Annotated in this window: 105 protein-coding genes and 3 tRNA genes (1 of these 108 cut by a window edge); 54 read left to right on the top strand and 54 right to left on the bottom strand. The window is 68.5% G+C overall.

The window, feature by feature from the left end; all coding sequences use genetic code 11:
- Window positions 1-117, top strand: the 3' portion of a protein-coding gene (locus ACQ5SP_RS05255) for a BTAD domain-containing putative transcriptional regulator (protein WP_430937153.1). The gene continues 1,992 nt to the left of window position 1, outside the view; the window shows 117 of its 2,109 coding nt (coding positions 1,993-2,109); the start codon falls outside the window, past its left edge; it ends in the stop codon at window positions 115-117.
- A gap of 329 nt (window positions 118-446) precedes the next feature.
- Here the strand turns inward: ACQ5SP_RS05255 and ACQ5SP_RS05250 are convergent, their stop codons facing one another.
- From ACQ5SP_RS05250 to ACQ5SP_RS05235, 4 genes are read right to left on the bottom strand one after another with little or no spacing between them, the layout of a single operon-like run.
- Window positions 447-1,574 (bottom strand): Gfo/Idh/MocA family protein, encoded by a 1,128-nt coding sequence (locus tag ACQ5SP_RS05250; RefSeq protein ID WP_430937151.1) that lies wholly within the window; start codon window positions 1,572-1,574, stop codon window positions 447-449.
- 4 nt (window positions 1,575-1,578) lie between these two features.
- A complete protein-coding gene (locus ACQ5SP_RS05245; RefSeq protein WP_430937149.1) occupies window positions 1,579-3,087 on the bottom strand; it encodes a sugar ABC transporter ATP-binding protein in 1,509 nt (502 codons plus the stop codon).
- Window positions 3,087-4,061 carry an ABC transporter permease gene (locus tag ACQ5SP_RS05240; RefSeq protein WP_430937147.1) on the bottom strand — a complete coding sequence of 325 codons (975 nt, stop codon included), beginning with the start codon at window positions 4,059-4,061 and terminating at the stop codon, window positions 3,087-3,089. Before ACQ5SP_RS05240 ends, ACQ5SP_RS05245 begins: the two co-directional genes overlap by 1 nt.
- Complete coding sequence (locus ACQ5SP_RS05235; RefSeq protein ID WP_430937145.1) at window positions 4,058-5,011, bottom strand: ABC transporter permease; 954 nt, start codon at window positions 5,009-5,011, stop codon at window positions 4,058-4,060. Before ACQ5SP_RS05235 ends, ACQ5SP_RS05240 begins: the two co-directional genes overlap by 4 nt.
- Window positions 5,012-5,284: 273 nt before the next feature.
- On the opposite strand from ACQ5SP_RS05235, the gene ACQ5SP_RS05230 reads away from it, so the two are divergent.
- Complete coding sequence (locus tag ACQ5SP_RS05230) at window positions 5,285-6,286, top strand: sugar ABC transporter substrate-binding protein (protein WP_430937143.1); 1,002 nt, start codon at window positions 5,285-5,287, stop codon at window positions 6,284-6,286.
- A gap of 62 nt (window positions 6,287-6,348) precedes the next feature.
- Here ACQ5SP_RS05230 and ACQ5SP_RS05225 read toward each other — a convergent pair whose 3' ends face one another.
- On the bottom strand, window positions 6,349-8,052 hold the full coding sequence (locus ACQ5SP_RS05225) for an extracellular solute-binding protein (protein WP_430937141.1): 1,704 nt from the start codon (window positions 8,050-8,052) through the stop codon (window positions 6,349-6,351).
- Between the two features lie 155 nt (window positions 8,053-8,207).
- Between ACQ5SP_RS05225 and ACQ5SP_RS05220 the strand changes: the two genes are divergently transcribed.
- The 7 genes from ACQ5SP_RS05220 to ACQ5SP_RS05190 all read left to right on the top strand — a co-directional run bounded on the left by ACQ5SP_RS05220 (window position 8,208) and on the right by ACQ5SP_RS05190 (window position 14,609).
- Window positions 8,208-9,809, top strand: coding sequence for a GMC family oxidoreductase (locus ACQ5SP_RS05220; RefSeq protein WP_430937139.1), 1,602 nt, complete (start codon window positions 8,208-8,210; stop codon window positions 9,807-9,809).
- Window positions 9,806-10,816 (top strand): inositol 2-dehydrogenase, encoded by a 1,011-nt coding sequence (gene iolG, locus ACQ5SP_RS05215; protein WP_430937137.1) that lies wholly within the window; start codon window positions 9,806-9,808, stop codon window positions 10,814-10,816. The genes ACQ5SP_RS05220 and iolG overlap by 4 nt, the downstream gene beginning before the upstream one ends.
- A 245-nt stretch (window positions 10,817-11,061) precedes the next feature.
- Window positions 11,062-12,066 (top strand): AraC family transcriptional regulator, encoded by a 1,005-nt coding sequence (locus tag ACQ5SP_RS05210; protein ID WP_430937135.1) that lies wholly within the window; start codon window positions 11,062-11,064, stop codon window positions 12,064-12,066.
- Between the two features lie 108 nt (window positions 12,067-12,174).
- Window positions 12,175-13,002, top strand: coding sequence for an NAD(P)H-binding protein (locus tag ACQ5SP_RS05205; protein WP_430937133.1), 828 nt, complete (start codon window positions 12,175-12,177; stop codon window positions 13,000-13,002).
- A gap of 25 nt (window positions 13,003-13,027) precedes the next feature.
- On the top strand, window positions 13,028-13,456 hold the full coding sequence (locus ACQ5SP_RS05200) for a DUF4345 domain-containing protein (protein ID WP_430937131.1): 429 nt from the start codon (window positions 13,028-13,030) through the stop codon (window positions 13,454-13,456).
- A gap of 60 nt (window positions 13,457-13,516) precedes the next feature.
- Entirely contained in the window at window positions 13,517-14,026 is a 510-nt protein-coding gene (locus ACQ5SP_RS05195; protein ID WP_430937129.1) for a DUF1772 domain-containing protein, read from the top strand.
- Window positions 14,027-14,207: 181 nt separating this feature from the next.
- Window positions 14,208-14,609 carry a GNAT family N-acetyltransferase gene (locus ACQ5SP_RS05190; protein ID WP_430937127.1) on the top strand — a complete coding sequence of 134 codons (402 nt, stop codon included), beginning with the start codon at window positions 14,208-14,210 and terminating at the stop codon, window positions 14,607-14,609.
- A gap of 539 nt (window positions 14,610-15,148) precedes the next feature.
- Here ACQ5SP_RS05190 and ACQ5SP_RS05185 read toward each other — a convergent pair.
- A tRNA-Asn gene (locus ACQ5SP_RS05185) sits at window positions 15,149-15,223 on the bottom strand.
- Between the two features lie 82 nt (window positions 15,224-15,305).
- A complete protein-coding gene (locus tag ACQ5SP_RS05180; protein ID WP_430937125.1) occupies window positions 15,306-16,223 on the bottom strand; it encodes an MBL fold metallo-hydrolase in 918 nt (305 codons plus the stop codon).
- Between the two features lie 42 nt (window positions 16,224-16,265).
- Here ACQ5SP_RS05180 and ACQ5SP_RS05175 point away from each other — a divergent pair, with 42 nt between their 5' ends.
- Window positions 16,266-17,600, top strand: a complete 1,335-nt coding sequence (locus ACQ5SP_RS05175; RefSeq protein ID WP_430937123.1) for an ATP-binding protein — start codon at window positions 16,266-16,268, stop codon at window positions 17,598-17,600.
- Window positions 17,601-17,695: 95 nt separating this feature from the next.
- On the opposite strand, the gene ACQ5SP_RS05170 is transcribed toward ACQ5SP_RS05175, so the two are convergent.
- From ACQ5SP_RS05170 to ACQ5SP_RS05160, 3 genes are all read right to left on the bottom strand, one after another.
- Window positions 17,696-17,836 (bottom strand): hypothetical protein, encoded by a 141-nt coding sequence (locus ACQ5SP_RS05170; RefSeq protein ID WP_430937121.1) that lies wholly within the window; start codon window positions 17,834-17,836, stop codon window positions 17,696-17,698.
- A gap of 50 nt (window positions 17,837-17,886) precedes the next feature.
- The gene (locus ACQ5SP_RS05165) at window positions 17,887-18,012 is read right to left on the bottom strand and encodes an entericidin A/B family lipoprotein (RefSeq protein WP_430937119.1); all 126 of its coding nucleotides are present in this window, start codon (window positions 18,010-18,012) and stop codon (window positions 17,887-17,889) included.
- A 256-nt stretch (window positions 18,013-18,268) separates the two neighbouring features.
- A tRNA-Ile gene (locus ACQ5SP_RS05160) sits at window positions 18,269-18,345 on the bottom strand.
- A gap of 110 nt (window positions 18,346-18,455) precedes the next feature.
- Between ACQ5SP_RS05160 and purM the strand changes: the two genes are divergently transcribed.
- Together purM and purN are read left to right on the top strand one after the other, a co-directional pair.
- Window positions 18,456-19,502 (top strand): phosphoribosylformylglycinamidine cyclo-ligase, encoded by a 1,047-nt coding sequence (gene purM / locus ACQ5SP_RS05155; RefSeq protein ID WP_430937117.1) that lies wholly within the window; start codon window positions 18,456-18,458, stop codon window positions 19,500-19,502.
- A 5-nt stretch (window positions 19,503-19,507) separates the two neighbouring features.
- Window positions 19,508-20,098, top strand: coding sequence for a phosphoribosylglycinamide formyltransferase (gene purN, locus ACQ5SP_RS05150; RefSeq protein WP_430937115.1), 591 nt, complete (start codon window positions 19,508-19,510; stop codon window positions 20,096-20,098).
- 70 nt (window positions 20,099-20,168) lie between these two features.
- On the opposite strand, the gene ndk is transcribed toward purN, so the two are convergent.
- Window positions 20,169-20,591 (bottom strand): nucleoside-diphosphate kinase, encoded by a 423-nt coding sequence (ndk, locus tag ACQ5SP_RS05145; RefSeq protein WP_430937113.1) that lies wholly within the window; start codon window positions 20,589-20,591, stop codon window positions 20,169-20,171.
- Between the two features lie 141 nt (window positions 20,592-20,732).
- Here ndk and ACQ5SP_RS05140 point away from each other — a divergent pair, with 141 nt between their 5' ends.
- The 4 genes from ACQ5SP_RS05140 to ACQ5SP_RS05125 all read left to right on the top strand — a co-directional run bounded on the left by ACQ5SP_RS05140 (window position 20,733) and on the right by ACQ5SP_RS05125 (window position 24,282).
- Window positions 20,733-22,592, top strand: coding sequence for an ATP-binding cassette domain-containing protein (locus ACQ5SP_RS05140; protein ID WP_430937111.1), 1,860 nt, complete (start codon window positions 20,733-20,735; stop codon window positions 22,590-22,592).
- Window positions 22,593-23,216 carry a MarC family protein gene (locus ACQ5SP_RS05135; protein WP_430937109.1) on the top strand — a complete coding sequence of 208 codons (624 nt, stop codon included), beginning with the start codon at window positions 22,593-22,595 and terminating at the stop codon, window positions 23,214-23,216. It begins immediately after the preceding gene.
- A gap of 47 nt (window positions 23,217-23,263) precedes the next feature.
- Window positions 23,264-23,845: a retropepsin-like aspartic protease family protein gene (locus tag ACQ5SP_RS05130; protein ID WP_430937107.1), complete on the top strand. Its 582-nt coding sequence runs from the start codon at window positions 23,264-23,266 to the stop codon at window positions 23,843-23,845.
- Window positions 23,846-24,057: 212 nt separating this feature from the next.
- Window positions 24,058-24,282 (top strand): helix-turn-helix domain-containing protein, encoded by a 225-nt coding sequence (locus ACQ5SP_RS05125; RefSeq protein ID WP_430937105.1) that lies wholly within the window; start codon window positions 24,058-24,060, stop codon window positions 24,280-24,282.
- A 6-nt stretch (window positions 24,283-24,288) separates the two neighbouring features.
- On the opposite strand, the gene ACQ5SP_RS05120 is transcribed toward ACQ5SP_RS05125, so the two are convergent.
- Entirely contained in the window at window positions 24,289-24,927 is a 639-nt protein-coding gene (locus ACQ5SP_RS05120) for a response regulator transcription factor (protein ID WP_430937103.1), read from the bottom strand.
- Window positions 24,928-25,370: 443 nt separating this feature from the next.
- Here ACQ5SP_RS05120 and ACQ5SP_RS05115 point away from each other — a divergent pair, with 443 nt between their 5' ends.
- The gene (locus ACQ5SP_RS05115) at window positions 25,371-26,339 is read left to right on the top strand and encodes a porin (RefSeq protein WP_430937101.1); all 969 of its coding nucleotides are present in this window, start codon (window positions 25,371-25,373) and stop codon (window positions 26,337-26,339) included.
- 69 nt (window positions 26,340-26,408) lie between these two features.
- On the opposite strand, the gene ACQ5SP_RS05110 is transcribed toward ACQ5SP_RS05115, so the two are convergent.
- The gene (locus tag ACQ5SP_RS05110; protein ID WP_430937099.1) at window positions 26,409-26,873 is read right to left on the bottom strand and encodes a DNA polymerase III subunit chi; all 465 of its coding nucleotides are present in this window, start codon (window positions 26,871-26,873) and stop codon (window positions 26,409-26,411) included.
- Window positions 26,873-28,345: a leucyl aminopeptidase gene (locus ACQ5SP_RS05105; protein ID WP_430937097.1), complete on the bottom strand. Its 1,473-nt coding sequence runs from the start codon at window positions 28,343-28,345 to the stop codon at window positions 26,873-26,875. Before ACQ5SP_RS05105 ends, ACQ5SP_RS05110 begins: the two co-directional genes overlap by 1 nt.
- Window positions 28,346-28,481: 136 nt before the next feature.
- Between ACQ5SP_RS05105 and lptF the strand changes: the two genes are divergently transcribed.
- The 6 genes from lptF to rsmA are packed head-to-tail and all read left to right on the top strand — an operon-like array spanning window position 28,482 to window position 35,901.
- Window positions 28,482-29,621, top strand: a complete 1,140-nt coding sequence (lptF, locus tag ACQ5SP_RS05100) for an LPS export ABC transporter permease LptF (protein ID WP_430937095.1) — start codon at window positions 28,482-28,484, stop codon at window positions 29,619-29,621.
- A complete protein-coding gene (lptG, locus tag ACQ5SP_RS05095; protein ID WP_430937093.1) occupies window positions 29,618-30,718 on the top strand; it encodes an LPS export ABC transporter permease LptG in 1,101 nt (366 codons plus the stop codon). The genes lptF and lptG overlap by 4 nt, the downstream gene beginning before the upstream one ends.
- Window positions 30,719-32,848: an LPS-assembly protein LptD gene (locus ACQ5SP_RS05090; protein ID WP_430937091.1), complete on the top strand. Its 2,130-nt coding sequence runs from the start codon at window positions 30,719-30,721 to the stop codon at window positions 32,846-32,848.
- Between the two features lie 22 nt (window positions 32,849-32,870).
- Window positions 32,871-34,076, top strand: a complete 1,206-nt coding sequence (locus ACQ5SP_RS05085) for a peptidylprolyl isomerase (protein WP_430937089.1) — start codon at window positions 32,871-32,873, stop codon at window positions 34,074-34,076.
- On the top strand, window positions 34,073-35,059 hold the full coding sequence (gene pdxA, locus ACQ5SP_RS05080) for a 4-hydroxythreonine-4-phosphate dehydrogenase PdxA (protein WP_430937087.1): 987 nt from the start codon (window positions 34,073-34,075) through the stop codon (window positions 35,057-35,059). The genes ACQ5SP_RS05085 and pdxA overlap by 4 nt, the downstream gene beginning before the upstream one ends.
- Window positions 35,056-35,901: a 16S rRNA (adenine(1518)-N(6)/adenine(1519)-N(6))-dimethyltransferase RsmA gene (gene rsmA / locus ACQ5SP_RS05075; protein ID WP_430937085.1), complete on the top strand. Its 846-nt coding sequence runs from the start codon at window positions 35,056-35,058 to the stop codon at window positions 35,899-35,901. Before pdxA ends, rsmA begins: the two co-directional genes overlap by 4 nt.
- Window positions 35,902-35,944: 43 nt before the next feature.
- On the opposite strand, the gene ACQ5SP_RS05070 is transcribed toward rsmA, so the two are convergent.
- The 10 genes from ACQ5SP_RS05070 to ACQ5SP_RS05025 form a co-directional block, all read right to left on the bottom strand.
- Window positions 35,945-36,508, bottom strand: a complete 564-nt coding sequence (locus ACQ5SP_RS05070) for a DUF4167 domain-containing protein (protein WP_430937083.1) — start codon at window positions 36,506-36,508, stop codon at window positions 35,945-35,947.
- Window positions 36,509-36,706: 198 nt separating this feature from the next.
- Entirely contained in the window at window positions 36,707-37,570 is an 864-nt protein-coding gene (prmC, locus tag ACQ5SP_RS05065; protein WP_430937081.1) for a peptide chain release factor N(5)-glutamine methyltransferase, read from the bottom strand.
- Window positions 37,567-38,625: a peptide chain release factor 1 gene (gene prfA / locus ACQ5SP_RS05060; RefSeq protein ID WP_430937079.1), complete on the bottom strand. Its 1,059-nt coding sequence runs from the start codon at window positions 38,623-38,625 to the stop codon at window positions 37,567-37,569. The genes prmC and prfA overlap by 4 nt, the downstream gene beginning before the upstream one ends.
- Before the next feature lie 57 nt (window positions 38,626-38,682).
- The gene (locus tag ACQ5SP_RS05055) at window positions 38,683-39,138 is read right to left on the bottom strand and encodes a DUF1499 domain-containing protein (protein WP_430937077.1); all 456 of its coding nucleotides are present in this window, start codon (window positions 39,136-39,138) and stop codon (window positions 38,683-38,685) included.
- Window positions 39,139-39,148: 10 nt separating this feature from the next.
- Complete coding sequence (gene ispG / locus ACQ5SP_RS05050) at window positions 39,149-40,279, bottom strand: flavodoxin-dependent (E)-4-hydroxy-3-methylbut-2-enyl-diphosphate synthase (RefSeq protein ID WP_430937075.1); 1,131 nt, start codon at window positions 40,277-40,279, stop codon at window positions 39,149-39,151.
- Window positions 40,280-40,361: 82 nt separating this feature from the next.
- A complete protein-coding gene (locus ACQ5SP_RS05045; RefSeq protein ID WP_430937073.1) occupies window positions 40,362-41,642 on the bottom strand; it encodes a helix-turn-helix domain-containing protein in 1,281 nt (426 codons plus the stop codon).
- A 116-nt stretch (window positions 41,643-41,758) separates the two neighbouring features.
- Entirely contained in the window at window positions 41,759-42,982 is a 1,224-nt protein-coding gene (hemA, locus tag ACQ5SP_RS05040) for a 5-aminolevulinate synthase (protein ID WP_430937071.1), read from the bottom strand.
- Window positions 42,983-43,174: 192 nt separating this feature from the next.
- Complete coding sequence (locus tag ACQ5SP_RS05035) at window positions 43,175-43,672, bottom strand: MarR family winged helix-turn-helix transcriptional regulator (protein WP_430937069.1); 498 nt, start codon at window positions 43,670-43,672, stop codon at window positions 43,175-43,177.
- Window positions 43,673-43,752: 80 nt separating this feature from the next.
- The gene (locus ACQ5SP_RS05030) at window positions 43,753-44,013 is read right to left on the bottom strand and encodes a succinate dehydrogenase assembly factor 2 (RefSeq protein ID WP_430937068.1); all 261 of its coding nucleotides are present in this window, start codon (window positions 44,011-44,013) and stop codon (window positions 43,753-43,755) included.
- A gap of 2 nt (window positions 44,014-44,015) precedes the next feature.
- Window positions 44,016-44,420: a helix-turn-helix domain-containing protein gene (locus ACQ5SP_RS05025; protein WP_430937066.1), complete on the bottom strand. Its 405-nt coding sequence runs from the start codon at window positions 44,418-44,420 to the stop codon at window positions 44,016-44,018.
- Between the two features lie 107 nt (window positions 44,421-44,527).
- Between ACQ5SP_RS05025 and ACQ5SP_RS05020 the strand changes: the two genes are divergently transcribed.
- On the top strand, window positions 44,528-45,730 hold the full coding sequence (locus tag ACQ5SP_RS05020; RefSeq protein ID WP_430937064.1) for a pyridoxal phosphate-dependent aminotransferase: 1,203 nt from the start codon (window positions 44,528-44,530) through the stop codon (window positions 45,728-45,730).
- A gap of 3 nt (window positions 45,731-45,733) precedes the next feature.
- Here ACQ5SP_RS05020 and ACQ5SP_RS05015 read toward each other — a convergent pair whose 3' ends face one another.
- A complete protein-coding gene (locus ACQ5SP_RS05015) occupies window positions 45,734-46,912 on the bottom strand; it encodes a M20 aminoacylase family protein (protein ID WP_430937062.1) in 1,179 nt (392 codons plus the stop codon).
- A gap of 64 nt (window positions 46,913-46,976) precedes the next feature.
- On the opposite strand from ACQ5SP_RS05015, the gene mazG reads away from it, so the two are divergent.
- From mazG to ACQ5SP_RS05000, 3 genes are read left to right on the top strand one after another with little or no spacing between them, the layout of a single operon-like run.
- A complete protein-coding gene (mazG, locus tag ACQ5SP_RS05010; RefSeq protein ID WP_430937060.1) occupies window positions 46,977-47,831 on the top strand; it encodes a nucleoside triphosphate pyrophosphohydrolase in 855 nt (284 codons plus the stop codon).
- 4 nt (window positions 47,832-47,835) lie between these two features.
- Window positions 47,836-48,780, top strand: a complete 945-nt coding sequence (locus ACQ5SP_RS05005; RefSeq protein WP_430937059.1) for a nucleoside hydrolase — start codon at window positions 47,836-47,838, stop codon at window positions 48,778-48,780.
- 47 nt (window positions 48,781-48,827) lie between these two features.
- On the top strand, window positions 48,828-50,318 hold the full coding sequence (locus ACQ5SP_RS05000) for a protein adenylyltransferase SelO (RefSeq protein WP_430937058.1): 1,491 nt from the start codon (window positions 48,828-48,830) through the stop codon (window positions 50,316-50,318).
- A gap of 6 nt (window positions 50,319-50,324) precedes the next feature.
- On the opposite strand, the gene ACQ5SP_RS04995 is transcribed toward ACQ5SP_RS05000, so the two are convergent.
- The gene (locus ACQ5SP_RS04995) at window positions 50,325-51,257 is read right to left on the bottom strand and encodes a DMT family transporter (RefSeq protein ID WP_430937056.1); all 933 of its coding nucleotides are present in this window, start codon (window positions 51,255-51,257) and stop codon (window positions 50,325-50,327) included.
- 104 nt (window positions 51,258-51,361) lie between these two features.
- On the opposite strand from ACQ5SP_RS04995, the gene ACQ5SP_RS04990 reads away from it, so the two are divergent.
- From ACQ5SP_RS04990 to ACQ5SP_RS04970, 5 genes are all read left to right on the top strand, one after another.
- Window positions 51,362-51,781: a Fur family transcriptional regulator gene (locus ACQ5SP_RS04990; RefSeq protein ID WP_430937054.1), complete on the top strand. Its 420-nt coding sequence runs from the start codon at window positions 51,362-51,364 to the stop codon at window positions 51,779-51,781.
- Window positions 51,782-51,853: 72 nt separating this feature from the next.
- Entirely contained in the window at window positions 51,854-52,744 is an 891-nt protein-coding gene (locus ACQ5SP_RS04985; RefSeq protein ID WP_430937052.1) for a DMT family transporter, read from the top strand.
- Between the two features lie 42 nt (window positions 52,745-52,786).
- Window positions 52,787-54,064, top strand: coding sequence for a phosphopyruvate hydratase (gene eno / locus ACQ5SP_RS04980; protein ID WP_430937050.1), 1,278 nt, complete (start codon window positions 52,787-52,789; stop codon window positions 54,062-54,064).
- 7 nt (window positions 54,065-54,071) lie between these two features.
- Complete coding sequence (locus ACQ5SP_RS04975) at window positions 54,072-54,758, top strand: haloacid dehalogenase type II (RefSeq protein WP_430937048.1); 687 nt, start codon at window positions 54,072-54,074, stop codon at window positions 54,756-54,758.
- Complete coding sequence (locus ACQ5SP_RS04970) at window positions 54,755-55,186, top strand: cupin domain-containing protein (RefSeq protein ID WP_430937046.1); 432 nt, start codon at window positions 54,755-54,757, stop codon at window positions 55,184-55,186. The genes ACQ5SP_RS04975 and ACQ5SP_RS04970 overlap by 4 nt, the downstream gene beginning before the upstream one ends.
- Here ACQ5SP_RS04970 and ACQ5SP_RS04965 read toward each other — a convergent pair.
- Window positions 55,183-56,277 (bottom strand): anhydro-N-acetylmuramic acid kinase, encoded by a 1,095-nt coding sequence (locus tag ACQ5SP_RS04965; RefSeq protein ID WP_430937044.1) that lies wholly within the window; start codon window positions 56,275-56,277, stop codon window positions 55,183-55,185. The genes ACQ5SP_RS04970 and ACQ5SP_RS04965 overlap by 4 nt on opposite strands.
- Before the next feature lie 69 nt (window positions 56,278-56,346).
- Here ACQ5SP_RS04965 and tyrS point away from each other — a divergent pair, with 69 nt between their 5' ends.
- Window positions 56,347-57,600 (top strand): tyrosine--tRNA ligase, encoded by a 1,254-nt coding sequence (tyrS, locus tag ACQ5SP_RS04960; protein ID WP_430937042.1) that lies wholly within the window; start codon window positions 56,347-56,349, stop codon window positions 57,598-57,600.
- Window positions 57,601-57,625: 25 nt separating this feature from the next.
- On the opposite strand, the gene ACQ5SP_RS04955 is transcribed toward tyrS, so the two are convergent.
- From ACQ5SP_RS04955 to ACQ5SP_RS04930, 6 genes are all read right to left on the bottom strand, one after another.
- Window positions 57,626-58,603 carry a DUF3179 domain-containing protein gene (locus ACQ5SP_RS04955; protein ID WP_430937040.1) on the bottom strand — a complete coding sequence of 326 codons (978 nt, stop codon included), beginning with the start codon at window positions 58,601-58,603 and terminating at the stop codon, window positions 57,626-57,628.
- A 90-nt stretch (window positions 58,604-58,693) separates the two neighbouring features.
- On the bottom strand, window positions 58,694-59,260 hold the full coding sequence (locus tag ACQ5SP_RS04950; RefSeq protein WP_430937038.1) for a peptidylprolyl isomerase: 567 nt from the start codon (window positions 59,258-59,260) through the stop codon (window positions 58,694-58,696).
- Window positions 59,253-59,768, bottom strand: coding sequence for a peptidylprolyl isomerase (locus ACQ5SP_RS04945; RefSeq protein WP_430937036.1), 516 nt, complete (start codon window positions 59,766-59,768; stop codon window positions 59,253-59,255). Before ACQ5SP_RS04945 ends, ACQ5SP_RS04950 begins: the two co-directional genes overlap by 8 nt.
- A gap of 64 nt (window positions 59,769-59,832) precedes the next feature.
- On the bottom strand, window positions 59,833-60,330 hold the full coding sequence (gene coaD / locus ACQ5SP_RS04940) for a pantetheine-phosphate adenylyltransferase (protein WP_430937034.1): 498 nt from the start codon (window positions 60,328-60,330) through the stop codon (window positions 59,833-59,835).
- Between the two features lie 175 nt (window positions 60,331-60,505).
- A complete protein-coding gene (locus tag ACQ5SP_RS04935; protein ID WP_430937032.1) occupies window positions 60,506-60,940 on the bottom strand; it encodes a CBS domain-containing protein in 435 nt (144 codons plus the stop codon).
- 59 nt (window positions 60,941-60,999) lie between these two features.
- A complete protein-coding gene (locus ACQ5SP_RS04930) occupies window positions 61,000-61,890 on the bottom strand; it encodes a LysR family transcriptional regulator (RefSeq protein WP_430937181.1) in 891 nt (296 codons plus the stop codon).
- 116 nt (window positions 61,891-62,006) lie between these two features.
- Between ACQ5SP_RS04930 and ACQ5SP_RS04925 the strand changes: the two genes are divergently transcribed.
- From ACQ5SP_RS04925 to ACQ5SP_RS04895, 7 genes are all read left to right on the top strand, one after another.
- On the top strand, window positions 62,007-63,506 hold the full coding sequence (locus ACQ5SP_RS04925; RefSeq protein ID WP_430937030.1) for a CoA-acylating methylmalonate-semialdehyde dehydrogenase: 1,500 nt from the start codon (window positions 62,007-62,009) through the stop codon (window positions 63,504-63,506).
- A gap of 142 nt (window positions 63,507-63,648) precedes the next feature.
- Window positions 63,649-64,779: a carboxylate-amine ligase gene (locus ACQ5SP_RS04920; protein WP_430937028.1), complete on the top strand. Its 1,131-nt coding sequence runs from the start codon at window positions 63,649-63,651 to the stop codon at window positions 64,777-64,779.
- 84 nt (window positions 64,780-64,863) lie between these two features.
- Complete coding sequence (locus ACQ5SP_RS04915) at window positions 64,864-66,009, top strand: acyl-CoA dehydrogenase family protein (protein WP_430937026.1); 1,146 nt, start codon at window positions 64,864-64,866, stop codon at window positions 66,007-66,009.
- Complete coding sequence (locus ACQ5SP_RS04910; protein ID WP_430937024.1) at window positions 66,009-67,052, top strand: enoyl-CoA hydratase/isomerase family protein; 1,044 nt, start codon at window positions 66,009-66,011, stop codon at window positions 67,050-67,052. Before ACQ5SP_RS04915 ends, ACQ5SP_RS04910 begins: the two co-directional genes overlap by 1 nt.
- Window positions 67,049-67,918 (top strand): 3-hydroxyisobutyrate dehydrogenase, encoded by an 870-nt coding sequence (gene mmsB, locus ACQ5SP_RS04905; protein WP_430937022.1) that lies wholly within the window; start codon window positions 67,049-67,051, stop codon window positions 67,916-67,918. Before ACQ5SP_RS04910 ends, mmsB begins: the two co-directional genes overlap by 4 nt.
- A gap of 4 nt (window positions 67,919-67,922) precedes the next feature.
- The gene (locus tag ACQ5SP_RS04900; RefSeq protein ID WP_430937020.1) at window positions 67,923-68,585 is read left to right on the top strand and encodes a Crp/Fnr family transcriptional regulator; all 663 of its coding nucleotides are present in this window, start codon (window positions 67,923-67,925) and stop codon (window positions 68,583-68,585) included.
- 84 nt (window positions 68,586-68,669) lie between these two features.
- The gene (locus tag ACQ5SP_RS04895; protein WP_430937018.1) at window positions 68,670-68,867 is read left to right on the top strand and encodes a YgaP family membrane protein; all 198 of its coding nucleotides are present in this window, start codon (window positions 68,670-68,672) and stop codon (window positions 68,865-68,867) included.
- A gap of 43 nt (window positions 68,868-68,910) precedes the next feature.
- Here ACQ5SP_RS04895 and uvrA read toward each other — a convergent pair whose 3' ends face one another.
- Window positions 68,911-71,769: an excinuclease ABC subunit UvrA gene (uvrA, locus tag ACQ5SP_RS04890; RefSeq protein ID WP_430937016.1), complete on the bottom strand. Its 2,859-nt coding sequence runs from the start codon at window positions 71,767-71,769 to the stop codon at window positions 68,911-68,913.
- Window positions 71,770-71,961: 192 nt separating this feature from the next.
- Between uvrA and ACQ5SP_RS04885 the strand changes: the two genes are divergently transcribed.
- Window positions 71,962-72,324 carry a rhodanese-like domain-containing protein gene (locus ACQ5SP_RS04885; RefSeq protein ID WP_430937014.1) on the top strand — a complete coding sequence of 121 codons (363 nt, stop codon included), beginning with the start codon at window positions 71,962-71,964 and terminating at the stop codon, window positions 72,322-72,324.
- Between the two features lie 70 nt (window positions 72,325-72,394).
- Here ACQ5SP_RS04885 and lpdA read toward each other — a convergent pair whose 3' ends face one another.
- The 6 genes from lpdA to ACQ5SP_RS04855 all read right to left on the bottom strand — a co-directional run bounded on the left by lpdA (window position 72,395) and on the right by ACQ5SP_RS04855 (window position 81,589).
- Window positions 72,395-73,789: a dihydrolipoyl dehydrogenase gene (gene lpdA, locus ACQ5SP_RS04880; RefSeq protein ID WP_430937012.1), complete on the bottom strand. Its 1,395-nt coding sequence runs from the start codon at window positions 73,787-73,789 to the stop codon at window positions 72,395-72,397.
- A gap of 144 nt (window positions 73,790-73,933) precedes the next feature.
- The gene (locus ACQ5SP_RS04875; protein ID WP_430937010.1) at window positions 73,934-74,536 is read right to left on the bottom strand and encodes a DUF924 family protein; all 603 of its coding nucleotides are present in this window, start codon (window positions 74,534-74,536) and stop codon (window positions 73,934-73,936) included.
- Between the two features lie 82 nt (window positions 74,537-74,618).
- Complete coding sequence (locus tag ACQ5SP_RS04870) at window positions 74,619-75,908, bottom strand: MFS transporter (protein WP_430937008.1); 1,290 nt, start codon at window positions 75,906-75,908, stop codon at window positions 74,619-74,621.
- A 284-nt stretch (window positions 75,909-76,192) separates the two neighbouring features.
- Window positions 76,193-76,891 carry a hypothetical protein gene (locus tag ACQ5SP_RS04865; protein ID WP_430937006.1) on the bottom strand — a complete coding sequence of 233 codons (699 nt, stop codon included), beginning with the start codon at window positions 76,889-76,891 and terminating at the stop codon, window positions 76,193-76,195.
- A gap of 307 nt (window positions 76,892-77,198) precedes the next feature.
- Window positions 77,199-78,302: a tRNA preQ1(34) S-adenosylmethionine ribosyltransferase-isomerase QueA gene (queA, locus tag ACQ5SP_RS04860; protein ID WP_430937004.1), complete on the bottom strand. Its 1,104-nt coding sequence runs from the start codon at window positions 78,300-78,302 to the stop codon at window positions 77,199-77,201.
- The gene (locus tag ACQ5SP_RS04855) at window positions 78,299-81,589 is read right to left on the bottom strand and encodes an AsmA-like C-terminal region-containing protein (protein ID WP_430937002.1); all 3,291 of its coding nucleotides are present in this window, start codon (window positions 81,587-81,589) and stop codon (window positions 78,299-78,301) included. The genes queA and ACQ5SP_RS04855 overlap by 4 nt, the downstream gene beginning before the upstream one ends.
- A 117-nt stretch (window positions 81,590-81,706) precedes the next feature.
- Here ACQ5SP_RS04855 and bcp point away from each other — a divergent pair, with 117 nt between their 5' ends.
- From bcp to ACQ5SP_RS04835, 4 genes are all read left to right on the top strand, one after another.
- Window positions 81,707-82,168, top strand: coding sequence for a thioredoxin-dependent thiol peroxidase (bcp, locus tag ACQ5SP_RS04850; RefSeq protein ID WP_430937000.1), 462 nt, complete (start codon window positions 81,707-81,709; stop codon window positions 82,166-82,168).
- Window positions 82,169-82,188: 20 nt separating this feature from the next.
- Window positions 82,189-82,986, top strand: coding sequence for a ferritin-like domain-containing protein (locus tag ACQ5SP_RS04845; RefSeq protein WP_430937179.1), 798 nt, complete (start codon window positions 82,189-82,191; stop codon window positions 82,984-82,986).
- Window positions 82,987-83,147: 161 nt separating this feature from the next.
- Window positions 83,148-84,476 carry a DUF5930 domain-containing protein gene (locus ACQ5SP_RS04840; protein ID WP_430936998.1) on the top strand — a complete coding sequence of 443 codons (1,329 nt, stop codon included), beginning with the start codon at window positions 83,148-83,150 and terminating at the stop codon, window positions 84,474-84,476.
- The gene (locus tag ACQ5SP_RS04835) at window positions 84,460-85,044 is read left to right on the top strand and encodes a bactofilin family protein (RefSeq protein WP_430936996.1); all 585 of its coding nucleotides are present in this window, start codon (window positions 84,460-84,462) and stop codon (window positions 85,042-85,044) included. Before ACQ5SP_RS04840 ends, ACQ5SP_RS04835 begins: the two co-directional genes overlap by 17 nt.
- A gap of 100 nt (window positions 85,045-85,144) precedes the next feature.
- Here the strand turns inward: ACQ5SP_RS04835 and ACQ5SP_RS04830 are convergent, their stop codons facing one another.
- From ACQ5SP_RS04830 to ACQ5SP_RS04815, 4 genes are all read right to left on the bottom strand, one after another.
- Complete coding sequence (locus ACQ5SP_RS04830; RefSeq protein ID WP_430936994.1) at window positions 85,145-85,939, bottom strand: DUF2189 domain-containing protein; 795 nt, start codon at window positions 85,937-85,939, stop codon at window positions 85,145-85,147.
- Between the two features lie 172 nt (window positions 85,940-86,111).
- Window positions 86,112-87,239 (bottom strand): peptide chain release factor 2, encoded by a 1,128-nt coding sequence (prfB, locus tag ACQ5SP_RS04825; protein ID WP_430936992.1) that lies wholly within the window; start codon window positions 87,237-87,239, stop codon window positions 86,112-86,114.
- Window positions 87,240-87,318: 79 nt separating this feature from the next.
- The gene (locus ACQ5SP_RS04820; protein ID WP_430936990.1) at window positions 87,319-89,865 is read right to left on the bottom strand and encodes a penicillin-binding protein 1A; all 2,547 of its coding nucleotides are present in this window, start codon (window positions 89,863-89,865) and stop codon (window positions 87,319-87,321) included.
- A 134-nt stretch (window positions 89,866-89,999) separates the two neighbouring features.
- Complete coding sequence (locus ACQ5SP_RS04815; protein ID WP_430936988.1) at window positions 90,000-91,241, bottom strand: N-acetylmuramoyl-L-alanine amidase; 1,242 nt, start codon at window positions 91,239-91,241, stop codon at window positions 90,000-90,002.
- Window positions 91,242-91,665: 424 nt separating this feature from the next.
- Here ACQ5SP_RS04815 and ACQ5SP_RS04810 point away from each other — a divergent pair, with 424 nt between their 5' ends.
- The 5 genes from ACQ5SP_RS04810 (at window position 91,666) to aat (ending at window position 98,011) form a co-directional block, all read left to right on the top strand.
- Window positions 91,666-94,407 carry an Rne/Rng family ribonuclease gene (locus ACQ5SP_RS04810; protein ID WP_430936986.1) on the top strand — a complete coding sequence of 914 codons (2,742 nt, stop codon included), beginning with the start codon at window positions 91,666-91,668 and terminating at the stop codon, window positions 94,405-94,407.
- Between the two features lie 144 nt (window positions 94,408-94,551).
- The gene (locus tag ACQ5SP_RS04805) at window positions 94,552-95,313 is read left to right on the top strand and encodes a DsbA family protein (RefSeq protein ID WP_430936984.1); all 762 of its coding nucleotides are present in this window, start codon (window positions 94,552-94,554) and stop codon (window positions 95,311-95,313) included.
- 116 nt (window positions 95,314-95,429) lie between these two features.
- Window positions 95,430-95,933 (top strand): acetyl-CoA carboxylase biotin carboxyl carrier protein, encoded by a 504-nt coding sequence (gene accB, locus ACQ5SP_RS04800; RefSeq protein ID WP_430936982.1) that lies wholly within the window; start codon window positions 95,430-95,432, stop codon window positions 95,931-95,933.
- A gap of 7 nt (window positions 95,934-95,940) precedes the next feature.
- Entirely contained in the window at window positions 95,941-97,290 is a 1,350-nt protein-coding gene (gene accC / locus ACQ5SP_RS04795) for an acetyl-CoA carboxylase biotin carboxylase subunit (protein WP_430936980.1), read from the top strand.
- Between the two features lie 79 nt (window positions 97,291-97,369).
- Window positions 97,370-98,011, top strand: a complete 642-nt coding sequence (gene aat / locus ACQ5SP_RS04790; RefSeq protein ID WP_430936978.1) for a leucyl/phenylalanyl-tRNA--protein transferase — start codon at window positions 97,370-97,372, stop codon at window positions 98,009-98,011.
- Here the strand turns inward: aat and ACQ5SP_RS04785 are convergent.
- The 8 genes from ACQ5SP_RS04785 to ACQ5SP_RS04750 form a co-directional block, all read right to left on the bottom strand.
- Window positions 97,954-98,346 (bottom strand): DUF2155 domain-containing protein, encoded by a 393-nt coding sequence (locus tag ACQ5SP_RS04785; protein WP_430936976.1) that lies wholly within the window; start codon window positions 98,344-98,346, stop codon window positions 97,954-97,956. The genes aat and ACQ5SP_RS04785 overlap by 58 nt on opposite strands.
- Entirely contained in the window at window positions 98,343-98,792 is a 450-nt protein-coding gene (gene mlaD / locus ACQ5SP_RS04780; protein WP_430936974.1) for an outer membrane lipid asymmetry maintenance protein MlaD, read from the bottom strand. The genes ACQ5SP_RS04785 and mlaD overlap by 4 nt, the downstream gene beginning before the upstream one ends.
- 9 nt (window positions 98,793-98,801) lie before the next feature.
- Entirely contained in the window at window positions 98,802-99,185 is a 384-nt protein-coding gene (locus ACQ5SP_RS04775) for an NADH:ubiquinone oxidoreductase subunit NDUFA12 (RefSeq protein WP_430936972.1), read from the bottom strand.
- A gap of 151 nt (window positions 99,186-99,336) precedes the next feature.
- Window positions 99,337-100,602: an ATP-dependent Clp protease ATP-binding subunit ClpX gene (gene clpX / locus ACQ5SP_RS04770; protein WP_430936970.1), complete on the bottom strand. Its 1,266-nt coding sequence runs from the start codon at window positions 100,600-100,602 to the stop codon at window positions 99,337-99,339.
- 151 nt (window positions 100,603-100,753) lie between these two features.
- Window positions 100,754-101,380: an ATP-dependent Clp protease proteolytic subunit gene (locus ACQ5SP_RS04765; RefSeq protein WP_430936968.1), complete on the bottom strand. Its 627-nt coding sequence runs from the start codon at window positions 101,378-101,380 to the stop codon at window positions 100,754-100,756.
- A gap of 247 nt (window positions 101,381-101,627) precedes the next feature.
- Window positions 101,628-102,959 carry a trigger factor gene (tig, locus tag ACQ5SP_RS04760; protein ID WP_430937177.1) on the bottom strand — a complete coding sequence of 444 codons (1,332 nt, stop codon included), beginning with the start codon at window positions 102,957-102,959 and terminating at the stop codon, window positions 101,628-101,630.
- Window positions 102,960-102,984: 25 nt separating this feature from the next.
- A tRNA-Leu gene (locus ACQ5SP_RS04755) sits at window positions 102,985-103,069 on the bottom strand.
- 134 nt (window positions 103,070-103,203) lie between these two features.
- On the bottom strand, window positions 103,204-104,769 hold the full coding sequence (locus ACQ5SP_RS04750) for an NAD(P)H-hydrate dehydratase (RefSeq protein ID WP_430936966.1): 1,566 nt from the start codon (window positions 104,767-104,769) through the stop codon (window positions 103,204-103,206).
- 158 nt (window positions 104,770-104,927) lie between these two features.
- Between ACQ5SP_RS04750 and ACQ5SP_RS04745 the strand changes: the two genes are divergently transcribed.
- Together ACQ5SP_RS04745 and glnA are read left to right on the top strand one after the other, a co-directional pair.
- Window positions 104,928-105,266, top strand: a complete 339-nt coding sequence (locus ACQ5SP_RS04745) for a P-II family nitrogen regulator (RefSeq protein ID WP_430936964.1) — start codon at window positions 104,928-104,930, stop codon at window positions 105,264-105,266.
- Between the two features lie 53 nt (window positions 105,267-105,319).
- A complete protein-coding gene (glnA, locus tag ACQ5SP_RS04740) occupies window positions 105,320-106,726 on the top strand; it encodes a type I glutamate--ammonia ligase (protein ID WP_430936962.1) in 1,407 nt (468 codons plus the stop codon).
- Window positions 106,727-106,883: 157 nt separating this feature from the next.
- Here glnA and ACQ5SP_RS04735 read toward each other — a convergent pair whose 3' ends face one another.
- The gene (locus ACQ5SP_RS04735) at window positions 106,884-107,678 is read right to left on the bottom strand and encodes a heme-dependent oxidative N-demethylase family protein (protein WP_430936960.1); all 795 of its coding nucleotides are present in this window, start codon (window positions 107,676-107,678) and stop codon (window positions 106,884-106,886) included.
- A gap of 100 nt (window positions 107,679-107,778) precedes the next feature.
- Between ACQ5SP_RS04735 and dddP the strand changes: the two genes are divergently transcribed.
- Both dddP and ACQ5SP_RS04725 read left to right on the top strand, forming a co-directional pair.
- On the top strand, window positions 107,779-109,107 hold the full coding sequence (dddP, locus tag ACQ5SP_RS04730; protein WP_430936958.1) for a dimethylsulfonioproprionate lyase DddP: 1,329 nt from the start codon (window positions 107,779-107,781) through the stop codon (window positions 109,105-109,107).
- Window positions 109,108-109,209: 102 nt separating this feature from the next.
- Window positions 109,210-110,433 (top strand): bifunctional alpha/beta hydrolase/OsmC family protein, encoded by a 1,224-nt coding sequence (locus ACQ5SP_RS04725; RefSeq protein ID WP_430936956.1) that lies wholly within the window; start codon window positions 109,210-109,212, stop codon window positions 110,431-110,433.
- On the opposite strand, the gene ACQ5SP_RS04720 is transcribed toward ACQ5SP_RS04725, so the two are convergent.
- On the bottom strand, window positions 110,405-110,661 hold a 257-nt coding region (locus ACQ5SP_RS04720; RefSeq protein ID WP_430936954.1), incomplete at its 5' end, for a hypothetical protein. The genes ACQ5SP_RS04725 and ACQ5SP_RS04720 overlap by 29 nt on opposite strands.

Genomic DNA, 110,661 nt, shown 5'->3' with positions numbered 1-110,661 from the left:
GACATTGACGCATTCCGCACGATCTTTCCTTACCGGAACCCGGAAACTGCAAAGCGCTTTTGGGCCACGATGGTGGCGGCTGGGCTCGATGCACCGCCGCAGGATTTGCAGAACTGAAGCCGCATAGGCTCCGAAAACTCCGAACCGAGCAAACAGCCAAAAAGAGACGTGGTGTTCGAGGGCTGCCGCGAAGCACTTCCTATCCCTGTCTTGAGCTCGAAGCGTGAGTCGGACGATCGCTGGCAGATGACGCAAAAGCGGACTTCGAGCACTTTCGTCTTCGCGGCACTGAGAGGTGCTTCCCGCTACTTCGCGGGCATTCGGTCGATTCCCTGCAACTGTCAGCTTTGAGCGCGCTTGCGCAATCAACATCCAGGGAATGGCAGCGCCTGAAAGAAAGGTGCTGTGATCTAGCTTCTTTGATATCGCGGTCAGGACCCGGTCCTTCAGACAGAGACCCATTCGCGGGTTGAGGAGGATGTTTGCATTGCCTCGACCGTGCGCTGGACCTCCCATGCTTCACGGAAATCGGGCATGCAGCGCCCGTTTTCCATGATGGCATGGATCAGCTCCGCGACTTCGATAACCTTGAGGTCGTTGAAGCCAAGGTGATGCCCAGGCGCGGGACAGAAGCGACCGTAAGGTGGGTGGGAGGGGCCCGCCTCGATCCGTCTGTACCCGGCCCGCGCGCCGGAACCCGAATAGACCAGCAACTCGTTCATGCGCTCCTGGGAAAAGGCGACGGCGCCGCGGCTGCCGGTGATCTCGAAGGACAGGTCCATGGTCCGCCCGCTGGCTGCCCAGTTCGCCTCGATGCTGCCCGAGATCCCGCTCGCGAAGCGCAGCAGCGCATGGGTCATGTCGTCCACCGCGACCGGTTTTCGGTCCGCGCTGTTGGCGGAGACCGGCCGCTCGGAGTGAATCGTCCTGCAATCGGCGCTCACCTCGGCGATCGGCCCCAAGAGGTGGCGCGCCATAGAGATGATGTGGCTCCCGATATCGGCCAGCGCCCCGCCGCCCTGGGGATCGGTGCGGAACGAATGGGGCGTGCGAGGATCGGCCATGTAGTTTTCCGCGTGACGGCCCCGAAATCCCGTCACCTCGCCGATCTCGCCCGAAGAAACGATGTCCCTGGCCAGCCGGATCATCGGATTGCGCAGGAAGTTAAACCCGACCGACGTCACCACGCCGGCGGCCTCGGCGGCCTCGGTCATCTTCAGCGCCGAGGCCGCGGTGGTCGACAGCGGCTTTTCGCAGTAAACGGCCTTCCCGGCCGCGATGGCCTCCAGCGCCATCGGTTCGTGCAGCACGTTGGGGGCCGTGATCGCGACCACGCGCACCGCGTCGTCCGCGACCAGCGATCGCCAGTCCGCGGTCGCCCGCGCGAAGCCGAGCGCCCGGGCCCCGGCCGCGGCGATCTCGTCCGTCGCGTCGGCCAGAACCGATTTGACCGGGCGCGCCGGCAGGTCGAACAGGCCGGAGACCGCACCGAAGGCATTGGCATGGCAGCGCCCCATGAACCCCGAGCCGATCAGGCCGATGCCGATCTTCGGTTTGTTGTCATCGCAGGCCATGTCCTTACTCCGCGGCGGGTTGCTGGCGATGATGGGACACCGCGTCGATCAGGTTCTCCTCGGTCATCTCGTCGCCCTCGAACGCGGCGACGACGGCGCCTTCGGACATGGCGAGCACGCGGTGACTGACGCCCAGCACCTCGGGCATCTCGGACGAGATGACGATGACGGCCAGCCCCTGTTCGGCCAGCTCGGCGATCAGTTCGTGGATGGCCGATTTCGACCCGACGTCGATGCCGCGGGTCGGCTCGTCGAGAATGATCAGCTTGGGTTCGGCGCAGAGCCATTTCGCAAGAACGAATTTCTGCTGGTTGCCCCCGGAAAGCTGGGACACGGCCTGGTCGGGACCCGTGGTCTTGATCGACATGGCCGATCGGTACTTCTCGAACACCCCCAGTTCCTTTTGCCGGTTCATGATGCTCAGCTCGGAAAACAGGCCCAGATGGGGCAGCGAGGTATTCTCTCGCCCGCCCATCATCAGGACCAGCCCCTGTTCCTTGCGGCTTTCGGGGACGAGGGCCATGCCCATGTCGATCGCCTGGCGCGGGGTGGGCATGTCAATCTCCCCCTCTTTCCAGAAGATCCTGCCCGCATCCGCCCGGCGGACCCCGAAGATCGTCTCCACCACTTCGGATCGGCCGGCGCCCACGAGGCCGTAGAGCCCAAGAACCTCGCCCTCGCGCACGGAGAACGACACGTCGCTGAAAAGCCCGTGCTTTCCCAGCCCCTCGACCCTGAGAACCTCGTCTCCGAAGCGCTTTTCGGCCTTCACGAAATAGCTGTCCAGCGTGCGGCCGATCATCATCCGGGTGATCTGGTTCAGATCGGTCTCCGGGGTCTCGACGGTGCCTTGAACCTGGCCGTCCCGCAAAACGGTGATCCGATCCGTGATGTCGAAAATCTCGTCCATCTTGTGCGAGATGTAGACGATGCCGACCCCGCGCGATCTGAGATCACGGATCGTGTGGAAAAGCTGCTCTTTCTCGGTATCCGTAAGCGAGGCGGTCGGTTCGTCGAAGATCACGATATTGGCGCTGAACGCCTCGGCCCTTGCGATCTCGACCATCTGCTGCATGGCCACCGAGAGGGTGCCGACCCGGACATCCGGCCCGAAGCCGCAGCCGAGGGCAGAGAGCGCGGCCTGGGCATTCCGACGGAGTTCGCGTTTCCTGAGCACCCCGAACCGGTTCGTGGGCCAGGCGCCGAGGTAGATATTCTCCGCCACCGACAGTTCCGGGGACAGCGACAGTTCTTGGTGGATGAGCAGGATGCCTTTCTGGCGGGCATCCAGTGGGCCCGACACCTGGGTCGGGCGGCCCTGGTAGACGATTTTGCCCCCGTCCGGCCGGTGAAGCCCGGCCAGCACCTTCATGAGCGTCGATTTGCCCGCGCCGTTTTCACCGACCAGCGCATGAACCTCGCCGGGACGGATGTCGAAGCTCACCTTGTCCAGCGCGGTCACGCCGGGGAAGGTCTTGGTGATGTCTTTGACCTCGAGAATGACGTCATCCATCACGTGCCCTCCCGGCTGTTGAGCAGCTTGTCCAGCGCAAGGGCAAGGATCAGAACCGCCCCCATCACCATCAGTTCCACGTAGTTGGGGGTATTGAGCAGCCGCAGGCCGTTGCGCAGAACCGCCAGCGTCAGAACGCCGCCGATGGTCATCCAGATGCTGCCATAGCCGCCCTGCAGACGCGTGCCGCCCAGCACCACGGCAATGATCGTCCACAGTTCCCAGATCTTGCCGGCGTTGGGTTCGGCCGTGCCAAGCCGCATCGAAAGAAGGATCCCGCAGACGGCTGCGAGCGTGCCGCATATGGTGAAATTGATGATCTTGTGACGCTTGACGTTGATGCCGGCGTCATGCGCGGCCTCGATATTGTCGCCGACGGCATAGGTCTCGCGCCCGTGCCGGGTGCTGGACAGCACCCACTGGAAGAGAAAGGCCAGCGCGAAGAAGATCATCGCCGTAAGGGAAACCGGACCGAGATAAAGCTCGGGGATTTCGGTGTAGCTGAAATCTGGCACCATCAGGGCGTTCTCGCCGGAATAGACGAAGACCAGCCCGCGAATGCCGATCAGCCCCCCGAGCGTGACGATGAAGGAATGCATGCCCGAAAGCGCGACGAGGGTGCCGTTCAGGAAGCCGAGCGCCGTGCCCGAGAGCAGGCCCAGAAGCACGGCCGGCCAGACCCCCATGTGATCCTGCAACCCGATCGCGAGCGCAGAGGCCAGCGCCAGGATCGCCCCGACGGAGAGGTCGATCTCGCCGTCGATCATGACCATGGTCATGCCGATTGCCAGGATCCCGATGAACGCGCCCTGCGTCAGGATGTTTCCAAGATTGTTCAGCGTCAGGAAATACGGGCTGGAAAACGAGAACACGACCATCGTCAGAACCAGGAACACCCAGATGTGGTTCCGGAGAAGCCACTGCGTGACGAGTTGCGCCGGCGAGCGCGCCTCAGTAGCCGAAAGGTCGGTCATGCGAAAACCCTCCCGCGCTTGGCGCCCAGATCGATCCAGACGGCAATGATGATGACGGCCCAGGTAACGAGCCATTGAACGTAGTAGGCGAAGCCGAGCAGAAGCAGCCCGTTCTGGATGAAGCCCAGCATCGAGATGCCGATGACCGTCCGCCAGACGCTGCCGGACCCGCCGAGCAGGGACGTGCCGCCCAGGATCACGCCGGCGAGAACGGTCAGCTCGTAGCCCTGGCCTATGGTGTTCTGCGCCCCCATGACCCGGCTTCCCATGATCACGGCCGCGATGGCCGTGGTGAAGCCCGAGACGACATAGGCCCAGAACACCGTCCAGCGGGCGTCGATGCCAGAGAATATACTGGCGGTTTCGTTGCCGCCGACGCCGTAAATCCGGCGCCCGAAGGTAGTGAATTGCAGCACCAGGCCGGCGATCACCGCGCCGACCAGGAACACGATCACGGGCACCGGAAGACCGAGGAAATCACCGCGCCCGAACACCGCGAACCAGGTGTCTTGCGCGTTCTGGACATTGACGTTGGCCCCGCCCGAGTAGAACAGCACCAGCCCCTGCAGGAAGGACAGCATGGCCAGGGTCACGATCAGCGCGTTCAACCCGATGAATCCGACCAACACCCCGTTGAAGGCGCCGATGGCGATGCCGGCGCCGATGGTCATGACGATGGCGGGGAAAGGCCCGGCGGCGTTGTGTTGATCGACGACGATCACGGTCAGCAAGGTCAGTAGCGACCCCACGGACAGGTCGAGCCGACCGGTGAGCACCACGAAGGTGACCCCCAGCGCCATCATTCCGGTGATCGAGACCTGGCGCAGCACGTCCAGTATGTTGCCCGGGGTCAGAAAGGCATCGGCATTCAGCGCGACCCCGGCCAGGAACACCATGAACGCCAGGATGAGGCCATGACGGCGTAGCAAGGCTCGTATGTCGAAATCCATCTGTGAAACTCCTCCCGCCTGTGACGATAGTTTCACAGTCACACCCGGGACACCGACAAAAAATCCAAAATGAATCTTCGGGAACGATAGCCTTGCGCACGGCGCGGCGAATGCACCGCATACCCCGGACATCCCAAAAATCAGATTTGGACATTTGGCCAGTTGAGCGCGGCTTGCCCGTGCCGATGATGGAGCGAGGAGAGCCCCGCACCGCTGCCGCCGGGGTTTTCGGGAGAAACGTAGCAATTCAGGCGGCGCTGAGGAGGAACCACGATGAACATTATCCCCACCAAGCTGGGAACGACCCTTGTCGCGGCGGCGGCCGCCGCGCTGGCGGCCGGCAGCGCCGGGGCGCAGGACGCACCCGACTGGCTGGATGGCGAGCTGAAGCAGCCACTGTCCGAGACCCGGATCGGCATCACCGTGCTCTACCCGGGGTCGAACGCGTACCAGGCGAAATACGCGGAAACCGCCGTTGAATACAGCGAGGAACTGGGCATCCAGGCCACCGTGATGGATCCGCAGGGCGACCCGGCGGTCCAGTTTGACCAGATCCAGGATATGGCGTCGCAGAACATGGACGCGCTGGTCGTCTGGCCGACCTCGCAGAACGCGCTGATCCCGGCCATTCGCAACGCGTCCCGCTCGGGCATCCCGGTGATCACCTCGAACTCGCCCATCGGCGAAGCCGGGCGTCGCTATATCGTCGGCCATACCGGTCCCGATGATTGCGCGCAGGCCGAACAGTCGGCCGAGATGCTGGGCGATGCGCTCGGGGGCGCGGGCAGCATCGTGGTCGTCGAAGGCACGCCGGGCTACACCGTGTCGATCCTGCGTAAGAACTGCTTCCTCGACAAGATGGCGGATGACTACCCGGGCATCGAGATCCTGGCCAGCCAGACCGCCGAGTGGAACCGCGAGAAGGCCCAGACGGTCATGGAAACCTTCCTGACACAGTTCGGGGACGAGATCGACGGCGTCTATGCGTTCGACGACGGCATGGGGCTCGGCGTGATCAGCGCACTGCAGGGCGCGGGCAAGGAACCCGGCGAGGTCAAGGTCGTGACCTGCAACCAGTTCGGCGAAGGCTGGGACGCGATGAAGGAGGGCTGGCACTCCGGCTCCAACAAGCAATCCCCGGTCGATGACGCGATCCTCGCCATCCAGACGGCGGTGAAGGTCGCCAACGGGATCGACGTGCCGGCCCTGCAGGGCATCGAGACCCCCAAGGTCCTTCCGGACAACGTCGACGAGTTCGAGCGCCCCAGCTGGTAAGCCGCTCTCCAAGCGACCGCGAAGGGCCGCGTCTCATGACGCGGCCCTTTTTCGTGGCTCGGTCAGTAGCGACCGCGCTCCCGCATCAGGGCGTCGATGCGGTTCTGCGAGCTGGCAAGGGCGTCATCGATGGATTGCGCCCCCTGCAACATCATGTGGATCTCGTCGCCGAGGATGCTGAGCAGGTCGCTGAACTCGGGCACGGGCGGGCGCGGCCAGGTCTGCAGTTCGCCGCGGCGTTCCATCACGTCGATCTCGCCGATGAGCGGGCTGCTGGCCTGCACCTCCGGATCCGCGCTGGTCGAGAAGCGCGGGCTCGTCAGGTTGCCGTTCAGAACATACCATTTCAGCATTTCCGGCCGGGTCAGGTATTCCATCACCTTCCACGAGGCCTTTTTCCGGTCGGGGTCCAGCCCCGCCGGCATCGCCAGCGAAAACCCCCCGATCGGCGAGACGGTCCGTGCCCCCGGCCCGTGCGGGTGGGGCGCGAAAACGACCTTGCCGTGGGCCGCGGATTTCTCGTTCAGCTCGAAGGCGGCGGCGCGGATGTGCCAGCCGTAGGTCATGGCCGCCTGGCCGTTGGAGAATATCCCGATGCGCCGGTCCCAGTTACATACCAGGCTTTCCTTGTGCGCAAATTCGGTGAGTTCCATCAGGAACTCGGCGGCATTGCGCGCCGCCTCGGTCAACAGGCGCGGGCGGAAATTCTCTTTCTCGATCGTTGAGACGTCGAACTCGGTCCCCAGCCGGTTCAGATCGAGCACCGGCTGGCCAAAATCGGCCAGCGTTTGAATGAAGGTGTGGGCCACCGGGGTGCCGCGGCCGTAATTCATCACGATGCCGGAAATGTCGAAGCCCGACCGGTGCAGCACCCGTGCGGCGAAGAGGACATCCTCGGTGGTTCTCGGGATGTCGAGCCCGGCCTCCGCGAACAGGTCGGAGCGGCAGAAAAGCAGCTCGGCGGTCGGCTGGATCGGCAGGCCGTATTGCTGGCCGTTCCACGACGAGCCGCGGAAGGCCGCGTTATGGAAGTCCGACGGGTTGTAGCGCTCCGCCCGCATGATCTCGTCCAGCGGTTCGACCACCCCTTCCGTCGCGAGCTGACCGATCCAGGGCAGGTCGACGGCCATCAGATCGTATTTCGAGGCGGGACGCCTGGCGTTGGCCATGATCTCGCCGTGGAGCTCGTCCAGGGGAAGATTGACGATCTCGATATTGGTCCCGCACAGCTCGTCCAGATTGGACGAGAACTGGCTGAGCGTCTTGAATGTGGGGTCGATCGGGCTGAGAATCCGGAAGGTGCGGTCGACGCCGACGCCGGTTCTCATCGCGTTCGGATAGGGTAGGATCCGCGAGGCCATGTAATATCCGCCGAAATAGAAATCGCCGATCTCGCCGTCGCCATCGGTGAAGCCGAACGTGTTGCCCACCATCGCCTTGAGTTGCATCGCGAAGCTCTCGAACTCCGCGATGAGCTTGCGTGTGGGATGAAGCGAAAAGGATTTCCCCGACTTGGACCGCGGCCGCTTGTGCAGGAAACCCTGCTCGATCAGTTCGGTGATCCGCCGGACCGCCGTCCCATAAGGCACGTCGGCGGCCATCGCGGCAGACGTCACCGTCAGGAGCTTGCCCTCCAGGTGGCGGCGCATGGCATAGGAAATGATGTTCCACCGGGGATCCACGGTGGCCAGCTGCGTGCGCTTCTCTGAAATGTCCCGGTTGGAGTCCACGAAGGTGAGGATCCGGAGCAGCTCTTCGCGCGTCATGGCTGGGTCTCCTGTCGCCGGCGGTGTTCGCCAAGAATTCCCGATCGAAGAGAGCATGCCAGCGAGTTAATGTCCAAATCTGACATTTGACATGTTCATTGGTCAGGGCCGGCAGTGCAACCTTCCCCGCAACACGTCGAGGCGGGAGGGATACCATGACGGCCGGGGACTACGACTACATCGTCATCGGCGCTGGATCGGCCGGCTGCGCGGTAGCGGGACGGCTTGGCGAGGCGGGGCACAAGGTCCTTCTGCTCGAGGCGGGCGGCAAGGACCGCAACCCCTTCATCCACATCCCCCTCGGCTACTCGCTGCTCTATGCCAACCCGCAGGTGAACTGGTGCTACGAGAGCGAACCCGAACCACACCTGAACGGTCGCCGGCTTTTCCAGCCCCGCGGCAAGGTCCTGGGCGGGACCGGGGCGATCAACGGGATGATCTACATGCGCGGCCAGCCCGAGGATTTCGACGGCTGGGAGGCGCAGGGCTGCACCGGCTGGGGCTGGGACGGCGTGCTGCCCTATTTCAAGTCCTGCCAGGACCAGGAGCGCGGGGCCGATGACTTCCACGGCACCGGGGGGCCAGTCGCCGTTTCGGACCTGCGCACCGAGCATGCCCTCGGGGAAGCCTTCCACGCGGCCTCGGAATCGCTCGGCGTGCCGCGCAACGACGACTTCAACGGCGCCCGGCAGGAGGGCACCGGCTATGTCCAGACCACCACGAAGAACGGGCGCCGCTGGAGCACGGCCGCCGGCTACCTGCGTGGCCCGGCGATGCAGAACATCGACCTGAAGCTGCATGCCATGGTGGAGCGCATCGAGATCGCGGAGGGGCGCGCCAGCGGCGTGGCCTGGACGGATCGCTCGGGTCGCCACACGGCGGGTGCGCGGGCGGAGGTGATCCTCTGCGGGGGCACCTTCAACTCGCCGCAGCTGCTGCAGCTCTCGGGGATCGGCCCGGGCGCCCTTCTGCAGGCGCACGGGATTGAGACGCGCCACGCGCTGCCCGGCGTCGGGGAAAACCTGCAGGATCATTTCGGGATCGGCGCCGAGTATCGCTCGACCGTCAAGACGACGGTCAACGATCTCTACAACAACAAGCTGAAGGGTGGTCTGCAGCTTTTGCGCTACCTGCTGTTCCGCACCGGGCCCTTCGCCGACAACGGCAACTATTCCAACACCTTCATCCGGTCCGGGCCCGGCATCGACCGCCCGGACATGATGGTCACCTTCATGGCCTGGTGCACGAACGAACAGCTCAAGCCGCATCCGTTCTCGGGCTTCACCATCCTGGCCGAGCACATGCGGCCCACCTCGCGCGGGCATGTCCGCATCAAGGGGCCGGGCGCGGACACGCCGCCGGCCATCCAGTTCAACTTCTTCGCCGAGGAGGCCGACCAGCGCGCGGCCATCGCGGGGCTGAAGTTCGGGCGAAAGATCGCGGCGACCGACCCGATGGCGCGCTGCGTCGAGCGCGAGCTGACCCCGGGCCGCGACGTCCGGGACGACGCGGCGCTTCTCGACTATTGCCGGGCCAACGGTCTCTCGCTGCTCCATCCCGTGGGCACCTGCAAGATGGGCACCGGGCCGGACGCGGTCGTCGATCCGCGCCTGCGCGTGCACGGCGTCCGGGGCCTGCGCGTGGTCGACGCCTCGATCATGCCGCGCATCGTGACCGGCAATACGAACGCCGCGTCCATCATGATCGGCGAGAAGGGCGCGGCGATGATCCTCGAAGACGCGAAAGGTGCAGCATGACGAAACAGCTCGGCATCGCGCTCATGGGTACGGGGCGGATGGCCCATGTCTACGGCCCCAAGATCAGCGCCCATCCCGGCCTGAGCCTCGAGGTCGTCTACAACCCGCGCCGCAGCTCCGCCGAGACCGCCGCGGCGCAGTATGGCGGCCGGCCCGTCGACGATCTCGACCAGATGCTGGCCGATCCCAGGGTGGACGCGGTGGTCATCGCGACGCCAACCGACACGCATGTCGACTACATCCTGCGCGTCGCGCAGGCGGGCAAGCCGATCTACTGCGAGAAGCCGCTGGACCAGACGCTGGCGCGCGTCGACCAGGCGCTCGCCGCGCTGAAGGAGACGCCGGTGCCCTTCATGCTGGGCTTCAACCGCCGCTTCGATCCCGACAACGCCGCGCTGCGCGCGGCGGTACGGGCGGGCGAGATCGGCCGTGTCACCATGCTGATGAGCTGGAGCCGCGAACCCGCCCCGCCGCCGATCGCCTATGTGCGCGCCTCGGGGGGATATTTCGTCGACGCCACGATCCACGACATCGACCTGCTGTGCTGGATCGCGGGGGAGCGACCGGTCGAGGTTCAGGCGGCCGGGTCCTGCATGTTCGACCCGGAGATCGGCGCGGAGGGGGATTTCGATCTCACCATGACGACGCTGAAGATGCCCTCGGGCGCGCTGGTGCACATCAACAATTCCCGCTATTGCAGCTACGGCTTCGACCAGCGGCTGGAGGCCCTCGGCGACCGGGGCATGCTGCAGACCGAGAATCACCGCGACGATCCCCTGGTGCGTTGGGACGGCACGCGGACGGTCGCCCGCGCGCCGCTGAAGCACTTCTTCCTCGAGCGCTACGACCAGTCCTTCTACAACGCCCTCGACGAGTTCCACGCCGCCGTCACGTCGGGGCGCGCGCCGTCGGCCACCGCCGAGGACGGCCGCGCGGCCCTGGCCATCGCGCTGGCCTGCGCCCGCTCGGCCAAGGAGGGACGGGCCGTCGCACCGGACTACGGCTGAGAAAAGCGACCTCCCACCAACAAGAGGACGCGGGGCCGCCGCGCTGCGGCAGCATCATGCTGTCCGAAAGACAGGTTCGCAGCTGAGCCGGCCTTCACGGATAATGCGGCGAACGGGCGTTTGCCGACCTTCCCTGCGCTTGGAAGCCGGATGCAACATCAAACGAAGAGAAAAAGTCCGGTCCGCCGCCTGCCCGGATCCACTGCGATCTTGGCGGCTCAGCGCGCGCATCGTAGAATGCCGGGATGGGATACGTGACGTCGCTCTTCGCGCGCAAGGTCGTCGCCGCGGCGGGCGGCGGGGTCGATGCTGCGGCGTTGCTGGCCGGTGTCAGGATCGATCCGGAAGACCCCTGGGACGCCGGGCGAATGGTTCCCGCCGAGCGCTACTACGACATGCTCGAAAGGATCGCCGACCAGATCGACGTCACCGATCTGCCGGTACGCACAGGCGCCTCCATGCGACTTGACGAATACGGCGCGCTAGGACTGGCCTTCAAGGCTGCGACGACGCTCGGGGCGTCCTATGCGAGGGTGGAACGCTACGCGCGGCTCTGGACCAGCGTCGTCGAATACGAGCTGCGGCCGGCAGCGGGAGGCACGCTCTTCATCCTGCATCGGGCGGGCGAACGGCGCCTCGGGATGCGGCTGTCGAACGAGGCGACCCTTGCGAGCGTCGTGTCCATCGCGAGACAGGTCTGCCCGGTGCCGCTTGCGCCGGTGGAGGTGCTGGTCCGTCATCCGGCCCCGCGTTCGATCGCCGCGCATGAGGCGTGGTTCGGCTGTCCGGTGCGCTTCGGCGCCGACCTCGACGCGATCCTCTATGCCGACGAGACGCTGGCCCGGCGCAACATCCTCGGGGACGAGGGGATCTCGCGATACCTCACCACGCAGCTCGATGCGGAACTGTCCGAGCTCACCCGGGCGCCCGCGCTTGTGGCGCAGGCCAAGGCCGCAATCGCCCAGGCCCTCAGCGAGGGGACGCCGAAGATGGCCGAGATCGCCCGCGGCCTCGGGCTCAGTGCGCGGTCCTTCCACCGGCGCCTCTCGGAGCACGGCGTGAGCTTTCAGAGCCTCACCGAGGAGACCCGCCGCGATCTCGCCGAGGCGCTCTTGCGCGATGAAAGCCATTCACTGGCCGAAATCGCGTTCCTCATCGGCTTCTCCGACCAGAGCGCCTTTACCCGCGCGTTCAAACGCTGGGTCGGCACGACGCCCGCGACCTACCGCAAGGACGTGTCCCCCCGCTGACGGGCACATTGGCGGCATCGGTCAAAAGGCTGGCTTCACCGGTCAATACGCCGCCGCTTCCCTGTGCCTATTCCTTGGTTACCGATCCGGAAGCCAAGGAGACATCCCATGAAAGACCAAGAGATCCTCGTCATCGGCGCGACCGGCAAGACCGGCCGCCGCGTCGCCCGCCGCCTCGAGGCGCGCGGCCTGCCCGTGCGCCGCGGCTCGCGCAGCTCCGCAACGCCCTTCGACTGGGAGGCGCCGGAGACCTGGGCACCGGCCCTGCGTGGGGCCCGTGCGGCTTATGTCACCTACTTCCCCGATCTCGCCTTCCCCGGCGCCGTGGAAAAGCTCGAGTCCCTCTGCGAGACGGCCCGCGATCTGGACGTCGAACATCTCGTGCTGCTCTCCGGCCGCGGCGAACATCACGCGCGGCTGGGCGAAGCGGTGGTGCGAGATTCCGGCGTCGACTTCACCATCGTTCGGGCCGCCTGGTTCGCGCAGAACTTCTCCGAAGGTTACCTGCGCGATCCAGTCCTGACCGGCGTCCTTCCAATGCCCGGCGGCGCTGTGGCCGAGCCCATCATCGACATCGACGACATTGCCGATGTCGCCGTCGCGGCGCTGACCGAAGAGGGCCACAAGGGCGAACTCTACGAGGTCACAGGCCCGCGGCTCATGTCCTTCGCGGACATGGCGGCCGAGCTTTCACGGGCGACCGGGCGAGAGATCCGGCATATCCCGATCAGTTTCGATGAGTTCCACGCGAACGTCGCCGAGGCCGGCGGCATTTTCGTCGCCGACGTCTTCACCGCCATCGCGCGTGAAACGCTGGACGGGCGCAACGCCCACACCACGGATGGCGTGATGCGCGCGCTCGGCCGCGTCCCCCGCGACTTTGCGGATTTCGCCCGGGACGCCGCCCGAGCCGGCGCCTGGACACGCGCCGCCTGACACCACCCGTCGAAAGGACCATGACATGCGCCCCACCCTGTTCGAGAAGATCGCGCTCGGCCTCTCGGGCCTCACCGCGCTCGCAATAGGCGCCTTCATCCTGTTCGCGCCGCACGCCTTCTATGCCAGCTACGGCATCACGCTCGGCGAAGACGCCAGCCTGCTGAGCGAATTGCGCGCGCCCGGCGCCGGCCTCGCGGGTTTCGGCCTTCTGATGCTGCTCGGCATCCGGCGTCACGCGACCCTGGCCGTCGCCATGGTGGCGGCGCTGACGGTGTTCGTCGCCTTCCCGATCGGGCGGCTGGTCGGGCTTGCGATGGACGGGATGCCGTCCGGCAGCGTCATCGGCGCGCTCGTCGTCGAACTGGTCATCGCAGCGCTCTGCCTCGCGGCCTTCCGCAGGCGGCTCCGGCAGCCGGCGCCCCGCCCCTTCGCGGCGCGGCACGCGCATTGACACTGCCGCGGCGGCACGACCCTCGGGGTCCCGCCGCCGCCCCATCCAAGGAATCCCTTCATGTCCGGTTTCATCTTCTACCTCTCCCATCTCGCCGTCCTTGCCTATGCGCTGGTCGGCGGGGTCTTTCTTGCCTTCTCGGATTTCATCATGCGCGCCTTGTCGCTGACCAGCGGTCAGGGCGGCGCGGAGGCGATGCAGGCCATCAACCGAGAGGTGTTCCGCTGGATCTTCATGGTGCTCTTCCTCGGGCTGGTGCCGGTATCCCTGCTGATCGCGGCCCATGGCGTATTGGTCGTCGGGCACGGCCCGGGGACCCTGATGATGCTGGCGGGCCTGACGTATCTCGTCGGATGCTTCGGGGTGACGGTGGTCTTCAACGTGCCGATGAACGAAACCCTGGCGGGCATGGAGCCCTCCGCGGATGCGACGCTGGATTACTGGAGCTGCACCTACCTGCCCCGCTGGCGCTTCTGGAATACCGTCCGCACCATCGCCTGCGGCCTGTCTGCAGCCCTTCTGCTGTTCGCGCTCGCCTGGGCGGCGCAGTCTCAGGCGCAGGCGGCTTGACATCCACGCTGCATCCGGGCGTCGATCAGCCCAACGAAGCGGAGGCAGCCTCTGGCCGGCGTATATCCGGTGACGACCCGCAGCCCTTATGGAGGCGGTCGGCGAGGAAGAAGGGACAAAACTCATGGGTGAACCGCGATACCGACGGGCCACCGCGGCAGACCTGGAGGCAATTGTCGCGATGCTGGCCGATGACATGCTTGGAGCGACGCGGGAAAACGCGGCGCCGGCGGTAGACGAGTGCTACCGGGCCGCGTTCGCGGAGATCGATGCCGACCCGAACCAGTTTCTTTGCGTGGTCGAGGATGGGCAGCAGATCGTCGGCACCATGCAACTCACCTTCATCCCGGGCCTCTCTCGCCATGGCGCCAAGCGTGGACAAATCGAGGCGGTTCGGATCGCGCGCGATCGTCGAGGCGGCAAGCTTGGCGAAGCGATGTTTGCCTGGGCGATCGGCGAATGCCGGGCGCAGGGATGTTCGTTGGTTCAGCTTACCACGGACAAGGCCCGGCGAGATGCCCATCGCTTCTATGACCGCCTCGGTTTTGAGCCGACCCATGTCGGATACAAGCTGAAGATCTGAGGGCGGGCAGTCACCCGCCGTTTTCGACGGGCACGCCCAGATGCGGCGAGGATCGCGCGCCATGGGCGAACCTCCGGTCTCGCGGACCGCAGTGCAGCGCGACGCCGGTCGGCCGCCTCGTCCTGGAACCGACAGAGGCTCGTGAGCAGGGTTTCCATCCCTGGTGCGGTGATGGTCATCGTCTTCTCAGCAGGGGCTGCGAAGGCCATGTCGCTGAGATCCGGGAGTCTCCGCGCCCGGGCTTTCGCGTCGCGCAGGACATCGGTGCGCAGCGAGAAGCAGAGAAAACGATCGGGACCAGGGTTGGGTGACCTCGGCGAATGCCTGATCCTGCGGCGCCAGAAGAACCCCGAGGGGCGGCGCTCGAGATGGGGAATTTTCGCATTTCCCGGCATGATTCAGCGACTCCGTCCGTGGGCGCGGAGTCGCTTGGGGTTCGCAGGATGTGCACCCGTTTGTGCACCTGAATGTGCACGTGCACGGGCCGCTCCCACTCCCGAGAGCCGAAATCTTTTAATATCAAGGACTTGAGGGGGTTGTGGCTCCGGCGGTAGGATTCGAACCTACGACCAATTGATTAACAGTCAACTGCTCTACCACTGAGCTACGCCGGACCAGTGCCGGGGCGTATAGCAACTCCGATTCCGGGCGTCCAGTGGATTTTTCAAAGGTCCGCGGGCGCGGGCCGACGGCGGTTCAAACCAGGAAAAACAGGGCGTCCGCGGCCAGTGCGCCCTCGGTCGCGACGCGGCCGCGGCGGTGGAGATCTATGAGATGGGCCAGCACGTTGCGCGCCGCCGCGGGCCGCAGGCGGGGATCGAGGTCGGTATAGATGCGCCGGGTGAGCGTTTCGGGATCGGCGGGGCCGGCCACCAGCTCGCCCAGGATCTGGGCCTCGCGCCGGCGCCGATGGGCGATCTGGTGGCGGATCATGCCCGCGGGATCCTCGAGCACGGCGCCATGCCCGGGCAGGTAGACCCGGTCGCCCTGCCGCGCGCGCAGCTTTTCGAGCGAGGCCATGAAATCGGTCAGGTCGCCGTCTGGCGGCGATACCATGGTCGTCGCCCAGCTCATCACGTGGTCCCCGGTAAAGACCGCGTCCTCCCAGGCGAAGCAGAGATGGTTTCCGAAATGCCCGGGCGTCGCGATCGCCTCGACGCGCCATTCCGCGCCGTCGAGCACGGCGCCGTCGGCCAGCGTCACGTCGGGCGCGAAGGCATGGTCGACGCCCTCTCCGCCCCCGATCAGGCCGGTCGCGCCCAGCGCCACCATGTCCGCGCGGCGGCCGGCATCGCTCGCCCCGAAGGCACAGACCGGCGCATCGGTGCGCGCGGCCAGCGCCCGCGCCAGCGGCGAGTGATCCACGTGGCTGTGGGTGACCAGGATATGGCTTACGGGCCGGCCGCCCAGCGCCTCGAGGATGGCCGCGAGGTGGAGCGGGTTGTCCGGCCCGGGATCGATCACCGCGACCTCGCTCTCGCCCAGAAGCCAGGTATTGGTCCCGCGGAAGGTCATCGGCGAGGCATTGGGCGCCACGATCCGGCGTAGCCCCGGCCGGATCTCCTCGGCCTTGCCGACGGGCGGGTCGAATGCCTTGATGAAGGGGTCCTGCATTCTTGCCTTCCGCCCGGTCGGGCTTGCGGATACTTTGCGACCATGACCTTCGACTGGATCAAGAACTCGATGCCGCGCAGCCTGTACGGCCGGGCCGCGCTGATCCTGATCCTGCCGATCGTGGTCCTTCTGCTGGTCGTCTCGATCGTTTTTATACAGCGCCATTTCGACGAGGTCACCCGCCAGATGACCGACGGCGTCGTGCTGGAGCTCGAGCTGGTGCTCGACCAGGTCACCCGGGAACCGGACGCGGCGGCCGGGCTTGCCGCGGCCGCCGAGACGGCCCGCGCGCTCGCCATCCGCCTCGCCTTTACCGACAGCGCCGCGATGCCGCCCGGGAACAGGCGCTATTTCTACGACCTCTCCGGGCTCAGCGTGATCGACACGCTTCGCGCCGAGATCCCCGCGATCCGCCGGATCGACCTGGCCGAGAACGACGATCTCGTGATCCTCGGCGTCGAGACGCGGCACGGGCTGCTGCGCATCGCCTTTCCGCGCGACCGGGTCTCGGCGTCGAACCCGCACCAGTTGCTGGTGCTGATGGTGTTCACCGGGCTCTTGATGACGCTGATCGCGTTCCTGTTCCTGCGCAACCAGCTGCGCCCGATCCGGCGGCTCGCCCGCGCGGCCGAGGCCTTCGGCAAGGGGCGCAGCGTTCCCTACAAACCCTCCGGCGCGGTCGAGGTACGGTCGGCCGGCAACGCGTTTCTCGACATGCGCGCGCGGCTTGAGCGCCAGATCGAGCAGCGCACGCTGATGCTGTCCGGCGTCAGCCACGACCTGCGCACGCCGCTCACGCGGATGAAGCTGGGGCTGTCGTTCCTCGAGCAGACCCCGGATGTCGAGGCGCTGTCGCGCGATGTGCAGGACATGGAGAAGATGCTCGACGAATTCCTCGTCTTCGCCCGCGGCGCGTCCGAGGACGCGCTGGAGCCGACGGATCCGGTCCGGCTGGCCAAGACCGCCGCCGAGGATGCCCGCCGGGCCGGGCTGGACGTGGAATTCCGCCGTGCGCCGGGCACCGAAGACGGAGAGATCGTGCCGCTGCGCCCCATGGCGATCCGCCGCGCACTGGACAACCTGATGTCCAATGCCGGACGCTACGGCAGGACCTCGCGGCTCACCGTGGCCGTTACGCCCTCGGCCGTGCGTTTTTCGGTCGAGGATGACGGCCCCGGCATCCCCCCCGAAAGCCGCGAGGCCGCGCTCCGGCCCTTCGCCCGGCTGGAAGCGGCACGCAACCAGAACCGCGGCACCGGGGTGGGGCTGGGGCTCGCCATCGCCACGGATATCGCGCGGGGCCACGGGGGGCAGTTGCGGCTGGGCGAAAGCGCGGATCTGGGCGGGCTCAAGGCGGAATTGGTGCTGGCGCGGTGACGCGGCCCGCCGGCGCAGCTGCCGCGATCCCGGTATTTCACGCCGATCGGTGCGGATCCCCGGCCAGCCGCGCGACGGCCATGGCGCGTCGCGGATCAGAACAGGCCGTCGTCCCCGTCACGCTCGGCCAGTTCGTCGGCCGCCACGATGGCGCCGGCGCCGATGAGCGGCGCACAGCCCGTCAAACCCACACCGCCAATGGCGAGGCTCAGAACAATCCAGATCGTTTTGCGCATGCAGGATACCCTCAAAGCCCCGGGACTCCCCCGGGGGCGACCCAGGAAACCTAGCCGCCCTCTATCTCGTCGGCAACGCGGTTCGTGACGTTCTCGACATCCGTCACGAAACCCTTGGTGGTCTCGCAGGCGGCCAGCGTGAGCGTGGCCAGGAAAAGCAAGGTCAGACGGTTCATCGGATCCCCATTCGCAGGCGCAAACATCCGACGAACCGCGATGGCGTGCCGGACCGCTCAGAGGATGACCGGAAAGACCGGCAACAATCAAGCGCCTGAAGCCCGTGCTCCGAAAGTGCCGGACCGGTCTCGCGGCGCGTGCCGGGTGCGCGACGGATCGCGGCGCCTTCCCGGGCCTGTCCGGGCCGTCAGCCGGGACGTGCCGCGCAAGCGATGCCCCGGCGGGGCAAGACCGTCATCGACCGGGCAGGATACCTGGTAGGCCCGGAGGGACTCGAACCCCCAACCAAAGCGTTATGAGCGCTCTGCTCTAACCAATTGAGCTACAGGCCCGCCTCGGGCTTGATTACGCGCGGCCGCGGGGCCGGTCAAGCGGGGGGAATCGGTTCCCTCCGCGGACGGATTGGGCTAGAGCGTGGCCAACCGAAGCCGGGGGACGAGGCATGACGCGGAAGAATGGGCTGACCTACGCCGAGGCAGGCGTGGATATCGACGCGGGCAACGCGCTGGTGGACCGGATCAAGCCGGCCGCCGCGGCCACGAAACGCCCCGGGGTTATGGATGCGCTCGGCGGTTTCGGGGCGCTCTTCGATCTCAAGGCGGCCGGCTACAGCGACCCGGTGCTGGTGGCCGCCACGGACGGCGTCGGCACCAAGCTGCGGATCGCCATCGACACAGGCCGGATGGATACGGTCGGCATCGACCTTGTCGCGATGTGCGTCAACGACCTCGTCTGCCAGGGGGCCGAGCCGCTGTTCTTCCTCGACTATTTCGCGACCGGCAAGCTCGATCTCGACGGCGCGGCCGCCGTGATCGAGGGCATCGCCGAGGGTTGCCGGCAGGCGGGCGCGGCGCTGATCGGCGGCGAAACCGCCGAGATGCCCGGCATGTATGCCGCCGGCGATTTCGATCTCGCCGGTTTCGCCGTCGGCGCGATGGAACGGGGCACCGCCCTGCCCGACGGGGTCGCAGAGGGCGACGTCTTGCTGGGGCTGGCCTCGGACGGGGTGCATTCCAACGGCTATTCGCTGGTGCGCCGGGTGGTCGAACGCTCGGGGCTCGGGTGGGACGCCCCCTGCCCCTGGGCGCCCGAGACGACGCTGGGCGCGGCGCTGCTCGCGCCGACGCGGATCTATGTTCGCCAGGTTCTCGCGGCCCGTGCGGCGGGCGGGCTTCGCGGGCTTGCCCATATCACGGGCGGCGGGCTGACCGAGAACCTGCCACGCGTCCTGCCGGACGGGCTGGGGGCCGGGATCGACCTGTCGGCCTGGGCGCTGCCGCCGGTCTTCGACTGGCTGGCGCGCGAGGGCGGGCTTGACCAGGCGGAGCTGCTCAAGACCTTCAACGCTGGGATCGGCATGGTCGCCGTGGTCGCCGCGGACAGCGCCGACGCGGTCGCGGACCGGCTGCGGGCCGCGGGCGAGACGGTCTACACCCTTGGCCGCGTCACCGAGGGCGCGGGCGTCACCTATACCGGGCGACTGGTCTGAGCCTCGTGAAACGCGTCGCGATCCTCATTTCCGGCTCGGGGTCGAACATGGTGGCGCTGGCGCGCTCGATGACCGGCGACCACCCGGCGCGGCCGGTGCTGGTGCTGTCGAACCGCCCGGGGGCCGGCGGGCTTGCCCGGGCCGAGGCGATGGGCATCCCGACCGCGGTCGTCGATCATCGCCCCCATGGCAAGGATCGCGCCGCGTTCGAGGCGGCCCTGGACGCGGCCCTCGACGCGGCAAGGCCCGACATCATCTGCCTGGCGGGGTTCATGCGCATCCTGACGCCGGAGTTCACGCGGCGCTGGCAGGGGCGGATGCTGAACATCCATCCCTCGCTCCTGCCGAAATACCGCGGGCTCGACACCCATGCCCGCGCGCTTGCCGCCGGCGACACCGAGCATGGCTGCACCGTGCACGAGGTGACCGCCGAACTCGACGACGGTCCGATCCTCGGCCGGGCGCGGGTGCCGGTGGAACCCGGCGACACGCCCGAGACGCTGGCCGACCGCGTGCTGGCGATGGAACACCTGCTCTACCCGGCGGTGCTGCGCCGCTTCGCCGAAGGCGACCGGACCCCGGTGCTGCTGGGCTGAGCCGCCCGGCCCCGACGGAAAAGGGGCCGCCCCGCAGGACGGCCCCCGATCCCGCGCGGCGGCGCGATGGTCAGCCGACGATCTCGAGTTCCGAGAAGAAGAAGGCGATCTCCTGCTTGGCGGTCTCCTCGGCGTCGGAGCCGTGGACGGAGTTTTCGCCGATCGACAGGGCGTATTCCTTGCGGATGGTGCCGTCGGCGGCCTCGGCCGGGTTGGTGGCGCCCATGACATCGCGGTTCATGGCGATGGCGTTCTCGCCTTCGAGCACCTGCACCACGACCGGGGCCGAGCACATGAACTCGCACAGCTCGTCGTAGAACGGACGCTCCTTGTGGACGGCGTAGAAGGCGCCGGCCTGGTCCCTCGAGAGGCGGATGCGCTTCTGCGCGACGATGCGCAGGCCCGCCTCCTCGAACTTGGCATTGATGGCGCCGGTCAGGTTGCGGTTGGTGGCATCCGGCTTGATGATCGACAGGGTGCGTTGGGTCGCCATGGTGAGAGCCCTCTTCTTGCAGGAAAGGCGGGCCCGGCCCGCCATGTCATGTTCGGCGGTCCCGTAGCATGGGGACCGGGGCTTGAAAAGCCGCTTTGGCCGGCGATTGACAGGCCCGCGGCGCTCGGGCACATGGCGGGCATGCTGCGCATCTCGGATATCTCCTACGCCGTCGAGGGCAAACCGCTCTTCGAGCGGGCCTCCGCCACGATCCCGACAGGCCACAAGGTCGGGCTGGTCGGGCCGAACGGGGCCGGCAAGACCACGCTCTTCCGGCTGATCCGGGGCGAACTGACGCTCGAGGGCGGCGAGATCACCCTGCCCGCCCGCGCCCGTATCGGCGGCGTCGCGCAGGAGGTGCCGGCCGGCCCGGAAAGCCTGCTCGACACCGTCCTGGCCGCCGATACCGAGCGCGCCGCGCTGCTGGCCGAGGCCGAGACCGCCACCGACCCCGCCCGCATCGCCGAGGTGCAGACGCGGCTGGCCGACATCGACGCCTGGTCCGCCGAGGGCCGCGCGGCGGCGATCCTGTCGGGGCTCGGCTTCGACCCGGCCGACCAGCGGCGCCCCTGCGCCGACTTCTCGGGCGGCTGGCGGATGCGCGTGGCGCTGGCCGCTGTGCTGTTCGCCGCACCGGACCTGCTGCTGCTGGACGAGCCCACGAACTACCTCGATCTCGAGGGGGCGCTCTGGCTCGAGACCTATCTCGCCCGGTATCCCCACACCGTGCTCGTGATCTCGCATGACCGCGAATTGCTGAACCGCGCCGTCGGCGCGATCCTGCATCTCGAGGAGCGGCGGCTCACGCTTTACCAGGGCCCCTACGACCAGTTCGACCGCCAGCGCCGCGAGGCCGCCGCGCAGGCGGAAGCCCAGGCCAAGAAGCAGGAGGCGCAGCGCAAGCATCTGCAAAGCTTCGTCGACCGGTTCCGTGCGAAGGCCTCCAAGGCAAGGCAGGCGCAGGCCCGCATCAAGATGCTCGAGAAGATGGAACCGGTGGCGGAGTTGCGGACCGGGCGCAGCATTTCCTTCGGCTTTCCCGCGCCCGAACCGCTGTCGCCGCCCATCCTCGCGCTCGACGCCGGGGCGGTGGGCTATGACGGCAAGCCGGTCCTGCGGCGGCTCTCGCTCCGGATCGACCAGGACGACCGCATCGCGCTACTGGGCAAGAACGGCGAAGGCAAATCCACCCTCTCCAAGCTGCTGGCCGGCAAGCTCGCGCTGCTGGACGGCAAGATGACCCGCGCGGCCAAGCTGCGGGTCGGCTATTTCGCCCAGCACCAGATCGAGGAGTTGACCCCGGCCGAAACGCCGCTGCAGCACCTGCAGCGCCCCCTGCCCGACCAGCCGCCGGCCAAGCTGCGCGCGCGGCTCGCGGGCTTCGGGCTGGGCGCCGACCAGGCGGACACCCCGGTCGAGAAACTCTCGGGGGGGCAGAAGGCGCGGCTTTCCCTGTTGTTGGCGACGCTGGACGCGCCGCACCTGCTGATCCTGGACGAGCCAACCAACCACCTCGACATCGAGAGCCGCGCCGCGCTGGTGCAGGCGCTGGCCGGGTTCGAGGGGGCGGTAATCCTCGTCAGCCACGATTTCCACCTGCTGAGCCACGCGGCCGACCGGCTCTGGCGCGTGCAGGACGGGGGGGTGCACGTCTTCGACGGCACGCTCGAGGAGTATCGCCGCGACCTGCTGTCCACGAAGCCGGCCGAGACGGCGTCCGGGGCCGCCAAGCCGGCCCCCGCCAGGCCAAGGCCGGCCGGCCGCGACAGGATCAAGGCGCTGCGCGACGAGGTGCGCAAATGCGAGGCCCGCGTCCAGAAACTGGAAGACATGCGCGCCAGGCTCGACGCCAAGCTCGCCGAACCCGCGCTCTACGCGCCGGGGATGGCCGGCGAGGCCGAAAAGTGGCAGAAAAAGCGGGCCGAGGTGGCGGAGGGGCTCGACCTTGCAGAGGCGCTCTGGCTCAAGGCGCAGGAGAAACTGGACGCGGCGGAGGGATAGATGGAGATCGGCGCGGCGATCACCGCCTTCGTGGCCCTGTTCGTCATCATCGACCCGGTGGGTCTGACGCCGGTCTTCGTGGCGCTCACCCGCGGGCAATCGACGGCGGAACGCCGGGGGATCGCCCTGCGGGCCTGCGCCATCGCGGTGGGGCTGCTGACGATCTTCGGCCTGCTGGGCGAGGCGGTGCTGGATTTCATCGGCATCTCGATGCCCGCCTTCCGGATTTCCGGCGGGATCCTGCTCTTCATCACGGCCCTCGACATGCTGTTCGAACGCCGCACCCAGCGCCGCGAGGGCCAGTCGATCGGCCCCGAGGAGGATCCGTCGGTCTTTCCGCTGGCGATGCCGCTGATCGCGGGGCCCGGCGCCATGGCGACGATGATCCTGCTGGCCGGCCAGGCCGGCGGCGACCCGCTTTACCTTTTGATGGTGCATCTGGTGATGCTCGCCGTCGTCGCGCTGGTCTTCGGGCTGTTCCTGACGGCCGGCCCGTTCGAGCGCGCGCTCGGGCATACCGGTGTCATCGTCGTGACACGCCTGCTGGGCATGCTGCTCGCGGCGCTTTCGGTGCAGTTCGTCCTCGACGGGCTCAGGGATTTCGGTGTCGTGAACGGCGGGTGAGCGGCGCCCTCTCCCATTCCGTGACGGCTTGGCCTAAGGTGAACGGCATGGATCACGAGCTCTTGCCACGCCTGCTCTACCTGCTTCTGCTCGGCGGCGCCGTCGCCGGGTGGCTGTTGATGCAGAACCGCCGGCGGCTCGGGCAGATGGCGCAGCAGGCGGCGATCTGGACCTTCATCTTCATCGGGGCGATCGTTGCCGTGGGGCTCTGGGACGATGTGCGCCGCGCCGCGGGCCCGCCGCGCGCCACGGTGCTCGACGACGGCCGGATCGAGCTGCCCCGCGCGCTGGACGGGCATTTCTACCTGACGGCCGAGGTCAACGGCGCCCCGCTGCGCTTCATGATCGACACCGGCGCGACCAGCATCGTCCTGAGCGGCGCCGATGCGCGCGCCGCGGGGATCGACACCGGGGCGCTCTCCTATTACGGCGAGGCCTACACCGCGAACGGGCCCGTGCGCACCGCGCGGGTGGAACTCGACCGGCTGGCGGTGGGGGGCGTGACGGATCGCGGCGTCACGGCCTGGGTCAACAGCGGCGACATGGACACCTCGCTGCTGGGCATGACCTATCTCGACCGTTTCGCGCGGATCGAGATCACCAGCGACCGGATGCTGCTGGCCCGGTAACCGGGCCGGCTGCCGCCCACAGGCTTCCCGGGAAAACCCGCCATGGCGGCATGCAAAACTTCTCGGGAAAATCTTTTCGGGTTTTCAGATATGGAAAGATACGCAGAGCGTAACCTTTCTGGAGACGAAAACAAAAGCACAGATTGATTGGAAAACGCGTCGTCCCATACTGGACGCGTGTGTTGTGTCAAGAGTGCTGGGTGTTTCGTGCCATGCTGATCGATCCGAGGACCGTTCGCGAATGCCGGGAAGAACTTGGGCTTTCGCAAAAAGAGTTTTCCCGCCTTCTGGGCTATTCCCATTACAACCGCATCAGTGCCATCGAGAACGGCAAGGAGTCGATCTCGAAGGCGGCGGTCCGGTTGCTCAACGCGTATATGGACGGGTACCGGCCGCCGGACTGGCCGAACGCCAGCGGCGCGGTCTACCGGCGCTAGCGCCCGTCACTCGGCCTGGGCCAGGCCCAGCCGGATCGCCTGCAGCGCGATCTGCGTCCGGTTATGGGCGCGCAGCTTGCTGCTGAGCGACCGGATATGCATCTTCACGGTGGATTCCGACATCTGCAGGTCGGCGGCGATCAGCTTGTTGGACTGCCCCGCCGCCACGCGCGCCAGCACGTCCATCTCGGTGGGGGTGATGTCGCGCAGCGGGCGGTCCTTCTCGGACTGGAGCAGCACGTCCTCGGGAATGTAGACGCCGCCGGACAGGATCAGCCGCACCGCCTGCACGAAGGTGTCGGGCCGGATGCTCTTGGGAAGATACCCGCGAAAGCCCAGCTCCACGATGCGGCGGACGAAGGCCAGCGTCAGGTTCGAGGACAGCAGCGCGACCGGCACGCCCTCCGCCGCGGCGAGAAAGCCGGACAGCTGTGCAAGGCTTGCGGGCCGCGGCGTGCGGTAATCCAGGATCACCAGGTTGACCGGATCCGGCCCGCGCAGGATATCCCTGCCCGCCGTGATGTCGGCGGCGCAGGTCACGTCGCATCCGGATTGGTCCAGCAAGGTCGCGAGCAGGTCGCGCAAAAGCTGGTCGTCATCGATCAAAAGGACATGGGGGCGGCCGAAGGCGCTGGAATCTTCCATCTTGAACTCACACTCGATACTGGCGTCACACGCGACTGATACACCGCCCAAGCGTAGCGCCCCGGCGCCCGTTCCGGCAACAAAAAAGCCCGCTGACAGTTGTCAGCGGGCAGCACCTTTGAATGCGAGTCCGGTTGAGCGACATCGCGCACCTATTATCATACTGCAAAAATTTAGAAACAACCTGACTGTTTTATATTTCCAAGGATGCAGTTTTCTAAAAAGCCTTACTCAGATCATTTTTTTGATACTAAACTTTCGTTTGATACATTCAGAAATTTTTTTCAGGCATCACTAGTTTCGTTTTGATGTAGCGGCAAAGTTTCATTCCAGGTTTCTCATTTGTAAACACCTCGATCGCGGTTGAGCGTTTTTACCGGACAGGTCATCAAAGCCCCACCTGAACCTTACAGGTGACAACAAACCTGAAACGAGGACATACGATGAAAAAGTTTCTGCTTACCTCCTCCGCGCTCGTCGCCTCGGCGGGTGTCGCCGCGGCCGACGTCTCGATCTCCGGCTCGGCCGAGATGGGGATCTTCGGCGGCACGCATGACCACGCCCAGTTCCACCAGACCCTGGACGTGACCTTCTCGATGAGCGGCACGACCGACAACGGTCTCGAGTTCGGCGCCAGCATCGATCTCGACGAATCGGATGGCTCTGGCTCCTTTGCCGACGGCGACACCGAAGGTAGCGCAGGCGCCTTTGACGCTGCGGACGACGGCGGTGCGACCGTCTTCATCCGCGGCGGCTGGGGCACCCTGACCATGGGCGACACCGACGGCGCCGCCGACTGGGCAACGAGCGAAGCCGGCGGCATCGGCAACCCGGGCACGCTGGCCGATGACGAAACCAGCCACAGCGGCGCGCTCAACAACGCGCTCGACGGCGAGTATGACGGCCAGATCCTGCGCTACGACTACACCGCCGGCAGCTTCGGCGTCGCCGTTTCGGCCGAGATGGACGACGACGACGATCTCGATCCCGGTTTCGCCGTCGGGGCCATGTACAGCATGGACATCGGCACAGCCTCGGTCGGCTTTGGCCTTGGTTATCAGACCGTTGCGGTCGACGCCACCAATGACGCCAACTGGATCGGTGGCACCGTGACCGCAAGTCTTGCCGGCGGTCTGGAACTCGGTGTGCAACTCTCGCAGTACGACGATGATCGTGCCGGTGAAGACTGGGATCACATCGGCGTCGGCGCCGGCTATACCGTCAATGCGATCTCGCTGCACGCCAACTACGGCGAGTACGACAACGAAACCGGCGCGGATGTCAGCGGCTACGGCCTGGCCGCAGCCTACGACCTGGGCGGCGACGCCTCGCTCACCCTGGGCTACGGCCAGTCCGACGACGGCACCGACACGTCCGACAGCTGGTCCTTCGGCCTGAGCATGTCGTTCTGATACCGGGTCAGACCTGGAAACGCGGGAAGAGCGGGCTTCGGCCCGCTCTTTTCATGTCCGCGCCCCGCCTCAGCAGTTCTTCGACGCCTTCTCGGCCCAGCGCCCGCTCTCCTGGCTCCAGTAGCGGGCGGGCAGCCCTGCCCCGGTCAGCCGGGTCCATTGCGTGCGGGCCTGCACCACGGCCGATTCGTCGTTGCCGTCGAAGACCACGCAGACACGGGTGAAACCGCCGGCTTCCTCCGGCGTGATCTCGGCGCCGTCGATGGAGATCAGCATCTCCGCCCCGTTCGGCACATCGGCGGCGGTGGTCAGCAGCACCGGCTGGTCGGCCTCGAACCCGTCGCCGGCCAGCCCGTGCGGCAGGAAGCCGTCCTCGGGGTGACGCCAGAGCCGCTCGTCCAGGTGCCGCAGCCGGTCCGGCGCCGTGCCGCGCACCGCCACGCGCCAGCCGGCGGCGCGGGATTTCTCCAGCAGCATCGGCAGCGTGTCCTCGAGCGGGCTGCGCGTCAGGTGATAGAAATAGGCCTCGGCCATCAGGCCTCGAACCGGTCGCGCACCAGCCGGTCGAGCGCGCGCACCCCCCAGCCGGTCGCGCCCGCGGGCGCGAAAGCCGTCTCTTCCTTCACCAGCGCCACGCCGGCGATGTCGAGATGGATCCAGGGCGTGCCGTCCTCGACGAAGCGCTGCAGGAACTGCGCCGCGGTGATCGAACCCGCGGTGCGCCCGCCCACGTTCTTCATGTCGGCGATCCGGCTCTTCAAAAGCTTGTCGTAGGCGTCGCCCAGCGGCATCCGCCAGGCGCCTTCGCCCTCGGCCGCGGCCGCCTTGAGGAAATCGCCGCAGACCGCGTCGTCATTGGAAAAGACGCCGGCGTTCTCGTGGCCCAGCCCGATGATGATCGCGCCGGTCAGCGTGGCCAGGTCGATCATCGCCGCCGGCTCGAAGTGCTTTTGCGCGTACCACATCACGTCGGCCAGCACGAGCCGGCCCTCGGCGTCGGTGTTGATGACCTCGATCGTGTCGCCCTTCATCGAGGTGACGACGTCGCCCGGGCGCTGCGCCCGGCCCGAGGGCATGTTTTCCACCAGCCCGACGAGGCCGACCACGTTGGCCGCGGCCTTGCGCCGGGCCAGCGTGCGCATCACGCCGGCCACGACGCCCGCGCCCCCCATGTCCATGGTCATGTCTTCCATGCCGCCCGCGGGCTTGATCGAGATGCCGCCGGTGTCGAAGACGACGCCCTTGCCCACCAGCGCCAGCGGGGCGGCGTCGCCACCGCCCTTCCATTCCATGACGACCATCTTCGAGGGGCTGTCCGAGCCGTGGCCGACGCCCAGCAGCGCCCCCATGCCGAGCGCCTCCATGTCCGATTCCTCGAGCACCTGCACCTCGAGCCCGAGATCGCGCATCTCCGCGAGTCGCGCGGCGAACTCGGTGGTGGTCAGCACGTTCGACGGCTCGCTGACAAGGTCGCGGGTGAAGAACACGCCCTCGGCCGCGGCGGCGCGCGGGGCCCAGGCCTCGGCCGCCGCCTCGGGGCGCGAGACCATCATCGCGACCGCGCCCGGGGTGTCCCGCGCCTCGTCGCCGGTCATGTGGGCGCGGAAGGCATAGGCCCGCAGCACGAGCCCGAAGGCGATCTCGTCCGGGCGGGCGGTGGTGCCGGCCAGCACCAGCAGATCGCCCTTGCCCATGGCACGGGCGAGCGCCGCGCCCGCGGCGCGGGCTGTGGCGGCATCGGGCCGGCGGTCCAGCTTGACCGCGACCACCGCCTCGGCCGCGAGGCCGGCGGGCCAGGACAGCACCTCGGCCTCGCCGGGTTTCATCTTTTCGAAGCGCGGGCTTTCGGCCAGCCGCACCAGCGCCCCCTTCATCAGCCGGTTCACCCGCCGCGCGCCCTGGTCCAGCTTGCCGTCGGGGGTGATGAAGACCGCCACGCGGCCCGCCTGCCCGGCGATCCGGTCGGCGTCATAGGCGATGAAATCGACGGCGGCGGGGATGGTCATGGGCAGGCTCCTGTGCGGGTTTTGCGAACGTGCCCCATAGGTAGCGCCCAGCCGCCGCCTTGGCCAGATGGGTCTGTCGCCCCTCGCCCAATTGGGTTAGTGTCCGGCCCAGTCAGGCCAGGGGGGATCAGACCGGGTGTCGAGAATCGACAGATATGTCCTGTCGCAGCTCATCACGCTGTTCGGGGTCTTCTCGCTGATCCTGATCTCGATCTACTGGGTGAACCGCGCGATCAGTCTCTTCGACTGGCTGATCGCGGACGGCCAGTCGGCCTGGGTCTTCCTCGAGGTCGTGGCGCTTTCGCTGCCCTACGTCATGCAGCTCGTGCTGCCGGTCTCGGCCTTCGCGGCGGCGGTCTACGTGACCAACAGGCTCTCGGCGGAGAGCGAACGCGTCGTGATCGAGGCCGCCGGGATCGGCGGTTTCCGGCTGCTCCGGCCCTATCTCGTCTTCGGGCTGATCGTCGCGGTCCTCGTCGGCATGCTCGCGCATTTCCTGGTGCCGGTCAGCCGGGCCGAGCTCGACGCGAAACGGTCGGAGATCTCGCGTGACGTGGCCGCGCGGCTGATCGTGGAGGGCAAGTTCCTCAATCCATCGGCCGGCGTCACCTTCTACATCCGCGAGATCACCGCGGCCGGAGAGCTGCGCAACGTCTTCCTGCACGAGACCGACGCGACCGGCCGCACCACCACCTACACCGCCGAGCGCGCCTATATCGTCAACGACGACCCCGCGCCGAAGCTGGTCATGTTCGACGGGCTGCTGCAGACCGTCTCGGACCCGGCGCAGCGGCTGTCGACGGTCTCCTTCGACGATCTGACCTATGACATGGACGATTTCCTGGCCGGGGACAGCGCGCCGCGGATCGGGGTGCGCGAGCTTGGCACGCACCGTCTGGTCCAGCCCTCGGACGAGTTGCTGCGCGCCACAGGCGCCAGCGCGGCCGATTTTCGCCTCGAGGCGCACCGCCGCATGTCCCAGACGCTGGCGCCGGTCATCTACAGCGGGGTCGCGCTGGCCGCGCTGATGCTGGGGGGTTTCAGCCGTTTCGGGCTCTGGCGCCAGATCGCGCTGGCCATCGGGCTGGTGATCGTTCTCTGGGGCATCGGCAGCCGGGCCGAGGATCTCCTGCGCGCGCAGCCCGAATACTGGGGCGGGCTCTACCTGCAGTTCGCGGCGGGCGTCGCGACGATCGCGGCCCTGCTCTGGCTCGCGCGGACGCCGGCGCTGTTCCGAAGGCGGCGCGCGGCGCCGGACAGCGAGGTGCCGGCATGATCCTGCATCTCTATTTCGCCCGGAAGTTCCTGAAGAGCTTTCTCGGCGTCTTCGCCGTCTTCTTCGCACTGCATGTGCTGATCGACATGGTCGAGCATCTGCGCAGTTACGACAGCGACATGGTCGGGCTGGCGGAAGCGTTCTGGCTGGCCGCGCTGAACGCGCCCGCCAATCTGTACCGCATCCTGCCCCTGATCGTGATCCTGGCGACGATCACCTTGTTCCTGAACCTTGCGCGCACCAGCGAGCTGGTGGTCACGCGCGCCTCGGGCCGCTCGGCGATGCGGAGCGTCGTCTCGCCGGCGCTGACGGCTTTCCTGATCGGTGCGGCCGGGGTCGCGGCGCTGAACCCGATCGTGGCGGCCACCTCGCAGCAGTTCGATACGCTTTCGGCGCGCTATTCGCGCGGCGTGGAAAGCGTGCTCTCGATCAGCCGCGAGGGGCTGTGGCTGCGCCAGGGCAGCGCCGAGGGGCAGACGGTGATCCACGCGACCCGGGCCAATCTCGACGGCACGCAGCTGACCGAGGTGACGTTCTTCGGCTTCGACACCGGGGGCGCCGCGCGCTTCCGGATCGAGGCCGACGAGGCGACGCTGGAACCGGGGGCCTGGGTGCTGGGCCCCGGCAAACGCTGGACGCTCGGCGATGGCAGCGGCAATCCCGAGCGCGACGCCCAGAGCTTCGCGCAATTCCGGCTGGCCTCGGACCTGACGCGCGAGCAGATCCGCGACAGCTTCGGCGAGCCGTCCTCGGTCCCGATCTGGGAATTGCCGAATTTCATCCGGCAGCTGGAGAATGCGGGTTTCTCGGCCACGCAGCACAAGGTGTTCCTGCAAATGGAACTGGCCAACCCCCTGCTTCTGGCGGCCATGGTCCTGGTCGCGGCCGGTTTCACCATGCGCCATACCCGTTTCGGGCGCACCGGGCTGATGGTCATGTTCGCGCTGCTGTCCGGGATCACGATTTTTTTCTTGAGAAACTTCGCACAAGTTCTTGGTGAAAATAACGAAATTCCGGTCTTCATCGCGGCGTGGAGCCCACCGCTGGCGGCGCTTTTCCTCTCGCTCGGGCTGCTCTTGCACCTGGAGGACGGCTAGATGGCGGCGCTGCGCAGCCTGCTGGCCGCGGCACTGCTGGCGCTTGCGCCGGCCGTGACCGCGACGGCACAGGACGTGCCGGCCACCCTGGTCGCGGACCGGGTGGATTTCGACGCCGAGCGACAGCGCCTTGTCGCGGCGGGCGATGTCGAGTTCCTCTACCAGGGCGCGCGGCTGACGGCCGCACGGGTCGTCTATGACGGCGAGACCGACCGGATCAGCCTGGAGGGGCCGCTCACCCTCGACGACGGCGCGGGGGTGGTGATCGTCAGCGAGATGGCGGAGCTTTCCACCGATCTGCAGAACGGGATCCTGACGGGCGCGCGGATGGTCCTGCAACGCCGCCTGCAGATGGCCGCGGCCGAGATCCGGCGCGTGGACGGACGCTACACGCAGCTGGACCGAACGGTCGCCTCGACCTGCCGGATCTGTCCCGGGTCCGAGACCCCGATCTGGCAGATCCGCGCGGCGCGGATCACCCATGACCAGCAGGAACGCCAACTCTATTTCGAAAATGCCTGGTTCGATCTCTACGGGGTGCCCATCGCCTACCTGCCCCGGCTGCGCCTGCCCGACCCGACCGTCGCGCGCGCGACCGGCTTCCTGGTGCCGGAATTCCGGACGACGGACATTCTGGGCTCCGGCGTGAAAATCCCCTATTTCATCACCCTCGGCGATCATGCCGACCTGACCTTCAGCCCGTACCTGACGACGACATCCTCCACCACGCTCGAGGCCGATTACCGCCACCGCTTCGTCAAAGGCGAACTCGACTTCTCGGCGGCGCTGACCACGGACGAGCTGACCGACGATCCGCTCCGCGGCTATTTCTTCGCAGATGGCCGGTTCGATCTCGGGCGCGGCTTCACCGGCGTTTTCGATATCGAGCTGACCTCCGATCCGGGTTACCTGCTCGAATACGGCTATTCCGACAAGGATCGCCTGGACAGCGCCTTCCGCCTGACCCGGACGCGGCCGGACGACCATATCGCCGCCGAGATCATCGGCTACCAGTCGCTGCGCGAGAGCGAATCGAACGAGACCATCCCGATCGCCGTGGGCCGCGTGGTTCAGAGCCGGCGCTTCACGCCGGGCTGGATCGGCGGCCAGGCCGAACTGACCTTCGCGGCCGAGGGATATTTCCGCCAATCCGACGACGATGGTGACGCGGGGCGCGACGCGCTGCGCACGACGGCAGCCGCCGACTGGCGGCGCAACTGGACGCTGGCCAACGGCATGGTCGTCTCGGCCATCGGCGGGGCGCGGGCCGATCTCTACACGATCCGCCATGACAGCGCCTACGACGCAACGGAGACCCGGCTGACGCCGCTCGCCGCCGTGGAATTGCGCTGGCCGTGGCTCAGGCAGCAGGGCGGCGTCGCCCATGTGATCGAACCCGTCGCCCAGCTGGTCTGGAGCCCCGAGGAAGACGACCCGCCCCCGAACGAGGACAGCCGGCTGGTAGAGTTCGACGAGACCAACCTCTTCGCCGTCTCGCGCTTTCCGGGCGCCGACCGGCAGGAGGGCGGCTTACGCGCGAATCTGGGACTGACCTACACGCGCCACGACCCCGATGGCTGGTCGCTGGACCTGGCCTTCGGTCGGGTGATCCGCGCCGAGGATCCCGGGCAGTTCACCGACGCCTCCGGCCTCGCCGGCCGGGAATCGGACTGGGTCTCGGCCCTGCGCCTGTCGCTGGCCCCCGATTTCACGGTGACCAACCGCGCGGTCTTCGGCGACGACCTGTCGCTCGCCAAGGCCGAGGTCAGGCTGGCCTGGAAAACCGAACGCCTGGGCCTGGAGACGAGCTATGTCTGGCTCGAAGAGGATCCCCTGGAGGAGATGACCGACGATGTCTCCGAATGGGCGCTGGACGCGGAATACCAGTTGCAGCGCCATTGGCATGCCAGCATCGACTGGCGCTACGATACCGTTGCCAGCGAACCCACCCGCGCCGGCGTCGGACTGATATACGAGAATGAATGCATCGCTGTTGACCTTTCCCTCTCGCGCCGGTTCACTTCCTCCACTAATGTGAAGGCGTCGACGGATATCGGTCTCGCCGTTTCCCTCAACGGGTTCGGTGACCGTGGCGGCCGAGAGCCGGCCATGCGCCGATGCAGTGGATAACGAGCAGAACGGACCCTGCCCGATGACAAGACTTGCCTTTCTGACCGCCCTTGTCGCGCTCCTGCTGCCGGGGCTCGCCCCGGCCCAGGAAAGCCCCTTTTCCCCCGCGATCAAGGTCAACGGCCAGGCCGTGACCTATTTCGAGCTGGAACAGCGCCAGCGTTTTCTCGAGGTGCTGCGCACCCCCGGCGATCACGTCGAACAGGCCCGTAACGCGCTGGTCTCGGACCGGCTGCGCGAACAGGCCGCCGAACGCGGCGGGATCACCGTGACCGAGGAGGAACTGCGCGAGGGCCTCACGGAATTCGCGGGCCGAGCCAATCTCACGCCGGATGAATTCGTCGCCGCCCTGGCCGAAGAGGGCGTCGCCGCCGAAACATACCGCGATTTCGTGCGCTCGGGGCTGCTCTGGCGCAAGCTGGTGCAGCGCCGGTTCACGGCCCGCATCAACATTTCCGACGCCGACGTGGACCGGGCGCTCGCCCAGGCGCAGGGCCGCGAGGGGGTATCGCTCCTGCTTTCCGAACTCGTGCTGCCGATCACGCCGGAGCTCGAGGAAGAGAACATGGACCTGATCTCGCGCCTGTCCGACGAGATCCGCGGCGCCGAGGCCTTTGCCCGCGCCGCGCGCGACTACTCGGTCTCGCAGAGCGCCCTGCGCGGCGGCCGGCTCGACGCGCTGCCGATCGGCAACCTGCCGCCGCAACTGGTCGACATGCTTCTGACCATGCGGCCCGGCGAGGTCACGCCGCCGGTGCAGATCCCGAACGCGGTGGCGATCTTCCTCATGCGCGGCATCAGCGACGCGATGCCGGCCTATCCGCGGCTGGTCTCCGCCGACTATCTGCAGGTGCGGTTCGCCCCCGGCGACGAGGGCCGCGCCGCGGCCGCGGCGCTCGACGGGCGGATCGACAGCTGCGATGACTTCTACGATATCGCGGGCAATTTCGCAGACGCCAGCTGGACCCGCGTCAAGGATCAGCCGGCCGCGGAAATCCCGCGCGACATCGCGCTTGCGCTGGCCGGCCTCGACGCCGGCGAGAGCGTCACCGCCCCGGCGCCGGGCACCGAGCAGCTGCGTTTCCTCAAGCTCTGCGATCGCAGCGTCGCCATGCCCGAAGATGGGCGCGAGCAGATGCGCCAGCGGCTGCGCAACGCGCGGCTCTCGGCCTATGCCGACAGCTACCTCGAAGAGCTGCGCAACGACGCCATCATCGTCGAGCAATGACCGGCCCCGTCGCGCTTACCTGCGGCGAGCCGGCCGGGGTCGGGCTCGAGATCGCGGCGCGCGCCTGGACGGTTCTGCGGGACAGCCTGCCCTTCTTCCTGATCGCTGACCGCGCTCATGCCCGCGCGGTCGCGGGCCCCGTGCCGCTGGTGGAAATCGACGATCCCGGCGCCGCCGCGGTGGCGGCCGCCGAGGGCCTGCCGCTGCTGCATCATGACTTTCCGGCACCGGCGGCGCCGGGCCGGCCGGACCCGGCCAACGCCGCCGCCGTGATCGACGTGATCGCCCGGGCCGTGGGGCTGGTGCAGGCCGGGCGCGCCGCGGCCCTGACGACCGGGCCCATCCACAAGAAAGCGCTGAAGGACGGCGCCGGCTTTGCCTTCCCGGGCCATACCGAATACCTGGCCGATCTCGCGGGCGGACATCGCCCGGTGATGATGCTGGCCGCGCCCGAGCTGCGCGTAGTGCCGGTGACCATCCACATCCCGCTCTCCGAGGTTCCCGGTGCGCTGAAGCCGGACCTGCTGCGCGAGACGATAGAGATCACCCACGCCGCGCTGCGGCTCGATTTCGGCCTGGCGCGGCCCCGGATCGCGGTGGCCGGGCTCAACCCCCATGCCGGCGAGGGCGGCGCGATGGGGCGCGAGGAAATCGAGGTGATCGCCCCGGTGCTCGAGACCCTGCGCGGTCGGGGAGTGGAGATTGCCGGGCCGCTCTCGGCGGATACGATGTTCCACCCGGCGGCACGGGCGCGCTACGACGTGGCGATCTGCATGTATCACGACCAGGCCCTGATACCGGTCAAGACGGTGGATTTCGCAGGCGGGGTGAACGTGACGCTGGGCCTGCCCTTCATCCGCACCTCGCCCGATCACGGCACCGCCTTCGACATCGCCGGGACCGGCCGCGCCGACGCCACCAGCCTGGTCGCGGCGCTGCGGATGGCCGGGGACATGGCGCAGGCCCGCGGCACCGCCGCATGAGCGCCATCGACCAGCTGCCCCCCCTGCGGGCCGTGATCGCCGCACACGGGCTTTCGGCGCGCAAGGCGCTGGGACAGAACTTCCTTCTGGACCTGAACCTGACGGCCAAGATCGCGCGGCAGGCGGGCGATCTGACCCGGGCGGACATCCTCGAGATCGGCCCGGGACCCGGCGGTCTGACGCGCGGACTGCTGGCCGAGGGCGCGCGCAGGGTTCTGGCCGTCGAGAAGGACGCGCGCTGCCTGCCCGCGCTGGACGAGATCGCCGCGGCCTATCCCGGCCGGCTCGAGGTGATCCACGGCGACGCGCTGGAGATCGACCCGTTGGCGCATCTGTCCCCGCCGATCAAGGTGGTGGCCAACCTGCCTTACAATGTCGGCACGGAACTTCTGGTGCGCTGGCTGACGCCGCCCGACTGGCCGCCCTTCTGGGACAGCCTGACGCTGATGTTCCAGCGCGAGGTGGCCGAGCGGATCGTGGCCCGGCCCGGCTCGAAGGCCTATGGGCGGCTGGCGATCCTCGCGCAGTGGCGCGCGGAGGCGCGCATCGTCATGGACCTGCCGCCGGAGGCCTTCACCCCGCCGCCCAAGGTGCGATCGGCGGTGGTGCAACTGACGGCGCGGCAGGCGCCGCTTTACCCGGCCGATCCCGCTATCCTGTCACGGGTGGTCGCCGCGGCCTTCAACCAGCGCCGCAAGATGCTTCGCGCAAGCCTCAGGGGGCTGGCGCCGGATATCGAGGCGCGGCTCGAGGCCGTCGGCATCGCGCCAACGGACCGGGCCGAACGGGTGTCGCTCGAGAAATTCTGCGCCTTGGCCCGCAACATCGCCGGGGACGGCTGAGCGGCGGGCGGGCCGCCGCGGCGCGACGCGCCGACCCGTCGGGTTACTCGGCCGCCTTGGCTTCGGACGCGCCGCCCTCGTCGCCGCCCTGGGCCTTCTTGCGGCCGCCACCGCGCCGCTTGGCGGGGGTGTTTTCGGGCGTTTCAACGAGATTGGTGTCCGCCTCGCTGTCCATGTCGACCACGTCGCCGCCACCTTGGCCGGCTTTCTGGCCGTCGCCCTCGCCGTCGCCGCGTGCAGGCTTGTCGCCCTGGCCCTGGTCGCCCGGCTTCTGGCCGCGCTCGTCACGCTCGCCGCCGCGGTCGTCGCCGCGGGAGTCGCGCTTGCGATCCTGGGCTTCCTGCTGCTCGCGCTTGGCGTCCGCATCGCGCTGAGCATCGCCCAGCATGCGGGCATAATGCTCGGCGTGCTGCTGGAAATTCTCGGCCGCGACGCGGTCGTTTGCCAGCGTCGCATCGCGTGCGAGCGCCGTGTACTTGTCGATGATCTGTTGCGGTGTGCCGCGCACCTTGCCTTCGGGGCCGGAACTGTCGAACACCCGATTGACGATGTTGCCGACGGAACGCCTGTTACCCTTGGCGCGCGAACGTGACTTCGATGATCTCATATTGCTTGTTTTCCAGCCTTCTGGGGATGCGCCCGGGCGTTTTCGCTGTTGGTTATCGCCGCCTTGCGGTCGATGATGCCCTGCGCTTGTTTTTTCGGCTTACCCGCGGGGGAGCCGAACCCGGCTCCGTCACCCGCGCTTAGCACTAAACATGCCGGATCGCCGAAAACAAGCGAAAACCGACGCTGCCGCGTGCATTTATCCGCCCGCCGTTGCAGGCGGACGCCTCTGTGCCATCAGATGGAGGGTCCGGTCGCGCCCGTCAAGGTCGCGGTGGACCGCGCGGCAGGACAGGCCCGCCGCCGCAAAGAGCGCGGCGACCGCCGCTTCCTGGGTCGGACCGATCTCGACCAGCACGCTGCCGCCGGGCGCCAGACGCGCCTGAACCCCCGCGGCGATAGCCCGGTAGGCATCGAGCCCATCACCACCGGGGCTGAGGGCCGCGGCCGGTTCCCATTCGCGGACCTCGGGCGCGAGGTCGGGCATCTCCGCGGCCGCAATATAGGGCGGGTTCGCCACGACCAAATCGAAACGGCCGTCGATCCCGTTGCACCAATCGGCACGGCGGAAGGCCGCGCGCGTCTCCAGGCCCAGCGCGCGCGCATTGGTCCGCGCGACCGCCAGGGCCGCCTCGGAAATGTCGGTGCCGAGGCCCTGGGCCGCGGGTCTCTCGGCGAGCAGCGTCAGCAGGATGCAGCCCGACCCGGTGCCGAGATCCAGCACCCGTTCGAAGGGCAGCTCGAGCGCCGCCGCGATCAGGGTTTCCGTCTCGGGGCGCGGATCGAGAACATCCGCCGTCACCGCGAAATCGCGGCCCCAGAAGACGCGGCGCCCGACGATCTGCGCGACCGGCTCGCGTCCCGCGCGCCGCGCGACGGCGGTCTCGAAGCGGGTCAGCGCCTCGGGTTCGACCGGTTCCCCGAGCGCGAGCGTCAGCCGCGCGGGCGCCACCCCCAGCGCATGGGCCATGAGCCGACGGGCATCGCCGAGCGGCTCCGGCACGCCGGCGGCTCGCAGCCTGTCGGCCGCGGCCGCCAGGGCCGCCCGGGCCGGGACGGTCATGCGTCCAGCTCCGCCAGGCGCGCGGCCTGGTCGTCGGCGATCAGCGCGTCGATGATCTCGTCGAGATCTCCGGCCATCACCTGGTCCAGCTTGTAGAGCGTCAGCCCGATCCGGTGATCGGTCACGCGCCCCTGGGGGAAATTGTAGGTGCGGATCCGTTCGGACCGGTCGCCCGATCCGACCTGGCTCTTGCGGCTGGCCGCCCGTTCCGCATCGGCCTTCTGGCGTTCCATGTCGTAGAGCCGCGCACGCAGGACCTGCAGCGCGATGGCGCGGTTCTGGTGCTGGGATTTTTCCGACGAGGTCACGACCAAGCCGGTCGGAACATGGGTGATCCGCACCGCCGAGTCGGTGGTGTTGACGTGCTGCCCGCCCGCCCCGCTGGCGCGCATCGTGTCGATCCGAAGATCGTTAGGGTCGATCTCGATATCGACCTCCTCGGCCTCGGGCAGCACCGCCACCGTGGCCGCCGAGGTATGGATACGGCCACCCGATTCCGTCTCGGGGACGCGCTGCACCCGGTGCACGCCGCTCTCGTATTTCAGGCGGGCAAAGACCCCCTGCCCGCGGATATTCGCCACCACCTCGCGGTAGCCGCCGATCTCGGTGGCGGATTCCTCCACCACCTCGAGCCGCCAGCCATGCGACTCGGCATAGCGCTGGTACATGCGCAGGAGATCGGCCGCGAAGAGCGCGGCCTCCTCGCCGCCGGTGCCGGCGCGGATCTCGATGATGGCCGGGCGCGCATCGGCCGTGTCCTTCGGCAGCAGTGCCAGCCGCACGGCCTGCTCGAGATCCGGCAGCCGCGCCCGAAGGCTTTCGAGTTCCTCGGCCGCGAGATCCCGCATTTCAGGGTCGTCCAGCATCGCCTCGGCCGCCTCGATATCCGCCAGGGTCCGGCGATAGGCGTCGATCTCGGCCACGACGGGTTTAAGCTCGGCGTATTCCCGCGACAGCGCGGCGATCTCGGCGGCGGACGCGCCGCCCTCGGCCATCTTCGCCTCGAGAAACTCGAAGCGGCCGCGGATCTGTTCCAGTTTTTCGATGGGCACCATGGGCCGGGTTTCTCCGATCGCGGCGGGGCCGTCAAGCGCGGCCGCCGCCTGCCGGCGCTAGCGCGCCAGCGCCGCGAGCCAGCGGTCGACGCGGGCGGCGTTCACGCCCATGTCCGAGTGGCCGAAGCGCGACCGCGACCAGATCGCCAGCGTCGCGGCGTCGTCCCCCCGGGGCAGCACGCGGACCGTCACGTAATCCGGGAAACCGATCCAGCGGCTGCGCTGGACATAGGTCATCATGCCGGTCTCCGGGCTGCCGGCCAGGCGGGACGTGCGCGGCCGGCCGGCCGCCATGTCGTCGACCCGGCGCGCCAGCTCGCTGGCCGAGAGATCGAAGACCGGCGCCTGCCGGTCGCCCCCCTCGGGCAGGACGAACACCTCGTTGGGCCTGCCCGTGCCGGTCGCGTCCAGCGGGTCGACATGCCAGGTGCCGGGTGCGCTGGGTGCCAGGCGCACCCAGCCCAGCAGGCCGATGCCCAGCAGGACCGCAACGCCCAGGATCGTCAGGGACATCCGCAAGCGCCTATTCCGCGGCCGGGCGCGCCGCGTTGCCCTCCTCGATCTCGGCGGCGCGTTTCTCGACCTGCTCGACGATGTGGTCGATCATCTGGTCGTTCGACATCTTGTGGCTCTGCTTGCCGGCGAGGTAGACCATGCCCGACCCGGCGCCGCCGCCGGTAAAGCCCACATCCGTCATCAGCGCCTCGCCGGGGCCGTTCACCACGCAGCCGATGATCGACAGGCTCATCGGGGTCTTGATGTGGGACAGCCGGTCCTCGAGCCGCTCGACGGTCTTGATCACGTCGAAGCCCTGCCGCGCGCAGGACGGGCAGGAGATGATGTTCACGCCCCGATGCCGGAGCCCGAGCGATTTCAGGATCTCGTAGCCGACCTTGACCTCCTCGACCGGATCGGCCGAGAGGCTGACGCGCACCGTGTCGCCGATCCCCATCCAGAGCAGGTTGCCAAGCCCGATCGCGGATTTGATCGTGCCGCCGGTGAGCCCGCCCGCCTCGGTGATGCCGAGATGCAGCGGCGCGTCCGTCGCCTCGGCCAGGCCCATATAGGCCGCGGCCGACAGGAACACGTCGCTGGCCTTCACGCTGATCTTGAACTCGTGGAAGTCGTTGTCCTCGAGGATCCGGATATGCTCCAGCCCGCTCTCGATCATCGCCTCGGGACAGGGTTCGCGGTATTTTTCCAGCAGATGCTTTTCGAGGCTGCCGGCGTTGACCCCGATGCGGATCGAGCAGCCGTGATCCTTGGCCGCGCGGATGACCTCGCGCACGCGGCTTTCATCGCCGATATTGCCGGGATTGATCCGGAGGCAGGCCGCGCCGGCCTCGGCGGCCTCGATGGCGCGCTTGTAGTGGAAATGGATGTCCGCGACGATGGGCACCGGGCTCTCGGCGACGATCTCCTTCAGCGCGCGGGCGCTGTCGGCGTCGGGGGTGGAGATGCGCACGATATCGGCGCCGGCCTCGGCGCAGCGCTGGACCTGTTCGATGGTGGCGCGCACGTCGGTGGTGGGGGTGTTGGTCATGGTCTGCACGGTGATCGGCGCATCGCCGCCCACCGGGACCGGCCCCACATGGATCTGCCGTGACTTGCGGCGATGGATGCTGCGCCAGGGGCGCACGTCGTTCACGCTCATCTCGTCCTCGGGTGTCTGTCTACCGGTGGCCCTGCGCCCTAGATAATCGCGCCGGGCCGGGCTGGCAACGCCCCGCGACCGGTCAGTCCGTCGCGCTGCGGTTCTCGGCCACGCTCGGGCGCGGCTCGGGCATGGCCTCGGGCGGCAGGTCGGCGACCTGGTAGACATCGGCGATATCTGCCGCCGCGAGCGAAACCTGCTTGGCCACGCTGGTGCCCGGGCCGGCCGGGCCGTAGACCTGCGCGCCCACCGTGAAATAGACCGATCCCGAATTGCCGGCCCGCAGCCGCGGCGCGCCGTCCATCTCGGGCAGGGCATAGCGTTCGCCGGCATCGAGGATCTTCTCGAAGATGACGTTGCCGTCGGGCGCTGTGACCCGGACCCAGGCCGGCCGCACGGCGAAGATCTCGACCTCGGGGGTGACGTCCTGGGTGACCTGCACCTCGCCGGGTGCGGCGCCCGGCTCGGCCGCGGCGATCTCGGGCGGCGTGGGGTCCGCTGCGGGCGCGGGGACGGAAAGCGCCCCGGCGCTGCGGCGGCGCGGATCGCCCGCGTCGATCAGCGCCCCGACCCGGTCGGGATCGAGCGTCGAGATCGGGCCGTCGCGCGCGACCAGCACCGGCACGTCGAGTTCCTGCGGACGGTAGAGCCGTTCGAGCTTGGTCTCGGGCGCGCTGTCGATCCCGGCGATCTGTGTCGCCACCGGATCGCCGGCTTCCCCGCTCACGGCCTCGTCCAGCGGGTCGAGGGTCGCCACCACGCCCGGGGCCTGCTCGACCGGCGCGAACTGAACGCGCTGGATTTCCTGCAGGACCGCCCAGCCGCCGTAGCCAAGCACGCCGATCAGGCCGAGCAGCACCAGCGACGAGCCGATCGCGGCGGGTTCGAGCCGGGACAGCAGACCCGCTGATTGCGGGGTCACGTAGCGCGTGCGCGCCGTGGCCAGCGGGTCTTGCGCCTGCATCGCGCGGGCGCCGCCGCGACCGGCCGCGGCCGGGGCCGGTTTCGCGGCGCTTTTCCGGGCCTGCGGCTTCCGGGAGTCGAGCCCGCCATTGACGCCGTCGAAGGCGCTTTCCTCGCAGAAGGTCTCGTAGGCCCAGTCGGGATCTAGATTGAGGTAGCGGGCATAGGACCGGACATATCCGGCGATGAACCCCTTGGTCTCGAAGGCGGTGGGATCGGAATTCTCGATCGCGGCGATATAGGTGGCCTTGATCTTCAGATCGCGCTGCACGTCCAGGAGGGACTTGCCCATGGTGGCCCGTTCGCCACGCATGATGTCGCCGAGTTTCAATTCGAAGGAATCGAAACCGCGAAGGGTGTTCTCCTGCTCGGAGTCCGGGTCGGTCTTCCGCCCGATCATTGCCCCTGCCCCGTCATGCCTATGCGTCTTCCCCAGCCAGCCGTTGATTCGAGACTCGGCTTAATTGGCGAAAAGCTTAACACAGCCCGGGAATGGGCGCACCACTCGCTGCGGGATCAGGCGGAAAGATGCGCGCGATTCAGCTCACAGCGTCCCCAGAGGCTGTCCATGGCCTTCACGAGGCCGTCGAGCAGTTCCGGCCCGTGGACCGGCGAGGGCGTGAAGCGCAGCCGCTCGGTGCCGCGGGGCACGGTGGGGAAGTTGATCGGCTGCACGTAGATCCCGAAATCCTCGAGCAGCATGTCCGACAGCATCTTGCACTTCACCGGGTTGCCGACATGCACCGGCACGATGTGGCTGCCATGGTCGATCAGCGGCAGGCCCAGCCCCTTCAGCCGCATCTTCAGGATCCGCGCCTGCGTCTGGTGCCGGTCGCGCAGCAGCTGGTCGGTCTTGAGATGCGCCACCGATGCCGCCGCGCCCGCCGCCACCGCCGGCGGCAGCGAGGTCGTGAAGATGAAGCCCGGCGCGTAAGAGCGGATCGCGTCGCACATTTTCGCGCTCGCCGCGATGTAGCCGCCCATCACCCCGTAGGCCTTGGCCAGCGTCCCGTTTACGATGTCGATCCGGTCCATCAGGCCGTCGCGCTCGGCCACGCCCGCGCCCCGCGGGCCGTACATGCCCACCGCGTGCACCTCGTCGAGATAGGTCAGCGCGCCGAACTCCTCGGCCAGGTCGCAGATCTCGCGCATCGGCCCGAAATCGCCGTCCATCGAGTAGATCGATTCGAAGGCGATCACCACCGGGCGGCCCGGCTCGACCGCCTCGAGCAGTTCGCGCAGATGCGCGACGTCGTTGTGGCGGAAAATGTGCTTCTCGCAATTGCCGTGCCGGATGCCCTCGATCATCGAGGCGTGGTTCAGCGCGTCGCTCAGGATCACGAGGCCCGGAAACAGCTTCGGCAGCGTCGAGAGCGTCGCCTCGTTCGCGATATAGGCCGAGGTGAAGATCAGCGCCGCTTCCTTGCGGTGAAGATCCGCCAGCTCCGCCTCGAGGCGTTTGTGGTAGACCGTCGTGCCGGAGATGTTGCGCGTGCCCCCGGATCCCGCGCCCGTCGCCTCGATCGCCTCGTGCATCGCGGACAGAACCGCAGGGTGCTGGCCCATCCCGAGATAGTCGTTGCCGCACCAGACAACGATGTCCTGCTCGGTCCCGTCAGGACGACGCCAGACCGCGCTCGGATAGGCGCCCTTCCGACGCTCGATGTCGATAAACGTCCGGTACCGACCCTCGTCATGCAAACGGTTCAGGGCGGTGTCGAGTGCGGCAGCGTAATCCAAGGCCTCTCCCTTCCAGTCGATGCGCCGGGTCTGATCCCGGTCTCATGTAGGACGCATGCTGGCCCTTGCCCAGGCGCGCCCACCATGTCGTTTCCGGGCACGATAATCAACCACACCCATTCAGACTATGGAATATTTGCCCGCTGCGACATTGCTGCACTTTGAGCCAGATCAAGCTTTGCCGGGATTTGCTCAGTAAATATAGCGGATCTGATCGCTCCAGTAGCGTTCCACGCGGCGGAGCGCGGCGTTCACGCCGCCGAGCCCCGGCTCGCCCATCAGCTCGGCCCGGGCGATTCCCTCGGCATGGCGCTCGAAGAGCTGCGCGACCGTGTCGCGGATGCCCCGGCCCTTGGCGGTCAGGCGGACGCGCACCGCGCGGCGGTCGATCTCGCAGCGCTGGTGGTGCATGTAGCCCGCCTCCACCAGTTTCTTGAGGTTGTAGGAGACGTTCGAGCCCTGGTAGTAGCCGCGCGACTTGAGCTCGCCGGCCGTGACCTCCGCATCGCCGATATTGAACAGCAGAAGCGCCTGCACCGCGTTCAGCTCCAGCACGCCGAGCCGCTCGAACTCGTCCTTGATGACGTCGATCAGCAGCCGGTGCAGCCGCTCCACCAGGGCCAGGGTTTCGACGTAGTCGTCGAGAAAGACACGCGCGGCCGGGTCTGCGAGGGGCGCCTGCATGTGCATCGGGATCTCCGCGTCTTGACTGCTTCCTGACGCGTCACAATCCAGCGAATTCCCGAAAAATATGTAAACCCCCGGACAGGTTAGCCCCGGCCGGGCATGCGCGCCAGGTCCGCCACCAGGTCACGGTAGCGCGGCGGGGGCGAGTCCTGGCCCGAAACCCACCGGTAGAGCTCCTGATCGCTCTCGTCGAGCAGCGCCTCGAAGGTATCGAGCGCGCCGCCGGTGAGGCCGGCCAGACGGGTGTCGGCATAGCCGCCGAGGATCAGGTCCATTTCCTTGGTGCCGCGGCGCCAGGCCCGCATCCGGAGCCGCTTCAGCCGGGTCTCGGGGGTCTCGGACACGCTCAGCTCTCCTTCAGCGCGCCGCGCAGGCGTTTCTCCAGCTGGCCCAGCCGATCGTTCAGCCGCGCGTAATCGCCCTTGAGCCGCCGCATCTCTATCAGGATGTCGTTGACGCTGGCCTCGAAGGGTGTCTCGTCCAGCGGGCCGTCCAGCCCGTCGCCCTCGCCCGTCAGCAGCCACATGATGGAGACGTTCAGCACGCCGGCCAGCATCTGCAGCTTGTTGGCGCGCGGCTCGCTGAGGTCGTTTTCCCAGCCGCCGACCGTCTTCAGTTTCACGCCCAGCTTCTTGGCCAGCTCGGCCTGGCTCAGCCCCAGCGCCTCGCGTGCGGCGGCGACCCGGTCCCCGAAGGTGGCGGTGTCGTTGCTGAAATAGCCTTCGGCTGTCTCGTCGAGAGATGTGCTCATCGGGTATCCGTCTCCTGTCGCTCGGCGGGCGGCCTGCATCCTTGATCGCCCGCCCGGCGCAACCTATGACAGGTCTCCGTGACTTTGCAAACGCGGGGACCGACCCAATGGCCTTCCTGTCCGACATGCTTTCGCGCGTCAAACCCTCGCCGACCGTGGCGGTCACGGCGCTCGCCCGCTCTCTCAAGGCGCAGGGCCGCGATATCATCGGCCTCGGCGCGGGCGAGCCCGATTTCGACACGCCTGACAACATCAAGGCGGCAGCGATCCGTGCCATCGAGGCGGGCGAGACGAAATACACCGCCCCCGACGGCATCCCCGAACTGAAATCCGCCATCGCCGAGAAGTTCCGCCGTGACAACGGGCTGGATTACGACGCGAGCCAGATCATGGTCTCCACCGGCGGCAAGCAGGTGCTCTACAACGCGCTGATGGCGACACTGAACCCGGGCGACGAGGTGATCATCCCGGCGCCCTACTGGGTCAGCTACCCGGACATGGTGAAGATGGCCGGCGGGACGCCGGTGATCGTGCCGGCGGGGATCGAGACCGGCTTCCGGATCACCGCCGAGGCGCTCGAGGCCGCGATCACCGAGCGCACCAAGTGGTTCATCTTCAACTCGCCCTCGAACCCGACCGGCGCGGGCTACGGGCGCGACGCCCTGCTGGCGCTGACCGCCGTGCTGGAACGCCACCCCCATGTCCACGTCATGTCGGACGACATGTACGAGCATATCGCCTACGCGCCCTTCGCCTTCTGCACCCCGGCCGAGGTCGCGCCGTCGCTGTACGACCGAACGCTGACCGTCAACGGCGTCTCCAAGGCCTATGCCATGACGGGCTGGCGCATCGGCTATGCCGGCGGGCCGGAAGAGCTGATCGCGGCGATGAAGAAGGTGCAGTCGCAATCGACGACCAATCCCTGCTCGATCAGCCAGTGGGCGGCGGTCGAGGCGCTGACCGGGCCGCAGGCGTACCTGTCCACCGCATGCGCGGCCTTCGAACGGCGCCGCGACATGGTGGTCGAGATGCTGAACGCCGCCGCGGGCCTCACCTGCCCGGTGCCGGACGGCGCCTTCTACGTCTACCCGGACATCTCGGGCTGCCTTGGCAAGACCACGCCGGCCGGCACCCATATCCACGACGACCAGGATTTCTGCACCGCGCTGCTGGAGGAAACCGGCGTCGCCGCGGTCTTCGGCGAGGCCTTCGGGCTCTCGCCCAATTTCCGCGTGAGCTATGCCGCGGCGGACGACCAGCTTCGCGAAGCCTGCACGCGCATCCAGGCGTTCTGCGCGGGGCTGTCCTGACGCTCAGCCGGCGGCGGCCTCCGCCGGGGGCTGGCTGCGCTCGACGAGCCGGGCGAAGATGCTGGCGCCCAGCGGCGCCACGGAATCGTTGAAATCGTATTCCGGGTGATGCAGCGGCGCCCCGGGCCCCTGGCCCAGGAACATGTAGGCCCCCGGACGCGCCTGCAGCATGAACGCGAAATCCTCGGCCCCCATCTCGGGCCCCGCGTCATCGGTGACGGCGCCCGGGCCGACCACCTCGCGCGCCGCGTCGGCGAGAACGCCCGCCTCTGCCGCGTCGTTGACCGTCGCCGGGTAGCCCGGCGCGTAGTCCAGCGCGACCTCGCAGCCGAAGGCGGCGCCGGTCCCGGCGCATATCTCGGCCATGCGCCGGCGCACGATATCCTGCACCCCGCGCTCGAGCGTGCGCACCGTGCCGTTGATCCACGCGGTCGCGGGGATGACGTTGTCGGCGCTGCCGGTGTGGATCTGGGTGATCGAGATCACCAGCGCGTCATGGGCGGAGACGTTGCGCGCGGGGATCGTCTGGATCGCCTGCGCGATCTGCACCGCGGCCACGACCGGATCGACCGCCTCCTGGGGCAGCGCGGCGTGCCCGCCCTGGCCCGTCACGGTGATCTCGAAGCTGTCCACCGCCGCCATGATCGGACCGGGCGCCGTCACCACGGCACCTTCCGGCATGTTGGGCGCGTTGTGCATCGCGAAGACGCGGTCGACGCCGAACCGGTCGAGCACGCCGTCGCGGCACATCACCTCGGCGCCGCCGCCCGCCTCCTCGGCCGGCTGGAAGATGAGCGCGACGCGGCCCGCGAAACGCCGCGTCTGGGCCAGGTATCGGGCCGCCCCCAGCAGCATCGCCGTGTGCCCGTCATGGCCGCAGGCATGCATCCGCCCCGGGATTTCGGAGGCATGGGCGAGGCCGGTCCCCTCGGAGATGGGCAGCGCGTCCATGTCGGCACGCAGCCCGATCGTCGGGCCGGGCCCCTGCCCCGCGATGATCGCCACGAGCCCCGATGTCGCGATCCCCTCGTGGATCTCGTCGACGCCGAACTCGCGCAGCCGCGCGGCGACGAAGCCGGCCGTGTCGTGGCAGTCGAAGCCCAGCTCGGGCCAGCGGTGCAGATGCTGGCGCCAGGCCGCGAGATCGTCGGCAAAGGCGGCAATGCTGTTGATGACGGGCATGTGGACTCCGGGGCGTGGCTGGTGTTCAGTCGCGCGAGTTTCCACCAAAGCCGGAGGCGCCGCAATGCCCCCCGATCCCGCAGAAAGCCAGCGCCTTTGCCTCGATCCGGCCGGGGGTTTGCCCCGGCTGCTGGAAATCATGCGCCGGCTGCGCGACCCCGAAACGGGCTGCCCCTGGGACATCGCGCAGGATTTCGCCTCGATCGCGCCCTACACCATCGAGGAAGCCTACGAGGTGGCCGACGCCATCGCGCGCGGCGCCTGGGACGAGCTGGAGGGGGAGCTGGGCGATCTGCTGTTGCAGGTGGTCTACCACGCCGAGATGGGTGCCGAGCAGGACCGGTTCGATTTCCACAGCATCGCCAATGCCATTGCCGACAAGATGATCGCGCGTCACCCCCATGTCTTCGGCGGGGAAAGCCGCGACAAGACGCCCGAGCAGCAGACCCGCGACTGGGAAGCGATCAAGGCCGCCGAACGCGCGGCGGCGGGCAAGGCCCGCGCCGGCACGCTGGACGGCGTGGCACTCGGCCTGCCGGCGCTGCTGCGCGCGGTGAAGCTGCAGAAACGCGCGGCGCGCGTCGGCTTCGACTGGCCGGCGACCGCGCAGGTCGTCGACAAGATCACCGAGGAGGCCCGCGAGCTGGTCGAGGCCCGCGACACCCTGGGCCAGGCCGAGATCGAGGAAGAGTTCGGCGACCTGCTCTTCGTCATGGCGAATCTCGGCCGCCATCTCGGGATCGATCCCGAGGCCGCGCTGCGCGCCGCCAACGCCAAGTTCACCCGCCGATTCGCCGCCATCGAGTCGGCGCTCGCCCGGGATGGCCGCACGCCCGTGGACTCGGACCTCGCGGAGATGGACGCGCTCTGGGATCGGGCCAAGGCCGACGAGAAAGCCGACAGGGCCGCGCAGGAGTGACCCCATGACCGCGCCACGCAGGATCATCATCGACACCGACCCGGGACAGGACGACGCCGTGGCGATCCTGCTGGCGCTGGCCAGCCCCGAGGAGATCGACGTGCTCGGCATCACCGCGGTCGCGGGCAACGTGCCCCTGCCGCTGACCGAACGGAACGCCCGCATCGTCTGCGAGTTGGCGGGGCGGCCCGACATCCGCGTCTTCGCCGGCTGCGATGCACCGCTCAAGCGCAAGCTCGTCACCGCCGAGCATGTCCATGGCAAGACCGGGCTGGACGGCCCGGTGCTGCCGATGCCCGGGATGCCGCTGCAGGCGGTCCACGGCGTCGATTTCATCGTCGAGACGCTCCGGGCCGAGCCGCCGGGTACGGTCACGCTCTGCCCGCTGGGCCCGCTTACGAATGTCGCCGCCGCCCTGACGCGCGCGCCCGACATCGCCGGGCGCATCCGCGAGATCGTGCTGATGGGCGGCGCCTATTTCGAGGTGGGCAACATCACCCCCGCGGCAGAATTCAACATCTATGTCGACCCCGAAGCCGCTGACATCGTTTTCAAATGTGGCGCACCGATCACGGTGATGCCGCTCGACGTGACGCACCAGGCGCTGGTGACGAAACCGCGCAACGACGCCTTCCGCGCGCTCGGCACGCCGGTGGGCGTGGCCGTTGCCGAGATGACCGACTTCTTCGAGCGCTTCGACCGCGAGAAATACGGCAGCGCCGGCGCGCCGCTGCACGATCCCTGCGTGACCGCCTACCTGCTGCGTCCCGATCTCTTCGCGGGGCGCCATGTCAATGTCGAGATCGAGACCGAGGGCCGGCTGACCACCGGCATGACCGTGGCGGACTGGTGGCGTGTCTCCGGCCGCGCGCCCAACGCCACCTTCATGGGGCGGCTCGACGCGGACGGGTTCTTCGAGCTGCTGACCGAACGGCTGGGCCGGCTTTAGCCGCGCGGCCACTGGCAATCGCCGCTCGCGACACCTAGCTCTGGGGCATGGACAAAGCTGCCGATACCGCCGGATTCGCCTTCGAGAACCGCTATGCCCGCCTGCCGGAGCGGTTCTACACGCGGCTCGACCCGACGCCGGTCGAAAAACCCGGCCTGGTCCGGGTCAATGCCGCGCTTGCGCATGATCTGGGCCTGGATCCCGCGGCGCTGGCCAGCCCCGACGGCATCGCCATCCTTGCCGGCAACCGCGTGCCCGAGGGGGCCGCGCCGCTGGCACAGGCCTATGCCGGGCACCAGTTCGGCGGCTGGGTGCCGCAGCTGGGCGACGGGCGCGCGATCCTGCTGGGCGAGGTGACGGATCGCGCGGGCCGCCCGCGCGACATCCAGCTCAAGGGCGCGGGCCGCACCCCCTATTCGCGCATGGGCGACGGGCGCGCCTGGATCGGGCCGGTGATCCGCGAATACGTCGTCTCGGAGGCGATGCATGCGCTCGGCGTGCCCACCACCCGCGCGCTCGCCGCCGTGACCACGGGCGAGCCGGTCTACCGCGAGGGCGCCTTTCCCGGCGCGGTGCTGACCCGCGTCGCGGCGAGCCACGTGCGCGTCGGCACCTTCCAGTATTTCGCCGCGCGCGGCGACACCGAGGCGCTGCAGACCCTGACCGATTTCGTGATCGCGCGGCACTACCCCGCACTGGCCGAGGCCGGGACCCCGGCGCTGGCCCTGCTCGGCGCGGTGACCGAGCGCCAGGCCCGGCTGATCGCGCGCTGGATGGGCGTGGGCTTCATCCACGGGGTGATGAACACCGACAACATGACCCTGTCGGGCGAGACCATCGATTACGGGCCCTGCGCCTTTATGGATGCCTATCACCCCGACAAGGTGTTCAGCTCCATCGACCAGTTCGGCCGCTATGCCTATCGCAACCAGCCGCAGATCGCCGTGTGGAACCTGGCGCAGCTGGCGACCTGCCTGCTGCCGCTGATCGATGCCGACCAGGACAAGGCCATCGAGACCGCGACCGAGACGATCAACCGCTTCGGCGATCATTACATGGACGCGTGGCGCGACGTCTTCCGTGCCAAGCTGGGTCTGGCCGAGGCACGGGAAGACGACGCGGAGCTGGCGCAGAACCTGCTCTCGCGCATGGCCGAGGGCCGGGCGGATTTCACGCTGACCTTCCGGCGGCTCTCCGAGCTGGGAGACGACCCCGAGGCCGACGATCCGGTCCGCGCGCTCTTCGCCGACCCGGCGCTCTTCGACGGCTGGGCGGCGCGCTGGCGCCAGCGCCTCGCGATGGAACAGAGCGCCCCCGACGCCCGCCGCGCCGCGATGCGGGCGGCGAACCCGGCCTTCATCCCGCGCAATCACCGCGTCGAGCAAGCGATCGAGGCGGCCGTCGCGGGCGACTACGCCCCTTTCGAGACCCTGGTCGAGGTGCTGTCCGCGCCCTTCGAGGAGCAGCCGGCGCATGCGGCCTACCAGGATCCCCCCGCCCCCGGCGAGGAGGTGCGGCAGACCTTCTGCGGCACCTGAGCCGCCTCAGACGCGGGGCGGCGTGCGCGCCGGGCGGTTGATCAGCACGATCCCCGCCGAAACCAGCACCAGCGATGCGATGATGACGGGGCCGATGGTCTCGCCCAGGATCAGCCAGCCCATCATCACCGACAGCACCGGCGTCAGGAAACTGAAGCTCGCCACCGCGTTGGCCGGGTAGACCGACAGCAGCCAGAACCAGAAGACGTAGCTGGCCGAGACGATCAGCACCGCCTGCACCCCCAGACCGGCAAAATGGACGAGGCCCGGATCGCGCAGCAAGGGTCCGAAGAGGAGCGAGGCCGCCAGCAATACCGGCGCCGAAACAAGCACTTGCCAAAAGATCTGCATGTCCGCCCGCTCGCCCGACATCGCCGTCAGCCGCGCGCAGAGCGGCAGCGCCGCCCAGGAGAGCGCCGCGCCGAGCGCACAGAGATCCCCCGCGAGACTGCCCGCGCCCCCGGCGGCGCCGCGGTCGAGGATCGCCCAGCCCACGCCCGCGAAGGCCAGCGCCAGGCCGAGGCTCTTGCGCCGGGTCAGCCGCTCGCCCGGCAGCAGGAAATGCCCCGCGATCGAGAGCCAGACCGGCATGGAGTAGAAGATGACCGAGGCGCGGGTGACCGTCGTGAGATCCAGCGCGATGAAAAGCAGCAGGAATTCCACCGCGAAGATCAGCCCGATCAGGATGCCGGGCCCCAGCGTCGCGCGGGTGATCCGCGGCGGCCGCCCGCGCAGGACCATCCAACCCCAGAGACAGGCCACCGCGATCACCGACCGCAGCCCGGCCCAGAAGACCGGCTGGAACCCCTCGTTCACGACCTTGATGATGACCTGGTTGAACCCCAGCACCATCGAGAACCCGATCAGCGCCACCGCGCCGAATGCGTCGATCCCGTCCTTGCGCTCCATGCCCTGCCCGTTTTCCCCGAACCGCGCCACCCTTCGGGCTGGGCGGCCCGGTGTCAAGCGCCCGCCGCACCGGCATTTTGTCTTTCCCGATGGCGGCCGATTGGTCTAGAACGCCGCCCAAGCACGGGGGAGCCATGAGCACCGACAGCATCATCGACCGCTGCGAGGCCAAGGGGCTGCGCATGACCGACCAGCGCCGCACTATCGCGCGCGCGCTGCAGGACGCGCCGGCCCATTCCGACGTCGAGGAGCTCTACGCGCTCGCCAGCGAACGCGATCCGAAGATCTCGCTGGCGACCGTCTACCGCACCGTGAAGCTTTTCGAAGAAGCCGGCATTCTCGAGAAGGTGGAATTCGGCGACGGCCGCGCCCGCTACGAGGACGCCGAGCGCGAACATCACGATCACCTGATCGACATGACGACCGGCGAAGTGATCGAGTTCGTCGACCCCGAGATCGAGGAACTGCAGGAAAAGATCGCCGAGCGGCTGGGCTACCGGCTGAAGGGCCACAAGCTGGAACTCTACGGCGTCAGGAAATCGCGCAAGGGCTGACGCGCGCGGCGCATCTTCCGCCCGGGCGACGAACGCGCTATGCCGGGCCGGCAGCGACAACGGATTCCGGAAATGGATAACATGCGCGGCATCCTCCTGATGGTGGGGGCCATGGCGGCCTTTGCGCTGGAGGACATGTTCATCAAGCGGGTCGCGGCCGACCTGCCAACGGGCCAGATCCTGGCCTTCCTCGGCCTCGGCGGCACGCTCGCCTTCGGGCTCGCCGCGCTCCGGGCCCGGTCGCGGCTGGTGTCGCGCGACCTGCTGCTGCCCGCGGTGATGCTGCGCAACCTGGGCGAGTTGATCGGGACGATCGGATTCGTCACCGCGCTGGCGCTCACGCCGCTCTCGACCGCCTCGGCGATCCTGCAGGCGACGCCGCTGGCGGTGACCTTCGGCGCGGCGCTCTTTCTCGGGGCGGAGGTCGGCTGGCGCCGCTGGAGCGCCATCGCCGCGGGCTTCGCGGGCGTCCTGATCATCATCCGGCCCGGCCTCGCGGGGTTCGAGCCCGCCTCGCTCTTCGCGGTGCAGGGCGTGGCGGGCCTGGCGCTGCGCGACCTGGCCACGCGGCGCGTGCCCGCAAAGGTGACGACGGTGCAGCTCTCGGCCTATGCCTTCGCGATGCTGATCGTTGCCGGCGCCTTCCTGCTGGCCATCGACGGGCCGGCGCGCGCGCCCTCCCCGGTGAACTGGCGCGATCTCGGCTTTGCCCTCGGGATCGGGATCTGCGGCTACTGGGCGATCACCGGCGCGATGCGCGTGGGCGAGATCGCCGTCGTCACGCCCTTCCGCTACACCCGGATGGTCTTCGCGCTCGGCATCGGCGCGCTGGCCTTCGGCGAACGGCCCGACGCCGCGACGCTCGGCGGCGCAGGGCTCATCATCGCCTCGGGGCTCTATACCATCTTCCGCGAGCGCCGGCTGGCGCGGCGCACCCTTTCCTCTGCGCCCCCTGTCGGCTAAACGGGGCGCGACTGGCCCTTCACACGCTGAGGACGGAGTGACATGAGCGAAATCATCGACATCACCGGGCGCGAGATCCTGGACAGCCGCGGCAATCCCACCGTCGAGGTGGACGTGACGCTGGAAGACGGCAGCCAGGGCCGCGCGGCCGTGCCCTCGGGCGCATCGACCGGCGCCCACGAGGCGGTCGAGCGGCGCGACGGCGACAAGGCACGCTATCTCGGCAAGGGCGTGCTCGAGGCCGTCGCCGCCGTGAACGGCGAGATCGCCGGGGAACTGATCGGCGCCGACGCCACCGAGCAGGTCGCCATCGACCGGCTGATGATCGAGATGGACGGCACCGACAACAAGGGCCGCCTGGGCGCGAACGCGATCCTCGGCGTGTCGCTGGCGGTGGCGAAGGCGGCGGCCGATTTCTCGGCGCAGCCGCTCTACCGCTACGTCGGCGGCACGTCGGCCCGGGTCCTGCCCGTGCCGATGATGAACATCATCAATGGCGGCGAGCACGCCGACAACCCGATCGACGTTCAGGAATTCATGATCATGCCCGTCGCCGCGACCTCCCTCCGCGAGGCGGTGCGCATGGGCGCGGAAGTGTTCCACACACTCAAGAAAGAGCTGTCCGCCGCGGGGCTCGCCACCGGCGTGGGCGACGAGGGCGGCTTCGCGCCAAACCTGAACTCCACGCGTGATGCGCTTGATTTCATTATGAAGTCCATCGAGAAGGCGGGCTATGCGCCCGGCCAGGACATCTATCTTGCGCTGGATTGCGCGGCGACCGAATACTTTAGCGACGGCCGCTACGAGATGACGGGCGAAGGCAAGAGCCTGAGCGCCGAGGAGAACATGCAGCTCCTGTCGGCGCTCGTCGACGACTACCCGATCATCTCGATCGAGGACGGCTGTTCGGAAGACGACTGGCAGGGCTGGAAGATGCTGACCGACGCCATCGGCGACCGCTGCCAGCTGGTGGGCGACGATCTCTTCGTGACCAACCCCGTCCGGCTGGCCGAGGGCATCGAGAAGGGCTGCGGCAATTCCCTTCTGGTCAAGGTCAACCAGATCGGCACGCTGACCGAGACCCTGGCCGCCGTCGAGATGGCGCATCGCGCGGGCTTTACCAGCGTGATGTCCCATCGCTCGGGCGAGACCGAGGACGCCACCATCGCGGATCTCGCCGTGGCCACCAATTGCGGGCAGATCAAGACCGGCTCGCTCGCGCGGTCCGACAGGCTGGCGAAATACAACCAGCTGATCCGGATCGAGGAGATGCTGGGCGAGACCGCCGAGTATGCCGGCCGGTCGATCCTGAGGGGCTGATCCGGCGATGCGGCCCGCGGCGCTGATCTTCGACGTCTTCGGCACCTGCGTCGACTGGCGGCGAAGCATCGCGCGGGCCGTGGCCGCGGCGCTGCCCGGGGTGGATGCCGAGGCTTTCGCACTGGCCTGGCGGGCGGAATACGACCCTGCCATGGAGCCGATCCGCGCCGGGCGGCGGGGATACGTCGCGCTCGACGACCTGCACCGGGAGAACCTTGCGCGCGTGCTGACGCGCCAGGGGCTCAGCGTGCCCGACCCCGCCGCGCTCGCCCGGGCCTGGGAACGGCTCGATCCCTGGCCCGACGTGGGACCGGGGCTCGCGGCGCTGAAGGAGCACGCCATCATCGCGCCCTGCTCCAACGGCTCGATCGCGCTGATGACGCGGCTCGCGCGATTTGCCGGGCTGCCCTGGGACTGCATCCTCGGGGCCGAGATCGCGCGGGACTACAAGCCGCGCGCCGTCGTCTACGAGGCGTCCTGCGCGGCCCTGCGCCTCGCCCCGGAGCAGGTGATGATGGTCGCCGCCCATAACGACGACCTGCACGCGGCGCGGGCGGCGGGGTTGCGGACAGGCTTCATGCCGCGGCCCGGCGAATACGGCCCCGGCCAGACGAAGGATCTCGGCCCGGACGCCGACTGGGACATCGTCGCGGCCGATTTCGGCGATCTCGCGCGGCGGGTGGCGACGCCATGACCGCCGAGGAGATCATCCGCCTGCTCGACCTCGCGCCCCATCCCGAGGGCGGCCATTACCGCGAAACCTGGGCCGCCCCGGCCGGGACGGGCAACCGGCCTGCGGGAACCTGCATCTATTTCCTGCTGCAGCGCGACGAGCGCAGCCACTGGCACCGCGTGGACGCCGACGAGATCTGGCACCACTACGCCGGCGCGCCCCTGATCCTGTCGATGGCGGCCGATACCGCGGGCCCGGCCACGGCGCATGTGCTCGGCCCCGATCTCGCCCGCGGGGCGCGGCCGCAATGGGTCGTGCCGGCCGGCCACTGGCAGGCGGCGGCGACGACCGGCGACTGGACGCTGGTGGGCTGCACCGTCTCGCCCGGCTTCCGCTTCGAGGGCTTCGAGCTTGCGCCGCCGGGATTCGACATCCCCGGCGCGGATTAGGGCCGGCTGACCTGACCGCCGCCCACCGCCGCGGCGACGCCGGTGGTCGAGGGGCCGCTGGTCGGCAAGCCGCGCAGCACCCGGACGGCAAGATAGGCGAAGGCCTGTGCCTCGAGCATGTCGCCATCGAGGCCGACCTCCTCGGCGGGCAGGACATCGACCTCAAGATTGTCCCGTAAGCCACGCATGATATGTGCATTCTTGCGCCCGCCTCCGGCTACGACGATCTGCGCCGGCGGGGCCGGGAAATGCGCCGCGCCGGCCACAACGGCGGCCACGCTGCAGGCTGCCAGCGTCGCGCAGGCATCTTCAAGCGACAGCGTCCCGACACGCGCCGAAAGCGTGGCAAATTCGTTCCTGTCCAAGGATTTGGGCGGCAGTCTTGAGAAATACGGCAGGGCGAGCATCTCGCGCGCCACGGTCGGGTCGGCATGGCCCGCGGCAGCCAGTGCCCCGTCGCGGTCGCAGGGCGCGCCGGTGCGGGCCCGCACGAGGTCGTCGAGCAGCGCATTGGCCGGCCCGGTGTCGAAGGCGAGGCAGGCGCCCGGCGCCTCGGGGGCCGCGAGGCCGGGGTCGACCCAGGTCAGGTTGCCCACGCCGCCGAGGTTCAGAAAGGCCATCGGCCCCGCGGCCCCGATCCAGCGGGCGCAGGCATGGTGGAAAAACGGCGCGAGCGGCGCGCCCTCGCCACCGAGCGCGACATCGGCGCTGCGAAAGTCCCAGACGACGGTGCGCCCGGTGTCCGCGGACAGGCCCGCGCCGTCACCCAGCTGGTGGGTGCCGCGCCCGCGCGGATCATGGGCGACGGTCTGGCCGTGAAACCCAACGATTTCGACGCCGTCCGTTCCGGCGACGATCTCGCCGTGGACGCGCCGCACCACCGCCTCCGCCGCGGCGACGCCGGGATCGCCCGGCCAGCACCCCTGCGCGGCGGCGATGGTCGCGCGTTCTTCCTCGGAATAGGGGCGAAACCCGGTCTCCCCGAAGGCCAGGATCGCGTGGCCGTCTGTCTTCAGAAGCGCGGCGTCGACGCCGTCCATCGAGGTGCCGGACATCAGGCCCAGGGCCCAGACCGGCGCGCTGTCCTTCATGGCCTTTTCCTTTGTCCCCGCCCCCTATATGACAGGGGCGCCAGACCCCTGAGAATGGACCGAAAGCCGATGACCTACCACCCCAAATCCGAGTTCCTGCATGTCATGCAAGAGCGCGGCTTCCTGGCCGACTGCACCGATCTCCAGGGGCTCGACGAGGCCATGGCGGTGGGCATCGTGCCGGCCTATATCGGCTTCGACGCGACGGCGCGCTCGCTGCATGTGGGCAGTCTGATCCAGATCATGATGCTGCGCTGGCTGCAAAAGACCGGTCACAAGCCGCTCGTGCTGATGGGCGGCGGCACCACCAAGGTGGGCGATCCCAGCTTCCGCGCCGATGAGCGCCCGCTTCTGACCGGCCCCCAGATCGCGGACAACATCGCCGGTATCAAGGAGGTTTTCCGCAGCTACGTCACCTTCGGCCACGGCGCGACCGACGCGCTGATGCTCGACAACGCGGAGTGGCTGGACGAGCTGAACTACCTCGAGTTCCTGCGCGATATCGGCCGGCATTTCAGCGTGAACCGGATGCTCGCCTTCGAGAGCGTGAAATCACGCATCGACCGCGAGCAGTCGCTGTCGTTCCTCGAGTTCAACTACATGATCCTCCAGGCCTATGACTTCCTGGAGCTCTACCGCCGCTACGGCTGCCGGCTGCAGATGGGCGGGTCGGATCAGTGGGGCAACATCGTCAACGGCATCGACCTGACCCGCCGCGTGGCCGATCACGAGGTGTTCGGGCTGACCTCGCCGCTGCTGACAACCGCGGACGGCAAGAAGATGGGCAAGACCGCCGACGGGGCGATCTGGCTGAACGCCGACATGCGCAGCCCTTACGAGTTCTGGCAGTTCTGGCGCAACACCGCCGATGCCGATGTCGGCCGGTTCCTGAAACTCTACACCGAGCTTCCGGTCGAGGAATGCGCACGGCTGGGCGCGCTCTCGGGGGCCGAGATCAACGCGGCCAAGATCCGCCTGGCCAACGAGGTGACGACGCTCGCCCACGGGGCCGAGGCCGCCGCCGCCGCCGAGGCGACGGCGCGCGAGGTCTTCGAGAAGGGCGGCGCGGGCGACGACCTGCCGAGGCTGGCGCTCTCGGCCGGCGAGATCGGCGACGGCATCTCGGTAGTGCAGCTCTTCGTGCGCTCGGGGCTGGCGAAATCCGGCAAGGACGCCAAGCGGCTCATCGCCGAGGGCGGCGCGCGGCTCGACGACGCGCCGGTGACCGACGCCGGGCAGATGGTGGACGCCGCGCGGCTCGCCGCGCCGCTCAAGCTGTCGGCCGGCAAGAAGCGCCACGCGCTGGTGACGCTGGGCGACTAGCGGGGCCCGGGCCGGGCGCCCGGCCCTACTCGCCCAGCATCCACTGCCCGTTCGGGTGGAAGGCGTGGAAGGCGAAGGCGAACATCACGTCATGGGCCACGTCCCGGCCCGCGGCATCCCGGACCCGTATATTGCCGACCTCGCGCCCCGCGCCGATGTCGCGCGTGTCCAGCGCCGAGGCCTGGCCCGCGGCCCAGGTGATCGTCACCCCGGCCTCGCTGAGCGGCGCCGCCGCGCGGACCCGTGTCAGCGGCCAGGCGCGTTCGCCCACCTTCACCACCCGCGCCGTGGGCGGGATGTCATGGGGCGGCATCTCGCCGGAATAGAGAAACGGCCGCCCGCTGTCATAGCTGACATAGGGGTTTTCGCCATAGGGGCGGCGCGCGTCCGGCTGGTCCATGACCAGGCCCTCGGGATTGCGGGCACGGAAGGCCTGCCAGCTTTCCATCCAGGACGGCAGCTGCGCGAGTTCGTCGCCGGTATGATGCCCGACGATGCCTTCGCCCAGCGCCTGTTGCCACCAGCTCTCGGTCTCGCGGTCATACATGATCATGTCGGAATGGCGCAGCTTGCCCGAAACGCCGAAGGTGCGCAGCGCCCCGTCCACCCGCCGGTCGAAGACGATGCCCGAATTGCAGAGCGGGCAGAAGGTCACGGCAACCGGCGTGCCGCCGACCCTGTCGTTCACGATCTCATGCCAGGTGAGGTAGCGTATCGGATAGGCGCGCGGTGCCGCGCCGTCGATCTCCAGCGTGATCACCGGCTCGCGGCCGGTCAGCCGATCCTCTTCGGCGACCGGGATGAAGGACGGCTCCCAGATCGCGGGAATACCGTCCTTCGGTGGGCCGCCCGAGACGATCTCGGAAAAGGGCACGGCGGAGGTCTCGAAATCCGTCCTGGGCCATTCGCGCTCCCACGAGGCGACCTGGGCGGGCGCGGCAGTGGCCAGGACAAGGGCGGCGGCGAGGCCGGCGGCAAGGCGATCAAGGCGATCAAGGCGCATGGGTCTCTCCCGGACGATGGACGCGTCCAGAATGACAGAGGGCCGTGCCCCGGCACAGCCCTCCTCACGCGGTGTTGTCCGCCCGTGTGGCTACATGTCCGCCTTCACGCGGACGCTTTCCATGTAGTCGGGATCGCTGACGGCCCCGTTGCGGCCCTGCCCCTTCCTGATCGCGTGCACGACCTCCATGCCGTCGGTGACGCGGCCCACCACGGTGTATTGCCCGTTCAGGTGGGGCGCGCGGTCGAACATGATGAAGAACTGCGAATTGGCGCTGTCCGGATCCTGCGACCGCGCCATGCCGACGACGCCCTCGACAAAGGGCAGCCGCGAGAACTCCGCCGCGAGATCCGGCAGCTCCGAGCCGCCCATGCCCGCGCGCGCGGTGTCTCCGCCGCGCTTGCCGAAGGCGACGTCGCCGGTCTGCGCCATGAAGCCCTCGATCACGCGGTGGAACACCACGCCGTCATAGTGCCCCGCGCGGGCCAGCGTCTTGATCTGCGCGACATGGTTCGGCGCCACATCGGGCAAGAGCGCGATCTCGACCGTGCCCTCGGTGCTGCCGGCGACGGTGATCACCAGCGTGTTCTCGTCGTCGGCCAGCGCCGGTCCCGCCATCAGGACCAGCCCGGCCAGGGCGCCCAGGATCCTACGCATCGGCGATATCCGCGGCGACACGGACCCTGATCATGCGGTCGGGATTGCGCGGCGGCTCGCCGCGGGTGATGGCATCCACATGCTCCATCCCGGAGATCACCCGCCCATAGACCGTGTACTGGCCATTCAGGAAGTGATTGTCCGAGAAGTTGATGAAGAACTGGGAATTGGCGGAATTCGGATTGGCCGAGCGCGCCGCGCCCAGCGTGCCGCGGTCATGGGGCAGCTTCGAGAACTCGGCCGGCAGATCCGGCAGATCCGAGCCACCGGTGCCCGCGCGGTGCAGGTCGGCGCCCTTCCCGGCATTGCCATGGGCCACGTCGCCGGTCTGCGCCATGAAGCCCTCGATCACGCGATGAAAGATCACGTCGTCATAGGCGCCGGCACGGGCCAGTTCCTTCATGCGTTCGACATGCCTGGGCGCCACGTCGGGCAGCAGCTCGATCGCCACCGGCCCGTGCCTGAGCTCGATGACGACGGTGTTCTCGGGATCCTTGTAATCGGCCATGTCCACTCCTTGCCTGGTCCGCTTGAAACCTAGGCCGGGGCGACGCCGAGGGAAAGCCCCGCGATCAGTCCTTCGCGAACTTCTGCCGCAGCGCCGCGTCCACCGTCGGCGTCACGAATTTCGATACGTCGCCGCCGAGCCGGGCGATTTCCTTCACCAGCCGCGAGGCGATCGCCTGGTTCTTGGCATCGGCCATCAGGAAGACCGTCTCGACGCTGTCGTCGAGGGCGCGGTTCATGCCCACCATCTGGAACTCGTACTCGAAATCCGAGACCGCGCGCAGACCGCGGATGATCATGCTGGCGCCGACGTCATGGGCGCAGTCGATCAGCAGGTTCTCGAAGGGATGGGCGATGATCTCGGTGCCGTTGACCCGCGTCAGCCGGGCGCATTCCTCCTCGATCATGCGCACGCGCTCCTCAAGATCGAAGAGCGGGCCCTTGTCGCGGTTGATCGCGACGCCGATCACGAGCCGGTCGACCAGCGTGCAGGCCCGCCGGATGATGTCCACATGCCCGAGCGTCATCGGGTCGAAGGTTCCGGGATAGAGTCCGGTGCGCATGGGATCCCCCCGCTGCTCTGTCACGGGCGCACGCAACAATATTGCCCGCGCGAATGCAAGGGGGGATGCGCCCGGTGCTTCACCGTTCCGGAAATATCCCCGCCGGAGGCCCCCGAGCGTCCCCCGCGAGGGGGGCGCGAGAGACAGGCGTGGCGCGCACCCGGCGCGCCGCCGCTCAGTGGCCCATGATCATGCCCTGCAGCGCCTCTTTTTCCATGCTGAGCTCGGAAAGCCGCGCCTTGACCACGTCCCCGATGGAGATCAGCCCGACCATCTGGCCATCCGCCATGACCGGCATGTGGCGGAAGCGGCCCTCGGTCATGCGGGCCATCACCTGGTCCGATCCCTCGTCGAGCGTGCAGCCGACCAGCTCGGCCGTCATCATCTCGCGCACCATCTCGCTCATGCAGGACGGCCCCCGGGCCCCGAGCTCGCGCACGATGTCGCGTTCGGAGAGGATCCCCAGCGGCACCGCCCCGTCCTCGGACACGATCACCGCGCCGATACGCTTGACCGAGAGCATCTCGGCCGCCTCCTTCACCGTCGCCCCCGGCGCGATGGTGGCGATCTCGCCGCTCCCTTTCGCCTTCAGGATCTGCCGGACCAGCATCTGCGCCTCCCGTTCTTGTCATGTTATCGGCGAAGCGTCGCCCAGACCCCGACGACCTGTCAAGTCAGCCGTTCGCGCCGGGCCACCTCGGCGCGGAGCCCCGCCGCCAGCTGATCGGCGAAGCGGTTGAGGCGTTCGACCCGGCGATCGTCGGCATGGCGGATCAGGTAGAAGCTGCGGGTGAGCGCGATCTCGCCCGGCAGCACCTTGCAGAGATCGCCCTGCCCGGCCATCGCGAAATCGTGGACGACGGCCAGGCCGGCCCCCTGGCGCACCCAGTTCAGCTGCACCGTCACGCTGTTGGAGGCCAGCGCCACCCGCTCGGCGCCGGTCTCGGCCAGGTAGTCCAGTTCCGTGTCGTAGATCATGTCGGGAATATAGCCGACGAGCCGGTGCCCCTCGAGGTCCGCGCGCCGGCGGATCGGGGGATGCGCGTCGAGATAGGACCGCGCGCCCACCAGGTGCAGCTGGTAATCCGTCAGCTTCTGCACGGTCAGCCGCCCCGCCGTCGGGCGCGACACGCCGATCGCCATGTCGGCCTCGCGCTTGGAGAGGTTGAAGACCCGCGGCAGCGCCACGATCTGCACCTCGAGCCCCGGGTTCGCATCGCAGATCGCCGCGGTGACCTGCGGCAACAGGAAGGTCGCGCAGCCATCCGGTGCGCCGATGCGGATCGAGCCGGTCAGCAGGTCCGGATCGCCGCGTGTCTCTTCCAGCGCGCCGGTCACCGCCTGTTCCACGGCCCCCGCATGGGCGAGGAAGCCCTGCCCGGCCTCCGACAGCGCGTAGCCCTGCGGCGATTTCACGAAAAGCCGGGCGCCGAGCGCCTCCTCGAGCCGCTGGACGCGCCGGCCCACCGTCGCGGGATCGAGCCGCAGCGCGCGGCCGGCCGCCGAAAGGCTCTCGCGCCGCGCCACCGCGAGAAAGACCCGGATATCGTCCCAGCGCAGATCGCGCGCCATAGCATGCCTGCATTTTTGCAAAACGCTTTTGGCGTGTTTCGTCTTTTCGGAACAAAAACGCAAGACTAGGGTGGCGACAGCCTCACAGTCCCAGGGAGAGTGCCATGGAAGAACTTACGCATTACATCGACGGCAAACGCGTCAAGGGCGCGTCGGGCCGGTTCTCCGACGTGTTCAACCCGGCCACCGGCGAGGTCCAGGCCCGCGTGCCGCTGGCCACGAAGGCCGAGCTCGACGCCGCCGTGGCCGTCGCCGCCGAGGCCCAGAAAGGCTGGGCCGCGACCAATCCGCAGCGCCGCGCACGGGTGATGATGAAGTTCGGCCAGCTCATCAACGACCACATGGACGAGCTGGCCGAACTGGTCAGCCGCGAGCACGGCAAGACCCTGCCCGACGGGCGCGGCGACGTGCAGCGCGGGCTCGAGGTGGTCGAGGTCTGCATGGGCGCGCCGCACATGCTCAAGGGCGAGTTCACCGATGACGGCGGGCCGGGCATCGATCTCTACTCGATGCGCCAGCCGCTCGGCGTGGTCGCGGGCATCACGCCGTTCAACTTCCCGGCGATGATCCCGCTCTGGAAGATGGCGCCGGCGCTGGCCTGCGGCAACGCGATGATCCTGAAGCCGTCGGAGCGCTGCCCGTCGACCGCACTCCGGCTCGTCGAGCTGATCGAGGAAGCCGGCCTGCCCAAGGGCGTGCTGCAGGTCGTCAACGGCGACAAGGAAGCCGTGGACGCGATCCTCGACAACGAGACGATCCAGGCCGTGGGCTTCGTCGGATCCACACCGATCGCGCAATACATCTACGGCCGCGCGGCCACGAACGGCAAGCGCGCGCAATGCTTCGGCGGCGCCAAGAACCACATGATCGTCATGCCCGACGCCGATCTCGACAAGGCGGCCGACGCGCTGGTGGGCGCGGGCTACGGCGCGGCGGGCGAACGCTGCATGGCGATCTCGGTCGCGGTGCCGGTCGGCGAGAAGACCGCCGACGCGCTGGTCGAGCGGCTGGTGCCGCGGATCGAGAAGCTGAAGGTCGGCCCCTACACCGCCGGCGCGGACGTGGATTACGGCCCCGTCATCACCAAGCAGGCCGAGGAGCGCATCCGCGGGCTCATCGACAGCGGCGTGGACCAGGGCGCCGAACTGCTCGTGGACGGGCGCGATTTCCGGCTGCAGGGCTACGAGACCGGTTTCTTCATCGGACCCTCGCTCTTCGACCGGGTCACGCCGGACATGGACATCTACAAGGAAGAGATCTTCGGCCCCGTGCTGAGCCAGGTGCGCGCCGAGAGCTACGAGGACGCGCTCCGGCTGACCATGGACAACCCCTATGGCAACGGCACCGCGATCTTCACCTCGGATGGCGACACCGCCCGCGACTTCGCCCACCGCGTCAATGTGGGCATGGTCGGGATCAACTTCCCGATCCCGGTGCCGCTCAGCTACCACACCTTCGGCGGGTGGAAGAAATCGGCCTTCGGCGACCTGAACCAGTACGGCCCGGACGCCTTCCGCTTCTACACCCGGACCAAGACCGTGACCGAGCGCTGGTTCTCGGGCATCAAGGAGGGCGGCGAGTTCCATTTCAAGCAGATGGACTGACGCAAGCCGCCGGCCGGGGGATCCGTGCCTCCGGCGGGGATATTTGGACCACTTGGAGAGGGCGCCCGCCGCGGCGCCCTTTTTCTTGTCGGCTGGCCGGGGCTCTGCTTTCATGGACCGGCGGCAGCGGAGGGACGGGCGGATGAGCATCATTCCAAGCTTCACCCTGGGCCTCGAAGAGGAATACCTCCTCGTCGACGCCGAGACGATGGACCTGGCCGAGGCACCCGAGGGGCTGATCGAGGAATACCGCGCGGAGCTGCAGGACCAGGTCAGCCCCGAGTTCCTGCAATGCCAGGTGGAGGTCGGAACGCGGGTCTGCCGCGATATCCCCGGCGCCCGCGACGAGCTGAAGCGGCTGCGCGCCACGATCGCGCGGATCGCCGCGCGCCACGGGCTGGCGCCGCTCGCGGTCTCCTGCCACCCGACCGCCGACTGGAAGACCCAGCATCACACCGACCGCGACCGCTACAACGCGCTCGACCGCGATCTCGCGGGGGTGGCGCGGCGGATGCTGATCTGCGGGATGCATGTGCATGTGGGCGTCGAATCCGACGAGATGCGGATCGACCTGATGAACCAGTTCACCTATTTCTTGCCGCATCTGCTGGCGCTCTCGACCTCGTCGCCCTTCTGGCAGGGCCAAGACACCGGGCTTGCCAGCTACCGCCTGACGGTCTTCGACAACCTGCCGCGCACCGGGCTGCCGCCGCGCTTCGCCAGCCATTCGGAATACGCGCGCTCGACCGGGACGATCGTCGGCACCGGGATCATCGAGGACACCACCAAGATCTGGTGGGACATGCGCCCCTCGGCCCGCTTCCCGACGCTGGAGAGCCGGATCTGCGACGTCTCGCCCCGGCTCGAGCACACGCTGTCGATCGCGGCGCTGACGCAATGCATCATGCGGATGCTCTGGCGGCTGCGGGTCGCGAACCAGCGCTGGCGGATCTACGACACCTTTCTCGTGGGCGAGAACCGCTGGCGCGCGCAGCGCTACGGCACCGAGGAAGGCCTGATCGATTTCGGCCGCGGCGCCGTGGTGCCCTTCTCGGTGCTGGTCGAGGAGCTGATCGCGCTGGTGGAGGAAGACGCCGAGGCGCTCGGCTGCCTGGCCGAGGTCGAGGCCGCCCGCGACATCCTGGCCGCGGGCACCAGCGCCAGGCGGCAGCGCCGCGTCTTCGCGGCGGCCCGCGACGGCGGCGCCGACGACGCCGCGGCCTATCACGCGGTGATGCGGGCCCTGGCCGAGGAGTTTTCCGCCGATCTCTGATCCGGGGGCGGCGGGGGGTTGCAAAACTCCTGCAACAATCGGTTATTAAACGGGCGTTCAATTCCCGCCCCGTGGAGGAATGTGATGGATTTCGCAGCGACCGAGGAACAGACCGCGATCTTCGACATGGCCCACGCCTTCGGCCAGGCCGAGATCGCGCCGCATGCCGCCGACTGGGAAAAGGCCGGCACCATCCCGAAGGATCTCTGGCCGAAACTGGCCGCGCTTGGGCTTGGCGGCATCTATGTGCGCGAGGACTCGGGCGGATCGGGGCTCTCGCGGCTGGACGCGACGCTGATCTTCGAGGCGCTCTCGATGGCCTGCCCCTCCGTCGCGGCGTTTCTCTCGATCCACAACATGTGCGCGGCGATGCTGGACAAGTTCGGTTCGGACGCGGTGCGCGATCGCTGGCTCGGCCCCGCGATCGGGATGGAGACCGTCTTCAGCTACTGCCTGACGGAACCCGGCTCGGGCTCCGACGCGGCGGCGCTGAAGACCAGGGCCGAGCGGACCAACGCCGGCTACAGCCTGACCGGAACCAAGGCTTTCATCTCCGGCGGCGGCTACTCGGACGCCTATATCGTCATGGCCCGCACGGGCACGGCCGGGCCGCGCGGCATCTCGGCGATCATCGTGCCGGACGGGACCGAGGGGCTGTCCTTCGGGGGGCTCGAGGACAAGATGGGCTGGCGGTCGCAGCCGACGCGGCAGGTCCAGTTCGACGACTGCGCCGTGCCGGCGGAGAACCTGCTCGGCGAGGAAGGGCGCGGCTTTTCCTATGCCATGGCCGGGCTCGACGGCGGGCGGCTCAACATCGCGGCCTGCGCGCTCGGCGGGGCACAGGCCGCGCTCGACGCGGCGCTGGGCTACATGGGGGAGCGCAAGGCCTTCGGCCAGCCGCTCGACCAGTTCCAGGCCCTGCAGTTCCGGCTGGCCGACATGGAGGTGAAGCTCCAGTCCGCCCGCACCTTCCTGCGCCAGGCGGCCTGGAAGCTCGACCGGGGCGCGCCGGATGCCACGAAATTCTGCGCCATGGCCAAGCTCTACGTCACCGACCGCGCCTTCGAGGTCGCCAATGACTGCCTGCAAATGCATGGCGGCTATGGCTACCTGGCCGATTACGGGATCGAGAAAATCGTGCGCGACCTGCGGGTGCACCAGATCCTCGAGGGCACCAACGAGATCATGCGCCTGATCGTGTCGCGGCAGATGCTGGAGGCCCGCGGCTGATGTCCGACATCCACATCCGCAAGGAGGGCCGGGCCGGCCGGATCACGCTGAACAGGCCCAAGGCGCTCAACGCGCTCTCCTATGCCATGTGCCTCGAGGTCGAAAAGGCGCTGGACGCCTGGGCCGGCGACGACTCGGTCGCGCTGGTGCTGATCGACGCCGTGGGCGAAAAGGCGTTCTGCGCGGGCGGCGACATCCAGGAGATGTACGACACCGGCACGCGCGGCGATTACGATTACGGGCGCCGGTTCTGGCGCGACGAGTACCGGATGAACGCCAAGATGGCGGAATTCCCGAAACCGGTCGTCAGCCTGATGCAGGGGTTCACCATGGGCGGCGGCGTCGGCGTCGGCTGCCACGGATCGCACCGGGTCGTGGGCGAAAGCTCCAGGATCGCGATGCCGGAATGCGGGATCGGCCTGGTGCCGGATGTCGGCGGCTCCTACCTGCTGGCGCGGGCGCCCGGGCGGCTTGGCGAGTATCTCGGCGCGACCGGGGCGCGGATGGGCCCGGCCGACGCGATCCTCGCGGGGTTCGCCGATCACTTCGTGCCCGAGCCGGGCTGGGCGGCGCTGACGGCCGAGCTGGTGGAGACCGGCGATGCCGGCGCCGTCGCCCGGCATGCCCGCACCGCGCCGGCCGCGATCCTGGCCGCGCGCCAGGTGGAGATCGACCTGCTGTTCAACGGCACGCTGGCCGATATCGACGCGGCCCTCGCGGCCGATGGCGGCGATTTCGCGGCCGAGACGCGCAAGGCGCTCGGGCGGAACGCGCCGCTCTCGATGGCCTGCGCCATCGAGATGGTCCGGCGGCTGCGCGGCGGCGCGGGCATCCGCGACGCGCTGACGCTGGAGTACCGCTTTACCTATCGCAGCATGGAAGAGGCGGATTTCCTCGAGGGCATCCGCGCGCTGATCATCGACAAGGACAAGACGCCGAAATGGCGCCACGCCGGCCCCGCCGAGGTGACCGAGGCCGAGGTCGCGCACATGCTCTCGCCGCTCGGTGCGGCGGGCCTGAAACTGGAGGAGGAGCTGTCATGAAGATCGGGTTCATCGGATTGGGCAACATGGGCGCGCCGATGGCGCGGAACCTGGCCGCGGCCGGCCACGAGGTGACGGGCTTCGACCTGGCCGCACCCTGCCCCGAAGGCGTCGCGCAGGCCGCCAGCGCGGCCGCGGCCGCCGCCGGGCGCGCGGTGGTCGTGACCATGCTGCCCAACGGCGACATCCTGCGCCGCGTGGCCGCGGAGATCATCCCGGCCATGCAAGAGGGCGCGGTGTTCCTCGACTGTTCCACCGTCGACGTGGCCAGCGCCCGCGCGGTGGCCGACCAGGCCCAGGCGGCCGGGCTCTCGGCGCTGGACGCGCCGGTCTCGGGCGGGGTCGGCGGCGCCGAGGCGGGGACGCTCACCTTCATGGTGGGCGGCGACGAGACCGGCTTCGGCACGGCGAAGCCGCTTTTCGAGATCATGGGCCAGAAGGCCGTCTATTGCGGCCCCTCGGGCAACGGCCAGGCGGCCAAGATCTGCAACAACATGATCCTGGGCGCGACGATGGCCGTGACCTGCGAGGCCTTCGCCCTGGCCGACCGCCTGGGGCTCGACCGGCAGGCGATGTATGACGTGGTCTCCACCTCGTCGGGGCAGAGCTGGTCGATGACCACCTATTGCCCCGCCCCGGGCGTCGGGCCGAAATCGCCGGCCGACAACGCCTACACCCCCGGCTTCGCCGCCGAGCTGATGCTGAAGGATCTGCGGCTCGCCGCCCAGGCCGCCGCCGAGGCCGGGGCCGAGACCCCCATGGGCACCTGCGCGCTGGATCTTTACGCCACCTTCGTCGAGGAGGAGGACGGCAAGGGCCGCGATTTCTCGGCGCTGCTGCCGCGGCTCGAGAAGCGGGGCGGCTGAGACCTTGGGCTGGACGGCGCGCGCCACGGGGCTGGACGGGTTCGAACCGGGGACGCTGGCGCGGCTGGAGCGGCTCGCCCCGCAGTGCGTGCCGCGGGGCACGGTGCTCTTCCAGCCAGGCGACACGGTCCAGGGCTTCGTGGTCATGCTCTCGGGACGGGTGGAGGTCTACCTCACGGGGCCGGGCGGGCGCGAGATCCTGCTCTACGCCGTAGCGCCGGGCCAGTCCTGCGTGCAGTCCACGCTGGGTCTCCTGGGCGGCGAGGCCTATAGCGGCGAGGCTCTCGCCACCGAGGACAGCGAACTGGTCCTGATCCCGCGCGACGCCTTTCTGGCCCTGACCGCCGACAGCGCGGCCTTCCGCAGCTTCGTCTTCGGCGCCTTCGCGCAGCGGGTCCAGGGGATGATGCACCTTCTCGAACGCGTGGCCTTCCAGAAGGTCGAGGCCCGGCTTGCCGCGGCGCTGCTGGACCGGGCGGACGCGGCCGGGCGCATCACGGCCACCCACCAGGACATGGCCGCGCGCGTGGGCACCGCCCGCGAGGTTGTCTCTCGCCGCCTGGAAAGCTTCGAGAAGCGTGGCTGGCTCAAGCGCGACCGCGGGGCGGTCACCCTGACCGATCGCGGCGCGCTGGTCGCCCTCGCCGGTCTCGCCCCCGAACGGTGACCGGAGTCACAGACCGGCGGGGCGTTTTCTGGCACTGTCGTCGCATAAGCCCGGATGGCCGGGCCCATCGATTCGGAGGACAGCATGTTCCAGAAAAACGTCGGCACCATCGACCGCGCCCTGCGCATTCTCGTCGGGCTCGCCCTGCTCGCGGGCTTCTTCCTGAACGCCGAGGCCAGCTATCGCTGGCTTTACCTGATCGGGATCGTCCCGCTTGCCACGGGCCTGATGTCGAGCTGCCCGCTCTATTCCATCTTCGGGATCAGGACCTGCAAGGGCTGAACCGCCGCGCCCGGCCCGGCGGGCCACCGCCGGGCCGCACCGGTCATTCCGCCGCCACGCGCCGCGCGGCTAGGATGTCCTTGAGATAACGACCGGTGTGGCTGCGGGCGACCGCGGCCACCTCTTCGGGCGTGCCCTCGGCGACGATCTCGCCGCCGCCATCGCCGCCCTCGGGCCCGATGTCGATGATCCAGTCGGCGGTCTTGATCACGTCGAGATTATGCTCGATGACGATGACGGTGTTGCCGGATTCAACAAGCTCGTGAAGCACTTCCAGGAGTTTCTTCACGTCCTCGAAATGCAGGCCCGTGGTGGGCTCGTCGAGGATGTAGAGCGTCCGCCCCGTTGACCGCTTCGCCAGCTCCTTGGACAGCTTCACCCGCTGCGCCTCGCCGCCCGAGAGAGTCGTGGCCTGCTGGCCCACCTTGATGTAGCCGAGCCCCACCCGCATCAGCGCATCCATCTTCTCGCGGATCGACGGCACCGCCTTGAAGAAATCCTGCGCCTCTTCGACGGTCATCTCGAGCACGTCGGCGATGGACTTGCCCTTGAAGGTCACTTCCAGCGTCTCGCGGTTGTACCGCGCGCCGTTGCAGCTCTCGCAGGTGACATAGACGTCGGGGAGGAAGTGCATCTCGATCTTGATGACCCCGTCGCCCTGGCAGGCCTCGCAGCGCCCGCCCTTGACGTTGAAACTGAAGCGCCCCGGCTTGTAGCCGCGCGCCTTGGCCTCGGGCAGGCCCGCGAACCAGTCGCGGATCGGCGTGAAGGCCCCGGTGTAAGTCGCTGGATTCGAACGCGGAGTCCGCCCGATAGGGCGCTGGTCGATATCGATGACCTTGTCGAGATGCTCCAGCCCGCGGATCGTCTCGCAGGGGGCCGGCGTCTGCCGGGCGCCGTTCAGCCGCATCGAGGCGGTCTTGAACAGGGTCTCGATCGTCAGGGTCGATTTCCCACCGCCCGAGACGCCGGTGACGCAGACGAAGCGGCCCAGCGGGAATTCGACCGTGACGTCCTGCAGGTTGTTGCCACTGGCCTTTTCGACGGTCACCGCGCGATCATTTCCGGCGCGTCGGGTATCGGGAACCGCGATTTCCCGCGTGCCGGTCAGGTACTGGCCGGTGATCGAGGCCGGGTCGGCGGCGATATCCTCGGGCGTGCCCTGGGCGACGATATGCCCGCCATGCACGCCCGCGCCCGGTCCGATATCCAGCACGTGGTCGGCCTCGCGGATCGCCTCTTCGTCATGCTCGACGACGATCACCGTGTTGCCCTGGTCGCGCAGGTTCTTGAGCGTCGTCAGCAGGCGGTCGTTGTCGCGCTGGTGCAGCCCGATCGAGGGCTCGTCCAGCACGTAGAGCACCCCCGTCAGCCCCGAGCCGATCTGGCTGGCCAGCCGGATGCGCTGGCTCTCGCCGCCCGAGAGCGTGCCGGCATTGCGGCTGAGCGTCAGGTATTCGAGGCCGACATTGTTCAGGAATCCAAGCCGTTCGCGGATTTCCTTGAGGATCGCGCGGGCGATCTCGTTCTTCTGGTCGGTCAGGTGCCGGGGCACGGTTTCGCACCAGGCCCAGGCCTGCTTGATGGATTTCTCGACCACCTCGCCCACATGCAGCCCCGCGATCTTCACCGCCAGCGCCTCGGGCTTCAGCCGGTAGCCGCCGCAGGCGCCGCAGGGGCGGTTGTTCTGGTAGCGTTCGAACTCCTCGCGCACCCAGGCACTGTCGGTCTCGCGCCAGCGGCGCTGCATGTTGGGGATCACGCCCTCGAAGGCACGGGTCACCTGGTAGACCCGGCCGCCCTCATCGTAGCGGAACTTGATCTCCTCCTCGCCGGACCCGTAGAGCATCACCTGCCGAACGTGATCCGGCAGGTCGCGCCAGGCGGTGTGCGGCGCGAAGCCGTAATGCGCCGCGATGGCCTCGATCGTCTGCAGGAAATAGGGCGACTTGCCCTTGCGCCAGGGCGCGAGCGCCCCGTCATAGAGCGTCAGCCGCTCGTCCGGCACGACGAGCTTCGGGTCGAAGAACAGCTCCACCCCGAGCCCGTCGCAGGACGGGCAGGCGCCGAACGGCGCGTTGAAGGAAAAGAGCCGCGGCTCGATCTCGGGAATGGTGAAGCCCGAGACCGGGCAGGCGAAGTTTTCCGAGAAGGTGATGCGTTCCGGATCGCCCTCGCGCGGGGCGGTCTCCAGCACCGCGATGCCGGATGCCAGGTCGAGCGCGGTGCGGAAACTGTCGGCGAGCCGCGTCTCCATCCCCTCGCGCACCACGATGCGATCCACCACCACGTCGATGTCGTGGCGGAACTTCTTGTCGAGCGTCGGCGGATCGTCGAGTTCGTGGAACGCGCCGTCGACCTTCACACGCTGGAAGCCCTGCTTTCGCAGCTCCAGGAATTCCTTGCGGTATTCGCCCTTGCGGTCGCGCACGATGGGCGCCAGCAGGTAGGCGCGCGTGCCCTCCTCCATCGTCATGACGCGGTCAACCATGTCCTGGACCTGCTGTGCCTCGATCGGCAGGCCGGTCGCGGGCGAATAGGGCGTGCCGACCCGTGCGAAGAGGAGCCGCAGGTAATCGTAGATCTCGGTCACCGTGCCGACGGTGGAGCGCGGGTTCTTCGAGGTCGTCTTCTGCTCGATGGAGATCGCCGGGCTGAGCCCCGCGATATGATCCACGTCCGGCTTCTCCATCATGTCGAGGAACTGGCGAGCATAGGCGCTGAGGCTTTCGACATAGCGGCGCTGTCCCTCGGCATAGATCGTGTCGAAGGCGAGCGAGGATTTCCCGGACCCGCTGAGCCCGGTTATCACCACCAGCTTGTCGCGCGGGATGTCGACATCCACGTCCTTGAGATTGTGCTCGCGGGCACCCCGCACTTCGATCTGCTTGAGCTCGGCCATCGGACCCTCCGGTCAATGGGTTAAGACATAGGGGAACGCGCCCGAGTCTCCAACCCGAATTTGAGAACATAGCACGAACTTCCGCGTGGCCCAGGCACCTGGGCGGGCCTTGATATATTCTGATGTTGATATATATTAGCGGCCAAAGGGCGCGCGACGCGCCATCCACGCGCTCACCCGAGGAGTAAGCCCATGTTTTCCCTTCTGAACGCCCGCAAGACCACTGCCGGGCTGTCGCCCCGAGATGCCGTGGCCCGCGCCACCGAGGATCGGCTGACGCTGATCGACGTGCGCGGCCATGACGAACTGGCCCGGACCGGCAAGGCCGCGGGGGCCGTGCATATCCCGCTCATGCTGCTGCAATCGCAGGCCGACCCGCGCCACCCCGAGTTCCACCCCGCCCTCTCGGCCGGGCATCCCGTGGCCGTCTACTGCGCCTCCGGGGCGCGGTCCGGGCTGGCCAAGCAGATGCTGGAAGGTTTCGGCTTCGCCGAGGTCCACAATATCGGCGGGCTGGGGGACTGGACCGGCGCCGGCGGCCCGCTGGAGCGCTGATCGCCCGCACGAGACGCGAAAGGCCCGCGCCGACAGGACGCGGGCCTTTTTCCTGCCGCGGCGGCGCGGGTCAGATGTGGATGACCCGATCGAAGGCGTCGAGCACCGACTCGTGCATCATCTCGCTCAGCGTCGGGTGCGGGAAGACCGTCTCCATCAGCTCGGCCTCGGTGGTCTCCAGCGTGCGGCCGACCACGTAGCCCTGGATCAGCTCGGTCACCTCGGCGCCGACCATATGCGCGCCCAGAAGCTCACCCGTCTTCTCTTCGAAGATCGTCTTGACCATGCCTTCCGGTTCGCCCAGCGCCAGCGCCTTGCCGTTGCCGATGAAGGGGAAGCGGCCGACCTTGATCTTCAGGCCCTTTTCCTTGGCCTGGGCCTCGGTCAGGCCGACGCTGGCGACCTGCGGGTGGCAATAGGTGCAGCCGGCGATGCTGTTGGGATCGACCGGGTGCGGGTCGCCACCGGCGATCAGCTCCGCGACCATCACGCCCTCGTGGCTGGCCTTGTGCGCCAGCCAGGGCGCACCGGCCACGTCGCCGATGGCGTAGAGCCCGTCCACCCCGGTGCGGCAATGCGGATCGGTGACGACGTGGCTGCGCTCGACCTTGACGCCCAGGTCCTCGAGCCCAAGCCCCTCGACATTGCCGACGATGCCGACGGCGGAGATCACCGTGTCGAACGCGTGCTTCTCGGTCTTGCCGCCGGTCTCGATATGGGCGGTGACCTTGTCCTTGGCGCGGTCGAGCTGCTTGACCGACGACTTCTCGAGAATGGTCATCCCCTGCTTGGTAAAGGCTTTCTTGGCGAAGCCGCTGATCTCGGCATCCTCGACCGGCAGGATGCGATCCATGACCTCGACGACCGTGGTGTCGGCCCCGAGCGTGTTGTAGAAGCTCGCGAACTCGATGCCGATCGCGCCGGATCCGATGACAAGCAGCTTCTTGGGCATGTGCGGCGGCGTCAGGGCGTTCTTGTAGGTCCAGACCCGTTCACCGTCGCCCTCGAGCCCCGGCAGCTCGCGCGCGCGGGCCCCGGTGGCGAGGACGATGGATTTCGCGGTCAGTTCCTCGGTGCCCTTGTCGGTCTTGACGCTGACCTTGCCCTTGGCGGGCAGCGTGGCCTCGCCCATCATCACGGTGACCTTGTTCTTCTTCATCAGGTGACCGACGCCGGAGTTCAGCTGCTTGGCGATCCCGCGCGACCGCTTGACGACCGCATCAAGATCGTAGCTTAACCCATCGGCCTTGAGGCCGAATTCCTGGGCGCGATGCATCAGGTGGAACACCTCTGCCGACCGCAGCATCGCCTTGGTCGGGATGCAGCCCCAGTTCAGGCAGATGCCCCCCATGTGCTCGCGTTCCACGATCGCGACCTTCAGGCCCAGCTGCGCCCCGCGAATGGCGGCGACGTAGCCCCCCGGGCCTGCACCGATCACGATCATGTCGAATGAATTGGCAGCCATCGGACTCCTCCGGAAGAAATTTTGTTTGATATTAAACTATCCGCGCCCGCACCGCAACGGATCCGGCGCGCGGGGACCGGCACGGCGCGAAGTCCCGCCATGCGCCGGCTGCAAGGGAAGGCCCGGGAACGGTCGGCGGCCCGATCAGGCCGGCACGGCGTTCCGGGTTCCGCAATCCTGCTGAATCTCGCGCACCGTGGCGCCGTAGCCACCGGCCGCGATATAGTCGGCCTCGGGGCGCGTCGTCTCGCGCGCAAGCGCGTCGTTGCGGTAGGGGAAACGCCCGAAGCGCCGGATCACCTCGCGATGCGCGCGGGCATGCAGCAGGTTGTCGCTGCCGGACTCCGGCATCCGGGTGAGGATCAGCCGCACGCTGCGATCCTGGTCGCACAGGCATTCGGAATGCATCAGCGGCAGGTAGAAGAACTGCCGGTCCGGTTCGGGCACCCGCCTGTCCCAGCCGCGGTCGATCGCCCGCTTCGCCAGGCCGAGTGCCTTGCGGTCGGATGCGAAGGACTCGGCGCTGCCGCGGAACATGTTGCGCGGAAACTGGTCGAGCAGGACGATCAGCGCCAAGGCGCTCCTGGGTCCGTTCAACCAGTCGTCGTATCGTCCAGCGAGGGCATCGCGCCAGCCCGCTTCGAACCGATCACGGATCCTGGCGTCGAGCGCCGGGTCCACCTCGTACCACTGTTTCGGTTCCAGTTCTCCGAACCAGAAGTCGAGCACATCATCGGGCGTCAGCATCGGGTTTCCTCCTCGCTCCCTGCTTTGCCCCCCGGGCCACAAAACCGTTACAAAGATTCGCCCACATGACAACCCTTGGGAGTCACGGGGCTTCCGATTTGTTATCCACATGCGGCTCGGTGGCCTCTTCGTCCTCGAGCGCCTGCTCGAAGGCGTATTCTTGCGCCAGCTCGACCGCCACCGGCGAGGCTGTCGGCACGACCGGCGCATAGGCGACCGTATCCGCGGCGCTCGGCGTCGGGCGCTGCGTCATCCGGTAGGCCGCGTAGCCCGCGGTGGCGAAGAACAGCACCGAGACGAACCCGAAGAAGCCGTTCGGCCCGACAAGATCCATCAGCCAGCCGATGATGAGCGGCCCCGCCGTGGCCCCCACCCCGTTGAGGAAGATCAGCCCGCCGGACGCGGCGGCCATGTCGTCATGTTCGAGGAAATCGTTGGTATAGGCGATCAGCAGCGAATAGAGCGGGTTCGACACGCCGCCCATGACGAAGGCCAGCCCCACCAGGACGGGAAACCCCGGCGCGATCAGCAGCGGCAGCGCGGTGGCCACCGCCGCGAAGGCCGCCAGCGCCATGATGAGCACGCGGCGGTCCATGCGGTCCGAGATCCAGCCGATCGGGTATTGCAGGATCATGCCGCCGACGAAGATCGACGAGACGAAGATCGAGATTTCCGCGACGCTGAGCCCCGCGGTCGTGCCGTAGACGGCCGACATGCCGAACTGCGCGGCGAAGACCCCGCCCAGCAGGAACGCCCCGACGAAGCCCAGCGGCGAGGCGTCGAAGAGCTGGCGCAGGGTCATCGGCTTGGTCGATTCGAAGATCGGCGCCGGGCTGACCGACAGCAGGATCGGCGCGAAGGCGACCGAGACCAGCACAGAGGGAATGACGAAGAGCAGCCAGCCGGCGGGATCGGCCAGGTTCATCAGGCCCTGCGCCGCCACGACGCCGGCCATCTGCACGATCATGTAGATCGACAGCGCCTTGCCGCGGTTCTCGTTCGAGGCCGAGTTGTTGAGCCAGCTTTCCGCGGTGACGTAGACGCCCGAGAAACAGAAGCCGATCAGAACCCGCATCGCGGTCCAGACCCAGGGATCGGGCGCCGCGGCATAAAGGATCAGCACCGCCGAGATCAGCGAGCCGAGCGCGGCGAAGACCCGGACATGACCGACCCGCCGGATCAGCTTGGGCGTCAGGCGCGAGCCGCCGAGGAAACCGACGAAATAGGCCGACATGATGAAGGACATCTCGGTCGCCGAGAATCCCTCGATGGCGCCGCGCACGCCCAGCAGCGTGCCCTGCAGGCCGTTGCCGACCATCAGCAGCAGCATGCCCAGCAGCAACGCCCAGGAATATCTCAGAACCTCGAGCATCCAGTCCCTCCAGCCTCTTCCTCGCAGCTAGCAGACCGGGATTGCAACCCGACCGCCCCGAAGCGACGCTCAGGCGTCGCGTTTGATCCCGGGGACCAGCAACGCGGCGCCGCCGCAGGAGAAGAAGCGATGGCGTTCGGCCACGGCTAGGCGAGTCGCAGCCTCCCGGTCCGGCCGGCCAGCGGCATGCGCCCGGGTCGGGGCCGGGCGATTTGCCGCGTGGGCATGACCGGCCCTGTCGAGCACCGCGAGGTCTGGTCAGCGCACCTGCCTGCCAGACCCGATCAGCAGAATTTTATCGAGATCCCGAAGATTAATGCCGCGAGATAGAACGCGGCCTTCTCTGCCGGGGTGCACCTGTCCTGCAAGAGGCAGCGCACGACATAGACCACCGCAATCAGAAGCTTCGCGGCAATGAGGACGAGTTTCCACATCGGGATATTGTCGCGCACGCCCCGATCATCCCGTCGGCGCTCCGCTTCGAGTTGGTTGATGCGGGCTTCGATCGCCTCCCCGGGGTTCTTGCCCGACAGGACGGTCTCCAGAGCTTCCTTCATCACGGTATCGATCTTCTCGACATCCGAGGGCTTGAGATCCGTATCCGCGATCAGCGCCATGAATTCGTCGGAGAATGCCGTTGCCACCCGCGTGGCATCTGCCGGGTCCGGCGCGGGAACTTTATCGTACTGAACCTTAACATCCGCTGCGAAACCGGCAGCGAGCTTCAACTGCTTTAACCCCTCCTCCTGGAACGCCTTTGCACGCGCCAGGTGCGCCGCGGCGAAATCGGTCTGACCCGTTTGCTCGGACCGGCCCGCAGCGCGATGGTGCAACTCGCACCTGCCAAACGCGAGCGTGGCCGCGCCCAGCCTTTGAGACAAGCGATCAAGAGACGGAAGATCGGGCGACTCTACGCAAGAGAGCCATGCCTGCTCCAATTGAAGGTATTCATACGCGTGACGATTCTCGAGACTGGCAAACATTTAACACTACTCCGGGATTTGGCGTCTGGAACACTACGTATAGATGCGCGACGGTTCGGCTTCGCACGCGCAACCAAGCAGTCACGATACCTGAAACAGCACTTCAGACCGAGAGATTTCGTAGTCGACCAAGCCCTCGGCCTGGTCCGTTCGGCCCAGGACGGTTTTTGGTGCAGGCTTGCCGAATTCGACGCCATTTCCAGATGACGGCGTGGCGGCGGACCCGGGCTGGACCGATCGGCGCCCGTCACCCGATGAGGGCGCTTCGGGTGTCCCTGCCTCTTTCGGTCTCGTCGCCGGGCATCGTTCAGGAAAGCGGCGCGGAGTTTTCTTGCGCCGACTTTGCCGAGGGCGCGGGCCCCTCCGGCAAGAGGAGCGAACTGTCCCCGTAGCTGAAGAACCGGTAACCCTGCGCGATGGCGTGGGCATAGATCCTGCGGATGCGGTCGACCCCCATCAGCGCCGAGACGAGCATCATCAGCGTCGATTTCGGCAGGTGGAAATTGGTCATCAGCGCGTCCGCGACGCGGAACCGGTAGCCGGGCCGGATGAAGATGTCGGTATCGCCCTGCCATGCCTGCATCATGCCGTCCGCGGCCGCGGCAGTCTCGATCAGGCGCAGCGCCGTCGTGCCGACGGGGATGATCCGGCCGCCGGCGGCGCGGGTGGCGTTGATCTCGGCGGCGGCCTCGGCCGTGACTTCGCCCCACTCGGCATGCATCCTGTGCTGGGTGACGTCGTCGACCTTCACCGGCAGGAAGGTTCCGGCCCCGACATGCAGGGTCACATGGGTGAAGCCCACGCCGCGCGCCTCGAGCGCGGCCAGCAACGGGGCATCGAAATGCAGCGAGGCCGTCGGCGCGGCGACCGCCCCCGACCGCCGCGCCCAGACGGTCTGGTAATCCTCGCGGTCCCGGGCGTCGGCCTTGCGGCGCGACTCGATATAGGGCGGCAGCGGCATCGCCCCCGCCGCGGCCAGCGCGGTGTCGAAATCCGTGCCTTCCAGGTTGAAGGCCAGGTCGGCCGTGCCATCCGCCTTGGCGACGACCTCGGCCGAGAGATCCTCCGAGAACCGGATCACCTCGCCTTCGCGGACCTTTTTCAGCGGCTTGAGCATCGCCTGCCACCCGCCCCCCGGCCGTGGCTCCAGCAGCGTGACCTCGATCCGGGCCTCCGTCGCGCCGGTCGCCCCAATGCGCCGGCGCGTCCCCGAGAGCCGCGCCGGGATCACCTTGGTGTCGTTCAGGATCAGCCGGTCGTCCGGCCCCAGCAGGCGCGGCAGGTCGCGGACATGCAGGTCGCGGATCGCGTCACCCTCGGCCACGAGCAGCCGCGCGGCGCTGCGCGGGCGCGCCGGCCGGGTCGCGATCAGCTCTTCCGGCAGGTCGAAATCGAACTCCGACAGTTTCATTGCCCGGCCACCGTCGGCGGCGGGCGGCGGAACAGCTCGCGCAGAAAGCCCGGGGCAAGCCCAGAGAGCGGGTTGACCGTCACCTCCGGGGCATCGGTCGGGCCGCGCAACTCGTAATTGAAGCCGAAAACGCCCTCGCCGCGGTCGCGCCCGAAGATCCCGCCGAAAAGGCGGGTCTGCTCGAGCATGCCGTTCAGCATGTAGACGGGCGTGAAGACCCCCTGCATCGCCAGTCGCTCCTGCGTCGTGTCGTAGACCCCTTCCATCGACAGCCCGATCGAGGGCCCGATGGCGCTGCCTTTCCTGACCGTGACGGCCCCGGGCGTCAAGCTGAGTTGGGCGTCCACATCGCTGAAATACAGCCCCTCGCCCGACAGCTGCTCGAGCAGGCCGACGACGCTGACCGCCGAGATCAGTTCGGCCAGCGTCGGCGCGTCGCGCACCCGCGTGTCGCGGATCTGGAGCGTGCCGTCATAGCTGCGCGGCGTCCCCGTGGGCACCAGCCTCAGGGCAAAGCTGCCCCCGGCCGCGCCCGGGAATATGCCGGCCGCGCGCAGGATCGCGCCGGCATCCGCGCCGGTGATCCGGATGCCCGTCCCGGCGCGGTCGCGTATCGGGGCGAGCGTGGCGGTGACCGGCGCGGCCCCGTTCACCTGGCCCGCGAGCCGCCCGTTCAGCGCGCCGCCGGTTTCCAGCGCGCCGCGCACCCCGGTCAGCGCGATCCCGTCGGTCACCACCAGCCGGTCCAGCGAGACCGAGATCGGCCCGCCCGCACCGCCGCCCGGCCCGAAGCGGGCGCGGCGCATGTCCAGCGTGCCGCCCTCGACGGACAGCGCCGCCGGCACGCCGGCGCCGCGCCCGCGCAGCACCACCGGCCCGTCGAACCATCCGCCGATCCGGACCCGGTCGAACCGCGCGGCATCGAGCCCGCCATCCGGGGCGAGCGCGACCGCGCCGCGCGCCGAGAGACCGGCGGCCTCGATCTCGAGCGTGTCGATCGCGGCCGGCTGGCCGAGGGTGCCGGCAACCTCCAGCCGGCCGGTGGTGGCGGCCCCCTTGCCCCAGCCCAGCGCCGGCAGCGAGAGCCGCAAGCGGTTGAGATCCGAGACCAGCCGGAAGCTTGGCGGCGCGTCGGGGCGCAGCGCGACCTCGACGGTGCCCAGCCCGGTGCCGCCGACGGCGCCCTCGGGCAGGCCGATGCCGAACTCCTCGACGAAGGCCTGCGACAGCTCGACCGTCGCCTCGACGCGGCTCCGGCCGCGGTGCTCGGGGCCGAACGCCTTGATCCAGGCCCCCTCCACCGGCACGGCGCCGAGCGATCCGGCCCCCGAGACCGTCAGGCCGTCGGCATCGGTCCGCAGCCGGAGCCGGGGCGCGCGCAACACGCGATCCCCCATCAGGCCCGCCGCCGCGACCCCCGTCACCGTGCCCTCGGCGCCGTAGCGCACGTCATCGGGTTTCAGGTCATCCTTGAGCGGCAGGCCGATCTCGACCGCGACCTCGGCCTGCCCGGTGGCGAAATCCGTCGGCAGCCTGGCCTTGGTCAGGAAACGGAACGGTTCCGAGTCGAGGATTTCCAGCGCCGCGCGCAGGTTGCCGGCCGCCTGCAGCCGGATCTCCGCGGGCGCGTCGCGAACGGTGATGTCGGGGACCGAGAACACGCTCCCGTCCAGCGCGATGGGGCCGCCCCGGGACGGCGTCACCGTGCCGGAGTAGAGCTTCATGTCCAGCGACTCGTGGGTCAGCACCCCGAAGCCGTTGCCCTGCTCCAGCGGCGGCATCGTCCGCATGAAGCGCCCGTCGAGGCCCTGGAAATCGTAGTTCAGCGAAAACCGCGCCGGCGCCGTGCCGGTCCTGCGGAAGGCGCCGGTGATGTTGCGAAGCTCTGCGGCCCGGATATTCTCGCTCATCCAGCGGCGGGTTCCCGGCTTGAACGCCACCGGCCAGAGCGCCAGCATCCGGTCGCGGTCCAGCGCCGGGATCGAGAAGTCGAGCCGGCTTTCCCAGCCGTCTGGGGTCGCCGCGATGCTGCCATGGGCGCGGTAGCGTCGCTCGGTCTCGGTCAGGACCAGCTGGCCCAGGTCGACCCGGAACGGATCGAGCCGGACCCGCATGTCGATCGCGCCGCCCGTGAACACGGCGGGCGCCTCGAAGATGCCCCGGGGATTGAGCTCCACCGTCGTGAACCGCAGCTGCCCGAGCAGCGTCTCGGCCATGCGCCCGTCCCGCCCGCGCAGATAGGCGTGCCCGCTGGCTTCCACGGTGCCGGCGTCGCTTTCCACCACGACCTGGTCGAAGGTCAGCCGCGAGGCCGCGTCGTCATAGGTGAAGTAGGTCTTCGCGCGGCGGAACGCCGTCGGCGCCTGCCCTGCGATCACGTCGAGCGCCCCGGCGCCGATTTCAAGCGTCCCGTTCAGCGCCTCGAACTGCCCGGTCTCGGTCACCTCCATCGCCAGGGCGCCCGAGATCGGCGCGTCGAGCACGTCGAGCCAGGAGAGCGCGACCGACTGCACCGCGATATCCCGCGCCGGCACGTCGTTGAACCGGACCCGCAGGTTCAGTCCCGGCGTGCCCTTGGCGTGATCCATCGCCAGCAGCGCGACCGTGTCCTCCGCGCCCGGCCGGTCGACGCGGAAGCCCAGGTCGGCCGACAGGATCTCGGGGCCGTTTTCCAGCGTCAGACGGCCGTCCGCCACCTCCCAGACGCGGCCGGTAAGGGCGTCGTCGAAGGTGATCGCCAGGCCGGTGCCCTCGACCACCTCGAGGCGACGCAGGTAATCGCCGTCGAAAAGCTGCTCCACCGCGCGGACGGTCTGTTCGAGCCCGCGGGCCTCGGCCATCTCCGGCGTGCCGGCACCGCCGAAGGCCACGTCCACGGTTCCGTCCGCCGTGCGTCGCAGCCGGATCCGCGCCCCGGCCAGGCGGATACGCTCGGGCCGCAGCGCGCCGCGCAAGAGCGCCCCGCGATCGAGGCGCGCCTCCAGATCCGGCAGCGCGGCGCGTTGCCGGGCATCGGCGCCGGACAGGACGAGATCGGACACGCGCAGGACCGGGGTGAAGCCGTCCTCGACCGCGATACGCAGCGCGCCCAGTTCCACGCGCCCCGCGGCCAGGCCCGCATTGACCCGCGCCTCGATCCGCAGCGTGATCGCGCCGGGCAGTTGCAGCTGTCCGCCCGCGACCACGAGCAGGCCACCCGCCCCCGCGAGGGCGAGCAGCGCCACGCTCACCAGCACGAAAAGGCCGATGCGGCGATTGCGGGGGATCTGTGGTGTCGGCTCTGTCATATCCGCGGTGTCCGGCGCCTCTCCGCGCCAGGGCGGCCAGCCCTCTTGCCCTTTCCTTCCATTTATTCGAACTAGGACTCCAAGGACAATCAAACTCGGGTCAACAGGGGGCTACCCATGCCAGATGTAGGCGAGATCGCGCCGGATTTCACGCTGCCGCGCGACGGCGGAGACATGGTGACGCTGTCGGCTTTGCAGCCGAAGGCGGTTGTTCTGTATTTCTACCCGCGCGACGACACGTCGGGCTGCACCAAGGAAGCACTCGGATTCACCGAGCACGCCGACGCCTTCGCGGCCGCCGGTGCCGTGGTGCTGGGCGTGTCGAAGGACAGCGTCGCCAAGCACGAGAAATTCGTCTCGAAATACGATCTCGGGGTGGCGCTGCTCTCTGACGAAGAGGGCGATGTCTGTGAACGCTACGGCGTCTGGACCGAGAAGAAGATGTACGGCAAGAGCTTCATGGGCATCGAGCGCGCGACCTTCCTCATCGACGGCGCGGGCCGCGTCGCGCGGGTCTGGCGCAAGGTGAAGGTGCCGGGCCACGTCGAGGAGGTGCTGGACGCGGTCCGCGCCCTGTGACCGCCGACACGCTTGCAGAGATGGCGGTGGAGGTTCTGACCACCGCCGACGGGCGCGCCAAGACGGCGCTCTCGCGGGCCCACGCGGCGCGCTGGTTCGCCGCGCGCGAGGCCGGCACGCCCTTGCCGGTCGGCCGCGCCGACCCGCCGCCGCGCCCGGCGCGGCCCGAGAAGCCCGCGCTCCTGTCACCCCGCGAGGTGCCGCGCCGGCGCCCCGGCAGCCCCGAGGGCCGGATCGCGATCCTGCACGCCATCGCGCATATCGAACTGAACGCCGTCGACCTGCACTGGGACATCATCGCGCGCTTTCCGGACGTGCCGATGCCCATGGGCTTCTTCGACGACTGGGCCAAGGCGGCGGACGAGGAATCCAAGCATTTCAACCTTGTCTCGGACTGTCTCGAACGGCTCGGAAGCCATTACGGCGCCCTGCCCGCTCATGCCGGCATGTGGCGTGCCGCCGAGGACACCGCCGCCGACCTGATGGGCCGGCTCGCCGTGGTGCCCATGGTGCTGGAGGCGCGCGGGCTCGACGTGACGCCGGGCATGATCGATATCTTCCGCAAGGCCGGCGACGCCGAGGCCGTCGCCGCGCTGGAGACGATCTACGCCGAGGAAGTGAGCCATGTCGCCTATGGCTCGAAGTGGTTCCATTTCCTGTGCGGACGCCATGACCGCGATCCGAAGACGGTCTTCCACGACCTCGTGCGAACCTATTTCAAGGGCGCGCTCAAGCCCCCCTTCAACGAGGAAAAGCGCGCCGAGGCCGGGCTGCCGCCCGATTTTTACTGGCCCCTGACCGAGGGGGACGCCAGCTAACCCGGTGCTTAAGGTTTCGGCAGGAATTCGCCGGTTTGCCGTCCCACCTGTGCAAATTGGTCAAAAATCTTGCGCAATACCGCGTGGTTAAGTAACCACGAACCGGCGCGACAGGGGATGAACGTCCTGCGCCACGCTTGGGGGAAACGGGGACAGAGCTCTTGGCTTCACGTCTGAAACGGAAGATTCACCTGCTGCTGGAAAAGCATCTGCCGGAACAGCGGCTCTTTCTTCGATCCGACCAGGCCACGCGCTATGTCCGGCTCAAATCCTCGACCCAGGCCGCCATGCTCGCGGGCGGCGGCGCCTTCGTCGCCTGGACCATCCTTGCCACCGCCGTCCTGCTGATGGACTTCGTCGGCACCGACAGCGTCCGCGAACAGGCCCAGCGCGAACGCGAGATCTACGAGACCCGGCTGAACGAACTGGCGCTGGCGCGCGATGCCCGCGCCGAGGAGGCCCAGCGCGCCCAGGATCGCTTCTACGTGGCGCTCGAACAGGTTTCGACCCAGCAGGAGGAACTGCTGGCCTCCGAGGATCGCCGGCGCGAGCTGGAGACCGGGATCGAGGTGATCCAGAAAACCCTGCGCCGCACGATCCGTGAACGCGACACCGCGCTGGAACGCGTCGCGGCGCTGGAAACCGAGCTGGCCGAGGTCACCGGCGCCACCAGCAGCGTGGCCGGCCGGAACGCCGAGCTTGCCAACACGCTCGACGTGGTGGCCGCGGCGCTGACGGATACCGCGGCCCAGCGCGACGGCATCGCCGCCGAGGCGATGAGCCTGGCAGAACGGGTGGATTCGCTGCAGATGCAGGCCCGCCTGACCGAGGAGCGCAACAACCGCATCTTCTCGCGGCTCGAGGAGGCGGTGTCGGTCTCGCTCGAACCGCTCGACAAGATGTTCGAGAGCGCCGGCATTCCCGCCGACAAACTTATCGAGGATGTCCGCCGGAGCTATTCGGGCCAGGGCGGCCCGCTGACGCCGATCTCCTACTCGACCAAGGGCACGCCGCCCGACGCCACGACGCGCCGCGTCAACGCGCTGCTGGGCCGGCTCGACGAGATCAATCTCTACCGGCTGGCGGTCGACCGCGCGCCGCTGGATTTCCCGGTCAAGGCCGGCTACCGCTTCACCTCGGGCTACGGGCCGCGCAACGGGCGCATGCATGAGGGCATCGACCTTGCCAGCCCGCATGGCACCGGGATCCACACCACCGCCGACGGCGTGGTCACCTTTGCCGGCTGGCTGTCGGGCTATGGCAAGCTGGTGAAGATCCGCCACAGCCTCGGCTATGAAACCCGCTACGGCCATCTGAGCCGGATTCGCGTCAAGGTCGGGCAAAGGGTATCGCGTGGCGACCGGATCGGTGATATGGGAAACACGGGCCGGTCGACCGGCACTCACCTCCACTATGAAGTCCGGGTCGGCGGGAAGGCCGTCAATCCGATGACATACATCAAGGCTGCGAGAAATGTTTTCCAAAAGTAGAATCAACGAGCCCGGTCCCAAGCAGGCGGGCGAGACGGAGACTTCGAAAACCGAGTCCGCGACCGCGCCGAAGCCGGCCGCCGATACCGGATCCGCGGCGCCGCATTCGACCAAGCCGAAGCCGTCGCCGTCGGTCCTGTCGTCCGACCTGACGATCAAGGGGAACCTCCGGACCACCGGCGACATCCAGGTCGAGGGCAATGTCGAGGGCGACATCCGCGCCCATATGCTGACCGTCGGCGAGGGCGCGACCATCAAGGGCGAGGTCGTCGCCGACGACGTGGTCGTCAACGGCCGCGTGGTCGGACGCGTGCGCGGCCTCAAGGTGCGCCTCACCTCCACCGCCCGGGTCGAGGGCGACATCATCCACAAGACCATCGCCATCGAGAGCGGTGCCCATTTCGAGGGCTCGGTCCAGCGCCAGGACGATCCGCTGAACAACGGCGGCGGCGGCGCCAAGACACAGCAGCCGGCGCAGGGCGGCGGCCAGCCGGCCGCCAAGGCGCAGCAGCCGGCCGGCACGGGCACGGGCGGCGGTCAGTCGGGCGGCAGCGCCAAGAACGGCTGAGACCGCGCACCCACGCAATGGACGGATTTGCGCGCCTTCGGGCGCGCAAATTGTATCTGCCCCGGCCGGACAGCCGCCGCGCGACGGGCCTGCCCCCCGTTCAGGCCGGCGCGTCCGCGAAGGTCACCGCCCGGCGGTAGAGATGCCAGGTCGCGTGCCCCAGCACCGGCAGCGCGACGAACAGCCCCAGGAAGAAGGGCAGCATCCCCACGGCCAGGCTGGCGACGATCAGCCCCGCCCAGATCATCATCACCGGGAAGTTCCGCGTCACCAGCGAGAAACTCGCGATCATCGCCGTCACGAAATCCAGTTCGCGGTCGAGCAGCATCGGCAGCGACACCACGGTGACCGAGAACAGCACGAAGGCGAAGCCGGCGCCGATCGCCGAGCCGACGGCCAGCATGCTCAGCCCGTTGGCGGTGAGGAACACCTCGAAAGAGGTCGAAACGTTCGTCATCACCTGCAGCCCCATGAACAGCGCGAAGATCATGTGGCCGATGAACACCCAGACCAGGAAGATGAAGATGATCACCGTCGACATGGACGGGATCTGGCGGTTCTTCTCGCGCAGCACGACGCCCAGAACCTCGCCCCAGGGCAGGTCGGCCCCGGCTTCGAGCCGGCGGCTGACCTCGTAGAGCCCGACCGCCGCGAAGGGCGCGATCAGCGGAAAGGCCACCATCAGCGGCAGCGCCCAGACCAGGTTGCCAGGCGGCACCAGCAGCAGGAACAGCGCCATGCCGCCAAGCACGTAGACGCCGCTGAAGAACAGCCCGAAGGCCGGCGCGCGGGTGAAATCCCGCCATCCCAGCCGCAGCGCCTCGGCGATGTCGGCGGTGGAGACCTCGCGGATCTCTGGCGGCGCCGAGGGCGCTGCGGGCGCGGTATCGGTCATGTCGTCGTCCTCCCTCTGTATAGAAGGATGATTTCGCCGCCGCCCGGTTCGGTCAAGCCCCCTGCCGCGGGCCGGGGCTGTGGCCGTGCAAAGACGGGCCCGCCCGGATCAGGCGCCGGGGGCCTTGCCGATCATTTGCTTGCGTGGGTCCGGGGCGGGTCGCGCCGGGTGGTCAGGCATCCGCCTGGGCCTCGGCGCGGGACTTGCCGGTGACGTCCAGCGCCAGCGTCGCGGCCATGAACCGGTCGAGATCGCCGTCGAGCACGCCGGAGGTGTCCGAGGTCTCCACGCCGGTGCGCAGGTCCTTCACCATCTGGTAGGGCTGCAGCACGTAAGAGCGGATCTGGTTGCCCCAGCCCGCTTCGCCCTTGGCCTCGTGCGCCTCCTGGATGGAGGCGGTGCGCTTTTCCAGCTCCATCTGGTAGAGCCGCGATTTCAGCGCCTTCATGGCGATGTCGCGGTTCTGGTGCTGGGATTTCTCGGAACTGGTGACGACGATGCCGGTGGGGATGTGGGTGATCCGCACCGCCGAGTCCGTCGTGTTCACGTGCTGGCCGCCCGCGCCGGAACTGCGGTAGGTGTCGACGCGGATATCGGCGGGGTTCACCTCGATCTCGATGTTGTCGTCCACCACCGGGTAGACCCAGACCGAGCTGAAGGAGGTATGCCGGCGCGCCGCGCTGTCATAGGGCGAGATCCGCACCAGGCGGTGCACGCCGGATTCGGATTTCAGCCAGCCATAGGCGTTCGGGCCGCTGATCTTGTAGGTGGCCGAGCGGATGCCGGCCTCGTCGCCGGCGCTCTCGGCCTGCAGCTCGACCTTGTAGCCATGGGCCTCGGCCCAGCGCACATACATCCGCGCCAGCATCGCCGCCCAGTCGCAGCTCTCGGTGCCGCCGGCGCCGGCGTTGATCTCGAGATAGGTATCGTTGCCGTCGGCCTCGCCGTCGAGCAGCGCCTCGATCTCTTTCTGCGCCGCCTTCTCGGCCAGCGCCTTCAGCGCCGTCTCGGCCTCCTTGATGACGTCCTCGTCGCCTTCGGCCTCGCCCATGTCGATAAGCTCGACATTGTCCTCGAGATCCTGCGCGATGCCCTTGACGGTGTCGATCGCGTCGACGAGCTGCTGGCGGTCGCGCATCAGCTTCTGGGCGCGGGCCGGATCGTTCCAGAGCTCCGGATCCTCGGTCATCGCGTTGAATTCTTCCAGGCGGTGCCCGGCCGTCTCCCAGCCCACGCGCTGCTTCAGAAGCTCCAGCGATTTCTCGATCTTCTCGACGGTGTTCTGCGCCTCGGCACGCATGGGGGGGCCACTCCTGGCAAGGATCTGTCAGACGCCGGTTGTAATCCCGCACCGGGGTCGCGGCAACCCCGGCCGCCGGTCAGTAGAGTCCGCCCGCCGACATCGAGCCGAAGCTCGTCGTGTTGCCGCCCTGCGCGCCACCGTCCCCGGCGGTGCCGTCGCGCGCCAGGCCGTCGAGCCCCTCTTCATCGCGGCGGCCGGGCTCTTCGCCGGGATTGAACATCGGCAGGTTGGATCCCATCGCGAAACCGCCGTCCACGACGTTCAGAACGCCGTAGAGCGGCTCGTCGCCCTCGCGGAAATACTCGGCCACCACGTTCGGCCCGCTGGCATCGTTCGGCAGGCGCTCGCCGGTGTAGCGGTCGATCTTGACGTAGCGCCCGCCCGGCGGCGTCTTGAAGCTGGAGCCACCGTAAAGGTCCACCGCCCTCTGCATGAAGGCGTTGAAGACCGGTGCGCACATGGACCCGCCAAAGGCCCCGCGCCCCAGCGGCTTGGGCCGGTCCATGCCCATGTAGCAGCCCGCCACGATGTTGGAGGTGAAGCCGATGAACCAGACGTCCTTGGCATCGTTGGTGGTGCCGGTCTTGCCCGCCGTGGGCACGCCGAGGTTCACCCGCCCGGCGGCGGTGCCGCGCTGGACGACCCCCGTCATCATCGAGCGCAGCTGGTGCGCGGTGATCGCGTCGATCACGCGCGTCCGGTTCGAGACCAGCGTCGGCGGCTCGCCCCGGCTCAGCCGCGGGCTGCGGCAGTCGAGGCAGTCCCGATTGTCGTGGCGGTAGATGGTGCGCCCCCAGCGATCCTGCACCCGGTCGACCAGCGTGGGCTCGACCCGTTCGCCGCCATTGGCGAACATCGCATAGGCCGCCACCATGTCGAAGAGCGTGGTCTCCTGGCTGCCCAGCGCATTGGCGAGGTAAGGCTGCAAATCCTCGTAGACGCCGAAGCGCTCGGCATATTCCGCGACGGTCTCCATGCCGATTTCCTGGGCCAGCCGGATCGTCATCAGGTTCCGCGACCGCTCGATGCCGGTGCGCAGCGGCGTCGGCCCGTAGAACTTGCGGCTCGCGTTGCGCGGCCGCCAGATGCCGTCGGCGGTCTCGACCTCGATGGGCGCGTCGATCACGATCGTGGCCGGCGTGTAGCCGGAATCGAGCGCCGCCGCATAAACCAGCGGCTTGAAGGCGGAGCCGGGCTGCCGGGTCGCCTGGGTCGCGCGGTTGAAGACCGAGTCCTGGTAGGAAAACCCGCCCTGCATCGCCAGAACGCGGCCCGTCTCGACGTCCATCGCCATGAAGCCGCCCTGGATTTCCGGGATCTGGCGCAGCGAGAACTGGACGATCTCCCCCGCGTCGTCGCGCTCGGCGCGCACATGGACGACATCGCCCACCGCCAGCACGTCGGCCGGGTGCCGCGCGCCGCCGATCCAGGCGGCGTCGCCGGCCGGGATCCGGTGCCCGCCCTGGCGCGTCTCGACTCCCTCGACGCCGATCACGGCCTCGGCCCCGTCGATGTCCAGCACCACCGCCGGCGCCCAGCCGGCGATGTCGCGCGCCATGTCCACCGCGCGCAGCGCTTCCCGCCAGAGCCGTTCCTCGGCCAGCTTCGCCGGGTCGATCCGGGCCAGGGGGCCGCGCCATTCGCCCTGAGCGCGATCGTATTTCTCCAGCCCCGCCCGGAGCTCGCGTGCCGCCACGGTCTGCAACTCCGGGTCGACCGTCGCGCGGATCGCAAGCCCGCCGCCGAAGAATTCGTCCTCGCTGTAGCGGTCCGAGAGCTGGCGGCGGATCTCGTCGGTGAAATAATCCCGCGGGGGCAGCGTCGACTTGAAGGAGGCGATCGCCCCGCCCTGCACGGTCACGAGATCGCTGGCCCGCGCCGCCTGGTAGCGCGCTTCGTCGATGTAGCCGTTCTCGAACATCTCGCGCAGCACGAAGTTGCGCCGGTCGATCGCCGCCGTCTTTTCGCGGACGGGATGATAGTTCGACGGGGCCTTGGGCAACGCGGCGAGATAGGCGGCCTCGGCCGGCGTCAGCTCTTCGAGGGTCTTGTTGAAATAGGTCTGCGCGGCGGCCGCGACCCCGTAGGAGTTCTGCCCCAGGAAGATCTCGTTGAGGTAGAGCTCGAGGATCTCTTCCTTGCTGAGCGTTTCCTCGAGGCGGGTGGCGAGGATGATCTCCTTGATCTTGCGCTCGCCCGTGCGGTCACCGGAGAGCAGAAAGTTCTTCATCACCTGCTGCGTGATCGTCGAGGCGCCGCGCAGCGTTTCGCCGCGGGTGCGGATCGCGTCGATCAGCGCCGAGACCATGCCCCGGGCATCATAGCCCTTGTGAATGTAGAAATTCTTGTCCTCGGCCGAGATGAAGGCGTGCTTGACCAGCTCGGGGATGTCCTCGGAGGCGGTAAAGAGACGCCGCTCTTCCGCGAACTCGTCCATCAGCCGGCCCTCGCCGGAATAGATGCGGCTGATGGTGGGCGGCGCGTATTGCGCCAGTTGCTCGTGGTTCGGCAGGTCGCGCGAATACATCCAGAGCACGGCCCCGATGGTGAAGGCCGCCATCACCAGACCGATGGTGATCCAGCTGAAGATGAACCCGAAGAATGACAGGATGGCCCGGATCACGGCTTGCCCCTTTGCAGCACAGGGTCCCTATATAGGCAGGCCGGCAACGCCCGTCAAAAGCCCATGCGTCCGTCTCAGCCGAATCTCGCCACACCGTGACCACGCGCGGGGATCCGGCCACGCGCGGCGCCGGGTCAGCGCCTGAGCAGCTCCGCCTCGGCCGCGTCCTCGATCGCCCAGGCGTCGAGCCCCGCCAGGATGCCGGCGGTCGCGCGCGCGCGCCAGGCGGGATCGGTCAGGTTCGCGAGGTCGCGCGGGCTCGACATGAAGCCCACCTCGATCAGCGCCGAGGGAATCTCGGGGGCCTTCAATACCGAGAACCCGGCCTTGAGCCAGGGCCGCTTGTGCAGCTCGGCCGTGGCCGCGCCCAGCCCCTCGACGAGCCTCTGGGCCAGCCGCTCGGACCGGGGGACGGTCTCGGTCCGGGCAAGGTCCATCAGCACCCCCGCCACCATGTCCCCCTGGTCGCCGAGATCGACCCCTGCCAGCAGGTCATCGCGGTCGTGGCGTTCGGCCAGTTCGGCCGCAGCCGCGTTCGAGGCCGTCTCGGACAGGGTATAGATCGTGGCGCCGCGTGCATGACCCTCGGGCAGCGCGTCGGCATGGAGCGACAGGAACACGTCCGCTCCGGCCGCGCGGGCCCGGCTCACCCGGGCCTGAAGCGGCACGAAAACGTCCTCGGCCCGGGTCAGGATCACCTCGTAACGCCCCGACAAAACGAGCTTTTCCTGCAATTCCCGTGCGAAGGTCAGCATCAGGTCCGCCTCGTCGTGCCCGCCATACTGGGCGCCGGGGTCGATACCGCCATGGCCGGGGTCGAGCACGACGACGAGGGGCCGGTCGCCGGTCTGGCGCCGCTTCGGCGGCGGCGCGGGGGCCGGTCCCTCCGGCCAGAGCGCCCCGGGCGGCGCGCCCGCCGCGGCGGTGAAGTCCTCGGCCGGCACGGGGGCGAGCCGGATGTCGATCCGCGCGCTGCCCGCGGCGGGATCGGTCGTCATGCCCGCCGCCGCCACGCCGAGCGGCGCGTCGAGATCGAGCACGAGCCGCGACCAGCCGGCGCGGAACGCCCCCATCCGGAGCGCGGAGATCCCCGGCGCCGCGCCGAGCGCATCCGGGGTCAGCCCGTCGAGCCGCGTCTGGCGCAGATCGACCACCAGCCGCCGCGGCGCATCCAGCGTGAAGACCCGCCACGGCACCGCCTGCGTCAGCTGCAGCGACAGCCCGACGCCCGCGCCCGCGGCGCGCAGCGCGCTGCCCTCCGCCGCCAGCCGCGCACGGGCCGTCAGCTCGTCCGCGGCCGTGCCGGACCCCGGCAAAACCGCCATCAAGAGCGCGGCCACCGCCGCGCGCAAGGCCTGGCCAAACTGCCCGAACATGCCCGTATCCGCCCCGTTTTTCGCCTGCCTTATACGCCCGCGTCCCGGGGAAAAACAGCATTGTCATTTCCCGGCGAAACCCGCTATGGTCTCCGGACGGTGGCAGCCATCCGATTTTTGACGCACCACCGCACAGGTTTCGCTGTTCAGTAGATGCATTGCGCGCGACGCCAAGGCAGCGCCGGACAGACCGATCAGGCCGAAAGGCCAACGCGCCGCCCGCTGGACGGGCGCAGACAAGCATGATGCCGCACCGGCATCGGAGAAGAAACGCGATGAGACGCGACGGGCAAGAGACATACGCAACCGGGCCGGCCAGCGCCGCCCCCCGTGCGTGCCCGGCGTCGCCAATCGCCCAGACACGACAGGTTCCTCCCGCCCGCACCGCAAGGCGCCGGGCCGCAGGGACATGCGAAGAGATTACATGGCTAAGAAAATGCTCATCGACGCCACCCACGCGGAAGAGACCCGCGTCGTGGTGGTGGACGGCAACAAGGTCGAGGAATTCGACTTCGAGTCCGTCAACAAGCGGCAACTCGCCGGAAACATCTATCTTGCGAAAGTAACCCGGGTCGAGCCCTCGCTGCAGGCGGCCTTCGTCGATTACGGCGGCAACCGGCACGGGTTCCTGGCATTCTCCGAGATCCACCCGGACTACTACCAGATCCCGGTGGCCGACCGGCAGGCCCTGCTCGAGGAAGAGCAGGAATACGTCCGCCAGCAGGCGGAGGAAGAAACCAGGGAAAAACCGTCGCGGTCGCGCAAGTCGCGCGGCGGCCGGCGGCGCAAGGCCCCCGACAGCGTCGCCGAGAAGACGGCGACGGACGGCGATCCGGTCGCCAGCAAGCCCGCCGGGGACATCCCGGGCATGGGCGTGGTCGATCTCGAGACCGGGGAAGACACCGCCGCGGCCCCGATCGAGGGCTTCGGGCAGGACGCCGCTTCCGAGCCCCCGTCTGATGCGCCGGAGTCACCCGCCGACACCGCCCCGGAGGCCACCGCGACCGAGACGGCGCCGGACGCCGAGGCCGGCCAGACCGGCGATGCCACCACCGATGCGGACCCGGAGCCCGACGCCGCCGAGGACAGCGCGCCCCCGGACGCCGCGACCCGTGACACCCAGATCGAGTCGGTCGCCAGCGAGGACGTGGAAGAGGAAATCCGCCGCCCGCGCAAGCCGCGCTCGCGCCGCTACAAGATCCAGGAGGTCATCAAGGTCCGCCAGATCCTGCTGGTGCAGGTCGTCAAGGAGGAACGCGGCAACAAGGGCGCCGCGCTGACCACCTATCTCAGCCTGGCCGGGCGTTACTGCGTGCTGATGCCGAACACCGCCCGCGGCGGCGGGATCAGCCGCAAGATCACCAACGCGGTCGACCGCAAGCGGCTGAAGGCCATCGCCACCGAGATCGACGTGCCGCAGGGCGCCGGGCTGATCGTCCGCACCGCGGGCGCCAAGCGCACCAAGGCCGAGATCAAGCGCGACTACGAATACCTGCAGCGGCTTTGGGAACAGATCCGCGAGCTGACGCTGAAATCCGTCGCGCCCGCCCCGATCTACGAGGAGGGCAACCTCATCAAGCGGTCGATCCGCGATCTCTACAACCGCGAGATCGACGAGATCTTCGTCGAGGGCGAGGAAGGCTACCGCCTGGCCAAGGACTTCATGAAAATGCTCATGCCGTCCCATGCCAAGAACGTGAAGCATTACACCGACCCGCTGCCGCTCTTCGCGCGCTACCAGGTGGAAAGCTACCTGTCCTCGATGTTCAACCCGACGGTGCAGCTGCGGTCCGGGGGCTACATCGTGATCGGGGTCACCGAGGCGCTGGTCGCCATCGACGTGAACTCCGGCAAGGCGACCAAGGAAGGCTCGATCGAGGAGACGGCGCTCAAGACCAACCTCGAAGCCGCCGAGGAAGTGGCGCGCCAGCTGCGGCTGCGCGATCTCGCCGGCCTGATCGTCATCGACTTCATCGACATGGACGAGAAGAAGAACAACGCCGCCGTCGAGAAGCGCATGAAGGACAAGCTCAAGACCGACCGCGCCCGCATCCAGGTCGGCCGCATCTCGGGCTTCGGCCTGATGGAGATGAGCCGCCAGCGGCTGCGCCCCGGCATGATCGAGGCGACAACTGCGCCCTGCCCGCACTGCCACGGCACCGGGCTGATCCGCAACGACGAGAGCATGGCGCTCTCGATCCTGCGCCAGCTCGAGGAAGAGGGCGTGCGCAAGCGTGCCGGCGAGGTGCTGGTCAAGGCACCGGTCGGCATCGCCAATTTCCTGATGAACCAGAAGCGCGCCCATATCGCCATGATCGAGGCCCGCTACGCGCTTTCCGTGCGGATCGAGGCCGACCCCGCGCTGGTCAGCCCCGACCACACGATCGAACGGTTCAAGACCGCCTCGCGGCCTGTGGCCGAGGTGCCCTCGCCCGTGGTGTCGGTCGATTCGCCCCTGCCCGAGGCCGACCCCATCGAGCCGGACGAGACGGTGGAGGCCGCCGAGGCCCCGGCCCCGGCCCCGCGGCCCGAGGGCGAGCCGGGCGACGGCCAGCCCAAGAAGAAACGCCGCCGCCGCAGGCGTCGCGGCAAGGGCGGTGGCAACGGCAACGGCGAGGCCCAGAAGCCCGCCGACCAGAGCACCGACCAGGCCGCCGAGGGCGAGAGCCCGGCCGAAGGCGCGGCGGCGGTTCCGGCCGCGGCCGAGGAAACGGACGCCCCCCCTGCCGAGGCCACGCCGGAGGCCGAGACGGCCGAAGCGCCCAAGCCGCGGCGCAGCCGCGCGCGCAAGAAGCCGAAGGCCGACGAGGCCGCGCCCGCCGAGGCCGGCACGGAGGCTGCGGAGGCCACGGCCGAAGACGCCGAGGCCAAGCCCAAGCGCAAGCGCGCGCCAGCCCGCCGCAAGAAGCCCGAACCGGCACCCGAGGCGGCCGAGGCGGCCGCGGAGCCGACGCCCCCCGAGACGGCGGCGCCGGCAGAGCCCGCGCAGCCATCGTCGGCGGCGCCGGAACCGCAACCGGCCCCCGCGCCGGAGGCTGAACCGGCAGTGGCCGAGGCCCCGGCCACCGCGCCTGAAAAGACGCCGGAAATGGCCGAGACCGCCGAGACCACGCCCGACGAGAAGCCAAAGCCGAAACGGCGCGGCTGGTGGGCGCTCGGGCGCTGATCCCGGTATGCCATGACGGCGCCGGTCCCCGGACGGGGCCGGCGCCGATCACTTTCGCGCCAGCGCCCGCCTTTCCCGGGCTGGCGCGCGGGTCCGGATATGCTAGGACCGGCTGAGCCCAAGACCGCAAAGGACGAGACGCCGATGAAACGCCTTCTCACCGCGCTGGCCCTGGCCGCGCTGCCGCTGCCCGCCCTGGCGCAGAGCACCGACATGACCGACCTGAACGCCGCCGAGCGCGACGCGTTCCGGGCCGAGGTCCGCGCCTATCTGCTCGAGAATCCCGAGGTTCTGCTCGAGGCCATCGACCGGCTCGAACAGCGCCAGGCGGAACAGCAGCAGGCCAGCGACGCCAGCCTGATCGCGACCAACGCGGAGGCGATCTTCGCCGATGGCCACAGCTGGGTCGGCGGCAATCCGGACGGCGACATCGCCCTGGTCGAGTTCCTGGATTACCGCTGCGGCTATTGCCGCCGGGCCTATGACGAGGTGATGTCCCTGGTCGATACCGACGGCGATATCCGCTTCATCGTCAAGGAATTCCCCATCCTCGGCGAAGAGTCGGTCGCCGCCTCGCGCATGGCCATCGCCACCAAGATGGTCGCCGGCGACGAGGCCTATTACCGCGTCCATGACGCGCTGATGACCTTCAACGGCCGGATCACCGAGAATTCCCTGACCCGGCTCGCCGAGCAGCTCGATCTCGACGCCGATGCGATCATCGACCGGATGGACAGCCCCGAGATCACCGAGATCATTGAGGAAAACCGCGCGCTGGCCCAGCGGCTCCAGATCACCGGGACGCCGACCTTCGTGCTCGAGGACCAGATGCTGCGCGGCTACGTCCCGCTCGAACAGATGACGATGATGGTCGACCGGGTCCGCGACGCCGCGGCCGCCGAATGATCCGCGGGCCGATTTTTTCCGTCTATGCTTTTCACCCCGGGCCGCCTTGCGTATAAGCGTGGGCGACCCGGGAAAAGCCTGCGCCAGACAGGCTCGCAAGAACGATCGAGGATTCCATGACCAAGAAGTCCCATGACTCGGACGTCGCCTTCATCCAGGCGCTGGCCGAATTGCTGCGCGAAAACGACCTGACCGAGCTCGAGGTCCACCGGGACTACGGCGAGGACGACAGCCTGAACGTGCGCGTGGCGCGCCAGGGGCAGACCGTGCAGGTCAGCGCCCCCGCGCCGATGCCGGCCCCCGCCGCCCCCGCGGCCCCGGCCGCGCCCGGGGCCGAGCCGCCGGCCGCGCCGTCCGCGGGCGCGGCGGAGGATCCCGCGCAGCATCCGGGCGCGGTGACTTCGCCGATGGTGGGCACGGTCTACCTGCAGCCCGAGCCAGGCACGCCGGCCTTCGTCAAGGTCGGAGACAGCGTCGACGAGGGTCAGACCCTGCTGATCGTCGAGGCGATGAAGACGATGAACCACATCCCCGCGCCGCGCGGCGGGACGGTGAAGCGCATCCTCGTCGAGGATGGCACGCCGGTGGAATTCGGCGCCCCCCTGATGATCGTGGAGTGAGGCGCGCATGTTCTCGAAGGTCCTGATCGCCAACCGGGGCGAGATCGCCCTGCGTGTGATCCGCGCCTGCCGCGAGATGGGCATCCGCTCTGTCGCGGTGCACTCCACCGCCGACGCGGACGCGATGCACGTGCTCATGGCCGACGAGAGCGTCTGCATCGGCCCCGCGTCCAGCGCGCAGAGCTATCTCTCGATCCCCGCCATCATCTCCGCCTGCGAGATCACCGGCGCCGAGGCGATCCACCCCGGCTACGGCTTCCTGTCGGAGAACGCCAATTTCGTGCAGGTGGTCGAGGATCACGGCCTGACCTTCATCGGTCCCCGGGCGGAACATATCCGCATCATGGGCGACAAGATCACCGCCAAGGAGACGATGAAGCGTCTCGGCGTGCCCTGCGTGCCGGGCTCCGAGGGCGGCGTGGCGGATGTCGAAGAGGCCCTGAAGCTGGGCGACGAGATCGGCTACCCGGTCATCGTCAAGGCCACGGCGGGCGGCGGCGGACGGGGCATGAAGCTCGCCCGCTCGCGCGATGAGCTGACCCACGCCTTCCAGACCGCGCGATCCGAGGCCAAGGCCGCTTTCGGGAACGACGAGGTCTATATCGAGAAATACCTCGCCCGGCCCCGGCATATCGAGATCCAGGTCTTCGGCGACGGCAAGGGCAACGCCGTGCATCTGGGCGAACGCGACTGCTCGCTGCAGCGTCGCCACCAGAAGGTCTTCGAAGAGGCCCCCGGCCCCGCCATCGACGCCGAGACACGCGCGCGGATCGGCAAGACCTGCGCCGATGCCATCGCCGAGATCGGCTACGCCGGCGCCGGCACGATCGAGTTTCTCTACGAGGACGGCGCGTTCTTCTTCATCGAGATGAACACCCGGCTCCAGGTCGAACACCCGGTGACCGAGGCCGTCTACGGCGTCGACCTCGTGCGCGAACAGATCCGCGTCGCGGCCGGCCAGCCGATGCATTTCACCCAGGACGACCTGAGCCTGCAGGGCCATGCCATCGAGGTGCGGATCAACGCCGAGAAACTGCCGAATTTCTCGCCCTGCCCCGGCAAGGTCACGACCTTCCACGCACCGGGCGGGCTCGGCGTCCGGATGGATTCGGCGCTCTATTCCGGCTACGCGATCCCGCCCTATTACGACAGCCTGATCGGCAAGCTGATCGTCAGCGGCTTCGACCGCGAAGAGGCGCTGGCGCGGCTCAAGCGCGCGCTTGGCGAACTGATCGTGGACGGGGTCGACACGACCGTGCCCCTGTTCCACGCGCTGGTGGAGGAGCCCGATATCCAGAAGGGCGACTACAACATCCACTGGCTCGAGAAATGGCTCGAGACGAACCTGGGCGGCTGACCCTGGCGGATACCGCGCGGGCGGCGGCGTGCGCGTCCCGCGCCCCGGTCCCCGGCCCGATACGGAGGCGGCGGTCCCGATGAGCCAGGCCATCACGCCGGAACTGCTGCTCAAGGCCTATGCCGCCGGGATCTTCCCGATGGCCGAGGGGCGCGACGACCCCGAGGTCTTCTGGGTCGATCCGCGCCGCCGGGGCATCCTGCCGCTTGACGGCTTCCACGTCTCGCGCAGCTTGCGCCGCCGCATCCGCCAGCGCCCTTTCGAGATCCGCGTGGACAGCGATTTCGAGGGCGTGTTGCGGGGCTGCGCCGACCGCCCGGAGACCTGGATCAACGACGAGATCTTCGCGCTCTACGTCCGGCTGCACGCGATGGGGCGCGCCCATTCCGTCGAGGCCTGGGAGGGCGGACAACTGGTCGGCGGGGTCTACGGCGTGGCGCTTGGCGCGGCCTTCTTCGGCGAAAGCATGTTCTCTCGGCGCAGCGATGCCTCGAAGATCGCGCTGGCCTATCTCGTGGCGCAGCTCAGGGCCGGCGGCTTCACGCTGTTCGACACGCAGTTCACCACGGCGCATCTGGAACGGCTCGGCGCGATCGAGATCAGCCGCGCCGCCTATCACCGCCGGCTGGCGGAGGCGCTGTCGCGCGGGGCGGATTTCCGCGCTCAGTCGGCGGAGGTCTCCCCGGAGGAGGTTCTGCAGCTGATCACCCAGACGTCGTAGCGCGGGTGGTCCAGCGCCATCAGCGCCGGCGAGGAGGCGATCATCCAGCCCTCGAAGCGCGGCGCGTCCAGCCCGTCCTCGTCTATCGTCAGGAAGGCGAAAGCGTCGCTGGCCGGCGATTCCGACGGGTAGCGGCATTCGCCGAGCGTGATCGCGAGGTCGCGGTAGCGCACCGTTTCGCCCGGCGCGATCTCGATGTCGGTCAGCGCGCCGGAGACGCGGTCCAGACCGCGCAGCAGCGCGCCCTCGGGGGCGGTGCTGACATCGGGGGGCTGCTGGGCCTCGGCCCCGCCGACGCCCAGCGCGAGCGCGATCAGGGCCGCCGGGGCGATCATTGCTCCTGGTCGCCCGAGACGAGCTTCATCATGAGCGATATCAGGCTCACCGAGCCCTGCGTATCCTCGATCTCGGTGCCCGGCTCCAGGTTGAAGGGGGCGCCGCCCGGCAGGATCTCGATGTAGTTTCCGCCAAGAAGCCCGTCCTGGCTGACCAGGATCGCGCTGTCCTCGGGAATCTCCACCGCGTTGGGGATCGAGACGGCCGCCTCGGCGCGGAAGGTGCGCGGGTTCAGCTCGAGGCGGGTGACCGTGCCGATCTTGACGCCGGCGAGCCGCACCTCGGTCCCGACGGAGATGCCGTCGGCCGACCGGAAACTCGCGGTCAGTTCGTAGCTGTCCTTCTTCGGCGCGATCCCCGTGGCCTCGGTCGCGAAGAAAAGGAAGCCTGCCGCGAGCGCGATCACGAGCGCGCCGATGATGGTTTCAGTGGTGTTCTCGGACATGGGCTGCCGTCACTCCGGCTGCCAGGCCTCGTAATCGCTGCGCTCCACCGGGTCGGCGGTGCGCAGCGACCCGGCCGGCGCGTAGGCCGCCGGCGTGCCGGTCAGGTTTTCCTGGTGGGGCTTTTCCCACGACTTGTGCGGCAGCGGGGTCTTGCTGGGCGGCTCGTCCCAGGTGAAATGCAACCAGCCATGCCAGTCCGGCGAGACGCGGCTCGCCTCGGCCTCGCCGTTATAGATCACCCAGCGCCGCTTGCCGTCGCGTGTCTCGTAGAACGCGTTGCCCTGCTCGTCCTCGCCGACCAGCTTGCCCTTGCGCCAGGTATAGAGCTGGGTGTTGAGCGTCTGCCCGTTCCACCAGGTCACCGCGCGCAGGAGTGTCTTCAGGATACCCATCGGCCTCTCCAAGATTCCGTAGCCCCGATATGGACCATGTGCGGCGCAAGGTCCAGTGGGAACCCCGCGTGCGCGGGGCCTTGCCGGGCCGCGAAAGAAAAAGGGGCGGCCCGCATCCGCGCGCCGCCCCGTGAACCCGTGCAGAAACGGCTCAGCCCGCGCTGGTGCCCTCTTTCTTCTGCTCGGTATAGATGAAGAGCGGCTTGGCCTCGGAGGTGACGGCCTCCTCGTTGACGACCACCTCCTCGACGTCGTCGAGGCTCGGCAGGTCGTACATCGTGTCGAGCAGGATATCCTCCATGATCGACCGCAGCCCGCGGGCGCCGGTCTTGCGCTCGATCGCGCGCTGCGCGATGGCCTTCAGCGCATCCTCGGTGAAGGTCAGCGCCACGCTCTCGAGCTCGAAGAGCCGCTGGTACTGCTTGACCAGCGCGTTCTTGGGCTGGGTGAGGATCGTGACCAGCGCCTCCGCGTCCAGGTCGGTCAGCGTCGCGATCACCGGCAGGCGGCCGACGAATTCCGGGATCAGGCCGAATTTCAGCAGATCCTCGGGTTCGAGATCCGACAGCGTTTCGCCGACCTGCCGCGCTTCCTCGTCCTTGACGTCGGCGCCGAAGCCGATCGCCGAGCCTTTGCCGCGCTGCGCGATGATCTTGTCGAGCCCCGCGAAGGCGCCGCCACAGATGAAGAGGATGTTCGTCGTGTCCACCTGCAGGAATTCCTGCTGCGGATGCTTGCGCCCGCCCTGCGGCGGCACGCTGGCGACCGTGCCTTCCATGATCTTCAGAAGCGCCTGCTGCACGCCCTCGCCCGACACGTCACGGGTGATCGAGGGGTTGTCGGACTTGCGCGTGATCTTGTCGACCTCGTCGATATAGACGATGCCGCGCTGCGCACGCTCGACGTTGTACTCGCTGGCCTGCAACAGCTTGAGGATGATGTTTTCCACGTCCTCGCCGACATAGCCGGCCTCGGTCAGCGTGGTGGCGTCGGCCATAGTGAAGGGCACGTCGAGGATCCGCGCCAGCGTCTGCGCCAGCAGCGTCTTGCCGCAGCCCGTCGGGCCGATCAGCATGATGTTCGACTTCGACAGCTCGATATCGGCGGATTTCGAGGCGTGGTTCAGGCGCTTGTAGTGGTTGTGCACGGCAACCGACAGCACCCGCTTGGCATGGGCCTGGCCGATCACGTAGTCGTCCAGAACCTCGCAGATATCCTTGGGCGACGGCACCCCCTCGGTGGACTTCAGCCCGGTCGACTTGGTCTCTTCCCGGATGATGTCCATGCAGAGCTCGACGCATTCATCGCAGATGAAAACGGTCGGCCCGGCGATGAGCTTGCGCACCTCGTGCTGGCTCTTCCCGCAGAACGAGCAGTAGAGCGTGTTCTTCGAGTCGCTGCCGCTGTTATTCGCCATCAGTTACCTCAGATCGGTTCGCCCGGTCCGCCGGGCAAGCGTGTGTTCCGCGTCGCGGCCGTGCTCGTATTCAAGCTTAGGACAGCCATCCGACAGGGACAATGCCCTTTTGATCGCCGCCCCGGGGGCGTTTTCGCGCGGACCGGGGGGATCAGCTTTCCCCCGGCGTGCCGCGGTTCTCGACGATATCGTCGACGATGCCCCAGTCCCTGGCCGCTTCGGCGGTCATGAAATTGTCGCGCTCGAGCGCCTGTTCCACCGCCTTGATCTTCTGACCGGTGTGATGGACGTAAATCCGGTTCAGGCGGTCGCGCAGCTCGAGGATTTCCTTGGCGTGGATCGAGATGTCGGTCGCCTGGCCCTGGAAGCCGCCGGACGGCTGGTGCACCATGATCCGCGCGTTCGGCAGCGCGAAGCGCATGCCCGGCGCCCCCGCGGCCAGCAGCAGCGAGCCCATCGAGGCCGCCTGCCCCACCACCAGGGTCGAGACCTTCGGCTTGATGTACTGCATCGTGTCGTAGATCGACAGCCCCGAGGTCACCACCCCGCCGGGGCTGTTGATGTACATCGAGATTTCCTTGGACGGATTCTCGGCCTCGAGATACAGCAGCTGCGCCACGATCAGGGTCGACATGCCGTCATGCACCGGCCCGGAAACGAAGATGATCCGCTCCTTCAGGAGGCGCGAGAAGATGTCGTAGGCGCGCTCGCCGCGGGAGGTCTGTTCGACCACCATCGGGACGAGGGTGTTCATGTAGGTGTCGATCGGATCTTGCATCTCGTGCCTGCCTGTCGCTGTTGTCCGGCCCTTGGGGCTAAAGGTGTAGTTGGCCTCGGGGGGGACTTCAAGGAGCCGCGCCGCCCGCATGTCGAAAATCGTCACGACCGCGCCGGGTCTAGGTCATCCGGGTTGACACGGCGCGAAGCCGCCGTGCGGCGGCGCCATCCCGGCATGGAAAGGGCCCCGCGGCGCGTGCCGCGGGGCCCCGTCATGTCGCCCGGCGCCCGGGGCGCCGGCGGCGGGATCAGTCGTCGTCGAGCGAGTCGACGGCCTTTTGCAGATCCTCCTTGGAGACCTCCTTGTCGGTCACCTCGGCCAGCTCGAGGATGTAGTCGACGACCTTGTCCTCGAAGATCGGCGCGCGCATCTGCTGCTGCATCTGCTGGTTCTGCTGGACGAACTGGAAGAACTGCTGTTCCTGGCCGGGGTATTTCCGCGCCTCGGTCAGGATCGCCTGGGTCATTTCCTGGTCGGTGACCTCGATCTCGTTCTGGTTGCCCAGCTCGGCCAGCAGGAGACCCAGCCGCACCCGCCGCTCGGCCAGCTTCTGGTGCTCCTCGGTCGGCTCGATCTCGCCGTGATCATGGCCCTGCACCTCGGGGTTTTCCTCGTGCCAGAGCTGGTGGGCGATCTGCTTGGCCTCGGTCTCGACCAGGGTCGGCGGCAGGTCGAAATCGACGATCTCGTCCAGCTTGTCGAGCAGCTTGCGCTTGGTGACCTGGCGCGCGGCCTGCTGGTATTCGGCCGACAGGCGCTCGCGGATCTTCTCCTTCAGCGCGTCGAGGCTCTCCTCGCCGTAACGCTTGGCAAGCTCGTCGTCGATCTCGGCGGCCTTGGGCGCCTTGACGGCCTTGACCGTGGTCTCGAAGACCGCGTCCTTGCCGGCCAGGTGCTCGGCCCCGTATTCCTCGGGGAAGGTGACCTTGACCTCCAGCTCCTCGCCGGCCTTCACGCCGACGAGCTGTTCCTCGAACCCCGGGATGAAGGAGTTCGAGCCCAGCACCAGCGGGTAGTCCTCGGCCGCGCCGCCCTCGAAGGCCTCGCCGTCGACCTTGCCGACGAAGTCGATCACGACCTGGTCGCCGTCCTTGGCCTTGGAGCCCTTGCGCCGGTCGTCGAAATCCTGCGCGCTCTCGGCAAGATTCTTCAGCGCATCGTCCACGTCGGCGTCGTCCACCTGGACGACCATCCGCTCGAGCGAGATGCCCTTCAGCTCGACCTCGGGAATCTCGGGCAGCTTCTCGTAGGACAGCTCCACCTCGACGTCGTCGCCTTCCTTCCAGTCCTCGTTGGTCATCTTGACCTCGGGCTGCATGGCCGGGCGGTCGCCAGTGTCCTCGAAATGCTTGTTCATCGCGCCGTCGACGGCTTCCTGCATCGCCTCGCCCAGCACCTGCTGGCCGAACTGCTTCTTCAGCAGCGCCAGCGGCACCTTGCCCTTGCGAAAGCCCTTCATCTGAACCTCGGGCTGGGCCTCGGCCAGCTTGGCATTGACCTTGTCGTCAAGCTCCTGGGCCGTCAGCATCAGCTTGTATGCCCGCTTCAGACCTTCGTTCTGGGTCTCGGTGACCTGCATGTCGTCCTCGTCCTTCATTCATCCGTGGTGCGGGTGGAGGGACTTGAACCCCCACGCCTCGCGGCGCCAGAACCTAAATCTGGTGCGTCTACCAGTTCCGCCACACCCGCAAAACCTCGAAGGCAGCCCCCCGCCGGAAGCCGCCTCCTGAAATCCGCCTCCCTTTAGCAAAGGCCCGTGCGGGATGCGAGAGGAAAAAGCGCCCGCACCGCCGGGCCGGGCACGCCGCCTGCCGCGCGCCTGGTCAGAGCCCGAGACCGCGGAAGACGGCCGGCAGCGCCTCGGGCAGATCCTCGGCGATCAGGCCGGCGCCGACATGACGCGCCGCCGCCGCGTGGAGCCAGGCCGCGGTCGTCCCGGCCTCCAGCGGGTCGAAGCCCCGCGCCATGAGGCCCGCCGCGATCCCGGTCAGAACGTCGCCCGCCCCCGCCGTGGCAAGCCAGGGTGCGGCTTGCGCGTAGCGCGCCGAATGCAGCGCCGCGCGCCCGTCGGGCGCGGCGACGACCGTGTCGGCCCCTTTCAGCAGCACCGTGGCCCCCGCCCGCGCCGCCGCGGCGCGCACCGCGTCGACCCGGGAAAAGGCCGCCCCGTCGACCGGCGACTCCGAGACCCGCGCCACGATATCGGGGAAAAGCCGGGCGAACTCGCCGGCATGCGGGGTCAGCAGACAGCGATCGTGGAGCGCCCCGAAAAGCGTCTCGGGCGCGTCGGAAAACCCGGTCAGCGCATCGGCATCGAGCACGGTGCCCCGCCCCGCGCCCAGCGCCGCCAGGACGCGGCCGCGTGCCCCGTCGTCGAGGCCCAGCGCCGGGCCAAGCCCCAGCGCGTTGAAGCGGCGGTCGCCGAGCAGCGCCGCCAGCCCCGCGGCGTCGCGCAGCGGGTGCAGCATCACCGCGTCCAGCCGGGCGGCGTTTTCCTGCAGCGCGGCCGGCGGGCAGGCCAGCGTGACCAGCCCCGCGCCGGCCCGCAGCGCAGCGCGCGCGGCCATGCGCGCGGCGCCGCCCCGCCCCGGACCGCCCGACAGGATCACCGCATGGCCATGGCCGTATTTGTGCGCCGCCGATCCCTTGGCGAGCCGCTCCAGCGGCAGCGCGTCGCGATCGACCAGGCGGCAGACCTCTGCCGGTCGGTCCGCGGCCCAGGCCCGCACATCCGCATCGAGGCCGATCGGGACGACGGCCAGCGCCGCGCTGCGCTCGGCGCCGGGGCCGCTGTGATGGCCGATCTTGGCGCGTTCGAAGGCGACGGTCAGCCCCGCCCGCACCGGCGGGAACGCCCCGGGGACGCGCAGCGGCCCGCCATCGGCGTCCGCGCCGCTCAGGATGTCCACGGCGAGGATCGGGCAGTCGGCGGCGCGCCCCAGCACCTGCGCGACGAGGCCCGGCACGGGCCGCGCCAGCCCGGTGCCGAAGAGCGCATCCACGACCAGCGGGCCGCCGGCGAAGGCGGCGCCCCCGGCCGCCTCCAGCGGCTGGACGGTGCCGCCGGCCTCGGCCTCCCAGCGGCGGCGGTTCGCGGCCGCGTCCGGCGGCAGGCGATCCGGGTCGCCGAAGAGGTAGAGCGCCACCGACCAGCCCCGCCCCGCCAAGAGCCGCGCGATGACGAACCCGTCGCCGCCATTGTTTCCCGGCCCCGCCAGGACGACGGCGCGGTGCCCCTGCCCCGCCCGGCACTCCGGCCAGTGCGCGAGCGCCGCCTCGACGGCGCCGCGGCCGGCCCGCTCCATCAGCTCCAGCCCGCTGACCCGGCCGCTTTCGATGGCGGCGGTTTCGACGGCCTTCATCTGGGCCGATGTCAGGATTTCGGTCATGATTTCAAAAACTGCCCGCACATCATGCGATTTGCACAAAAATTAAGCAGGACGCCGAAATTCACCTTCGCCGCCCCGGCGCGGCAAGCCTAGCCGATTGCGGGGGGGCGGTGAAAGTGCTGAGACCCCTGAGACCACAGCGCAAGGAGCCCGGACCGATGAAGAAGATCGAGGCGATCATCAAGCCGTTCAAGCTCGACGAGGTGAAGGAAGCGCTTCAGGACGTCGGTATCCAGGGGCTCTCGGTGACCGAGGTCAAGGGCTTCGGCCGCCAGAAGGGCCACACCGAGCTCTATCGCGGCGCGGAATACGTCGTGGACTTCCTGCCCAAGGTGAAGATCGAGGTGGTGCTGTCCGACGACCAGGTCGAAACCGCCTGCGACGCCATCGTCGAGGCCGCGAAGACCGGCAAGATCGGCGACGGAAAGATCTTCGTCTCGCCCGTCGAGCACACCATCCGCATCCGCACCGGCGAAACCGGTGAAGAGGCGCTCTGAGCCACACAGATCCAGAAACGAACCGAATACCACTGAAAGAGGGAAGAGGTCACATGAGCAATGCTGACGTTCTGAAGATGATCAAGGACGAGGAGGTCGAATACGTCGACATCCGCTTCACCGACCCGCGGGGCAAGCTCCAGCACGTCACCGTCATGGCCGACCAGGTCGACGAGGACTTCCTGGAAGAGGGTTTCATGTTCGACGGCTCGTCGATCGCGGGCTGGAAGTCGATCGAGGCCTCCGACATGAAACTGCTGCCGGCGCCGGACTCGGCCTATATCGATCCGTTCTACGCCGAGAAGACGCTCTGCCTGCACTGCACGGTCGTCGAACCCGACACCGGCGAGCCCTATCACCGCGACCCGCGCGGCACCGCCGAGAAGGCCGAGGCCTACCTGAAGTCCAGCGGTATCGGCGACGTCGCCTATTTCGGCCCCGAGGCCGAGTTCTTCCTGTTCGACGACGTCCGCTTCTCCAACGAGATCAACAAGGTCTCCTACGAGATTGACGCGATCGACGCGTCCTGGAACACCGACACCGAGTACGAGATGGGCAACATGGGCCACCGTCCGGGTGTCAAGGGCGGCTACTTCCCGGTGAACCCGATCGACGCCGGCCAGGACATCCGCTCCGAGATGCTCTCGACCATGAAGCGCCTCGGCATGAAGGTCGACAAGCATCACCACGAGGTGGCCTCCTGCCAGCACGAGCTGGGCCTGATCTTCAGCTCGCTCACCGACCAGGGCGACCAGCTGCAGAAATACAAGTACGTGATCCACAACGTGGCCCATGCCTACGGCAAATCGGCCACCTTCATGCCGAAGCCGATCTACGGCGACAACGGCACCGGCATGCATGTCAACATGTCGATCTGGAAGGACGGCAAGCCGCTCTTCGCCGGCGACAAATACGCCGATCTGAGCCAGGAGGCGCTCTACTTCATCGGCGGCATCCTGAAGCACGCCAAGACGCTGAACGCCTTCACCAACCCGTCGACCAACTCCTACAAGCGCCTAATCCCGGGCTTCGAAGCCCCGGTGCTGCGCGCCTACTCGGCCCGCAACCGCTCGGGCTGCGTGCGGATCCCGTGGACGGAAAGCCCGAAGGCCAAGCGCGTCGAGGCCCGCTTCCCGGACCCGTCGGCGAACCCCTACCTGTGCTTCTCGGCGCTGCTGATGGCCGGGCTCGACGGGATCAAGAACAAGATCGATCCCGGCGACGCGATGGACAAGAACCTCTACGACCTGCCGCCGGAAGAGCTGGAAGGCATTCCGACCGTCTGCTCGAGCCTGCGCGAGGCGCTGAACGCGCTGGAAAACGACCACGAGTTCCTGCTGGCCGGCGACGTCTTCACCAAGGACCAGATCGACGGCTACCTCGAGCTGAAGTGGGAAGAGGTCTACGCCTTCGAACACACGCCGCACCCGGTCGAGTTCCAGATGTACTACAGCTGCTGAGCGCGACCCGCGCGACGGCGACACAAGGATCGGAAAGGGGCCCCGCGGGGCCCCTTTCCCATTGCGGCGCGCGGATGCGCGCCACGCCTCTGCACGCGCGGCCCGCTGGGCCGCGCAGCCTCCGGCGGGGATATTTCCGGAACGATGAAGCCGTGGCTCAGGCGGCCGTGACCGGGTGCGCCGCGAGACCAGCCCGCTGCGCCGCGGTCAGCCGCGCGAGCGGCACCACGTAGCTGTGGATCGAGAAGACCACCGCGCGAGTCTCCGGCAGGCGCAGCAGGCACTGGCGTTCCGCCCGGAGATAGCGCGCCTTGCCCCCGGGCGGCGCGGGACGGGGGTCGGTCTCTCGGCGCGGCTGGTGCAGCTCGGGATCGGCATAGAGCAGCGCGTTGGCACGCCAGAGCGGCTGCTCGGGACGGATGGCGTCGAAGAGCCGGTCCACCCGGCGCGCCAGGTCGGGCGTGTAGGCCGCGACCGGCCGGTGAATCCGGTCGAGCGGGCGCAGGAACTTTTCCTCGAGCGACCAGCTCGCCGGAAAGCAGAGCACCGCCCCGGTCAGCACATGGGCGCCGTCGCGCTTCTCCACCAGGCAGAGATCTTCCTGCACGAGCCGGCCCGCCGTGATCAGCGGGCGGGTCCGGTCGATCGGAACCGTGACGCCGTCGGGGCGGCGCAGCGCGCCGGTGCGGCGCTCGAAACCGGGCAGCCGGGCCAGCTCGGCCAGCACCCGGTCGAGCAGTTCCCCGGCCGCGGGCCGCGCGGCGGGCGCCAGGGCATGCACGGTGGCGGGGACCTCCGCGATCAGGCGGTCGCGGTAGCCCATCTGCGCGGCGTAGCGCTCATCAAGCTGGAGCCAGGCCGCCGGGTCCAGCGGCTGGATCCCCGGCAGCCGGCGGGTGGCCGGCGCCATCCAGGCCGCGACGGGCAGGCTGTCCTGGCAGATGACGGGCATTGTTCCCTCGACAATCGCGCGAATGCGACATTTGCAGGCCGAAAACTGAATGGCAAGCGGCCCCGGCCGGGCGCAGCATGGCCGCAGGAGGACGGCGGCCATGAACGAGCATTTCCGCGACACCCGCAAGATCGACCCCGGCCGCGGCGCGGAACTGGGCGACGGCACGCCCAACGATGCCGACCGGGTCGAGATCGGTCCCACGCCGCTGGCCTTCGCGGAATGGGAAGCCGCCGGCCTGGAGCTGCCGGACCTGGCCGAGATGCGTGCCTTTCGCTGGCGGCGGCTGACGCGGCACATCGTCGAGCGCGGCTACGGCGGGCTGCTGATGTTCGACCCGCTCAACATACGCTACGCCACCGACACCACCAACATGCAGCTCTGGAACACCCACAACCCGTTCCGCGCCTGCCTGCTCTGCGCGGATGGCTACATGGTGCTCTGGGACTACAAGAACGCGCCTTTCCTGGCCGATCACGCGCCGCTCGTGCGCGAGGTCCGGTCCGGTGCGTCGATGTTCTACTTCGCCACCGGCGATGCCGGCCAGGCCGCGGCGCACGACTTCGCCGGGCAGGTCGCCGAGGTGATGGCGGCCCATGCCCCGGGCGAGACCCGGCTTGCCGTCGACAAGATCCTGGCCCGTGGCCTGCGGGCGCTGGAAGCGGCGGGTTTCGAGATCATGGACGGCGAGGAAGTCACCGAAAGATCCCGCGCCGTGAAAGGCCCCGACGAGATCCGGGCGATGCGCTGCGCCGTCAATGCCTGCGAGATGGCGATGGCCGGGATGGAAGCCGCCTGCGAGCCGGGCCTGACCGAGGACGACGTCTGGGCCGTGCTCCACGCCGAGAACATCCGCCGGGGCGGCGAATGGATCGAAACGCGCCTGCTGACCTCGGGGCCGCGAACCAACCCATGGTTCCAGGAATGCGGGCCGCGCAGGATCCGGAACAACGAGATCGTGGCCTTCGACACCGACCTGATCGGCGCCTACGGCATCTGCGTGGACATGTCGCGCACCTGGTGGGTGGGCGACCGCAAGCCGCGCCGCGACATGATCGACGCGATGCGCCACGCCCATGATCACATCACGGAAAACATGGCGCTGCTGCGGCCCGGCGTCACCATCGCCGAGCTGGTTCACGGCGGCCACCGGCTGGGCGACGCCTACTGGGCGCAGAAATATTCCTGCAAGTTCCACGGCGTGGGCCTGTGCGACGAATGGCCCCTCGTCAGCTATCCCGACCATTGGGTCGAGGGCGCCTGGGACCACGCGCTCGAACCCGGCATGGTGCTCTGCGCCGAGGCGCTGGTCAGCCCCGAGGGCGGCGATTTCTCGATCAAGCTCGAGGACCAGGTGCTGATCACCGAAACCGGCTTCGAGAACCTGTCGAGCTATCCCTTCGACCCGCGGTTGATGGGCGTCTTCTAGGGTCTCACGCCCGGTCACCTTGGCGTGGGCCGGCGCGCGCGGCGGTTGCGGATCACGCGCACCGCGCCCATTCTCGGGCCAGTCCCGCGGAGAGGAGCCTTCATGCCCACGGAAAAATTCACCTTCACCGGCCATTCGGGCGCGACGCTGGCCGCCCGGCTGGACCTGCCGGACGGGCCACAGCTCGCGACGGCGCTCTTCGCGCATTGCTTCACCTGCTCGAAGGACATCCCGGCCGCCAAGCGCATTTCCGGCCGGCTGGCGGCGATGGGGATCGCCGTGCTGCGGTTCGACTTCACCGGGCTGGGCCATTCGGAGGGGGAATTCGCCAACACGACCTTCACCTCGAATGTCGCGGACCTCGTCTGCGCGGCCGAGGCGCTGTCCGGGCGTGACATGGCGCCCGCGCTGCTGATCGGGCATTCGCTGGGCGGCGCGGCGGTGCTGAAGGCGGCGGGCCGGATCGACAGCGCCAGGGCCGTCGCCACCATCGCCGCCCCCTACGACCCGGGGCATGTCATGCATAATTTCGACGACGCGCTGGACCGGATCGCCGCCGACGGCCGCGCCGAGGTCGAGCTCGGCGGGCGGGCCATCACGATCGGGCGCGACTTCGTCGAGGACGTGAAGGCCGAATCGCTCGGCCCCGCCATCGCCGGGCTGAAACGCGCGCTGCTGATCCTGCACGGCCCGCGCGACGCGGTCGTGGGCATCGACAACGCGACCGAGATCTTCAAGGCCGCCCGGCATCCCAAGAGTTTCGTGACGCTGGACGACGCCGATCACCTGATCCGGCGCGGCGCGGATGCCGAGTATGCCGCCGAGGTCATCGCGGCCTGGTCGCGCCGGTATCTCGACCTCAGGGCCCCGGCCCCGCCCCCGGGCGCGCCCGAGGGCGTCACGCGGGTGTCGGAAGCCGATCCCGACGGGTTCCTACAGGACATCCAGGCCGGGCCGAACCACCACCTGCAGGCCGACGAGCCGGAAAGCTACGGGGGCACGAACCGGGGGCTCACCCCCTACCAGTTCCTGGCCGCCGGGCTCGGCGCCTGCACCTCGATGACGATCCGGCTCTACGCGCGGCGCAAGGGCTGGCCGCTCGACCATGTCAGCGTCGACGTCACCCATGACAAGGTGCACGCGCAGGACTGCGGCGATTGCAACGAGAAGAGCGCCGAGAAGATCGACGTTTTCTCGCGGCTCATCCGGCTCGAAGGCGCGCTCTCCGAAGACCAGCGCCGCAAGCTGCTGGAGATCGCGGACCGCTGCCCGGTGCACCGGACCCTGGAGGGCAGGATCAGGATCGAGACCGCGCTTTCAGGCTGACGAGGCGCAGCAGCTTGGCCGCCAGCAAGAGCCACGGCACGCCATGGAGCGCGAGATCGAAGATATCGATGGGGCGGGACAAGTTGCCCGCGGCCAGCATCTTGAGCTTTTCCCAGACATGCGGCTCCGGCGTGAAGGGTGCCAGCCCGAGCGTCAGCGCCATCACCAGCGCCACGGTCAGCGATATCCGGTCGAGGATCTGCATCGGCTCCGGGGGGCTGGGAAAGG

It is taken from the genome of Rhodovulum sp. YNF3179 (genome assembly GCF_050586465.1).
GTDB lineage: Bacteria > Pseudomonadota > Alphaproteobacteria > Rhodobacterales > Rhodobacteraceae > CAJXYS01.
The sequence above is the reverse complement of the archived record's forward strand: the minus strand, read 5'-3'. Positions and strand labels throughout refer to the sequence as shown.

Bases quoted from the DNA above. Each gene is read 5' to 3' on its own strand.
- ACQ5SP_RS05250 (WP_430937151.1), bottom strand. From the start codon at position 1,574: ATGGCCTGCGATGACAACAAACCGAAGATCGGCATCGGCCTGATCGGC.
- ACQ5SP_RS05245 (WP_430937149.1), bottom strand. From the start codon at position 3,087: ATGGATGACGTCATTCTCGAGGTCAAAGACATCACCAAGACCTTCCCC.
- ACQ5SP_RS05240 (WP_430937147.1), bottom strand. From the start codon at position 4,061: ATGACCGACCTTTCGGCTACTGAGGCGCGCTCGCCGGCGCAACTCGTC.
- ACQ5SP_RS05235 (WP_430937145.1), bottom strand. From the start codon at position 5,011: ATGGATTTCGACATACGAGCCTTGCTACGCCGTCATGGCCTCATCCTG.
- ACQ5SP_RS05230 (WP_430937143.1), top strand. From the start codon at position 5,285: ATGAACATTATCCCCACCAAGCTGGGAACGACCCTTGTCGCGGCGGCG.
- ACQ5SP_RS05225 (WP_430937141.1), bottom strand. From the start codon at position 8,052: ATGACGCGCGAAGAGCTGCTCCGGATCCTCACCTTCGTGGACTCCAAC.
- ACQ5SP_RS05220 (WP_430937139.1), top strand. From the start codon at position 8,208: ATGACGGCCGGGGACTACGACTACATCGTCATCGGCGCTGGATCGGCC.
- iolG (WP_430937137.1), top strand. From the start codon at position 9,806: ATGACGAAACAGCTCGGCATCGCGCTCATGGGTACGGGGCGGATGGCC.
- ACQ5SP_RS05210 (WP_430937135.1), top strand. From the start codon at position 11,062: ATGGGATACGTGACGTCGCTCTTCGCGCGCAAGGTCGTCGCCGCGGCG.
- ACQ5SP_RS05205 (WP_430937133.1), top strand. From the start codon at position 12,175: ATGAAAGACCAAGAGATCCTCGTCATCGGCGCGACCGGCAAGACCGGC.
- ACQ5SP_RS05200 (WP_430937131.1), top strand. From the start codon at position 13,028: ATGCGCCCCACCCTGTTCGAGAAGATCGCGCTCGGCCTCTCGGGCCTC.
- ACQ5SP_RS05195 (WP_430937129.1), top strand. From the start codon at position 13,517: ATGTCCGGTTTCATCTTCTACCTCTCCCATCTCGCCGTCCTTGCCTAT.
- ACQ5SP_RS05190 (WP_430937127.1), top strand. From the start codon at position 14,208: ATGCTGGCCGATGACATGCTTGGAGCGACGCGGGAAAACGCGGCGCCG.
- ACQ5SP_RS05180 (WP_430937125.1), bottom strand. From the start codon at position 16,223: ATGCAGGACCCCTTCATCAAGGCATTCGACCCGCCCGTCGGCAAGGCC.
- ACQ5SP_RS05175 (WP_430937123.1), top strand. From the start codon at position 16,266: ATGACCTTCGACTGGATCAAGAACTCGATGCCGCGCAGCCTGTACGGC.
- ACQ5SP_RS05170 (WP_430937121.1), bottom strand. From the start codon at position 17,836: ATGCGCAAAACGATCTGGATTGTTCTGAGCCTCGCCATTGGCGGTGTG.
- ACQ5SP_RS05165 (WP_430937119.1), bottom strand. From the start codon at position 18,012: ATGAACCGTCTGACCTTGCTTTTCCTGGCCACGCTCACGCTGGCCGCC.
- purM (WP_430937117.1), top strand. From the start codon at position 18,456: ATGACGCGGAAGAATGGGCTGACCTACGCCGAGGCAGGCGTGGATATC.
- ndk (WP_430937113.1), bottom strand. From the start codon at position 20,591: ATGGCGACCCAACGCACCCTGTCGATCATCAAGCCGGATGCCACCAAC.
- ACQ5SP_RS05140 (WP_430937111.1), top strand. From the start codon at position 20,733: ATGCTGCGCATCTCGGATATCTCCTACGCCGTCGAGGGCAAACCGCTC.
- ACQ5SP_RS05135 (WP_430937109.1), top strand. From the start codon at position 22,593: ATGGAGATCGGCGCGGCGATCACCGCCTTCGTGGCCCTGTTCGTCATC.
- ACQ5SP_RS05130 (WP_430937107.1), top strand. From the start codon at position 23,264: ATGGATCACGAGCTCTTGCCACGCCTGCTCTACCTGCTTCTGCTCGGC.
- ACQ5SP_RS05125 (WP_430937105.1), top strand. From the start codon at position 24,058: ATGCTGATCGATCCGAGGACCGTTCGCGAATGCCGGGAAGAACTTGGG.
- ACQ5SP_RS05120 (WP_430937103.1), bottom strand. From the start codon at position 24,927: ATGGAAGATTCCAGCGCCTTCGGCCGCCCCCATGTCCTTTTGATCGAT.
- ACQ5SP_RS05115 (WP_430937101.1), top strand. From the start codon at position 25,371: ATGAAAAAGTTTCTGCTTACCTCCTCCGCGCTCGTCGCCTCGGCGGGT.
- ACQ5SP_RS05110 (WP_430937099.1), bottom strand. From the start codon at position 26,873: ATGGCCGAGGCCTATTTCTATCACCTGACGCGCAGCCCGCTCGAGGAC.
- ACQ5SP_RS05105 (WP_430937097.1), bottom strand. From the start codon at position 28,345: ATGACCATCCCCGCCGCCGTCGATTTCATCGCCTATGACGCCGACCGG.
- lptG (WP_430937093.1), top strand. From the start codon at position 29,618: ATGATCCTGCATCTCTATTTCGCCCGGAAGTTCCTGAAGAGCTTTCTC.
- ACQ5SP_RS05090 (WP_430937091.1), top strand. From the start codon at position 30,719: ATGGCGGCGCTGCGCAGCCTGCTGGCCGCGGCACTGCTGGCGCTTGCG.
- ACQ5SP_RS05085 (WP_430937089.1), top strand. From the start codon at position 32,871: ATGACAAGACTTGCCTTTCTGACCGCCCTTGTCGCGCTCCTGCTGCCG.
- pdxA (WP_430937087.1), top strand. From the start codon at position 34,073: ATGACCGGCCCCGTCGCGCTTACCTGCGGCGAGCCGGCCGGGGTCGGG.
- rsmA (WP_430937085.1), top strand. From the start codon at position 35,056: ATGAGCGCCATCGACCAGCTGCCCCCCCTGCGGGCCGTGATCGCCGCA.
- ACQ5SP_RS05070 (WP_430937083.1), bottom strand. From the start codon at position 36,508: ATGAGATCATCGAAGTCACGTTCGCGCGCCAAGGGTAACAGGCGTTCC.
- prmC (WP_430937081.1), bottom strand. From the start codon at position 37,570: ATGACCGTCCCGGCCCGGGCGGCCCTGGCGGCCGCGGCCGACAGGCTG.
- prfA (WP_430937079.1), bottom strand. From the start codon at position 38,625: ATGGTGCCCATCGAAAAACTGGAACAGATCCGCGGCCGCTTCGAGTTT.
- ACQ5SP_RS05055 (WP_430937077.1), bottom strand. From the start codon at position 39,138: ATGTCCCTGACGATCCTGGGCGTTGCGGTCCTGCTGGGCATCGGCCTG.
- ispG (WP_430937075.1), bottom strand. From the start codon at position 40,279: ATGAGCGTGAACGACGTGCGCCCCTGGCGCAGCATCCATCGCCGCAAG.
- ACQ5SP_RS05045 (WP_430937073.1), bottom strand. From the start codon at position 41,642: ATGATCGGGCGGAAGACCGACCCGGACTCCGAGCAGGAGAACACCCTT.
- ACQ5SP_RS05035 (WP_430937069.1), bottom strand. From the start codon at position 43,672: ATGCACATGCAGGCGCCCCTCGCAGACCCGGCCGCGCGTGTCTTTCTC.
- ACQ5SP_RS05025 (WP_430937066.1), bottom strand. From the start codon at position 44,420: ATGAGCACATCTCTCGACGAGACAGCCGAAGGCTATTTCAGCAACGAC.
- ACQ5SP_RS05020 (WP_430937064.1), top strand. From the start codon at position 44,528: ATGGCCTTCCTGTCCGACATGCTTTCGCGCGTCAAACCCTCGCCGACC.
- ACQ5SP_RS05015 (WP_430937062.1), bottom strand. From the start codon at position 46,912: ATGCCCGTCATCAACAGCATTGCCGCCTTTGCCGACGATCTCGCGGCC.
- mazG (WP_430937060.1), top strand. From the start codon at position 46,977: ATGCCCCCCGATCCCGCAGAAAGCCAGCGCCTTTGCCTCGATCCGGCC.
- ACQ5SP_RS05005 (WP_430937059.1), top strand. From the start codon at position 47,836: ATGACCGCGCCACGCAGGATCATCATCGACACCGACCCGGGACAGGAC.
- ACQ5SP_RS05000 (WP_430937058.1), top strand. From the start codon at position 48,828: ATGGACAAAGCTGCCGATACCGCCGGATTCGCCTTCGAGAACCGCTAT.
- ACQ5SP_RS04990 (WP_430937054.1), top strand. From the start codon at position 51,362: ATGAGCACCGACAGCATCATCGACCGCTGCGAGGCCAAGGGGCTGCGC.
- ACQ5SP_RS04985 (WP_430937052.1), top strand. From the start codon at position 51,854: ATGGATAACATGCGCGGCATCCTCCTGATGGTGGGGGCCATGGCGGCC.
- eno (WP_430937050.1), top strand. From the start codon at position 52,787: ATGAGCGAAATCATCGACATCACCGGGCGCGAGATCCTGGACAGCCGC.
- ACQ5SP_RS04975 (WP_430937048.1), top strand. From the start codon at position 54,072: ATGCGGCCCGCGGCGCTGATCTTCGACGTCTTCGGCACCTGCGTCGAC.
- ACQ5SP_RS04970 (WP_430937046.1), top strand. From the start codon at position 54,755: ATGACCGCCGAGGAGATCATCCGCCTGCTCGACCTCGCGCCCCATCCC.
- ACQ5SP_RS04965 (WP_430937044.1), bottom strand. From the start codon at position 56,277: ATGAAGGACAGCGCGCCGGTCTGGGCCCTGGGCCTGATGTCCGGCACC.
- tyrS (WP_430937042.1), top strand. From the start codon at position 56,347: ATGACCTACCACCCCAAATCCGAGTTCCTGCATGTCATGCAAGAGCGC.
- ACQ5SP_RS04955 (WP_430937040.1), bottom strand. From the start codon at position 58,603: ATGCGCCTTGATCGCCTTGATCGCCTTGCCGCCGGCCTCGCCGCCGCC.
- ACQ5SP_RS04950 (WP_430937038.1), bottom strand. From the start codon at position 59,260: ATGCGTAGGATCCTGGGCGCCCTGGCCGGGCTGGTCCTGATGGCGGGA.
- ACQ5SP_RS04945 (WP_430937036.1), bottom strand. From the start codon at position 59,768: ATGGCCGATTACAAGGATCCCGAGAACACCGTCGTCATCGAGCTCAGG.
- coaD (WP_430937034.1), bottom strand. From the start codon at position 60,330: ATGCGCACCGGACTCTATCCCGGAACCTTCGACCCGATGACGCTCGGG.
- ACQ5SP_RS04935 (WP_430937032.1), bottom strand. From the start codon at position 60,940: ATGCTGGTCCGGCAGATCCTGAAGGCGAAAGGGAGCGGCGAGATCGCC.
- ACQ5SP_RS04925 (WP_430937030.1), top strand. From the start codon at position 62,007: ATGGAAGAACTTACGCATTACATCGACGGCAAACGCGTCAAGGGCGCG.
- ACQ5SP_RS04920 (WP_430937028.1), top strand. From the start codon at position 63,649: ATGAGCATCATTCCAAGCTTCACCCTGGGCCTCGAAGAGGAATACCTC.
- ACQ5SP_RS04915 (WP_430937026.1), top strand. From the start codon at position 64,864: ATGGATTTCGCAGCGACCGAGGAACAGACCGCGATCTTCGACATGGCC.
- ACQ5SP_RS04910 (WP_430937024.1), top strand. From the start codon at position 66,009: ATGTCCGACATCCACATCCGCAAGGAGGGCCGGGCCGGCCGGATCACG.
- mmsB (WP_430937022.1), top strand. From the start codon at position 67,049: ATGAAGATCGGGTTCATCGGATTGGGCAACATGGGCGCGCCGATGGCG.
- ACQ5SP_RS04895 (WP_430937018.1), top strand. From the start codon at position 68,670: ATGTTCCAGAAAAACGTCGGCACCATCGACCGCGCCCTGCGCATTCTC.
- uvrA (WP_430937016.1), bottom strand. From the start codon at position 71,769: ATGGCCGAGCTCAAGCAGATCGAAGTGCGGGGTGCCCGCGAGCACAAT.
- ACQ5SP_RS04885 (WP_430937014.1), top strand. From the start codon at position 71,962: ATGTTTTCCCTTCTGAACGCCCGCAAGACCACTGCCGGGCTGTCGCCC.
- lpdA (WP_430937012.1), bottom strand. From the start codon at position 73,789: ATGGCTGCCAATTCATTCGACATGATCGTGATCGGTGCAGGCCCGGGG.
- ACQ5SP_RS04875 (WP_430937010.1), bottom strand. From the start codon at position 74,536: ATGCTGACGCCCGATGATGTGCTCGACTTCTGGTTCGGAGAACTGGAA.
- ACQ5SP_RS04870 (WP_430937008.1), bottom strand. From the start codon at position 75,908: ATGCTCGAGGTTCTGAGATATTCCTGGGCGTTGCTGCTGGGCATGCTG.
- ACQ5SP_RS04865 (WP_430937006.1), bottom strand. From the start codon at position 76,891: ATGTTTGCCAGTCTCGAGAATCGTCACGCGTATGAATACCTTCAATTG.
- queA (WP_430937004.1), bottom strand. From the start codon at position 78,302: ATGAAACTGTCGGAGTTCGATTTCGACCTGCCGGAAGAGCTGATCGCG.
- ACQ5SP_RS04855 (WP_430937002.1), bottom strand. From the start codon at position 81,589: ATGACAGAGCCGACACCACAGATCCCCCGCAATCGCCGCATCGGCCTT.
- bcp (WP_430937000.1), top strand. From the start codon at position 81,707: ATGCCAGATGTAGGCGAGATCGCGCCGGATTTCACGCTGCCGCGCGAC.
- ACQ5SP_RS04845 (WP_430937179.1), top strand. From the start codon at position 82,189: ATGGCGGTGGAGGTTCTGACCACCGCCGACGGGCGCGCCAAGACGGCG.
- ACQ5SP_RS04835 (WP_430936996.1), top strand. From the start codon at position 84,460: ATGTTTTCCAAAAGTAGAATCAACGAGCCCGGTCCCAAGCAGGCGGGC.
- ACQ5SP_RS04830 (WP_430936994.1), bottom strand. From the start codon at position 85,939: ATGACCGATACCGCGCCCGCAGCGCCCTCGGCGCCGCCAGAGATCCGC.
- prfB (WP_430936992.1), bottom strand. From the start codon at position 87,239: ATGCGTGCCGAGGCGCAGAACACCGTCGAGAAGATCGAGAAATCGCTG.
- ACQ5SP_RS04815 (WP_430936988.1), bottom strand. From the start codon at position 91,241: ATGTTCGGGCAGTTTGGCCAGGCCTTGCGCGCGGCGGTGGCCGCGCTC.
- ACQ5SP_RS04810 (WP_430936986.1), top strand. From the start codon at position 91,666: ATGGCTAAGAAAATGCTCATCGACGCCACCCACGCGGAAGAGACCCGC.
- ACQ5SP_RS04805 (WP_430936984.1), top strand. From the start codon at position 94,552: ATGAAACGCCTTCTCACCGCGCTGGCCCTGGCCGCGCTGCCGCTGCCC.
- accB (WP_430936982.1), top strand. From the start codon at position 95,430: ATGACCAAGAAGTCCCATGACTCGGACGTCGCCTTCATCCAGGCGCTG.
- accC (WP_430936980.1), top strand. From the start codon at position 95,941: ATGTTCTCGAAGGTCCTGATCGCCAACCGGGGCGAGATCGCCCTGCGT.
- aat (WP_430936978.1), top strand. From the start codon at position 97,370: ATGAGCCAGGCCATCACGCCGGAACTGCTGCTCAAGGCCTATGCCGCC.
- ACQ5SP_RS04785 (WP_430936976.1), bottom strand. From the start codon at position 98,346: ATGATCGCCCCGGCGGCCCTGATCGCGCTCGCGCTGGGCGTCGGCGGG.
- mlaD (WP_430936974.1), bottom strand. From the start codon at position 98,792: ATGTCCGAGAACACCACTGAAACCATCATCGGCGCGCTCGTGATCGCG.
- ACQ5SP_RS04775 (WP_430936972.1), bottom strand. From the start codon at position 99,185: ATGGGTATCCTGAAGACACTCCTGCGCGCGGTGACCTGGTGGAACGGG.
- clpX (WP_430936970.1), bottom strand. From the start codon at position 100,602: ATGGCGAATAACAGCGGCAGCGACTCGAAGAACACGCTCTACTGCTCG.
- ACQ5SP_RS04765 (WP_430936968.1), bottom strand. From the start codon at position 101,380: ATGCAAGATCCGATCGACACCTACATGAACACCCTCGTCCCGATGGTG.
- tig (WP_430937177.1), bottom strand. From the start codon at position 102,959: ATGCAGGTCACCGAGACCCAGAACGAAGGTCTGAAGCGGGCATACAAG.
- ACQ5SP_RS04750 (WP_430936966.1), bottom strand. From the start codon at position 104,769: ATGACCGAAATCCTGACATCGGCCCAGATGAAGGCCGTCGAAACCGCC.
- ACQ5SP_RS04745 (WP_430936964.1), top strand. From the start codon at position 104,928: ATGAAGAAGATCGAGGCGATCATCAAGCCGTTCAAGCTCGACGAGGTG.
- glnA (WP_430936962.1), top strand. From the start codon at position 105,320: ATGAGCAATGCTGACGTTCTGAAGATGATCAAGGACGAGGAGGTCGAA.
- ACQ5SP_RS04735 (WP_430936960.1), bottom strand. From the start codon at position 107,678: ATGCCCGTCATCTGCCAGGACAGCCTGCCCGTCGCGGCCTGGATGGCG.
- dddP (WP_430936958.1), top strand. From the start codon at position 107,779: ATGAACGAGCATTTCCGCGACACCCGCAAGATCGACCCCGGCCGCGGC.
- ACQ5SP_RS04725 (WP_430936956.1), top strand. From the start codon at position 109,210: ATGCCCACGGAAAAATTCACCTTCACCGGCCATTCGGGCGCGACGCTG.